The sequence below is a fragment of the Legionella sp. 27cVA30 genome (genome assembly GCF_024160945.1).
Classification (GTDB): Bacteria; Pseudomonadota; Gammaproteobacteria; order Legionellales; family Legionellaceae; genus Legionella_A; species Legionella_A septentrionalis.
In genome coordinates this window covers 228892-344234 of the sequence record NZ_JAMYXK010000002.1, presented here as the reverse complement: position 1 = coordinate 344234, position 115343 = coordinate 228892, and the positions used below count along the sequence as shown (strand labels likewise).

Genomic DNA, 115343 nt, shown 5'->3' with positions numbered 1-115343 from the left:
CTTGCCCACAAGCTACGGGTATAATCGGTCGCTGTGACATTTGCAACAAACCCAAAGTATTGCGCAAAGCAGGTGTGCAATGTGCATTGCCATCGCTGGCAATGGTAACCGCTTTAAGCTCAACATCAGGTCGCTGTAACAAATACAATAGGGCCATGGCATCATCGACCCCCATATCCGTATCAACTATAAACGGTACGGCAGACCATGCTATTTGCACGGTCCATAGCAATAGCAGCAACGGAAGCAAAAACAAATTACTAATGCATCGAATTAAATTCATTATCATTCAAACGTCTTAAAAATGTTCAACGGAGAGCTATATTCACAGTGAAACCAAGAACTCATATTAATGCCGCCAAGCGACAAGCTTGATCAATGGCATGCCGTGCATCCAATTCCAAAGCCCGAAAGGCTCCGCCAATTAAATGCACCGACAATCCCTGCTCCTTTAACGGTTCATACAAGGAACGCTGTTCAATTTGACCGGCACAGATAATAATCGAATCAACGGCTAATAATCTAGGCTCCTCACCTATACGAATGTGTAAACCCGCATCGTCAATTTTTTCATAGCTGACGTTATTTACCATATGCACTTTTTTATGTTTAAGGCTTAAACGATGGATCCAGCCCGTCGTTTTCCCCAGGCGCTTCCCTAATTTTTCTTTTTTCCTTTGTAATAAATATACTTCCCGCAAGGAAGGGGAAATTGCAGGCGGCATTAGCCCGCCGCGGTGCTGCCCGCTAATATCAATGCCCCATTCCTTATAAAATTGGTCACGGGAATTCGCTGTCTCATGGGTCAACCACTCGGCGACATCAAAACCTATTCCGCCGGCGCCAATGAGGGCGACGCGTTGCCCTGGAATTTTTTGCCCGGTAATGGCTTCAATGTAAGTCATTACCATGGCATGACGAATCCCTGGGATCTCGGGGATTCTTGCATCGACACCGGTCGCTAAAACTATTTCGTCAAAATCCTGTAGCAATTCCAGGCTAGCCTCCGTCTGCATACGCACATCGACTTGGAATTTTTGCAATTGTTGGGAAAAATAATGGATGGTATGCTGGAATTCTTCTTTACCGGGAATTTGCTTAGCTAAGTTAAATTGTCCCCCAAGCCATGCGCTTTTTTCAAATAAAGTGACCTGGTGCCCTCTTTCTGCACACACGGCGGCAAAAGCTAACCCTGCTGGCCCTGCGCCTACCACACCAATGCGCTTGGGACAGTTGGTAGCCTGATAGATTAATTCTGTCTCATTACAAGCACGAGGATTTACCAGGCATGAAGCCGTTTTATTCACAAAAACGCGATCGAGACAGGCTTGGTTACAGGCAATACAAACATTAATCATTTCGCTTTCTCCACGCTTCGCTTTTTCAGCAAATTGCGCGTCTGCAAGGAATGGCCTTGCCATGGAGATAAGATCCGCCGCCCCGTTTTCCAGTACTGCATTTGCCAACTCCGGCGTATTAATCCTATTTGAAGTGATAATCGGAATATTAATATCGGGTTTTAAGCGTTTGGTAACCGAAGTAAACGCCGCTGGTGGCACCATGGTCGCGATCGTTGGAATTCGTGCCTCGTGCCAGCCGATCCCAGTATTAATCATACTTGCTCCCGCTGCTTCTATGGCTTTTGCCAACTCAACGATTTCATCCCAGGAACTGCCTTCGGCAATCAGATCCAGCATGGACAATCTGAAAATAATAATAAATTGCCCACCCACGGCTTCTCTTACGGCTTTTACAATTTCTATCGGGAACCGCATGCGGTTTGCGTAAGAACCTCCCCATTCATCGCGGCGTTGATTCGTATGGGTAACGATAAATTCATTAATCAAATACCCTTCGCTGCCCATGATCTCCACCCCATCGTACCCTGCTGCTTTCGCAAGCCGGGCGCAACGGGCAAAATGCTGGATGGTTTTTAGTATGCGGTGTTTGCTCATCTCCCAAGGTGTAAAAGGGCTGATGGGCGATTTTATCCGGCTTGGAGCAACGATAAACGGATGATACCCATAACGTCCTGCATGGAGAATTTGCAAGGCAATTTTACCACCAGCCTCATGTACGGAATGCGTTACTATTTCATGCCGGCGCTGTTCAGTTACCGAAGTCAACTTCGCAGCAAATGGAGCCAGCCGGCCGGCGCGATTTGGAGCAAAACCACCGGTAACGATTAATCCCACCCCACTTTGGGCCCGCTCTTTATAAAAAGTGGCAAGACGCTGCAAATCAGGCTTGTCTTCCTCCAATCCGGTATGCATAGAACCCATAAGAAGACGGTTTTTTAATTGCGTGAACCCGAGATCCAAAGGTTCAAACAAAGCTTTGAAAGGCTTATTAACGAGTAATTCCATGGCAAATCATATCGTTGAAAAAATTTAGTATAGCCGGTTAATACCTACAGAAGCGAGATTAAGTTCATGGTTTTAAACACAATAGTTATTCCACTACTAGTTTTCGCCGTGATTTGAAAGCAAATGGCAACAAATGGGAACAAGACGCCAGTAATGCACCCAGCAGCGCTAATACACAACCGGCTAGTGAAAATAAGGATGGGCATTCCTGCAATAAGAAAAAACCAAGCAGCATGGCAACGAGCGGCGCGGCATAAAGATATAAAACTGCCCGCGAAGCAGGCAGGAAGTTCAAAACATAACTCCAAGCCATGTAAGCTAATGCAGCGGGGAAAATGCCAATGTATAAAGCAGCCAGTATACTTCTATGATCAGCATGCCCCAATTCGTGCCATAATGATGAAACATACATTAATAAAATCATCATGCCGCCCCAAATAGTCCAAGCTGATACGGCAATTGGATGATAATGCCTTAAAAAAGGTCGTAGAATTATCGTATAGAATGCGCCAACGACTGCGGAACAAAATAAAGCGCAAATCCCGATTTGCATGGAGTGATGAATATTTTCTGCTAAAGCAATCCCTAGAAGTCCCAGCAAGCTGATGCTTATCCCCACATACACCACAGGGGCTGGGCGTTCTTTGAGGAAAATAATTGAAAACAGCAAAGTAATCACCGGCATCAATCCTACAATGAAACTCGCTATCCCTGCAGAAACGGTCAATTCCCCATAATTGAGGCAAATGTTATATAACCCAATGCCAATCATTCCAATGATTATCAGTTGCATGCGAACACGCCAAGGAAGGCTTTGGGTGAATGAAGTGCAGCGGTAAATGAAAAACATAATGATTGAAGCAATAAAGAAACGAAATAGCGCCAGTGCTCCTGGAGAAAAAGAAGCTAAACCAATACGGATGCCTACATAAGCAGATCCCCAAAAAAATATGGCGCAAGCAAGTATAAGTCTTACTTTTAGCGATTCCATGAGGTAACAAGTAAATGGGGGAAGAAAAAATAATAGCACAATACAGCTTGAGTCTATATGACCTATGCTTTTTCCCTACATCTGCTATGCTAAAAACCCGGTATAAATAACTAAGGAGTGGTGTATGAATAAATGGTTTTTCATTACAGCGTTGACTTTTGCAAGTCTTGCGAGTCATGCGGAACAAGTACGGGTTACAATTTACGACACCACCGCTGCTGAAAATTCACTGGGGGAAATTCTTTTTAAAGATACAGCAAAAGGATTATTGATTATTCCCGATTTACATGGCTTGACGCCAGGCTTGCATGGTTTACATTTACACCAGCATTCTAATTGCGCCGCCCATGGCATGGATGCAGGAGAACATTTCGATCCGGACAACACAAAATCACATCAAGGACCTTATGGCTCAGGCCACCTTGGGGATTTACCCGTTTTATACGTTACTGCAGATGGTAAAGCTACAACGCCGACTTTAGCACCACGGTTGAAAACCAGTGTACTTAAAAATACAGCCGTAATGATTCATGCCGGCGGCGATAACTATAGCGACAACCCGAAAGCCGGAGGTGGCGGCGATCGCATTGCCTGTGGAATAGTGCAAAGCAATGAAAACCAGAAGAATGAACATAAGCAGGAGCATCCCAACCCATAGATCATTATTGTAAGCCATACTTGTTAAATCTATTGCCAATATGCGCAAGGGCTTGCATAGGTTAAGCAAGGATGGTGTTCCTGCCCACAGCTATCTGCCAGGGCAGGATACCATGCTGCTTTTGGAGAATTACAGCCAGGACACCAGTATAATATGCCCTTTTAGGCGAATGGATCACGCAAAATAATGGTTGAATTACGCTCAGGCCCCGTTGATAGCATATCAACTGGAATCTCTAATAATTCTTCAATGCGCTTAACATAAGCCTTTGCATTTTCCGGTAATTGTGCAACTTCGGTAACATCTGCCGTAGACTCATTCCAGCCTGACAATTCTTCATATACAACTTCCAAGTCAGTAAAATCCTCGGCTGCTTGCGGTGGGCGATGCAACAATTTTCCATCGGGTGTACGATAAGCCACAGCGATGCGTACAGTGGATAAACCGTCTAAAACATCCAGTTTCGTCATACATAAGCCAGAAAGGCTGTTTAATTCTATAGACCGACGTAACAATACTGCATCAAACCAGCCGCAACGGCGTGGGCGTCCGGTAACGGCTCCGAATTCATTGCCACGCTCTGCCAATCGCTTGCCAATTTCATCCTTGAGTTCAGTAGGAAAGGGACCACCACCAACACGGGTAGTATATGCCTTGGTGATCCCCAGAATATAATCTAAATAACGCGGACCAAAACCTGCGCCATTAATCACGCTGCCTACGCATGTGTTTGAAGACGTTACAAAAGGATACGTTCCATGATCAATGTCCAGATAAACTCCTTGTGCGCCTTCAAATAAAATGTTGTCTCCCCGGCTGCGATGCTCATGTAAACAGGTGGTTACATCTTTTATCATAGGCTTTAATTCTTCCGCCCAGGTTAGCGAGTCTTGTAAAATGCTTTCCATATCTACCGCAGGCTGCTGGTAATAATGAGTTAATAAAAAATTATGGTATTCCAGCAATTCTTTCAGCTTAGAAATAAATCGCTCGCGATGTAACAAATCGCCGGCTTTTATTGCGCGCCGTGCTATTTTATCTTCATAGGCAGGCCCAATGCCCCGCCCTGTCGTGCCAATCGCAGCATTCCCTTTGTGAATTTCCCGTGCTTTATCCAAAGAAACATGACAAGACAATATAAGAGGACATGCCTGGCTTATGTGCAAGCGTCTTCGTACATCTATTCCCTTGTTTTCTAATTCCTTGATTTCATCCAGCAGCGCTTGCGGAGATAAAACTACGCCATTGCCGATATAGCATTGTACATGGGGTCTTAGCATACCTGATGGAATCAGACGTAAAACCGTTTTCTCTCCATTGATTTTTAAGGTGTGCCCAGCATTGTGGCCACCTTGGTAACGCACAACCGCCTGTGCATTTTGGGTCAACAGATCAACAATCTTACCCTTGCCTTCATCACCCCACTGTGTACCCACTACTACAACATTTCTACCCATAATGAACTCTTACTCTGCAAATTGATGAATAATGGTGAGCAATACAACCCCCATTAACATACTAAACAAGCCAAAAATACGTAACGCTCTTTCATCCTGAATAATGATTTTCAAAAGCAGCTTCTTCCACTTCTCGGGAGCAATAAAAGGCATGATGCCTTCAAATACAAATACCAAAGCCAATGCGGAAAGAAAACTAATTAACACACCATCTCCAACAAAAAAGGGTTAAGTATGCTTAACCCTTTTTAGAAAGTCGAATATTATAGTTAACTCCGCGCTGCAATACCATTCCCTTTTGTTGCACCATGTCTAAAATAGTTAAAAAAAGTACTGTTCTGATCCAGCACTAAAATATCCTGTTTACTGTTAAAGCTTTCAATATAAGCTTTTAAACTACGATAAAGCGCAAAAAATTCCTTATTTTGGCCAAATGCATCAGCATAAATAGCCGCAGCAGCAGCTTGCCCTTGAGCTCGGAGAATTTGACCTTCACTTCGTGCCTTCGCTAGCAAAACCGTCACTTTCGCATCAGCGGCAGCTTGAATTGCCTCCGCAGCTGCATTACCGTCCGCACGGTGCCGGTTGGCAATTTTTTGCATGTCAGCACGCATGCGCTGATAAATGGCATTACTGGTATTGGGTGGCAATTCAATCCCTTTGATCCGCACATCCACCACATGGATCCCCAATTGTGCAGCTTGCTGCTCAGCGCGCTCGCGCAGCATCCCCATTACATCATCGCGCCCGCCGGAAACCACTTCCGAGATGGTACGCTTTCCAAATTGTGCGCGTAAAGAGGTATTTAATTGTTGCTCCAGTAACGTCTCAGCTTTAAATTGATTTCCGCTTGTTGCTTTAAAATATTGGGAAAGATCATCAATTTGCCATTTTACGTAATAATCAACAATCACATCTTTTTTCTCACGCGTCACGATTCGGGAAGACTTGATGTCCAGGGTTTGGATACGGGTATCGAATAAACGCACGCTTTCAATAAAAGGAACTTTGATGTGTAAGCCCGGGGCTAACACTTTCACTTTGTCAGTACCGGGTTCTTTTACTAACCGCCCAAGCCTTAAAAGAATTCCATGTTGGCCTTGGGTAATGGTAAATACGCTGGCGAACAGAATGATTAAGGAAATAAAAATCACTATGGCCAAGAGAGCTTTGGTTGCTTTCATTGTTCATTCCTCCCAGGACGTTCGGTAGGTCTAACGATACTGCGGCCATCGAATAAAGCTTCATCGTCTGTAGCGTTCGTCACATCCGTATTTTTAGCCATTTCCTGTTTGTTGATATTTAAAGTGGGAGTAGAGCCTATTAATTTCTCCAGAGGAAGATAGAGCAAATTCCCGGATTTACCATCCACTATAATTTTACTGCTGTTGCTTAAAACCTGTTGCATGGTATCCAGATACATGCGTTCGCCTGTGACGTCGGGCGCACGGGTATACTGCGGCAATAATTGCAGGAATTCAGCTGTTTCGCCTTTGGCACGTAATACAACCTGTTGCGCATAGGCACGTGCCTCTTCAAGAATACGCTGTGCCCTTCCTTCAGCTATTGGAATTACCCGAGCTTCATAAGCCCGCGCCTGCTCCTTAAACCGCTTTTCATCTTCCTGCGCTTTAATCGCATCGTCAAAGGCATCTTGTACATTTTCAGGAGCCCGGGCCGGTTGTGGAGAAACGTTGACAATCACAATACCGGTTTTATAACTTTCGAGAATTTTGATTAAAGAATCCTGTACGTTGCTTCCCCAAGCCTCCCGGCCTTCGGTAATAATTTCATCCAGAGTAGTTTGGCCAACTACTTGGCGCAAAGCACTGGAAGTGGCTTGCTGCAAACTTTCCTGAGGATCTGCAACATTAAACAAGTAATCTTCCAGATCACCAATACGGTATTGCACAACCAAAGCGACGGACACAAGATTCTCATCTTTGGTCAGCATTTGCCCTGAATAGGAGTAATCCGAAACGCGATCAACATTAAGAACTACTTTGGAAGAAATAAGCCTTGGGATCCAGTGAGGGCCAGGGCCTACTGTTTCTATGTATTTGCCAAAACGAAGAATAGCCGCTTGTTCGGCGGGATCAACAATAAATATTCCTGATAAAGCCCATAAAACTACGGCTATCAATGCAGTAATCAACACTAAGAAACCACCGCTGGCTGAAGATACGGGCTTGTTGCCATCGGGACGATTACCAAAAATGGTTTTCTTCAATTTCTCCTGCAAACGCTTTAATGCTTCATCCAGATCCGGGGGTTGTTGATTTTTACCGCTCCATGGATCTTTATCTTTATCCGGCTCATTCCACCCCATGCGTTATTACTCCCGCCTAGCAAAAGAAAATTAAGATTTTATGGGGTCTGGCGCGTTTAAGCAAGTCATTGCATGCTAAGCGTAGAAAGCACATTCGGTTGTGGAGTCGGTTCCTCTACCAAAGTAGGCAAATTATACCCGCGCAAATCCGTGGAGAATAAACCAAAACGGGCGCTTAAATTGTTTATACTTTGCTCTTTCTCAGTAACTTCTACCAAGTGCTGATAATGTTTTTTATAGGGCGGAGTATACAAACCAAGCAATTCAAACAGATATAAAATGCATTGTTTCAACCACATCCATGTTTCATTATGATGCTCATGATATTTCAGCATGTCTCGGGAAAATTGCTCTCCTTTCACATGTTGGCGAATCTGTTGTATGCGTTCAACGATGCTTAAATTTTTATTTTCTGCCATTTCTTGCAGCTTATTAATATGTGCTAATTTAACCCGCAAGGTTTTTTCGCTTTCAAACAGGGTTCTTTTTTCTGGTGCAGTGCTTTCATCCAATTCTTTGTTAATCTGGAAAATATATAATTGAAAGTTTGCAATAGCTGCCCTTATGCTGTCTAAACGGTGATAATGCTGATAATTGCGATGCTCAAAATGCCGTATCGAGTTTTGCAGCAATTTCATTACCGCATCCTTTATATCTCCGGAATCAGGTATCGTAGCCAATAGCGCATCTTCCTGGCTATAAAGGTAAGCTTTGAGTTTTTCCTGATACTCGCCTCCACAATGAATCAAACCAAATTGTTTGCCGGCATAGATTTCAAGCTGCTTTTTGAAAAAATCCTTCTTATAATCAGTAATGAATTGATTATTTAATTTTTCTTGGTCCTGAGCTAATTCTGCAAAATAATCCTTCTTTTCAGCGGCAGTTTCTATTACCACATCCTGGGAAGCATCTGCACCTGCAAGACAATTTAAGCTATTAAGAGCCAATAGTTCGAGTTTTTCCAGATTCTCTTCGTTAATTGGTTTATCCAGTAAGGCGCGAACTCCTTCTATATCCAATCCCTCACTCTCTACAATGGCTGAACTTTGTGCCGTGAATAAGGGTAGGGCTCTTCTTATATTCTCGTGTAAGGAATTTTGTACATGGGCAAAAATTTTGACATTGGAGCGTATTGCAGCAGAATCATACATTTGTATATTGTTTAACACGCTTTTTACAATTTCCCGCTGCTCGGCAATTCTGGCTTTTTCCTGCTTAGCCTGCTTGATTTTTTCATTTACATTCTCTTCACGGTTTTGCAAAGGAACTGTACTGGTAATCAGGTTTATATGGTGTTGCGAGGCAAGTCCCAGCGGCTCCAGCAACCCTTGGTAAAATTCATCCAGGATGCGTTTCATGGTATTCGATAACGCACCCGGCATTAAACCCAGCTGGTCTTCCCAACGGTCGGTTTCCAATAGGATGCCCGTTAATACCCTATCCCTGATTTCTGTTAAGTGATCAGCAATGGAATCGTGTGCAGTCAAGGCTAAATCCGTCAACTGCGTTTTTAGCTTGTTAAACAGATTGTACATGGGGGATATTTTGAAAAATAACTTAAATAAAGAATCGGAACTATTAATAATCCGTTCAATTTCCTTAGCGCTTGCAAGGGAGCTTGCCTGAAGTTTTTCCAAAAGTTCGGAACTAAGATCTTCTTTTTTCTGCGCATGTATTATGTGTTCAGGCAGAATCATTAAAATATTAATAAAGTAATTGGCCCCAACACCAATACTTGTTTCCGGTAACAGGGCATCTTTTTGTGGTAGATAGGGTTTGGTAACACTCAATCCTAGAGTATAAACATGCTGGAGCTTATGTAAAATTTCATGGCCAATCAGTGCAAAGGCAGGATCTTTAGCTAAGGCTTTAATAAGTTCCCAAGCTTGATAAAGCTCATATCCGGCATGAATGACAGCCACCATATATTTGAATTGCCCGCTTTTTTCATTCAGACTTTCCAGATTAATACTGGCTTGTTCCAAATGGTATAAACAATTAAATAACCGTTTTAATTTAAGTGTCTGATGGCTTTCTTTTAAAGCTTCATCCAAAGATTCTAACTCAGGATAAGGAATGCCTGTTTGCGCTGGCTTTAAACGAGCCAGGATTGCGGGATTAAAAAATCTTAAAAAACGCTCGCAAGTTACCTTCACTTCAGTCAAAGTTTGCGAAAACTTCTGATGTTTAATCACATGGTGAGCCCGAGGTAAAGATGCAGGTTTTGCAAGTGGTTTGCTTTCGGTTGCAAATGCTTGCAACAATAAATGGTAATTTTTTATGAAACGGCAATCATCTTCTAAATTTTCAAGTTCGGATGTTAGACCATCACTTAAAGCGGCTACCTCTTTTAGAACAGTGCCAACTAAAACAGGATTTTCCGTCTTTTCCTTGCTGATACTTTCAATAATCTTTTGATCCAACCCCATGCCATTCCCTATTTGTGCACTGGCAAGATAAGGCTGAAAGATAGCGTACAAACTTCGAAGTTTTCCTTTAGAATAACTTCCCAGCGATTCCAAAAGTAAGCCATCATTGCTGCGGTCAATTTGCCTGGCTAAAATATTAGCAAATTCCTGATATGCTTCTTTTGCTCTTTTAAGTTTTGCTATCTTTATCTCACATAACCCATACACTTCAAGAGCCTGTTCGGCAGCAAGTAAATTGGGTTTTCCTGCAGAGTTGTCATTTAATTTTAGAAATGCGGTACCGATAGCGCAGATACCTTTTTCAAAAGGAAGAATTTTTTGCAGGATTCCCTTTATTGAAATTTCAGTTTCTTCCCCTTGCCGCAGGCCAAATTCTTTTGTTGGGTCAGGTTGCAAACAAGCTTCCAAGGTATGATCCAGGGAAATATTGCCTTCCATATTGGCTCTAACCAGATAATATCGAAATTGTCTATATAAGCGGTATAGATTGTCTTTTTTCTCTTTGTCGAGTTTCGTTAAAAGCTGCTCAGAGCTTTCCGATTGGTGCACTTCATTGTTCAATATCTCGCAAAAAAGCTTTAAGGCAGTATGCGCTTCAAGTAATTCTTGCCTTTTTTCCCTATATAAGCTGTTGACCTGCGAAGCCTGTGTATCAGAAAGCACAGGGGCTTCACCCTTACCATCCATAAGATTAAAAATCGTTAAAAGGAACTCATTTTTGGTTATCGTGGAGGCATCCACTGTAAACGCATTCGTCTTATTAGTCCAAGGATGGAGATGAACTTCAGCATCTTGCTGAATGGTGCTGATGACCTCGTTATTGATTTCTTCATTAAACTTAATCGTTTCTCTCTGTCTTGAGAATAAAATATTAAGTTCCTTCTCAGTTTCTATTTTTCTACCCTTGCCAAGGATAAAACCGATGTCATCGGTGTAATCCATATAGGGGAGCCAGTGCAATGGTTTTCCAATGGCTTCAATCACCCCCTTTTCTCTTGACAAACTATCCAGGATAGTATGATCAAGATCCATATCCATTTGAGCCATATAAGGGTGTAAATAATGATAATAAAAAGCTAATTGTTTTTTAATTTCAACTGATACATCTACAAGCCTCGTATGAGTATTTTGCTGCTCTTTGAGGATACGAAAAAAGGACGTTGCCGCTTTCTGAGCTTCTTCAATCGAAACCAGTTTCTTTTTGTTAGCAGCGATGCGCTGATAGGTTCGCTCTAGGCGATAAGACAGAAACTCCACATCTTCGATTGTTTTATGCTGTTCACCCTTGCTGGCAAAATTAACCATTTTTCCGGTGTATTCTGTCAGCGAAGCATATACCTGCCTAAAGCCCTCCATAACTGGCTGTGCTATGGTTCCCGGTTTTAACATGAATTGGACTTCCAGATTGTCTATGCTGTCAAAAATCTCAGGTAATACTTTATATTTAAATTCTGCCAATTTAGTGTGGATGGCATCCTGGGTGGAATCGCTTAAATTGCCCAATTGTTCAATAATGCTCATGCTTAAGGTAAGGGCATGACGGACAATATAAATGTAGTGGAGTAACCTAACCGTCAAATACAAGTCACCGCCATTGAGTTTATCGATGGAATTAATCAATTGGAAAGCATGTTCCTGCAGTTCGGCCAGCGTTTTTCTATCCAAATTCGGTTCTTGCTCTTTAACTTTTTCCGAAAATTCGCTGATTTTTTTACTGAATTTTTCCAAATAACCGGGTATTACTGCAGTAAACTGGGTAAGAAATTCATAATCTATTTTACCACTGTGCGGCTTCATCTGATCAACAATAATGCCACTGACTTTCCCTACACTATGAGGGACTTGAAAATTGGGAAGTTTCAATAGGAAATTTTTGGTATCTTCCTTAATATTTTCTGCATGGCTATGAAATAACTTAAATACAGGCGAAATTATTTCCCATTCCTTGGCAAACATGTCAAACAAATCTACATCTATATGAGTAATCAAATAGGAAGCTTGGAAAATATATTGGGAAGTTTTGTAATATAGTTTGCTTAAATCTTGCAGTTTATGATCACCATCTTCAAGATTAACTGTCTCAAAATCTTTTAAAGCTAATTCAGCATAGTAAAGAGCATTGACGAATTTCTTGATTTGTCCAATCTGCTCTGGTTCTTCCTCATAATTGGTGAATGGCTCTCCTGTAGGGTTTACTGACTTGAAGTACGCTTGCATTTTGGGCGTAAAATAATGCTTTTCAATAGTCGTCAAAACTAATGTTTTATAATTTTCAATTATTTTGGAATATTGATGTTCTCTGCAAACCTTGCACACTCTTTGCAGATAAGAATACTTAGATGTGTATGGATCTAATAATTCGACAATCATGTTGCTATCTCACTGTATTCATCCGCATTACGTAAGAACATTAAGTCCCAAACGCCGTGCCCTAAGCGCTGGCCTCGTTCTTCAAATTTAGTTAAAGGGCGTGTGTCGGGTCTTGGGATAAATCCCAGAGCAGGATCGATATTCTGCAATAAAGGTTCGGCTGCAAGAACGGTTAACATATGTTCGGCATAATCTTGCCAATCCGTTGCACAATGGATGAATCCCCCTGTACGTAGCTTTCGTGCCAATAAATGGATGAAATCCGGCTGAACCAGGCGACGTTTATGATGTCGTTTTTTAGGCCATGGGTCTGGAAAAAATATCTGCACGCCTGCTAGGGTATCATCTGCAATGTGTTTATTAAAAACCTCCACCGCATCAAACGAGGCAATGCGAACGTTATTAATCCCCTGCTCATATAAACCGGCTGCCAGGCTTCCGATTCCTGAACGGTGTACTTCAATGCCTAAGTAATTGTATTCAGGTTGCGCTTTTGCCATAGCCAGCAAGGAAGCTCCCATCCCAAAACCAATTTCCACAATGGTATCGGCTTTCCTATCGAATTCATGATGAAGGCACCAGGGGGTGTCTTGCTGAGCAAGTTGATAATGATTCAGCCAAACGTCCAAAGCTTGTTGCTGACGATTACTGACTCGTCCAGCGCGTAAAACATAACTTTTAATAGCTCGTTGCATCGATTCACTCATCCAGAAGGCAACTCATTATAGCTGACGTTTTTAATAAAACTATAAATGGCCAAGCTTAGGGAGTTTATTTTATACAGTTTGACAACAAAATACCATACATTTGCTGCGCTTCCCTAACGCACACTATTACGCTTGCATTCAGCTTTTAAAATTTGAGCCAGGGCTTGAGTGCAAGCTTCCTTCTCGTGCTGACGACTATATAGGCAACGTCCCTAAAGTTTTTTAGCCAAGATTTCATCTTAAATTGAGCACAAATTTTTCTATTTCACTTCGATCTACCCCCTCTCCCGCGATAGGAGCTTTGATAGTATGATGATGCCCTTCGCGGGAGAGGGTTGGGGAGAGGGAATGTCACGGATGGTCATTGATGACGAGATGTGGTCTCGTTTAGAAAAATTACTTCCAAAGCCTAAAGGCCGACATGGTGAAGATGATCGGCTATTTATGGAAGCAATATGTTGGATGCTTCGTACTTGTCTTAGCGCAGATTTGTCCATTTCCCTCTCCCCAACCCTCTCCGCGAAGGGCATCATCATACTATCAAAGCTCCTATCGCGGGAGAGGGGGTAGATCGAAGTGAATAGAAAAATTTGTGCTCAATTTAAGATGAAATCTTGTCTAAAAAACTTTAGGGACGTTGCCTAGAATGTCGCTTGAACTTAAATACTCATCTTATCAATCATCCTTCTTTCTACATTTTTGTAAAAGCTCCTGGTAATTCAATGATTGATGTAGTCCAATCAGGTGATATGTAATTGTTGACCGAATATTGAAGCTACCCCTTGCTGTATAACTCTTTTATTATCAATATAAGTTCACGATCGATATATGAGGAGCAATATTATGAGATTGTGCTATCTCAGTTTAAGTGACTGACAATTGAATCGCACACCTTTATAACGGCAAAGCATATCTCCAAACACTAAGCGATGTTCAAATCTGTATTGCTGTTGGACCCGACATGATGAGCCCTTCCCTCACCAAAATGCATCTAGCATTTTATTTTTTAACATGTAAAGAATGAAGATTTAAATAGCTTTCGTCTTCATTTTTAGTAATTGATATATCAGCAAATATAGATAATTTTTGAAATTGAGCCCAATTAATCAGTGGTTTTTTTACTTGTTCTGCTTGCTGTATCATCGAAAACTTTAATCCAGGAATTTCTTTATTCCCAAAAAAAACGTTAATTTTCTCCCCTAAGCATTTTAATTGATAAGAATCAAACTGCGCTAATAAAGGGTTATTTTCTTTGGTTAAAATAAAAGAGGAATTATTTAGACCGCTAATTGCAACGGCTTTTGTAGCAATCAACCGAGGTAAGACAACAATTTGGCCAGCAGAAATACTGATTTGCTTATACTCATTCTTTCCCCAAGCAAATACTTTACCATCATGAGTTAAAGCTAGAATATGGCGATCTCCTACTGCTAAAGCCTTAACCTTATTCAATCCCTTCACAAGCTTAAATTCTTGAAATTTCTTAAATGTTAGATTTCCGCAACAATACACTTGACCAGTTTCAGTAAGTAAGGCACTGAAACTAGAACCCGCTTTTACATCTATAATTTTTTTACCTCCCAAACTTTCCAAAGGCACCTGTGTAGGCCTTTCAATGTCCTCTGTATGCCCTAGCCCTAGGTGGCCCCAATAATTAATACCCCAAGCATATAATTCATTCTCTGTGGTTAGTGCAATTGTATGATAAGCTCCTCCCGCTATAAGTTTGGCACGTACCTGTTTTTCGGTAGATAAAGGTATTTCAATGAAAATATGAGATTCTCCTGTTGTTTTAGGCAGGCCAAGTTGGTTATAAGAATTATTCCCAGCACCATATACTTTCCCGTTGTTTGTTAAAACTAAAGTATGGGAGCAACCTGTTACAACACAAGCTACAGGTTCATTCACCCCTTTAACTTCGTAAGCTTCATGAACATTTCTGATATGGCCTAATCCAAGCTTGCCATAGCTATTAAGTCCTAAGGCAAAGAGCTTCTTATCTCTAGTAATTAAAAATGAGCTTTTGTAGCCCGTTTTTATCTGAGATAAAGGCTCAGTAAACGGTATCTTTTTTAGGAAAGGCGTTTCTTCTGCAAGAGTGCCTAATTGCCCTGAATCATTATAACCAGCACCCAAAAGAGTACCTTTGCTACCAATCATAAGGATATACATATCTGAAATAGAAAAAGAATTCATAAGATGTTCCGCACGGATTAATAAAAAGTGACGTGTCCCGCAAACTGCGACACTTCAGTTGAGGCACTATCTTTAAATAGCCTCATTTCATTTTCGAATTGCCATTGAATGTATTGATTCGCTCGATAAGATTAAACACCATCTTCAAAGGAGCACGCACCAATGCGCTCGAGGTACTCAAAAGCTATCTAAGTAGGCAGAAATCGTCTCATCGAGTCAGCTTGCTAATCTTTAAAAATATTAACTCGTCAAGACTGTTTTTTTTATTTTTATTTAGATACCATTCAAAATCCACGTAAAAGATTATTCTTATTTATCCTGTGGATAATTTTTTGCTCTTCCCGCCATATTTTCAAAACAATGTAGCATCTAAATTTCAAGTACCGCATAAAATCAAGGCAAAAAGCCCTTTTAATTTTTTGCATGAAATATTAGTTATCCACAAAATCTGTGTATAACTCTGTGGGTAGAGTATTAAAAACCTTGAAAAAGAACTCATTCGCTCTATGTTCAATAGGCTTCCACTGCTGGGAGTAAAACAGACTTTAATACCAAATTTCGTCCTGCAGCGCTTTTTAAATTCCAGCTAATCTCACCATTGCATTCCTTGTTTTAAGTAATTCAAAGCTAATAAACAAATGAAGCCAGCATAGGGGGATTTTATAACCTCAATCAACGGTTTTTATTTTCATGCAACAAGAAATGAACGGATTTTCAAAAATTACTTTTTATTTAAATTCTGGGAATTGAGAAAAATGCGTCCTTTTATACAATCAAGCTTATTTGCACCTGATTATTTTTTTACCTATATTCTTTCCTTTTTACCACAACTTGCATCTTTGTTCTTTTTTTGCTATAAAACGCCTCCAGTATTGCATTCAACTTATTCGCTTGCGAATCATGAATTAACAAACCGGAAATAGTACCGGCCCCTTTGGAGTAACAACATGTCAAGAGTATGCCAAGTTACCGGCAAACGACCCATTACCGGGAATAATGTGTCTCATGCCAATAATAAAACACGAAGACGCTTTCTGCCTAATATCAAGCTTCACCGTTTTTGGGTTGAAGAAGAAAAACGCTTTGTCACCCTAAAAGTAAGCACCAAGGGTATGCGAATTATTGATAAAATCGGCATTAAAGCTGTTCTTGATAAGCTAAGAGCCAAAGGCGAAAAAATTTAATTATAGGGGGTAAAACGTGGCCGCTGTCACCGTTAAAGTAAAAATGGAATCCACCGCTGGTACTGGTTATTATAAAACCACCACCAAAAATCCGCGTAATCATCCGGAAAAGATGGAATTGATGATGTATGATCCGGTAGTAAGAAAGCATGTGCTTTTTAAAGAGAAAAAAGTTAAATAATCTATAAGTTGGCATTGTGCTGCAAGCAATGCCAACCTGTCTGCAGTACTGTTATTTTCTTAAAGTCCCCCTTTATATTTACTTAGGCAACGTCCCTAAAGTTTTTTAGCCAAGATTTCATCTTAAATTGAGCACAAATTTTTCTATTTCACTTCGATCTACCCCCTCTCCCACGATAGGAGTTTTGATAGTATGATGATGCCCTTCGCGGGAGAGGGTTGGGGAGAGGGAATGTCACGGATGGTCATTGATGACGAGATGTGGTCTTAGCGCAGATTTGTCCATTTCCCTCTCCCCAACCCTCTCCCGCGAAGGGCATCATCATACTATCAAAGCTCCTATCGCGGGAGAGGGGGTAGATCGAAGTGAAATAGAAAAATTTGTGCTCAATTTAAGATGAAATCTTGTCTAAAAAACTTTAGGGACGTTGCCTATTATCAATTATTTACCTATCCTTTTCTCCTTAAGCCAGACTCGGCTGGATAATCCTCATGGATGGATTAAACTTTAATAAATAGCGGTAAATTAAAAAGGATGATATGAAACACTCGCTGCAGCTGAATTTGGTAAATCAGCTCACACTAACCCCTCAACTACAACAAGCTATCCGTTTACTACAATTATCTACTCTGGAATTACAGCAGGAAATTCAACAGCAGCTTGAATCCAATCCAATGTTGGAAGCTGCCCCCAATGAAGAAACGGAAGACTATTCCTCTGCAGCCCCCCCCTCTGCAGAAGAAGACTATATGGATTTCCAATGGACGCCGCTGTTTACGAATCAGGGCAAAGATAAAAAATTTAATGAAAACGATTATGTATTTGAAACCTTGCACTGTACCACAACCAACCTTCAAGAGTATTTACACTGGCAACTGGACTTGACCCCGATGACTGATGTAGATAAAGCTATTGCCACCACCATCATCGATGCAATTAACGAAGATGGTTTCTTAACCCTATCACTGCAAGAACTTCACGCAACCATTACCCGTGATCTACCCAATAGCAAAGTGGATACTCGTGAAATGGAGGCAGTTTTACACCGCATACAACGCTTTGATCCTATAGGATGCGCTGCCCGCAATCTAAGCGAAACATTATCCATCCAACTGGAACAATTACCAGATTCCATTCCTTACTTACCATTCGCGAAACGCCTTGTTGCTGAAAATCTGGACCTGCTTGGACAACATAATTATCGTAAACTCATGGCAATCTATGGAGTTGATGAACTGTCTCTGCAAAAAATAATCCATATTATTCATCAGTTAAATCCCAAACCTGGAAATACAATCTCCCGCGATACCCCTCAATACACGATTCCTGACTTGACCGTTAAAAAAATTGATAATAAATGGCACGTTGCCCTAAATGACCAGGTTTTGCCGCATTTAAGCATCAACACTTATTATGCTTCATTGATTAAACGAGGTAATAATGCAAAGGACAACCAATTCTTAAAAAACAATCTCCAGGAGGCACGTTGGTTTTTAAAAAGCATTCAAAGTCGGCAAGAAACATTGTTAAAAGTAGCCCGTTATATAGTAGACTATCAGCAAGAGTTTCTGGAATTCGGTGAAACTGCAATGAAACCACTCATCTTGAACGATGTAGCTTTTGCCCTTGGCGTGCATGAATCCACCATTTCCCGGGTTACTACGCAAAAATACATCTATACGCCACGTGGTTTACTGGAACTTAAATACTTCTTTTCCAGTCACGTATCTACAGCACAAGGTGGTACTTGTTCTTCAACAGCCATCCGTGCACTTATTAAAAAATTAATTTCGGCAGAAGATTCCAAGCACCCTTTAAGCGACCATAAGCTTGCCCAACTGATAGGCGCACAAGGAATTAAAATTGCACGCAGAACCGTTGCAAAATATCGTGAAGAATTGGGGATTTTATCCTCAAACGAGCGAAAATCAGTTTCGTAGTTAGTGTTCTTAATCGAGGAGGATGTTATGCAAATTAACTTCACAGGTCATCGAATGGAAATTACTCCCGCATTGCGCTCATTCACGCAGGAAAAATTCGATAAACTGGAAAGGCATTTTGACAAGATTACTGCGATCAATGTGGTTTTCGATGTAGAAAAACTAAGACAAAAAGCCGAAGCCACCGTACTGGTCGCCAAAGGTGAATTGCACGCCAGCTCAGAATCCGATGACATGTATACTGCTATAGATGAATTAGTAGATAAGCTGGACAGGCAATTAATTAAACATAAAGAAAAACTTCGCAATCATCATCGCGAATAGCTTATTTTAAACAGCGGTGTTATGCCGCTGTTTTATCTGCGCAATTTATAGTCAAATAGTTAAAAAACAAAAAAATAGTGTCATTTTTGTCAAGATGCAGTAAAATACCCTAACTTCTCATTAACAGTTTTATCATGGTGTTTCGTCATCTTTTGCAACCACGCGATATTTGTATTGATGCTACTGCAAAAAGCAAAACGGCAGTCTTATTAAAAATAAGCCAAATTCTTAGCGATGCCCATCCTGAACTCAACATGGAAGCATTGTTCGATGCTTACTGGAAAAGAGAAAGCCTGGGTAGCACCACAATTGGGCACGGGGTAATGATTCCGCACATACGATCAGAAGTCATTCAAACCATGTGCTCCTGTTTACTTAAACTGCAGCATCCCGTTGATTTTGGCGCTACGGACAAACAACCTGTAGATATTGTATTAGCCTTGGTGGTTCCCCAACACCAAATTCAGGAACACTTGCAAATCTTAAATCAAATCACCAAACAATTCAGTATTCCTGCTTTTCGTGCGGCTTGTCGGAAAGCAACTGAGTGCAGTACTTTGTATTCTTTATTAACTGAAGATAACTTGGCACAGACAGAAATTGTATAAGTTGCCTGGCGAAGCAACGGCTGCTGCGACACCCCAACACGGATGACCGACTATGATAAATTTAAAAATCACAATCATTAATAAATTGGGCTTACATGCGCGGGCTTCTGCAAAATTTGTCTCTACTGCGGCAAGATTTCAAAGTCATATCGAAGTAAGCAAAGGCTCACACACCGTAAATGGCAAAAGCATTATGGGCGTTATGATGCTAGCGGCCCATAAAGGCAGTGAACTTACTTTGCATGTGGATGGACCCGATGAAGAAGCCATGGTGAAAGCCTTGACTGATTTGATTAACCGCCGTTTTGATGAAGAGGAATAATTAAGCGCATTGCAACGCATCTTATCCCCCGTATTTACTTATTTTTGATTACGCTGTCTTCTTTTAAGACGCTTATCATCATTGGCTGCATGACGTTGCTTACGAACCCGGTGAATGACGAGCAGGGTTTGCACAGGACCTGATAACGCATACAGCATAAATCCAAGGAACAAAACTCCGGAAGGATTAGCCGCTATGGCCACAAATAAAATTACAATCAATAAAATATATAGGAAAGGAACTTTTCCTTTAAAATCCACTTCTTTAAAACTGTAATAACGCACATTGCTGACCATAAGGATGCCAATAATGACCGCAATAATCGCAGCGAGCATGGAAACTATAAAATGTTCCCAGTGATTCTGATGCCCCAGCCATACAAAAGAGGACACAATAGCAGCCCCGGGAGGACATGCAAGTCCCTGGAAATAGCGTTTATCTGCTGTTTCTACCTGTGTATTAAACCGTGCCAGGCGCAAAGCCACCGCCGCTGTATACATAAACGCCACAAGCCAGCCAAATTTTCCTAACTGGTGCAAACTCCAACTATAAAGCAGCAGCGCTGGCGCCACACCGAATGTAACCATATCAGACAAGCTATCATACTCCGCCCCAAATGCAGTTTGGGTATTCGTAAGGCGGGCAATTCGTCCATCCAAACCATCGGCAACCATGCCGATAAAAATGGCAATAACAGCTGTTTCATACTGTGCCTTCATTGAAGCCACGATGGAATAAAAAGCCGCAAACAAGCTCGCTGTGGTCAATAAATTAGGTAATAAATAAATACCTGAATGATTTTCTCTACGCTTCACAAATCTGCCTCATTAAAATCAACCATTCATCATACCTTTAGTTTTAGATACAAGGAAGATGGTGCTATACTAAACATACTGTTTTTATTATGTAATAAAAATGACCGAACCTGAAGATAAAAAAATTATAATTGAGGGCGTTACCAATCAAGGTAAACCGTTTCGCCCAAGCGACTGGGCCGAACGCATGAGCGGCACCATGGCCACATTTAAAAATAGCCGTATTCACTATTCCCCGCTTTTACAACCCAGCGTAAACCGCGAAGGATATAAATGCGTTTTATTGGATCCAAAATTAAAAGAATCCAGCCCTCAAGTTTACCAAGCCATTTTAGATTTTGCGAAAGCAAATAACCTTAAAATCTGCGGCGAAGAAGATTAACTACTTTGCCAATGACAGATACACTTCATATTTACTGCCTGCATCAAACAATTCAAATTTCTGAATATCGCCTTGCTGATTGGCCATGGCCGTCCCTTGTTCCCGATTGGGGATGCTCCATTGAGTTTTTAATTGTCCTTGTTCATAGGTAAGCTTAACTCGTATTGAGCCCAGCACATCATCCGGATTTAAAGGCGTAGCATCTTGCTCAATCAGGGAAGCAATCAATACCACGCTCTCACCTTCTTTTAAAGGTTCCGACCACAAGGTCACATTCTTGATTTGCTTGCTCGCTGCAGAAGGCCAATGCATAGGTGCTTTCGGTATCCGTACAAATTGGGTAGTTTTATTAGGCCGGTAAATGCTGATATCAAAATAGAGTTCATCGCCACCAGCCTCTTGCGCCCGTATAAGTTCGATATGGTTTAGAATAAGGCTAGGCTTTATAAATTGTTCTGCAGCAACTGCTAGATGACCTGGGACTAGAAGCGAACATAACAATAATATCCTATAGAACCTCTTCATAACAGCCTGCTCCTTAATATTTTCATTCCGAGAGTTTATACCCAACTGGTCAGTTTCAGTAAATAATCCATAAAATAGTTTAACGCGTCGATGGTTCCCTGGAAATTCATGGCTAAAATACCGGCAACTATAAACGCCAACCCTTTAGGTCCTTCCTGCACGCCAGGATTACTGGAATGCACCAACATGACACTACCGCGCACAAACCATATCAAACCTGCCGTCTGAATAACAACCTTCATAGCATTATAAATATTATAAGGATCGTACTTGGTATATCCTAGAATATTCGTTGGTCCAAAAGCCGTTCTGGATAATGCAATAAGAGCTGTGGGTAAAAAAATAAAAACCGCGCCTCCTAAAAAATAAGCCAATGGCACAAATATTTTTTCATGGGAACCGCTATTGGCACGAGCATCACCGATTTTCCGCAATTTTTTAAGCGCTACAATAACAAACAAAAGTCCGATAAGATAGGCCAAACCGGTAACCAGTGCTTGTACGTGCAGGAGTGCTTGGCTTATATTGCCAATCATTTTAACGATGTCAGCATTCATAAGTTAATTATATACTGATTCCTTTATGAACTATTAATTATTATGGACAACAACTTGACTGCTGATTTAAACACAAAATAAATTTTTTATGCAAAATACAGAAACCATCAAAGCCATTTATATTGCGAAAAAAGAATTCACATCTGAACTCTCGCACGAATTGGAAGCGCTCACCAACTGCATCGGCTCTCTCTTTTTTTCTTCCTACTTCCAACCCAATGTCTGCTTCGCACAAGATATTTGGCTGGCACCGGAAGTAGTTAAATTTGCATCAATTTCACAGGCAGTCAATATTCTGAAACAAGCTGGAAAATTTTGGTACCACCACCCTATTGCACAAATCCGGCGCGCTACATTAATTGCCAATCAATTGCGAAAACTTCCTACCCTGGAGCAAACTTTCCCATTAACGACGGAAATTCCCAAGACAGGCGCATTTAGCTTACTGGATCAAAATACACTGGTTTACAGTGCAACAAGGTTGAAACAATGGCCTGACGGGAAGTGCCGGTTCATCGAAGATAAAATCAATCCTCCAAACCGCGCTTATTTAAAATTATGGGAAGCTTTTACGTTTCTTGGTAAATATCCAAAAGCCGGTGATACAGCCTTGGATTTGGGAGCCTCTCCTGGCGGCTGGACCTATGTCTTGCAATCTTTGGGAGCGCAAGTAACTGCGGTCGACAAAGCGGATCTGGATACAAAGATTGCGTCCTTGCCGCAAGTGAAATTCTTAAAGCAAAGCGCTTTCTCCTTAGATCCCCTGCGACTTAATCAAAATTACACATGGGTTTTATCGGATGTTGCTTGTTACCCTGAGCGGGCTTATCAATTAATCAAACGCTGGATTAGCTCAGGCAGAGCCCAGCACTTAATTTTTACGATTAAACTGCAAGGCAAGACGGATTTAGATGCCATCAAACTTTTTAAGGAAATTCCAAATTCACGCATCATTAACTTATTTTATAACAAACACGAAGCGACGTTTTTTTACCCTTTTAATGAAATACTCTCTTAATGCCCAGTCTTCCTGAATGAAATGTGCTATACATTATAAATGTCAAGTGCGGGTTTATCCCCAAAGCAATCAGGAAATTGCATGCATGAGGATATGAATAAACGCGTATCTTCAGTCTTAGGACTTAAAAAAATGAGATTGAGCAAAAGTGTCTTCAATCTGATTTTTATCCTGACTTTTTTCCTTTTAATTCTGTTGACCATCGCTTCTTATAATCAGATAAAAAATCTCATTGCCGAAAGTCATCGCGTCATTCACACGCATGAAGTCATTGAAACCCTGGATCTGGCTTTGTTTGAAGTTGTGGATATTGAATCGCATCAACGCGGCTATCTTATAACGGGTCAGGAATTATTCTTAACTGATTTGGATGGCAGAAAAGCCCGGTTAAATAATATCTTAGAGAAATTAAAAAATCTTACGGCCGATCATCCTCCCCAACAAGAACGGGTTATGCTATTTTCGGACTCGGTTAAGGAGCGGCTGGATGTCTTAAGTAAGCTTTTGCACATCAAAGTTGCCAATAAGCTAGCCACTACGGAAGGTACGGATTTGTTAAATCATAGCCAGGCCGCTTCCGTTAAAATAAAAAGCTTGGGGCAAGAGATTAAATCCATTGAGTACATTCTATTAAAAGCAAGAAATGATACGGTGATGCAGCGTGCATACAGAGCCAGCATCATCTTGGCTGTGGGTTCATTTCTTGCTATCGCATCATTACTGTTTGCTGCCTTTTTAGTGCGTCAGGAATTGCTAAGAAGAAAAGCAATTGAAGAAAAAAATAAAAATACAGAAAACCGCCTGCGTAAAATCATCGAAAGCTCAAGGGACATGATTGCAGCATTCAATGAACAGCAAGAATTTATTATCTTTAATGAACGCTATGCACGAGAATTTAAACGCATTTTCGGCAAAAAAGTACACGTGGGGCTTTCCTTAAAAGAAGCATTGCTACACATTTCAGAAGACAAACGCAAAATTGCTGCTTTATTTGAGGATTCCCTTACTTTAGAAATTCTTGATAAACGGTTTGAATGCAGTGAAGGAGAAGAAAAACGAATCTATGAATTAACTTCCTCCCCTATTGAGGGCGAAGAATCAAGCTATCAAGGCACATTACAAACTTTGCGCGATATTACAAAACAAATGGAGGAACATACGGCCTTACAACAATCCTACGAACAACTTACCATCGGCATCAAGGCATTGGAAAATAAAAATAAACAAATTACTTTATTGGTTGAAATGAGCGACATCATGCTCGCTTGCAGTTCAGTGGATGAATTGCGCGAAGTGATGGCCAATTATTCGAAGCAGCTTTTAGACTTTGCCAGTGGCTATCTTTTCATTATGCACCCGTCTAAAAATTATCTGGAAGAAATCATGAGTTGGGGCAACCCCATTCCGCAGAAAACGACGTTTTCTCCAGATGATTGTTGGGGTATTAGGCTTGGGCGCATTCATCAAGTTGATGAAAAGCATCCTGGGCTCATTTGTCAGCATTTGGAGATGGAAGAACGTCAACATCACGCTACACTCTGCGTGCCGTTAATGGCACAAAATGATATTTACGGCATGTTATATTTAGAATCCGCTACAAAAGAATCATTATTTGCTGATGAAGATAAAAAGCTGCTGATTATTGCTTTTGCCGAATTAACCGCATTAGCGCTTGCTAATGTCCGTCTACGGGAAAATTTGCGGCATCAATCGATTCGCGACCCGCTAACCGGTTTATACAATCGCCGTTATCTGGAAGATTTTTTATTCAAGTTAATCAATCAAGCACAAAGAACAGAATCTCCTTTGTCGCTATTGATGCTTGATCTGGATCATTTTAAAAAGATTAATGACACTTTTGGACACGATGCTGGTGATGCAGCCTTGAAAGAAGTTGGGAAAATATTACAAAGCGCTATTCGTGAAGGAGATATTGCCTCTCGCTATGGCGGTGAGGAATTCTTAATTCTCTTTTACGATATTGATTTGGAAAGCACACGCAACCGCGCCAAAGCATTGCGGGAAGAAATCAGTTCATTAAAAATCAAATATGGGGCAGAACAGATTGGACCTTTTACCGTTTCTATCGGTATAGCCGCATTTCCTATTGATGGGACTACGCCCGAACAACTAATCGAAGCTGCGGATAAGGCATTATATTATGCGAAAAATCATGGTAGAAATCAGGAAGTGCTTTTTTGTGAGCTGGATTTGCAAAGACCGTCGTGAAAATCGATGAAAGCACGACCTCCTTATCGTGCTTCTTAATACCAAGAATAGTAAAACTTATTTAAGTTTAAACTCTGGCGTAGATGCTTGCTCACTGGTACGCGTCGGGGTCTTACTTAGCAATTTGAATAAGCCCGGGGTATGAGGCGTATTTCCAGGCGTCATGCTTTTGGTTTCTTTATTCTGGCTGGAGGAAGGCTGCAAAGCCCCGGACGCCCCAATAATTTCTTCCAAGGATTCTTTTAGCCCGTCATATACCTCCCCTTTCAAGTGCCTGATGCCATCAACGACCTTTTTGAGAGATTCCACTTCCTCGGGCAAAGGCGGATAAGTTACTTTTATCAATAAAAACGCTAAATTCTGCAAATTAGCCATCTTCTTGGAAAGCTTAGGCGTGGGCTCTTTATGCGTGCCGAAAGAAAAAAATGACGACAAAGTCTTCTTCAGGGTCGAACTTTCTTTAGGCGTGCTTTGCTTGCTTGTTGTTACAGATGTCATTGTTTCCTTTGAGCTACTACCACCTTGTCTTAGTGGGGAAACCAGCACCTGGTGCGTACGCGGTGTCATGCTACCGAGTTGCTTGGGCGATGTCAGCACCGACGCATTAGGGCGTGGAGTGTAAAACCCTCCGTTATTCTTTTCATTGGTAGAAATTTTACTTTTTTCCAACTGGGCTTTAACAGCTTCCTCAGGAGACCATTTACAAACCAACTTGCCAATTCTTTCAAACTGCTTAAATGCTCGCTCTTCTTCTCTAGACCATCGCGGCAATGAAGGCAATAAAACTTGAGGCTGGCTTTTTTCTTCCGTTTCATTTTTTTCTTTTTTATGATTTTTTTCTTGTATCTTTTTGCTCTCTTCTTTTAATTTTTCATGTTCCACTGTCCATTTTTGTAAACTTTGGGCAAATACCTTCGACCAAGTCTTTGCTTGAGAAATCCCTTCCATTCCCAAAGTATTAATGAGGATTTTTGAGAAAAATGCATTTGCCTCATCAACAATCGATTCATTTTCAATCATGGAATTTAAGATTTCCATATCTTTTTCATCGGGGATCATCCCCGAAGTTTTGAAGGTTTGCTTAAATTCTTTGCCACGAAATTTACTGACCAAATCATTTATTTGCTTGGTCAATTTTTCCAGTTTCTCCTTGCCTTCCTTACCTGTATTCGCAAAGCCAAAGTCTTCTCCAGAAAAGAATGCAGCGGTCAGATTAAGATAGAAATCGCCATCGGTTAAAATACAATTTTTCCAAAGATCCTCTAACATACCCAATGAGTGCTTAAATGCAGTAAATGCATCCTGGTGGTAAAATAAATAATCTTGCTCTAGTAAGGATCTTTTTCGCTGATAATCATCATGGCATTCTTGCAATGCTCTCTTATAATTTTCTTCCCAAGCTTCTTGTTCTTTCTCGACCTCATCCATGGCAAGCTCTGACTTATCATCTTCTAATTCCTTGGATTCTAAAAAAAGACCATGAATCTGTTCTGTAAGTTCTGTATAGGATTTTTTGGCTGCGTCTAGCTGCTGCGCGGCTTCGATAGCCAATTGTTTAGATTTGCTATACCGGGACATAAATACCAAATATTCACACAAATTTTGTAAAAAATAATATTGGTCAGCATGTCCCATCACCGCGCAACTAGCAAATGCGATCGCTTCAGGACCACTTTTTGGATCCAGCAGGTGGCTATAACTTTTGATGAGTTTAACACTATGCTTTTGCTCGTTTTCAAAAACGATTACGAATTCACTTTTATCAAGCGTATCCTGCATTTTTAAAATATTTACGCGTATATCAGTCACAATAATAACCTCTTTTGAGCAATATATAACTTATTTGGCAATATTTTACATTATTTAAGCTATTAATAACAGAGCGAATGAACAAATTTTGCTCACAAGAAAACACACAACGTGCCCAAGAACCCCACCACTTACATCTAAAATAATGATGCACTCACCTTTGGCATTTCCAAAATTAGCCTTCCCACTTGCAATGTATAAATTTTCCCCTATAGTTAAGGGTTTTTCCCGCTAAACATATTATGCAAGTTAAACCATTTCCTATCGTACTGGAAGAAACATTTATGCTATCTCCCAAAGTGAAGCATTTTATTTTTAAATGCAATCAAGAGAGCGTATTTGATTATGTGCCCGGCCAGTTTATTACCATCCATTTCGAACATGACGGCAAAATTCTGCGCCGCAGTTACAGTATTGCTAATGTACCCATGCAAAATAACCGCATTGAATTTGCTGCAGGTTATGTCGAAGGTGGTCCAGGCACTGAATTGCTTTTCAATTTAAAACCTGGGAATACCATTCATATTACGGGGCCTTTCGGTCGTCTAATTTTGCGCGATGACTTACCCAAACGGTATATTTTGGTGGCCACCAGCACCGGCGTTACACCTTACCGCGCCATGCTCGCGGAACTTAAAAAGCGTCTGCAACAGCATCCTGAACTGCAAATTGTTATTTTACAAGGAGTGCAAACACGTGAAGACGTCTTGTATGAAGAAGAGTTTTTGCAATTTAATACCTCTTCTCCTCGCATTATTTTTCGCACCCACTTAAGTAGGGAGCAAGAAGAAAATCTCAAGACACATGAATATCGAGGCTATGTACAAACCTCTTTTCCTGAACTAGGATTGAATCCGGAAGAAGACATGGTTTATTTGTGCGGCAATCCAGGCATGATTGATGAAGCATTTGACTATCTAAAAGAAAAAGGCTTCTCCATTCAGCATATTATTCGTGAGAAATACATTTCCGGTAAATAGTGTTCTTTTGCGCATAAAAATAATTCAAAGCGACAATTAGTCTTAAAAGACTTAACCAATCAGGAGATTTCAAATGTATTATGATGAATTAGCAAGCACTATGGAATTATTGCTGCAAGATGGCAAAGGCATCCTTGCTGCTGATGAGAGCAACGGCACCATAGGCAAACGCTTTGCCACGATTAACATCGAAAACACTGAGGAAAATCGCCGCAATTACCGTTTACTGCTTGCCACGACTCCTGATTTGGAACAATACATTCACGGGGTTATTCTTTTTGAAGAAACGTTTGATCATAAAGACGAACAGGGTACTCCCATTGCTGATTTATTCGCAAAGAAAGGCATTGTACCTGGGATCAAAGTAGACAAGGGCTTGGTGGCATTGCCCAATTCGGAAGATGAGAAAGTAACACAGGGATTGGATGGTTTAACCGAACGGCTTTTACATTTTAAAAAATTAGGCGCTAAATTTGCCAAATGGCGCAATGTCTATTCCATCTCAGAATTTACCCCCAGCCTGACTGCCATAAAAGCAGGGGCAGAAATGCTCGCCCGCTATGCAGCTTGCTGCCAATCCGTAGGAATTGTGCCGATTGTTGAACCGGAAGTATTGATGGACGGCAATCACAGCATTGAACACTGTGCTGAAGCTTGTGAATTGGTATTGCACGAATTGTTTAATGCCTTGTTTATCCATCAAGTGGAACTGGAGCATATTATCTTAAAGCCAAGCATGGTGACTTCAGGTAAAGATTTTTCTCCGTTCAGTTCCCCTGAAGAAATAGCCAATTACACGCTGGATGTATTTCGCAATCAGGTTCCCGCTGCAGTACCTACGATTAACTTCCTATCCGGTGGTCAAGCTCCCGAACAAGCCACAGAAAATTTAAATGCCATCAACAGCTTTGGCTACCAGCCCTGGCTATTAAGTTTTTCTTACGGACGCGCTTTGCAGGAAGATTGTTTACAGGCGTGGAAAGGCCAAGCAGACAATGTTGCTCAAGCTCAAGCAATGTTGCTGAAGCGTGCCCGCTTAAACAGTTTGGCTTGCTTCGGTGAGTATCATTCAGATATGGAAAAAGAATAATCTCCTTTTTAAGGCGGCATTTAATAGACATTAGATGTCGCTTGTCACCCCTTGAGGTTTTTCATGCCAACACATTTGCTTTCGCATTCTGCTAATCCTGCTGATCTCAAAGCCGCTTTGCAAAAGATACGGGAACGAATAAAACAAGGTGGGGACAAAAAACACGTTAGTGTGGCGGTACAATTGCAACTTCTTGATGAACTGAGCCAGTTTGATTTCGGACGATTTTTAATCCAAAACCGCGGCATCAATGGGTATTGGACAAATTACATGCTGACACACCCTTGGTTTGGCAGAAAAACTAAAAAGAATAACCGCGGCCAATCTTTTTCAGTACTGGAACAATTTTTGCTAGATAAAGCTCCCAGTGTATTGGCAACTCAAGAACGCTTCCAAATCTTTCTGCGAGAAAATCAGAAAGCGGTAAGAGATGAGGCAATACTTGCGACCATCCCCTCAGGAATGATGGGTGAATTACTCTATTTAGATTATCAAGGCGTACAATGTATCGGCTTGATTGGCATAGATTATGATTCCCAAGCGCTCAGCGATGCAAAGATGCTTGCTGCAAAACAGCAATTACTTGATTTTGTCGAATTAGTAGAAAGCGATGCCTGGTCCCTCCCTATTGAGGCGCAATTTGATCTTATTTCAAGCAACGGCTTAAGCATCTACGAAGCCGACGACGCTAAAGTGCTAAAATTGTACAAAGAATTTTATAGAGCTTTAAAACCAAAGGGCAAATTAGTAACCAGTTTCCTTACCTTTCCTCCTGCTCTTACCACAGAATGTGAGTGGCTCATGGAGAACATTAATGATGAGGATCTCTTATTGCAGCAAATCATCTTTTTAGACATTTTGGATGCAAAATTTCAATGCTTCCGCTCCAGTGCACAAACCGAACATTATCTTGCCGCCGCTGGATTTAAGGATATTGCTTTTATTTATGACTCAGCCCGCATTTTTCCCACGGTTATCGCCGAAAAATAACTTAATGGCTTTTGTCGATTGCAAATCAGATTGATAAAACAACCGGTTTTTGTTAGGGTAGCTGTGTTGCTTGATTGCAACAAACAATTTTTTTCACCAGGGGTGCTTAGAATCTAAGCTGAGAAATACCCTTATAACCTGCACTGGATAATGCCTGCGGAGGGAGTGTGATGCTCAAAGCATATCAAATCCATTCATTCAATTTATTTATCTTTTTCCATAATGCATTAAATTCTCGCAAGCTCAACTGTTCGTCCTCAGCCGTGATGACACGCTGTTGAATCTTTACTGCAACCCATACTCTTCTGCAACTTACCAGGCAAGCAATTTTTAAGGCTTAACATGAACTTATTACAAAAGCTACATATCGTAACTTATCCCATCATGCAAAAGATAAAAATGCATCCTTTCAATAGCCATTTATATAAAGGAAATTTACCTCCTGCCATTTTTAATGATTTTGTCAGCCAAGACCAAATTTATTTGCGAAGTCTGGCGCAAGGATTGGAGATAATCGCCAATGGTTTTACCGGCAATGAGAAAGAAAAATTTAAATATTTTTCCATGGAAATCATGCAAACAGAAGAAAAAATGCTTGAGAAATATGTGATTAGAACACCGAAATTATCTGTTATAAGAAAAGAAACCGAGATGATGTATATTACTAAAAAGTACAGCGATCATATTCTTGAATGTGCTTTTGCACCGATTCCTGTCTGCATTGCAGCGGTTTTACCTTGTTTCGAAGCCTATAGGCAGCTGGGTCAGATGATGGCGACAGAAAATTTACCCGCTTCGCATCCTTTCAAAGGATGGATTAAAACTTATTCGAGTCCTTCTTTTCTCTTCGCGACCCAGGAAATTGTTAATATTTTTTGCTTGCATGCGGCAAACCTCGATCCATATGCAACGCAAGCCATTATTAAGAATTATGAAACTTCCATGAACTTTGAACTGCAATTTTTTAACCAGGTTTATAACCCGCTTACACAAGTTTCAGTGCCAATGCTGATTGCCCAGCGCAAGGAGGCCCAAAATTACAAATTGTCATTTTTCCATCCTGTTCCTATAGCTGCCACAGAAAAAGAAGTATCTGCAGAGTATCTTACGATGAAAGCAGAGTAAACTGTGCAAAAAGAGGAACATGATCCGATAACATCCGCCAAGGTTTTCCTTGCAAGCATTGCACATCACTAACTTCCATGCCACGGAAGTAAACCCGATCGATGCACAAAGAAGGGCGTATTGCCGGAAAAGAGCGGGCATGACGCCCTTTAACGGAGTAAAAAGCTTCTTGAATGCCTAACTCCGCTTCCAAGGGTCTTGATAAATCCATGCGCCAATCGTTAAAATCCCCCGCCATCAGTAAAGGCTCATGTTCAGGAACTGCCTCGTTAATGCGCATCATTAACGTCTTGCACTGTTCGGTGCGTTCAGCTTTAAAAAGCCCCAAATGCACACATAACAAATGAATCTTCACCCCGCCATCCAATACCAGCTGGCTGTGTAAAATTCCACGCGAGGCACGATTGATATTGGACAAATTAATGTTTTCAAAACGCTCAAAGGGGTATTTGCTTAAAATGGCATTGCCGTGATGCCCTGCCTGATAAACAGCATTTTTAGCATAAACATAATGCGGCCAGATTTTTTCAGCAATGTATTCAAATTGTGGGGCTTCTGGCCATGCATCGATGCGCCTTTGCCTGCGTCTATGTTCTCCCTGAACTTCTTGCAAGAAAACAAAATCCGGGTTCAAGGAAGTAATCGCATCTTTCATTTCCGGCAATAAAAAACGTACCTTACCCAAACCGAAACCTTTGTGGATATTGTAGGTAATAAGGGATACAGTCTGTGCGGATGCTTGCATTAACTTCACCTAACCACGTTTTTAAACAATTTATGCATGGCTGCTAATGCCAATATCTTACCATTTTATGATTATATTCTTAGCATAGGCTATTTTCACAGACTATTTGAGGAAAATAACTTGCCGCCACTTAGGCGGCAAGTTATTCATGATTTTAAACGACAGGAGACAATTCTTTACATTGTTCAGGCTTCAATGCTACTTCGCTTAAAGATTGTTTTACTGCCACCTCATCCAATTTTAAATCTTTAGCAGCCTGGATAATACCGCACCCTCCTTCCTGGAAATTAGAAAAAGGAGTCCAATAATCCATGTTAGCTTTCACCATTACGCTAAATGCCTTACGGGTATCCCAGCCATTTTGATGAGCGAGCACATAAAACAAACGGTTATATACACCACTGGAGAAATGCACATCCAAACCATCATAATACTCATCGGCATTATCGATTGAGTAACCATCGCGGCTTGGTTTATCCATATAGCGCAATGCATCGTAACCACTGTTTTCTTTCATAATTTCAGCACCAATCATCCAAGTATTTTTCTTGGTTGAATAGAATTCAGCTGCTTGAGCCGCCATGTCTGAAAACGCCTCATTCATGCCGCCTGACTGACCGAAGTACATTAAATCCGAATGCTGCTCGGTAAAGCCATGACTGATTTCATGGGAACTAACCCCAAGAGAAACCAATGGATACATCATGGTATCACCATCGCCAAAAGTCATTTGCTTGCCATCCCAAAAAGCATTTTCATACCCTTCGCCATAGTGAACGCGCATAACCAATTGCATGGGTTTTCCCATTTTTGTTACTAATGGATACACCCCATACCATTTATAATACATTTGGTTAATTACCGTACCCGCGTATAAAGCATCGTTGGTTGGGGAGTAAGCTCCATTTTGTTTATCGTACCCATCCCCTTTATATCCAGTCCAGAAAACCTTCGGATTTTTAGCGTCGGGTAATTTGCAAGAAAACTGCATGGGTTTATTGGGTGCATTGTACTTATGGTGCATGTCTACAATTTTTACACCACGGTTTGCCATATAACAAATTTGGGTAGCATTATCCCGGCTTAGCCATAAGTGAGGCAAATCCTGACCGTACTGATACTTGTGTACGCGCTGATTGCCACCAAAACCTGCACCCTGGATGTGGCCACGCCCTGTTTTTACATCATTCCATTGCAGGAATGGTTTGTAAGTTTGTGCATCAATAATTGCTGTCGGACGCTCCGGTATTTTATCTGGGTATTGTACAAACACACTTACTTTATAAGCCCAAAAAGCCCGTTGATTTTCATCTACAAATACCATAGGCACCACTTGCTCTTCGCTAAGAGCGTAATTTGCATACTGAGCTTTGAAATGTTGCAACGCGCTATTTGCATTGGCTAAAAACCCAGCCGAGGGTTGTCCAAGCTCCGCCTCAAGGCCGGTAAATACAGTTCCATTCATGCTGGCTTGCTGGTTGGCGCTACTTAACAATTGAGGCGACTGCTTGCTGTGGATAATGGCATAACCACGGTATACAGGAAACCCCTGGTATTGCTGCTGCATGCGGATATGATTTACATGATTTTCATCGGTGCGCTGTTGAATAACTTTTAAGGTATTCTTGTTATTAATCCCTGCCTGCAACGTATTGGGCATAACCAACTGGAAATTTTGCTGTATGGTACTGAACGAAGCATTTTCCAGGGGAATGGGTTCTGCAGCTTTTACCGGGCTTGATAAAGCGATGGCTATACTGATAGCTAGGGGCGACAAATAAAAATTGCGGTGCATATTAATCTCCTTAGTGGTGACACTGGATAAAACGCTTTGCATTTACCCTTTATGCCAATTGTGAATACTTCTTGAATGCAAAAACAGCTATTCATTCAAGAAAAACTCCTTGTTGCACAATAAGCCCACGATTGACACCAAAACAGCATAGCACTAACGAGCATGCAACCGATAGGATCAACTTTTCTTATTAAAATTATTTTTATGGACTTACAGCCTGATTAGCAAGAAAACGACTTATCCCCACGGTCAAAGACGACGGGATGATTGGTTGAGGCGCCTTGCTAATTCAAGCAGCTTCCGTGCAGTGGAATAGATAAACAGAAATCGCAGCATAAATCAATATCACTTAAGCATTGAAGATAAATGCAATAAAACCTGCTCAGGTGTCACCTTATCACCTTTTTGGCAGAATATGCCGGTTACCCTCCCTGCAAAAGGCGATTGGATCTCGGTTTCCATCTTCATGGCTTCAAGCACCAATAAGGTCTGCCCGGCAGCCACTTCTTCTCCTTGCGAAATACATACAGCCACAATGGTTCCAGGCATGGCTACTTTAATGTCGCCAGGATCTGCGATTGTTTTTTGCTTAACCGGCGCAATCGCTCCTTCTTCAGCATTTAAAAAATCCACAACTACTTCTTCCGGCACGCCATCAACCCATAAGTAGTAAGCTTGACGCCCCTGCTGACGCATGCCTGATCCGCCCACTTTAACATGATAGGATTCTCCGTGTACGGCCATATCAAATTCAAAAACCGGGTTTGGTGTTGGAACAACTGGAACTGCCAAAGGTTCTGGTTGTAAATGCCCTTTGGCACGCTCTAACAAAAATTGCCGGGCAATTTCCGGGAACATTGCATAAGACAATACATCTTCCTTATTGACCGCTAAATCTTTTATTTCCTGGCGCAGACGCTGCAGCTCCGACGGCAACAAATCTGCCGGGCGTACCTCAATTACCTCGGTATTACCAATGGCTTTTTTACGCAAGCTTGCATTAATTTTCCCAGGCGGTTTGCCATATTTGCCCTGACAATACAGTTTTATCTCATTCGTAATGGTCTTGTAACGAGCCCCGGTTAATACATTCAGCACCGCCTGCGTCCCAACCAACTGCGATGTTGGCGTCACCAGAGGTGGATAACCGAGATCGCGGCGCACGCGTGGGATTTCCGCATGCACAGCCTCTTTCTTATCTAATGCTTGCTGCTCTTTTAACTGATTGTATAAGTTAGAAATCATGCCGCCTGGAACTTGATACGCTTGCACGCGCGGGTCAATGTCTTGCGCTTCGCTTTCAAATTGCGCATATTTTTTGCGCACTTCTCGAAAATAATCGCCTATATCAAGCAATCGATTCAAATCAAGGCCGGTCTCGTAGGGAGTACCAGCCAATGCTGCTACCAAAGATTCCGTCGCTGTATGTGACGCACCGCCGGCAAAAGAAGAAATTGCAGTATCCACATGCTGACATCCTGACTGTATCGCTTCATACAAACAAATAGCAGCCAAACCTGATGTGGTGTGGCTGTGTATATGGATGGGAAGTTGCGTAGCCTCGGACAAACCTTCATATAATGCAACCGTTGTGGCAGGGGTCAGCAACCCGGCCATATCCTTTATTGCGATGCTGTCACATCCCAACTCCGCCATGCCCTGGCCCAGTTCAATGAAATTTTCCAAGGTATGCACCGGGCTCGTGGTGTAAGCGATCGCGCCCTGCGCATGGCGTTTGTTCTTTTTAATGCCCTCAATGGCTTTTTTTAAATTACGTAAATCGTTTAATGCGTCAAAAACACGAAATACATCAACACCGTTTTTTGCAGATAAACGGATAAACTCCTGGACAACATCATCGGCATAATGGCGGTAACCCAATAAATTTTGCCCGCGCAGTAACATCGATAAACGAGTATTTGGCAAAGCTGCACGCAATTGCCGTAATCGTTGCCATGGGTCTTCTTTTAAGAAACGCAGACATGCATCGAATGTGGCTCCTCCCCACACTTCCATGGCCCAAAAACCTATCTCATCCATTTTACTGCAAATAGGTAACATGTCTTCGGTGCGCAAGCGGGTGGCGATTAAACACTGATGGGCATCCCGCAAGGTTACATCCGTCAAATAAGTGGCCATTATTCTTCCTGAAAAGCTTTCTTCTAAGAACCTATCATTATTTAACCTTTTCTTTCTAAAAAATAATAGTGAATCAACAAGATCACGCGAATACAATCGATTTTTTAAGTTGGCGGAAATTTTGAGGGTAACATGCCGACATCGTGCCGATATCCTCGTGATATAGACTTATTTTTCAAATTCAGGCAAAATCCTTGCAATTTTTTTTCCAGCCCTTGCACCTTATGAAGAAAATACTTGTTCTGCACGGCCCCAATCTTAATTTATTGGGTTCAAGAGAACCTGCGTTGTATGGAACTGCCTCACTGCAGGAATTAAATGCACGCTTACAAAAGGAAGCGGATTCTGCCGGGTATGTCTTACGTGCCCTGCAAAGCAATAGTGAAGCAGAATTGATTGATGCCATTCAGCGCGCCAAAATAGAAAACGTGCAGTACTTGATCATCAACCCGGCAGCATATACCCATACCAGCATTGCCATGCGCGATGCCTTATTGGCGGTAGCCATACCTTTTATTGAAGTGCATATCAGCAATGTGTATGCCCGCGAAGCATTCCGCCGCCATTCTTATTTTTCAGACATTGCAACCGGTGTAATCATCGGGCTTGGAACAAACGGCTATCTGTTGGCATTACAAGCCATTATTAACGAATTAAAGTAAGAGAGAGTAAGATTCATGGACATTCGTAAGATTAAAAGATTAATTGAATTATTAGATGAAACTGGGATCTCGGAAATTGAGATTAAAGAAGGTGAAGAATCCGTACGTTTAAGCCGCCATACGTACAGTTATGAACCCCATCCCATGCGAGCCGTGGCTCCGCCGCCGCTTGCAGCAGCCCAGCCTGCTGCGGTGGTTGCAACCCCAGCCCCTGAGAACAAACCGATTGAAAACAGTGCAGGGCATAAAGTTCGCTCCCCGATGGTTGGTACCATGTACACCGCGCCTTCTCCGGATACTGCTCCATTCGTCACCATGGGGCAGACGGTAAAAGCCGGCGATACCTTGTGTATTATTGAAGCGATGAAAATGTTTAACGAAATTGAAGCCGACCGCGCTGGCGTGATTACTGCCATTCACGTCGCGAATGGCGAACCTGTTGAATATGACCAGCCTCTATTTACCATCGAATAAGGGCAAAACTATGTTGAGTAAAATTGTTATTGCCAATCGTGGTGAAATCGCATTGCGTATTTTACGTGCCTGTAAAGAATTGGGAATTAAAACCGTAGCCGTGCACTCGGACGTCGATAAAGATTTACTGCATGTACGTCTTGCCGATGAAACAGTTTGCATCGGGCCTGCCCCCTCGCAAAAAAGCTATTTGAACATTCCTGCGATTATTTCAGCGGCAGAAATTACCGACGCGGTAGCCATTCATCCTGGTTATGGTTTTCTCGCGGAAAATGCCGATTTTGCCGATATTGTAGAACAAAGCGGTTTCCGTTTTATCGGACCACGTGCTGAAACCATTCGTTTAATGGGTGATAAAGTTTCAGCCATCGAGGCAATGAAAAAAGCAGGAGTTCCTTGCGTCCCCGGTTCAGACGGCCCCCTGGGTGATGAGGATGCATTAAATTTATCACTGGCTAAAAAAATAGGTTACCCCGTTATTATTAAAGCTTCTGGCGGCGGCGGCGGCCGCGGCATGCGCGTGGTACACAGCGAAGCCAATTTATTAAATGCTATTTCGCTTACGCGTAGTGAAGCCAAAGCAGCCTTCAATAATCCCATGGTTTACATGGAAAAATTCCTTGAAAATCCGCGGCATATTGAATTCCAGGTATTAGGAGATGGCAAGGGCAATGCGGTTCATTTAGGAGAGCGAGATTGCTCCATGCAGCGCCGCCATCAAAAAGTGGTGGAAGAAGCCCCTGCCCCAGGCTTGAGTGCTGAATTGCGTAAAGAAATCGGGGACTGCGTGGTCAATGCTTGCCGCGAACTTCACTACCGCGGAGCCGGTACTTTTGAATTCTTATATCAAGATGGGTGTTTTTATTTCATTGAAATGAATACTCGCATCCAGGTGGAACACCCGGTTACGGAAATGATCACAGGCATCGATTTAATAAAAGAGCAAATTAAAATCGCAAGCGATCTTCCTTTCACGCTCACGCAGGAAGCCATCAAAATGCGCGGGCATGCCGTTGAATGCCGAATCAATGCAGAGGATGCGAAAACTTTTATGCCATCGCCCGGATTAATCCGCTTGCTGCATCAACCCGGTGGACCTGGCATTCGTTTTGACTCTCATATTTACAGCAGTTATTCTGTTCCTCCAAACTATGATTCGATGATTGGAAAATTAATCAGTTATGGCGAAACCCGTGCAGAAGCTCTTGCCCGCATGCGCAATGCCCTGGATGAAATCATCATTGAAGGCATTAAAACCAACGTCGAATTGCATCAACGCATTTTAAACGACAAAGGGTTTATGCAAGGTGGAACCAATATTCATTATTTAGAAAAAATGTTGAAGGATTAATGTGTTCCAATTACAAATTGAGTGTCGCCGCGATGAAGCGGAGCAGCTTGACGAACTACTTGATACAACAGGCGCTTTATCGATTACCATGACCGATAAACACGACGATGCCATTTTGGAGCCGGAATTGGGGACAACCCCACTCTGGCCCAATGTGGTTATTCATGCCTTGTTTGAAGAGAAAGAGTTAGCCCAGCATGCCGAAAAAATATTGCTGCTGTCGCACCCGCATTTAACAGCAGTGTGCAATGAATTACCTGAACAAGACTGGGCTCGTGCTTGCCTAAAGGATTTCAAACCTCTGCAATTCGGGAAGCGTTTATGGATTTGCCCATCTTGGCTAACGCCGCCCGATGCCGAGGCAGTCAATTTAGTGCTCGATCCAGGCTTGGCCTTTGGTACCGGCACGCATGCGACCACGTCTCTTTGCCTGACCTGGCTTGAACAAGCTCCACTGGCGCAAAAAACGATCATTGATTATGGCTGTGGCTCAGGAATTTTAGCATTAGCGGCTTTGAAGCTTGGGGCTCAACATGCCTATGCAGTAGATATCGATGCACAAGCTTTGTTAGCCACGCAGGAAAATGCCAAGGGTAATGACATTCCACCCGCACAACTTTCCGTTAGTTTTCCTGATTCTTTAAATACAAAAGCCGATATTTTAATTGCAAACATCCTTCTCTCACCTTTATTAAAACTAAGAGAACGTTTTTACGAATTGCTAAAAAATAACGGAATTTTAGTGGTTTCAGGAGTCTTGGCTGAACAAGTGGATTCTTTACTTGGCGAATATAATGAGCAATTCTTGCATGAAAATACCCTCATCCAGGGAGACTGGGCTTTAGTGATTTTTAAAAAGCTATGATGGAAAAAGATACCCGGGCCATCATCACAGCCCGGGTAAGCAAGTGCAGTAAATCCCAGAATTAATCCAATAACCCAAGCTCTTTAACTGCATCGCGCTCACTGCGCAATTCATTTAATGTGTCATTAAATTTAGCCTGGCTGTATTCATTAAAGGGCAATCCTTCCACGACGCTGACTACGCCATGTTCCAAGCCGACTCGACGCACCAAACCATGTTCGCGGCGGCAAGGGAACGAAAACATCAAACCCTCGTCCACACCATATTCGCCACGCGAACTGCACACCATAGAAAACGTCTCACCTTCCACCGTATCCGTCACCAAATGATTGACACCCACGACAATAGCGTTGGCTGCAGAAGCTGCAGACGAAGCACCACGGGCTTTGATAACTGCCGCCCCACGTTGTTGCACGGTAGGCACAAACGTCTCGCGCAGCCATTGTTCGTCATCAATGACTTTCGCAGCAGAAATGCCATTAATTTTAGCATTGTAAAAATCAGGGAATTGCGTGGAGGAATGGTTACCCCAAATCGTCATTTGGCTTACTGCAGTCACATCGACTCCGGCCTTTTGAGCCAATTGCGTGCGAGCGCGAAGCTCATCTAAAGTGGTCATGGCATAGAAACGATCATCGGGTACATCTTTAGCATGATGTTTGGCAATGAGGCAATTTGTATTGCAAGGATTTCCTACTACAAAAACGCGCACATCATCACTGGCATAATCATTAATAGCTCTGCCTTGATTGATGAAAATACTGCCGTTGATTTTTAATAAGTCAGAGCGCTCCATTCCTTGCTTGCGCGGCACCGAGCCTACTAATAAAGCCCAGTTCACCCCATCCATTGCTTCTTTCAAATCCGAAGTACAAACAATACGTTTCAACAGAGGAAATGCACAATCATCAAGCTCCATAGCAACACCATTAAGTGCTGGCAACGCAGGTTCTAATTCAAGAAGATTTAATTCGATATCAGTATTCGGACCAAACATTTGTCCTGACGCCAAACGAAACAACAAAGCATAACCGATTTGACCGGCTGCGCCGGTAATAGCGACTCTTATTCTATTATTCATATTCTTCCTCTTCTTGGTTTAAGCTTAGCAGAGGGTCAATTCTGCAAAACGATACGGGTTTTGGCTATCTTAATAAAATTTGTACAAAACCCTGAGAGTTAAGGTGCGACTTATGATACTATCGCCTATTCCAACAAGCCAGCGTAATTTATAGCCATGGTGCCGCTATCGCTCTACATCCACATTCCCTGGTGCATACGCAAATGCCCTTATTGTGATTTCAATTCACATAAAAGCCCGGATGAACTGCCTGAAGAGCAATACGTAAATGCCTTAATTGCAGATTTGCAAGAAGATTTGCTGACTTTTGAAAACCGTGAATTAAAATCGATTTTTATTGGCGGCGGCACGCCCAGTTTGTTTTCTGCAAAAGCCTACGAAACTTTGTTTATGCGTTTAAAAAAAATACTACCTTTTGCGGAAAATATTGAAATCACCCTGGAAGCCAATCCAGGCACTGTAGAGCAACAGCGTTTTACCGAGTACCGGGCGTTAGGAATCAATCGTTTGTCGTTGGGCATTCAAAGTTTTAATGCAGAACACTTAAAAGCGCTTGGGCGCATCCATGATGAAAAACAAGCTCATCTAGCAATTGAAAGCGCACGTAAAGCCGGCTTTAACAATCTTAACCTCGATATCATGCATGGCCTTCCTGGCCAATCGCCTATGCAGGGTGTGCACGATTTAAGGACCGCATTATCGCATCAACCCGAGCATTTATCGTGGTATCAATTAACCATTGAGCCGAATACCGTTTTTTATAAAAAAACTCCACTTCTGCCTTCAGAAGATGAAACTTTTGCCATTGAAGAACAAGGGCTTGAATTATTGCATGCCCATGGGTTTAAGCGTTATGAAATTTCAGCGTTTTGCCGGGAAGACAAACGCTGTAAACACAATATGAATTACTGGTTGTTTGGCGATTATTACGGGATTGGTGCGGGCGCACACGGCAAAATTACATCGGCTGCGGTTAAAAAAATTTACCGTACGCGCAAACAGAGGCAGCCCCGTGACTATCTCGCGCTTGATAAGCCTTTTTTAGCAGCGCAAGAAACCGTAGGGCCTGATAATCTTATTTTTGAATTCATGTTGAATACAACCCGTTTGCAAGACCCCATACCGCATTTTCTTTTTAACGAACGCACTCTCTTGCATTTTGAAACTCTCGAGTCAAAATTGCTGTTGGCTGAACAAAAAGGCTTGCTCACCATGGATTCAACCCATTGGCAAGTTACCCCGCTTGGCAGACGCTATACCAATGATTTACAACTTTTATTTCTGCCGGATCAATAAATTTGATTTAAACAGTAACCCACTTCACAAAATTTTTTGCTTCCTTGATAATAGCTTCTTTTAAAAAGCCGGTTTAATTATGCTTACCATGTTTTTGTTTGTGCTGATGGTGTCTATTGGCTATTTGCTGGGTTCTGTTTGCTCTGCAGTAATCGTCTCTAAAATATTTAACTTGCCGGACCCACGTATTCAAGGTTCGCAAAATCCGGGAGCCACCAATGTGCTGCGCTTGTCCGGCAAAAAATATGCTCTTATGGTTTTACTGGCTGATATATTGAAAGGGTTGTTGCCAGTTTTGCTGGCCAAACTACTGGGTGCAGGCATTATCGTCGAAAGCTTTACTGGTTTGGCCGCTGTTTTGGGGCATATGTACCCTGCTTTTTTTCATTTTAAAGGTGGCAAAGGGGTTGCTACTGCCTTGGGCGTTTTGCTTGCTCTTAATTTAATTCTTGGAGTGCTGGTGATTGCGACGTGGCTTCTTGTTGCCAATTTTGCCCGTTATTCTTCCCTGGCTTCTATTGTGTCAATTGTCTTTGCGCCTTTTTATTCCCTGTTTATTTTTGGCAATTTAAATGCTTTCCCGCCCTTATTATTGATTGCGCTTTTTGTCCTGTATAAACATCGTAACAACATTACCCGATTAACGGACGGCACGGAACCTAAGATTAATTTCCGCAAAAAAATGGCTACAGATTTTACTGATACCCCACTTGCAGAAGAATCTATTGAACTCTTGGCAGATGAAGAAGTTGAGGATGCTGATGCCGGCATCAACCCCACTGAAATAGAAAAAAAATAAATGTAAGTATCCCGGATAAAGAGCACCTATCCGGGAATGTGGCTTAATCCTGACTGCATGCCAAAGGCCAACGCGCCTTAACCGCAATCTCCAAACTGCAATCTTTCATCCCTTCAAGCAAGTGCAAGCACCCTGCGTAAGCCACCATAGCGCCATTATCCGTGCAATATTCCGGGCGCGGAAAATACACATCCCCCTGTTGGGCAGCCATGAGTTGCCTAAGTGCCGCGCGCAGCGCCCGATTGGCCCCCACCCCCCCTGCAACAACCAAGCGTTTACTTAACGTTTGCTTGATGGCACGCTGGCATTTGATAATTAAAGTTTCCACCACGGCTTCCTGGAATGCTTTGGCAATGGCATGGCGTGCTTTGTCATCTTTGTTGCTGTTGTTCCACGCCGTCAACGCATGGGTTTTAAGCCCGCTAAAACTAAAATCAAGCCCAGGCCTATCCGTCATCGGACGGGGGAAAGCCGACAAGGCCGGCAATTCCTGCAAAGCAGCGTCAGCAAGCGCCGCTAATTTTGCCCCGCCAGGATACGGAATGCCCATTAACTTTGCAGTTTTATCAAATGCCTCTCCCACGGCATCATCCAATGTATCCCCCAGCAAACGATACTCCCCCAAAGCACGCGCTTCGATAAGTTGCGTATGCCCACCGGATACTAAAAGCACAATAAAAGGAAACGCAAGTTCAGGCGACTCCAGTTTTGCGGCCAATAAGTGTGCTTCCAGATGATGCACCGCAATGGCAGGAATATTAAGAGCAAATGCAAAACTCTTGGCAAAGCAAGCCCCGGTTAGCAAGGCACCCACTAAGCCTGGGCCGGCGGTATAAGCCACCGCTTGTAAATCTTCTTTACTTTTATTTGCCTGCGTGAGCGCGCTGTTAATTAATGGAAGTAAATACTTCACATGATCACGCGATGCCAATTCCGGTACCACCCCGCCATACATCCGATGGATCGGGATTTGCGAATAGAGAGCATGCGCCAATAATCCCTGCTCACTGTCATAAATCGCCACTCCTGTTTCATCGCAAGATGTCTCAATACCCAATACCAACATGTTCAAATCCCGATCACTTTGCCTAAATGCACCTATTATACCCAGATTCATTGTTTTACGAAGAAATTTGTAATACATTAGCCCGCCTGGTCTATCAGCAGCTTATCTGTCATCAACAAGTATGCGTTAGAAAACGCGCCTCATTGGCATTTTTGCCAAAATGCTAGCCAATCTTTACATTTTACAAATAATTAAGAGCAGTTTACTCCGCAATTCGAACAAATACTTGACGACTGCCATGACTGCAACTAGAATTGCCAGCCTATTGATCAAATTTTAATTGAGGACTGTTGAATGCCTACCATTCGCGTGAAAGAAGGCGAAAATCCTGAATACGCATTACGCCGTTTCAAGCGTGCCTGTGAAAAAGCAGGAATTTTAACTGAGTTACGCCGCCGTGAGTTTTATGAAAAACCTACTGCCGAGCGCAAGCGCAAACAAGCTGCTGCAGTTAAACGTCATCTGAAAAAAATGTCTCGCGACAATGCTGCAGGCCGAGGCATGGCTAAAGCTCGACGCAAAAAAGCATGACCACGATAAAAGATCAAATCAGCAATGACCTCAAGGACGCCATGCGTTCTAAAGATAAAAATAAATTAGAGGCATTGCGGTTGATGATGGCCGCCGTTAAGCAAATTGAAGTTGATGAGCGCATACAAGTAGACGATGCGCGTATGTTGGCTATTTTAGACAAGCTCGCCAAACAACGCAAAGAATCCCTTGCCCAATTTCAGGCTGCTGGCCGGGCCGATCTGGTGGCCCAAGAGCAGTTTGAGCTGGATATCATCAATCAATATTTACCCGAGCCTATTTCTGATGCTGAATTGGAAATGCTGGTTTCCGAAGCGATTAATGATTTAGGCGCGGAAAAAATCAGTGATATGGGCAAAGTTATGGCGCAACTTAAGCCAAGACTACAGGGCCGTGCTGACATGAGTAAAGTCAGCGCCATGATCAAAGCCAAACTGAGTTAATTCATTTTCTTATGCAGCAGCTTATTAAAGTTTGCTGCATTAGTCTATTTCCGCAGAAAAAGGTGACATTATGACAGGCCTTATACCACGGCCATTCATTGATGAGTTACTAAATCGTACGGATATTATTGAATTAATTGATAGTTATGTTCCTCTCAAAAAACGTGGCAATAGTCACCTTGCCTGCTGCCCTTTCCATAATGAAAAAACACCTTCATTTAATGTATTAGCCAAAAAACAATTTTATCACTGCTTTGGTTGCGGGGCGAGTGGGAACGCCATCAGCTTCATCATGAATTATCTGCATTTAGGTTTCGTGGAAACCATAGAAACCCTGGCGTTACGGGTGGGCATGCAAGTCCCACGTGAGGAAAATCACTCCCATAATAAGTCATCGGATTTATACCAATTACTAAAGCAAGTCGCGCAATTTTTTCAAAAGCAACTTAAGGAAAATCAGGAAACCATTTCGTATTTAAAAAAACGAGGAGTGAGTGGCGAAATAGCGCGCTTGTATCAGCTTGGTTATGCGCCTTCTGGCTGGCACGTCTTGGAAACACAATTTAAATCCAGGCGCAATGAATTGATTGCTGCGGGGATGTTGGTGCAGAAAGAAAACGGGCAAACTTATGATCGCTACCGTCACCGGGTAATTTTTCCCATCCACGATCGTCACGGCAGAATTATTGGTTTCGGCGGTCGCATACTTGCCAGCGAGCAGCAGCCTAAATACTTAAACTCACCCGAAACAGTTATTTTTCAGAAAAACCGTGAGCTCTATGGCTTACATCAAATCATCCAGCAAAAAACTGTTATCAACCACATCGTAGTGGTGGAAGGTTATATGGATGTCATTGCCCTGGCAGAGCATGGCATTTTAAATGCTGTAGCCACATTAGGCACGGCAACCAGTACGTTTCATATCCAATTGTTGAGCAAACACACCAAAAACATAATCTTTTGTTTTGACGGCGATGCTGCCGGACGCAAGGCCGCTTGGCGGGCATTAGAAAGCACTTTGCCTTCTTTGAATGAAGGCTTGGCCGCAAACTTCATCTTTTTACCGGAAGGGCATGATCCGGATAGCTTGGTGCGTGCTGAAGGGAAAGATAAATTTTTGCAACGTTTGCAACAAGCCATACCACTCAATCAATATTTTTTTACAACGCTTACAGAAGATTACGACAGCACAAACTTATCTTCCCGCACCCAATTGGTGAATGCCGCAAAACCTTATCTTTTAAAAATGCCAGAAGGCCCTTATAAGGAAATGATGCTGGATGAATTGGCACGCTTGACCCGTATTGAACATCACAGGCTCACCCAATTGCTGGAAGACAAAGTTTCCATTAATTTACACGATGCGAGCGTCAACATGGCCCGCTCCCCGCTTCGTCTGGCTGTAGCCCTGCTTTTGCAAAACCCGGAATTATACCAGGCACACAGCCAAGAACTCCCTCCCCACTTACTGGATGCCCCCAATCAAGCCATATTGCAAACCTTAATGCAGCAAATTGCTGAACATCCCGGCATTAATACCGCATCTTTAGTAGAATTTTGGCGGGACAGTAACTTGTTTGAATCGATGAACAAATTAGCCGCCTGGGATCATCAAGTACCGGAAGCAGCCTTGTCCAAAGAATTCTTGGATATCATGAATTTTCTGATTAAACAAAACCGTGAAAATAAAATTCAACAATTACTGGAAAAATCGCGAACCATGAGCTTAACTGAATCGGATCGTCTACAATTACAAGATATGTTAAAAGAGAGGCACAAAGTAAATTAATTAACACAATGGAAAGAATGGGTAAAAATGGGAATAACTGGTATGTTTTTGTAAGCCAGTTTATAATTAAACCATTTTTCAGTTTTAAATTTTCTCAGAAATAAGTACTCATGAGCATAAATGATCAAGAACAACAACGTTCGCAAATTACTAAAGTTATCAGTCTAGGAAAAGATCAAAACTATCTCACCTACGCACAGATTAATGATTTACTACCCAATATTGTCGATACTGAACACTTTGATGTCATCATCAGCATGCTGGAAGATATGAACATCAAAGTATTTGAACATCCGCCAAGCATTGATGAGCTCGCGCTATTAGGTACCACCGAAGAAGCTCCTGAGGATGTTGAAGAAGCAGCCGCAGTATTGGCTTCCGTTGACAAGGAAACCGGGCGTACCACGGATCCTGTACGCATGTACATGCGTGAAATGGGTACAGTTGAACTCTTGACCCGCGAAGGCGAGATCCGCATTGCCAAACGCATCGAGGAAGGCATTTATCAAGTCCTCAAATCTCTGGCGCATTATCCAGAAACTGTGCAGCTGGTATTGGAAGATTACCGACGTGTGCTCGCTGAGGAAATCCGCTTGAGTGAAATCATTTCAGGCTTTGCCGATTCCGAAGAAGAAGCGCCTCCATCCAGCATTGGTTCCATGCTTGAAGAAAATCAGCAAGAGGACGCGGTTGACGCATCAGCCCTTCTTGAAGAAGAAAGCGATGACGACGGAGAAGGCGGCATATCGGAAGTCGATGAAGGTCCAAGCCTTGAACAAGCACAAGTTTATTTCGACGAATTGCAAGCCAATTTTGAAAGCGCGATGGTTTCTTTAAAAGAACATGGCCGTACCTCGAAGAAAACCATGGAATTACTGGAAGTCATGTCTGACTCGTTTCTAAAGTTAAAACTGACTTCACGGCAGGTGGATAAATTAACCCGTCACTTCCGTGAATTACGCAATCACATACGCGAGTTTGAGCGCGAAGTTATGCGTCTTTGCATTGAAAAAGCCCGTATCCCGCGCAAACTCTTTATTGAAACATTCCCAGGGCAGGAAACGGATTTAACCTGGCTTGAAACTTTAATTAGCAAACACGGCAAAAAATTGGATGTAACGCGCATCGAAGAATATGTCGAAGACATCAAGCGCTTGCAAGTTAAGTTGGCAAGCTTTGAAGAAGATTTTGGTTTAACCATTGGCGAAATCAAAGATATCAACCGTAAGATGTCCATTGGTGAAGCCAAGGCACGCCGTGCGAAAAAAGAAATGGTCGAAGCCAACCTGCGGCTGGTGATATCGATTGCAAAAAAATATACCAATCGCGGCTTACAATTCCTGGATTTAATTCAGGAAGGCAACATCGGATTGATGAAAGCCGTGGACAAATTCGAATACCGTCGCGGTTATAAATTCTCAACCTATGCCACCTGGTGGATCCGCCAAGCCATCACCCGTTCCATTGCCGATCAGGCACGCACCATCCGTATTCCTGTGCATATGATTGAAACGATCAACAAGCTCAATCGCATTTCACGCCAAATCCTGCAAGAAACCGGCCGCGAAGCTACCCCTGAGGAATTGGCAGAAAAAATGGATTTAAGCGAAGATAAAATCCGCAAGGTTTTAAAAATCGCCAAAGAACCTATTTCCATGGAAACTCCAGTAGGTGATGATGAAGACTCACATCTTGGTGATTTCATCGAAGATACCAACATTGAATCACCCATCAGCCGCGCCGAATCAGAAGGCTTGCGCGAAGCGACACTCGAAATTCTAGAAACCCTCACCCCGCGCGAAGCAAAAGTATTGCGCATGCGCTTTGGAATTGAAATGAACACCGATCACACGCTGGAAGAAGTCGGCAAACAATTCGACGTAACCCGCGAACGTATCCGCCAAATCGAAGCCAAAGCCCTACGCAAGCTCCGCCACCCCTCCAGATCTGAAAAACTACGCAGCTTCCTAGAAGGCGACGAAGACTAAAAACCTTGAAAAAATAGTGGTGTTGTAACGCATTAGCGATTACAATACCACCATCCCCCGGGCCCATAGCTCAGTTGGTTAGAGCAGCGGACTCATAATCCGTTGGTCCTAGGTTCAAGTCCTAGTGGGCCCACCAATAAAATCAAGTAGTTACGAGTAGTTCAGCAAAATTTAAAGACCTCTGAGGGGCACTGATGGGGCACTTAGAAATAAAAAAAATCACAACAAGTAGCAACAAAGATGTCAAAGAAACCTCCCGAAATCCTCTATAAATACCGTACTTTTGATGCCCGCTCTATCTCTATGCTCGCTAATAATCAGATTTACTTTGCAAGCCCTCTTGATTTTAATGATCCTTTTGATTGTGTTGCTCATGAGCATATGTTTGAAACACTAAATCCCCAAAGTCTTGAATTGCTGGCTCACCTTCATCCTCAAGTTTCTAATGAAAACATTACTCCTGAAAATACTGAACGTCTGATAGAAGCTATACGATTACATCCAGAAATACAAAAAATAAGGGGTCTTCCCCAAATCCGGGGGCACTTCACTTATCCGCACAGCACTCTAACTCTCAACCTATAATTTTCAAAATTTCTAAATCCGTAAGCTCTTCTCTGAATCAATTTCATCTTCCGATGAAACCCTTCAGTTATTCCATTGTTCTTCGTAAAGCGAAGCATTCTAACGACTTCTTCTCTCCATTTAAATAATGTATTACCACATCTCGTCATCAATGACCATCCGTGACATTCCCTCTCCCCAACCCTCTCCCGCGAAGGGCATCATCATACTATCAAAGCTCCTATCGTGGGAGAGGGGGTAGATCGAAGTGAAATAGAAAAATTTGTGCTCAATTTAAGATGAAATCTTGTCTAAAAAACTTTAGGGACGTTGCCTAGGATTATTCCTTGCTTATCCTGAGTGTATTAGTGAGGGTTCCGCGGAATTTACATGATTTTGCTATAGTTAGACTTAAATCAAATGCGAGATATTGCTGATGATTCAAATTCGTAAAAGCGATGACCGTGGAATAAGTCAAATGGATTGGCTTAACAGTTTGCACACCTTCTCATTTGCACAATACCGCGACCCTAAATTTATGAGATTTGGTGATTTACGTGTGATTAATGAAGATATTGTACAACCTGGCATGGGCTTTGGGCGTCATCCTCATCGTGATATGGAAATTGTTTCCTATGTGGTAGAAGGGCAGTTGGAACATAAAGACAGCATGGGGAATGGCTCAATCATTAAAGCTGGTGAAATTCAAATTATGACGGCTGGAGCTGGGGTTGAACATAGTGAATTTAATCATTCCAATACGGATTTGCTGCATTTTTTACAAATTTGGACTATCCCTGAGCAGCTGGGTTTAGCGCCCCGTTATCAGCAGATAAGCATTCGACCATCACAAAACAAACTGGTCTTGATCGGTTCACGGGATGGGAGCGACACAGCAGTGACAATTCACCAGATATTCGCTTGTATGCATGCTTTTTGCAAGATAATCACACTCTTAACCATACCCTGCAACAAGAGTGAATTTCAATTTAAAGAAAAGCGGATGCCGACTTTAGAGGAGATTAATGCCGTAGCAACCGATACCCCTGTATTTATTCTGCATTTATATGACAGGGCATTATTGAATCGGGCCGCACTTCGCGCAATTGGTTATGATAAAAATACAAAAGCATTACCAGGTACTGCCATTGAGCGAGATAAAGAGGGTAACCCGACAGGCATGTTAATCGCCACACCCAATGCAATTATACTGTATTCCGCATTAGCACAACGCCCTAAATTAAATAAACAGGATCAAATGAATTCAACTTTGCATTTTATGTGCGAGTTAAACCGCTTGGGTGTAACCAGGATAGTGGACGCTGGTGGCGGATTTCAAAACTATCCAGACGATTATGAAATCGTTAATCAATTAAACCAAGAAAACAAATTGACTGTGAGAATCGCCTATAATTTATTTAATCAAAAACCAGGTGGAGAATTACAAGACTTTGCACACTGGACAAAGACATCACATTATCAACAAGGCAATGATTATTATCGACATAATGGCGCGGGCGAAATGCTAGTATTTTCTGCTGCAGATTTTGAAGATTTTTTACAACCTCGTCCAGATTTGCCAATCGAAATGGAGCGTCAATTAGAGCCTGTAGTGCGCTTATTGGCACAAAACCAATGGCCGTTTCGTTTGCATGCTACCTACGACGAATCGATTACCCGTGCTTTAACAATTTATGAAAAAGTTCATCAAGAGGCGCCAATTGATCAATTACACTGGTTTTTTGATCATGCTGAAACAATTTCAAAACGTTCAATCGAACGCGTGAAACACCTGGGTGGTGGAATTGCCATCCAAAACCGCATGGCGTTTCAGGGCGAGTATTTTATGGCGCGTTACGGCAAAGAAAAAACATTGCTAACGCCACCTATTCAAGCACTGTTGGAAGCCGAGATACCTGTTGGGATGGGCAGGTAAAAAAGGGGCATTTATTGAGGGTCAGTTGGCGGATATGGCGGTGCTTTCAAACGATTTTTTCACTATTCCCGATGAGGAAATCAAGTCAATTTATTCGGTGATGACGATATTAGGTGGAGACATTGTTCATGCCTCTGATGAATTTTCAAGTTATAATCCGCCATTACCGCCTGTGAGTCCCGATTGGTCGCCAATCAAACATTTCGGTACTTATGGGCAAAATAAAACAATTGTGCAGCATCAGGCACATGCTATTCACTGTTTGGCACACCGGCATCCATTTAGTGAGCATACAAATCATTTATTTGGGTGCTTCTGTTGGGCTTTTTAACGAAACTGAGATAAGGAACAAATGGGTAAATCAGCGCATCACATTGTCGAAGTGCCTAATTATTATACTTGTATCATTAAGTCTGATTATAACAATAATCAGACTTAATGTCTTGATTGTAGGAAATTGACGAAAAGCGACTTTTTACTTCGATTGTGCAGTAATAACTTCATTTTCTACATTCATAGACAATGCTAGAGTCATCTGCATCAGGAGTTAGAGAGCTATTGAAAGCCTTAATCGTTTTAATTTCTTTGAAACCAACCTCTTTGAGCATATCAATTAAAACTAAAGGATTATCATAGACTCGAACATTAAAGTTCTCAATTTCGGTTTGTATGATTTGTCCTTTTTCTACTAATTCGTATCTATCTATAGAAGAACAAACATTATTTTCGTAAGTTGTAAGCCGATTTACTAGAATAAAATTACCATCTGGTTTGTGGCATACAATACCCCTCCAAACTCCGAGTTCATCAGGCACTATTTTAGATGTTTCTGCTTCAAATAATAAAATCCCGTCATCATTTAAATGATCATAAAAAACCTTCAATGATTTTTTAACAGAGTCAAAATTAATAAGGTGCCCAAATGAACCGCTCGGGATAAAAATCAGATTATATCTTTGTGTTCTATTTAAATCCTCAACCAATCCTTGCCATACTTCTGGCCTAAGATCTTGTATTTTTGCTTTTGCATATAAGGCACTAAGCATATGCTTACTGGCATCAAATCCTATGACTTCGAAATTTTCTTTAAGAAATGGAAGTAAAAATCGGCCTGAACCACACATAGGCTCCATAGCTAAACCACCAGCATTAACCACATATGTGCGATAAAATGCATAAGCATCTTCTGGTGGATGAGGTCTTATTAAATCATAGAACTCTGTACATAGACTCAGGTAGCTATTTAGTTCATGTTTACTCATCAATTAATTCCAAATGTCCATTAATAACCTCATTAGGCGTAAAATAATTTAGATTTTTCAAGGTTTATGTTTAATTTATTCATTATAACAAGTAGCGTATTATTAGTCATTGAAACAGGCTAGAACGCTTATGGCGAATGATTCGCATCTTTTACAATGAACGTTTAAAATTAAATGCTCCAATTCCATAAGGCAGCTTATGAGTCAGTTTCTGGATCTTTCCATTTTTAAAAAAAATCGTGATTTTGGTCTTTTGTATGCGGGTCAATTTTTATCTTTTATGGGAACCATGATTACTGGGGTCGCCCTTCCCTACCAGATTTATGACATCACTCAGTCTACCGTAATGGTGGGTTTGCTAAGTCTTGTGCAATTGCTGCCCCTATTAATCACAGCCTTGCTGGGCGGTGTGTTTGCTGATCGCTACAATCGTAAAGCGCTACTCATTGTAAGTGAAATTTTCTTGGCATTTGGCTGTGGTTTATTAATATTTAGTACCAGCCAAAGTAATCCCAGCATCGCTTTAATTTTTACTGTAGCTTCTTTAATGTCTGCGATCACCGGGCTGCATAGACCTGCATTTGACAGTATCACACAACAAATTGTTGAAACAAAAGATTATAAAACGGTTGGGGCTTTAGGCAGTTTTAAATTCAGTTTTGGTATGATTGTCGGTCCTGCGATAGCAGGTTTGCTCATTGCACATCATGGGATTTTATTGACGTATTTAGTTGATTTAATAACATTTGTTATTTCAATCGGTACCTTATTATTAATTCACACAATCCCAAAGCCTGTGGCAGTACAAGAAGAGTCCATTTTAAAATCTCTGCAGGAAGGTGTGAAGTTTGCCCTGAAACGGCAAGAATTAATGGGTAGCTATATGGTCGATTTCCTGGCCATGGTATTCGCTATTCCGAACGCGCTTTTCCCCGCAATTGCCCAATCCATGGGAGGTGCGAAAACGCTGGGGCTCCTCTATTCTGCTCCGGCAGTAGGGGCATTGGTTATTTCCTTTTTTAGTGGCTGGACAAGCCGGATTACATCCGATACCAAAGCAATTGCTATTGCAGCCATATTTTGGGGAATAGCAATTATTGGATTTGGTGTAGCAAGCCAACTCTGGTTATGTTTATTATTTTTAAGCTTGGCTGGTGCTTTTGACACCATTAGCGGAATTTTTAGATCCAATTTATGGAACAATGTAATTCCTTATCATTACCGAGGTCGCCTGGCGGGAATAGAGATGATTAGCTATTTAAGCGGCCCCAAATTGGGGGATACCCGCGCAGGTTTCATGGCCGCCGGGTTTGGCATCACGTCCGCAATCATATCAGGTGGCGTCCTCTGCGTATTAGGAGTAGCTGCCTGTTGTCTTTTGATGCCAAAATTTTGGAATTATAAAATAAGCCATGAGGCAGCACATGATAAGCTTTCGTAACAGTTGCTAACTATAACTTTGTATTTTATGCGCGGGGTAAATCGCTTAGGCATACAGTATAAATGAGCATTACTCCTGGCGTATTCTTAACGCATGATGGGCACACAACTAGCTAATTTCGTATATCCGCGCAATCCTTGCTATTTATCGGATTTAGATGGATGATAAGTCCCGTTAGCTCGCTGGGGTGCCTAAAGAAATAGCGCATCATTTTGCGGTGATCGGCTGAGGTAGAAAACTGCTGCAGGTGAGTTTCGCCTTGCCAGTAACTTAGCATCAAAATTCATGAAAATTGCAGATTCCATCTTTAAGCTGAATGCAGCCATTTGCCCGGCGTACTGCTTTATGTAAGCAAAACATATGGCTCATAAGCCATAACCACCCTTTTAAATTTCGCGCAATAATCCCATTTTTCAGGTTGCTCAGGAAAATTTATTGTATATACTGAGGAAGCTTTACTCGGCATGCTGTTTTCCAAGTAATTACTATAAAAACTAAATATTAATATCTTGCGAAATGATTTTGATTTCACCATGCTCTTGCCGGGCGAAAATTAATGTATATTCAGGTACTTCAAGCCAGGTAGTGGTATCTTCTGTTAATGGCTCGGAAGCTATAATCATACTTGAATTTACTGCTCCTCCCTTCATTCTATATTCACCGTCATATACTCCATAGCTTTCGCCATAGGTATACCACAATGAATGATAGGTAAAATGGGACGATGGTCCTACGCCGGGCGGGTGCCAACCATAATCTAAAACAAAGCGTGTGGCTGCTATGAACTCTCCATTTGTAATGAAAAGATTTACTGGCGAATTGATAGCAATTTTTTGTTCATAGCGCACTTGCTTTAAAATTTTTAGTGTACTGATAATTGCATTAATGATTTCGCTTGGTTGATACGAGCCATTTGGATGAGCCAGTTGCGATAAAAAAACAGCATAAATCCATTCGCTGTCTGTGGTTCCGCGGATATGTTTTTTGTAATCCTCCTTTATATAGCGCAATAAATCATAACGCATGCTTTCAAAATTATAGAGCACGCCATTATGAGCTAAAGCAATATTGGTTTCGGGGTAAATAAATGGATGAACATTTTGACTCGCGACCACTTGTTTCTCGTGATAAGAAACGCCGCGTAAATGAGCCAAAAAGCAATGCGGAGATATTTTTGACGCTAGATTGCGCAAATTCTCATCATAAAAAGGCAGTTGCGGAGTTTTATAAAGGTAAGGCAGCGCAGGATGATGTGAATTTTTTTCCCAAGCAGCCATGCCAAAACCTGCCAAATTTAACAAATAAGACATGTACTTCGGATGATAACTCTGTTTTATGAAGGAATTGTCGGGCTTGTAGAGAAGCTCTTCAATCAGCGTCGGTTTTCCCAAATACGATAATATTCTGCACATAGGCTCACCTATTGTATGCTTCGATATGAAGTCTTACATCCAGTTTATTGATGGATCTTCCCAATGCCACTAACGAGCCGCAAATCAAATTAAATATTTTGTACCAAAGCTCTGGTTTATTTTTCCGCAAAAACTCCAGATTTTCCTGAGATATTTTCAGCAACAGCGCAGATTCGCAAGTGATAAAGGTAATGGTAAATGTGGATTTATGGTCCAAACAAGCAACACTGGCGAATAAAGCCCCCGGCCCAATAACTGATAATTTGGCTATTTTATTGGCATACATGATGCTGGATTGCACAGCACCATGAATAATAATGTAACACGAAGGATTTTTTTCATTTTCATGAATTAAAATACAGTTTTTAGGCGCCTCCAGAGGCTGCGTGTATTCCAGCAGTAACTCCTGCATCTCTTCTTTCGTAAAGGCTTGAAACAGCGGGCTTTTGCCTAATTCCTGAATATCCTCGCCATTTATTACTGCAGGTAAATGGGTAGGCTGAGTCAAAGAGCTCAAAACACGGCCAAAAAACGATAGGGTCACCATGTCAGAGTGTGCTATTAAGGTAGTTACTTTGTCATGCATTTGTTTTAGGCGGCCGCAAACTTGAGTGCCAATAGCGCGCAAAATTTTATATTTAGTTTCAGGAAAGTAGGCTGTTAGCAATTCGAAATAAGTATGTGTAATCAACAGGCAAGTTACCCGCCCGATAGCCCGGGCTGAAGTGGAACAGGGGCCTTTTTCAATAAACGCCAATTCCCCCAGAAAATCCCCACTATTTAAGTCTTCGATATTGACTATACCCTCTCCCATCGTACGTGCGATTAACTGCACTTCGCCTGCAAGAATGACATACACTCCGTCTATTCGTTTGCCTTGCTGATAAATGACTTGATTCGGTAAAAAAGTGATGGTTCGGCAGTGCATAAGCAGCATTTCAAGTTCATGTACATCCAAATAATGACCTAGAATGGTCTTTTTTAAATCATCAATTTGGGCTGTCATCTCTCTGCCACGCATCACTTATCCTTAATGGCTTAACCATAATTTGCAAAGCTCAGACACTACTTCTTGCAGCGAGCCTGTTTGTGCGTAATATTCACGAATAATTACCGAATCATTTCTTTTATTTAAAGCATCCTCTTTTAATAAATTAAAATATTCCATGCTGCCTAACTCTTTAAAATAGGGTTCGATGTTGGCGATGGTAGTGAGTAAATCATCAAATACCGTTGTTTTGTTGCTGTTTTCAGGATTGATAAACTCCCCATCATAGCCATAACGACTTGCTTCAAACCGGATATGCGGATAAAGATAGTACAAATCGTCAGTTAGTTTAAATGGCTTTTCTTTGATTAGATAAAGAGCTAAGGCTTGCAAGTAAGCAGCAAGCATGACTGATTTTTTTATGGTCAAAGGCGTATCAAAAATACGCACTTCCACGGTGCCAAACTCAGGTTTTGGCCGCACATCCCAATAAATATCCTTCATGTTTTCAATGATGCCCCATTCCTTCATTTTGTAATAATAATCTGAAAATTCCTGCCAATTCTTGAGCATGGGGATTACGCCGCTCATTGGAAAAGAATTGAAAATATTAACCCGGGCCGAAGAAAAGCCGCTGTCTTTTCCCTGATAAAAAGGAGAAGCTGAGCTGATAGCAATCAACTGCGGTATGTAGCGTGCCAAAGCATGGGTTAAATAGACAGCATCTTCACCATTTAGGCAACCAAGATGCACATGTTGCCCAAAAACAGTTGCTCTTTTTGTTAAATAGCCAAACCGATGGGCCAGTTTTTTATATCTTTTGGCCGGGAATACTTTTTGGCTGGACCATTTCTGAAACAAATGGGTGCCACCGCCACAAAAACTGATATCAAATTTTGAAGTCTGCTCAACTAAAAAAGATTGTAACTCATATAATTCTGTAAGTACTGTATTGATATTTTCATGGACCGAGGAATTCAATTCAATCATGCTTTGCGTGATTTCAGGTTTAACTCGATTTTGGCAAATCCCCTCATTCAAATTACGGATAAGTTCTTTCGAACGAGAAATCAACCCATAAGATTGATTATCAATAATTTGTAACTCCAATTCGACTCCCACCGAAACCAGGGAAGAGGTAGAGAAAGGCAAAACTTTTTTCATATCATTCCTTGATAGTCATATACATCGAGGAAAACTCCTCTCTTGTACAGTATAGTTGTTAATAAGTTAACGAAATCGGAAGACCAATGCAAAAATTCATCATCAAAACAGAAAACTTAGGGCTGCGTTTTGTTAGCAAAGAAGACCTTCCGCATTTGCAAGAGCTGGAAGAAGATCCTGAGGTTAAAACATTTTTTCCTTCTGGCCCATTAAACGGAGACGAGGTATATGATCTCATAAAAGATTGCGTCACTGACTGTAAGTATAAGAATTTACCATGCTTTGCAATTTTTGAATTGCAATCTAATGACTTCATAGGACGAGCTTATTTTGGTGAATTACCCTCTGGGGAAACCAAAGTAGGTTATCTTTTTCATAAAACCTACTGGGGTAAAGGCTATGCAACCGAAGTTTTGGGAGCATTGCTGAAATGGGCGCAAAAACATATTGATGCAGAGTACATTGTGGCATATGCAGATAAAAATCATTCGGCTTCTTTCCGCGTCATGGAAAAATGTGGAATGGAATATTATAAAGATGGTTTTTATAAAGATATGGAAAGTTCTTTTTATCGTATTAAAAATAAATAATTCGCCAGGCCGTAATGGTTTTTACGCCTGTAACTTCGTCAGCAACCCTTCATTATATGCATAATCGATTTCTGCTTTAGATTTTAGAACACTATGAAAGTAATGAGTTACTAAAAATTTAAGATTTAATTTCGGAATATAGTTTGATCGTATTTCTTAATACTTTCTCACAAATTGCAAGTTGCTCTAAGGTAATGAATTCATCGGCCTGATGAGCTTGCTCAATGCTCCCAGGTCCGCAAATGATCGTTGGGATGTTTGCCCGTTGAAATATGCCAGCTTCTGTGGAGTAGGATACTTTCATGCGTTTATTTATCCCGGTGACGTGTCTTAGCAGCGTGGTAATCAAGGCATTTTCATGCGCAGTAAATCCAGGCGCATCGGAAATCAAATTTAAGTAAACTTCGGCACCAGGATAAGTTTGCCGCATTTCCGGCAACAAAGTTTCGTCAATATAATTTTGCATTTGACTGCGTACTGTTTCCACCGAAAATTGAGGTAAATAACGCATTTCGACCATAAATTCGCAATTAGCCGGTATGACATTCGAAGCATGGCCGCCACTAACAATATTGGTGGTAATGGACGTAAAGGGCACATCAAAATCTGCATCAAATGGCCCTTCTTTCCTTAAAAAATCAGCAAGATCTCTTATGTAACAAATCAAGCGGCTACCATACTCAATAGCATTACACCCGCGATTAGTTAAAGAAGAATGTGCGGAAAGCCCTTTAATTTGAATATGATAAACTTGTCGACCTTTATAACCTACAATAGGCAGCATGCTGGAAGGCTCGCCTATGATGCAAGCTTCGGGTTGAATATTTGCCTGTTTGAGATAAGAAAGCACATGTGGAGCGCCAAGACAGCCAATTTCTTCATCACAAGTAAACGAGAAATGAACCGGCTTGTGCAGTTTGATGGGTTTCAACTCAGGCAATAATGCCAGCATTACTGCAATGAATCCTTTCATGTCGCTGGCGCCACGCCCATAAATTTTATTGTCCTTAACGACAGCGGAAAATGGATCCGTATGCCATATTTGCCCATCTACAGGGACCGTATCGGTGTGGCCTGACAAAACGATGCCGCCCTGCTCTTTTCCTTCATGGTTGGGAAGTGTGGCAAAAAGATTAGCTTTGCTACTATCATTGCCCGGAATAATGTGGGAAGGAACGCCATTCTCATCAAACCAGGTTGCAATGCTTTCTATAAGGGAAAGATTCGAATTTCGGGAAGTCGTATCGAAGCTAATGAGTTTGCTAAGCCACTGTTTGGTATCCATGCCATTTTCCTAACAGACGCGTAATCTATTAGGGTGACGGCCAGCACTCTTAAAACTTTAACTTAAAGATTGGCAAAAGTTACTGTTTGCAACCGCAAAAAGTAACTTTGCCTACAGGTCAATTGATTAAAAGTACATGCTCAAGCCATCTTCAGGCTCAATAGAACTTTGCAATGTGGAGTTAGAGCCATGGTTAAAAAAACCGTTATTTTTTAATCCCTTAGTGAAAGCTTTTTCCCATTCTTGCGCTTCTTCCGGACCCACTAATGGAAAAAGATGAGATTCATTGGAAAACTCTTTAAATGACATATATTCTTTTATGCGATTTAATTCCGGGAGCACTTTAAAAATCAGGTTAAGAATCATAGGAGCTGTGATTTGCTGCCTTAAATCCGTTATGGGAAACAATTGCTCTAAAGAAAAACCCTGTTCTGCCAGAGGATCTCCATGCTCCAAATAATTTCTAAACGCTCTTAAATTATTATAATCTTCCTGTATATAAGGGCATTTAGCTGCTTCTTTAAATGAACGAATGCTGTCTAAATGCTGCAATGCTTGGCCGGCATTATATTCAATGGCGTAATTTAGCATAGGGTTCATTTCAAGAATTTTAGAAAGCGGATTACGCTTATTTAAGCGGTGGTATTGATCCCAATCTTCCAAACTTTCATAGGGAATATTTGTTTGCAAATAGCCTGCGTCCTTTAGGAAGTTTTTTATATTTTCGATTGCTTCTATCGCTGTATCAATGCGTTTAACAGGGTTTAAAACATGTTTGCTATTCGGAGCTTTTAGGAAAACTCTAGCCAATGAACGAATGGTATCCAACCCTTTAAATTTGGCAGCTTCCAGGGCCTCCCGTTTTAATTTTTCTGCCTGGGCATCCAAACGTTTTTTTATCCTTTCCGCTTCAGAAAGGCTTTTAGCATTGCACGCATTGGAAAATATATTGGCCAAAGATTTATAGCGAATTTTATCAACGGAACGGGAGGGAAGATTACTCAAAATTCTACCCTGCTCGGTTTTATTGGGAATAGCTTCTTTCCCCGCGAAGATATCTTTACAGAATTGGATGGTGGCTTCATCCGTTTTAGTTTCTTTCAGGGCGGTTATAAAAATGTCTTCGTCCTGAATAGAAATACGGCGGCTATACGCAGGGGCTACTGCTGTTGCCGTGTTATCCTTATCCTCAGTGTTTTCCATATGGAATTTTAAGATTTTTTCCCAAAATTCTTCAGGACTGTATTCATAACGTCCGAGCTTTTCCTCCCGTGAGACTAAAATATACATTAACTTTTTCCAAAAATATGAAAACTCTTCTCTAACAATGTGCTCGAATTTATCTGTGTGTTGCAAAAATTCATTAACTTTGTGTTTATTATCACCCTCGTCTTGATGAACCAAACAATCCCTGATCACGATCAAATCGTTCCAAGCTACTGTTTCATCCAGTTTAGGGATAAAACGCGAGAAATTTTTGCTGGTTAGTAATTCCCCTATCATTTGCAATATGCGTAAAACAGCATGCCTATCGCGTAAGCTGGAGAAATCCATTTTGTTTTGTGAGCTTAAGTTCATAGATAGCATTCTATTATTGTATTTTAGGGTTAGGGGTGCGTGATAAGTTGTATCACTAACTAACTTCACCATATTCTCAAAGCTTTTGTGATCCGAAACATAAGTGATTAAAGATTTGATAACAGGCAAACAAACTGGGCTAACTGGCGGGGAGGCTGAATTTTGCGTTGAATCGCGTATTTCTTTAAAAAATTGCAGTAAAGTGGGCATATCTTTTTCAATCACCGTAGGAATGGCTGCCTCGATCATTTGTTGCCGATCGTTTCTTTCTTTAACAAAATGATCTGCTGCATCCCATAAAGTGGAGTTTTCCTTAAATTCTTTAAAGCTAAGTCCGCCTAGAGGAAAGGCATGTTGGTTAATCAGCGGAGGTTCTTTTGCCAGCCCACCTAATTTACTAAAGGTAACCCAGGTAAATGGCTGAGGGGTAAAATGTTTGTGATATTTAATTCTTAAATTGGGCGAGAGATTTTCTATGGTTTGGCAAGCTAGTTCCAAAATTTTTCGGCATTTTTTTACATGATCGGCTTGAAATAAAGAGGCATGGGCCGCCGTAAAATAACCAGGCCACTCATTAAACGCATTGCTCCCTTGAAATTTAGTCAGATATTGAAGACATTGGATGATAAAATCAAGGCGGTGCTTATCGAATTTTTCATTTTCTCGCTCGTCCTTGAGGCTTATTTTCTCGGGCAAAAGTTGTTTATTCGCAAAAATTTTATTTAATATATTAAAACCATTTTTATATTCCGGCTTATATTTTTCAGCAAGATCTTGTTTCAAGACCTGCACCTTTCTGGCCAAAATTTCTGCTGGGGGCTCCAGGTTCACAGAGTTAAGAGGTGACAGCACGGCAGCGCCTGCGTATACAAGTAAATGAAATAAATCGATATTTGAGTTTTGGGCGGCATACCCTATAGCAGTCATGGTATTAACATCTTGATGATCTACTGCAATTTGGGGGATGCTTTTATCATTCAGTAAAAATCTAATCAGTTTCAACATCTGCATGTCGCCTGACTGGCAATGTTTACAAGCCACCAGGAAAGCATCATTGTATTTTTCCTTGGCTATAAGTTGTTTAATCACTCCACTTTTAAGCAGAGGTTTTTTTTCTTCTAAAACTGCAATTTTTTCCAGTAAATTTTTACTATTCATCATTTTACTCGTATTATGCTACTAAAGCGTATGCCAAGAGCAGTGATTTTATGAGCGAAATATTAACGCAGTATTAATTTTGACTATTTTATATGGATATATGAAATTGGAAAATTTCTCACCTGAGTTGGTGCAAAACGAGATCAATTAATGGATGAAATATGTGGCGGCCGAGTAGGTAGAAAAATCTACTATTACAATCAGTGCCTTACAGGATAAGAAAATCAGCCAGGAAGCAAAAGATTTTACACAACACAACCTGCAGGTCTTAGCTTCCCATTGCTTAACTTAGAGTAACTTATTATTTGTAAATTTCATTAATGCGGGCTCATACCACCGTCATGTGGCTGATTCGCCTTTTCTTTTTGTCGCTCCTTTTGTACAAGCTTAGAGATACAGCCAACATATTTATCTCTTAGTTCTCGAGCGTGGTGGGTTGCTTGAACCAGTTCATTCACTTGTTCAGTCGTAGGAAAATCTTTTTCTTCTTGAATAAAATATTTAGAGACATAGCGTTTAGATTCTTGCTGGATTATGCTTTCCAAATGTGTTGCCATTTCCGCATGACTCCTTTTAACTTTACCTTCACAAGCGACGCCTTTAAAATCAGTTAATTCCTCTTTTTCTGTTTCAGACAAATCTTTAACAAGGTTCTCCGTGTAGGTTATCTTTTCAATGGGTTTAATAAATTTCGCTGTGGAATTTGCACCCATTATTTCTTTTCGCATCTCAGGATATTTATCCCATTCCCCACCACCCAAAGAACAAGAAATTGCTAAAGCTTCATCATTACCCATGCGACGAATAAACGAATCAGCAACTGTTTGATAATGCTCCCTTACAAATTTGATTATCTTCTCATCATCAGTACCAATTTCAAACATCATAGCTGCCCTATGGTCAAATTTTTCTTCAATAAGTTTGGATATCGCTTCATCTGAACCTTCCGTAATGCATTGTTTCGAAGCTTTTTCTACCAGGTATTTCTTTAAAATGTCAGCTGATTCCTTGGAAACGCTGCAAGTGACTGGTTTCACCATATAAATTTTACCCTCAGCAGGGTTTTTATCAGGATAGTCCAAGTAACCCATCCAGGGGAACCAGGTTTCCTTGCTGTTACTATTAAATCCGGAAGAAGTGTAAAAAGGGTACAGTACAGATGAATTCCCTTTAATTACTGTAATTGTACGTGCCTGGGTCTTATAGGCATGAATATCATTATCTTTAAACGTATACATAAACCCTCCATAGTTTGCCGTATAGTATGTTTAAATTATAGGCTCAAACTAAGTGACCATCCCGTCCTGGGTATGAGATTACGTTGTTATTTTTTAGCCATTGTCTCGTGTATCGGTGCATAAAAACATGATTTCCCTAGTGGCTAATGGGTGATCATGTCACAATACAAATGATCTGCCTAAAAATCACAAAGACTATTGCTGATTATGATAATTTCTAGCCAGGCAAGGCAGACATGGTTCGCTAGTTTAGCAATTGAGGTTTAAGCAAAAAATAATTTCAGTTTATCTAGAATTAATTCTCTTCTGCCCGCGCTTGACTCATTGAAATAAAACAGTTAAGAATCGGTGCTTCATGGCTAATAGGATTAGGTGGATGCATGGAATACGAAATAATGGAATACGATGTGGTTATTGTAGGAGCAGGCCCGGCTGGTTTGGCTGCCGCAATTAAACTTAAACAATTAGCTGCTCAAGCTAATAAAACCTTAAGTATTTGTATTCTTGAAAAAGGAGCTCAAGTTGGTGCGCATATTTTGTCCGGCGCTGTTTTAGAGCCAAGAAGTTTACAAGAATTATTGCCGGATACATGGCAAGAAGCCCCCCTGGATTCGCCAGTAAATGAGGATTTTTTTTACTATTTGAGCTCAAAACGTGCCTTTCGCCTCCCTACTCCAAAGCCCATGCATAATAAAGGCAATTTTATTATAAGTTTAGGTGATCTTTGTCGGTTTTTAGCGACACAAGCCGAGCAATTTGGCTGTGAAATCTACCCGGGTTTTGCCGCAACGGACATTCTTTACAATGGGCAGGGCGAAGTAATTGGCGTGGCGACCGGCGATGTTGGCATAGATAAAAATGGCATAAAAACTGCAAACTTCCAGCCTGGAATGCATTTGCATGCCAAACAAACCTTATTCGCTGAGGGTTGTCGCGGCCAATTAAGCCAAAATTTAATGAACCGGTTTGATTTGCGCCAAGGAGTTTCACCTCAAACTTATGGGTTGGGAATAAAGGAGATTTGGCAAATTTCCCCTAAGCAACATAAGCAAGGGCGAGTTATTCACACCGTAGGTTGGCCTTTGGATCAAGCTACTTATGGGGGCTCATTCATTTATCATCTGTCTAATCATCGGGTTGCAATCGGCTTTGTAGTTGGGTTGGATTATCAGAATACCTGGTTAAACCCATTCGAAGAAATGCAACGGTTTAAAACCCATCCTTTCGTCCGGGAATTATTCAAAGGTGGTGAACGTATTGCCTATGGAGCCCGTGCTTTGAATGAAGGAGGCTGGCAATCTTTACCCAAATTGACCTTCCCAGGTGGCGCGCTCATCGGCGATGCGGCCGGTTTTCTAAACGTTCCAAAAATTAAAGGCATCCATACAGCCATGCAATCCGGGATGCTCGCTGCTGAAGCATGCTTCGCAGCCTTTGCCATGGAAACCAAAGAATCCGTGGAATTGACAGCTTACCCGCAGAAATTTAAACAATCGTGGCTGGCAAAAGAATTATATGCGGTGCGAAACGTGCGCCCGGGATTTCGCCATGGTTTATTGTGCGGCCTTCTTAACGCGGCTTTTGAGACATACATTACTTGTGGAAAATCCCCGTGGACATTAAAAAATCATGCAGACTATTCGACCTTAAAACCGGCTGCGCAAAGTGCAAAGATAAATTATCCAAAACCGGATGGTGTGTTAACGTTCGATCGATTGTCGTCTGTGTATTTAACCAATACATTTCATGAAGAAAACCAGCCTCCTCATTTGAAACTTCGCGATCCATCACTGGCAATTAAAGTTAATTATCAAGTGTATGCATCACCGGAAATTCGTTATTGCCCCGCCGCTGTGTATGAAGTTATTGCAGGCGAGCAAGGGCCAAGATTGCAAATTAATGCGCAAAATTGCATTCATTGTAAAACTTGCGATATTAAAGATCCCCGGCAAAACATCGTATGGTATGCACCGGAAGGTGGCGGTGGCCCTAACTACGTTGGTATGTGAGGAATGTAAACATGGATGCTTTAAAACCCGTGCAGCCAAAGGAAGTTATTCACGAATTAATCCCTGCCAATCATTATTTTCCGGGTAATTCACGCTTGCCGCTAATCATTTATAAAGAAGTTATTAAAAGTTCCTCCCCACAATCCATTCAAGCGCTTTTAACAGAAAACCATTGGATTAATTCATGGGTGGATACTATTTATGATTACCATCACTATCATAGTAATACTCATGAAGCTCTGGTAATTTTCTCAGGTGCATGCACAGTTCAAATTGGCGGGAATAAAGGGAAAATTTTCAATATTGCAGCTGGCGATGTCATTATTTTCCCTGCTGGCATTTCACATAAAAATATGGATTCCACAGCTGACTTTAAATGCGTGGGTGCTTATCCTATCGATGTTGAATATGATGTGTTGTATGGTAAAGCAGAAGAGCTTTCACAAGCAGAGGAAAACATCCAAAAACTCGGCTTGCCAAAATGTGATCCAGTGTTTGGGAAAGACGGCCCCTTATTCAATTACTGGAAATAAGTTGCAGATTCTATCGCTTTGCAGGAATGCTTTATTGTCTTTTAAGCGCTTAAACGCTAGACTTAGGCCAGCTTAGTCCCAGTGGCGCAGCTGGATAGCGCGGCCCCCTCCTAAGGGGCAGGTCGCAGGTTCGAATCCTGCCTGGGACGCCAATTAAATCAATGATTTATGATTTTTATGTGGAAATTTTAATGTTGTTTTTAAATTTGGGTATAGCCAAATTAAAGATTAGTTTTCTTTTACCAAGGTACTTCAAATATTTTTAGCTTGGAGAACAAGATGGATTTAACATCCATTTTAACAATCATAGCCATTTTAGTAGGTCCAATAGCTGCAGTTCAGGTGCAAAAATTGAAAGAAAGATACTCAGAAAAGAAGAACGTCAAGTTAAATATATTTAAAACATTAATGGCTACTAGGGGAGCGAGGTTATCTTTGGATCATGTTCGAGCGCTTAATATGATCGACACAGAATTTTATGATGAGAGAGAAATAACAGATGCCTGGAAGTGTTATTTAGACTGTCTTTGTCAGCAACATGACAATAGCGAACAAGCATTAGCTAGTTGGGTAAAAGAAAGAGATAGATTATTTGTATCTTTATTAGGCAAAATGGCAAGCTCACTAAAATACCATTTTGATGATGTACATTTAAGACAGGCTGTATATACACCCAAAGCGTACGGACAGGAAGAAGAATATCAATACTATGTAAGAGAAGGCATAAAAAAAATAATTTCAGGCGAACAATCTATTTCTGTGAAATTAACAGATCAAACAACTCATTAACCATCTTTGAAACAGTACTAATAAAATTAGCTAACCGTATATAAAATCATATCTCAGTATTTAGAACATATCTTTCAAACCCGACTACGTAAAATACTATGTACAAAAAATAGTCATATAACAGCCTATAATTAAATTAGGGCTGCGTGTTAAGGAAAACCTATGTTTTTTTATATAGATGAAAGTGGGCATACAGGGAAAAATTTATTTGACCCATTACAAGTTAATCTATATTACGGCTTAATTTCAAGCAAAGTTACTTTTTGAAGAAATTGCTTTTAAAAATAATGGATTGAACAGCCTCAGAATACCGTGTGACAGCCTACCATATCGCTTTAGATTATAGAATCATGAGCTTTCTAAGAGGCAATTGCTGCGTCAAAGTTGTCTAGGCATTATCTGCATGATAAAAGTTCAATCAGCGAAAAAATTTGCCCGGAAAATAGAATAAGCCTATAATTTATTTACTGGTTTTAGCGAAAGGCGAGTCACCATGGCGCATCCTTCTTCAGATTCTTTACTATTGGACATATTGGCTAAAGTATCTACGGCGCAAAAAGAACAGGCTGAAAAGGCAACAATAGAAAATGATGCACTGTTTAATCTTATTTTGGATTTGATGCAGCAGAAAAATCGCCAATTAATTCAGGAAGAATTGCTAAAAGCTGTTAAGCAACAAGGTTTTGATGATATTCCTAGTGCATTAAACCAGGTGCAAAGCTCTTTTAAGCGCAGTCCTTTACAGCAAGCTTTTCAAAATCAGGACTTTTACTCAGCGAAGCAGTTAATGGATTTCGGGGCAATCGTAGGCCCTGCGGAAAAAGCTACTTTTAATTTTGCGCGCGACAGCGAGGCTGCGCAAAAGATAGGTTTACCACCGCCTGTAACAGAAGAAAAACTTTCCCCCATTAAATCGTTTGGCTTGCGTTTAGGCGTCCTTGCAACAAGTGAGAGCGGAGAATTTTCCATGTGGGCTAATATTGGACCCACCTATAAATTGATGACGGATACAGTGTCTACTTATTCCGGCAGCAAACCTGGCGATCAAAATATTAAAGCAATTGCCGATGCGTTCAATTTTGCAAATAAGACAGCTGCATATGTTAATAATACGCCGAAAGGCATGCCTGCAGCCGGAGAGCAGCTGGCAGAGCGCATACAATCTGGAAAAGTTACGACCATTCCCACGTCCTGTAAAGGGCATGCCATGGCTTTATCAGTCGTGCCTGATAAAGATGGCAAATCAGGTTACCTTACTTTTACAGATTGTGGAGGCAGTGTTAAACCGGGTGAGCATGGTACTAAAATTTACCGTATAGACGATTTAAGCAAAATAACACCGCAATTTATCAATCACATGATGAGTGGACATGTGAAAGGATATTCTCACGAACAACAAATGGCACGTCTTAGCGAAATCACCGGAGGCAAAGAACCTGTTCATGTCATTTCCCAAAAACCGCAAAAATACGATAATTGTTCTACCCATAATTGCCATGTCAATGTTCATGGCATGCTGTTATGTCAAAAAGCTATTGAAAAAGGCGGCTTTAACAACTTAACCGATGCGGATCTTCAATCAACCAAGGCAGAGTATAAAAATTTCAGCCATGATATGCGTAAACAAGCCGTTGAACAATTATCAAAAGCCCTCACTGCGGCTCCCAAAGATCCGGATTTAATCAAATTAGCCAAAGGTTACCTGGAACAGCACCCTAATGCTGTTTCTTCATTAAAAGAGCCTTTGCAAAAAGCACTGGCTAATACAGAAAAATTGCATAATCCTTCCCCTACTCCGACCATGTCTGTTTATCCTTCCTAATCCGATGCAGGCAGAAATTTAAGGATATTTCTCGGTTGCAAAAATTGATATGGCGTATAGTTAATGCAATAATACGCACAAATTATTACCAATTCGTTTGTTATGAGTAAAATCAGATGTGCCGTTATCGGCGTAGGATACCTTGGTCGCTTCCATGCGCAGAAATATCGCATGTTGGAGCAAGTGGAGCTGGTTGGCGTTTGCGACAAAGATCCCATTGTGTGTGCAGCTGTAGCCCAAGAATTAGGCACTGAAGCTTTTATCAATTATCAAGATTTATTCGGGAAAGTGGATGCAGTCAGCATTGCCGCAACAACCAGCGCACATTATCACATCGCAAAAGATTGCCTGCGACAGGGAATTCACGTCTTGCTGGAAAAACCCATGACTGAAACAGTGGCGCAGGCTCAAGAATTGATTGCTCTTGCCTCTATCCATCAAGCCAAACTGCAAATTGGTCATTTGGAGCGCTTTAATGCTGCCCGCCTTGCTCTAGATGAGCATCTGGAACAACCTTTGTTCATTGAATCGCAACGGCTTGCACCGTTTAATCCTCGCGGTGCAGACGTGAATGTGGTGTTGGATTTAATGATTCATGACATCGACATTATTCAAACCATCGTACAAAGTCCTGTAGTGCATATTGACGCGCAAGGGGCTCCAGTTTTAACCAAATCAATTGATATTGCCAATGCCCGAATCACTTTTGCAAATCATTGTGTTGCTAATGTAACAGCAAGTCGCATCAGCTTTAAAACAGAGCGTAAAACTCGAATCTTCCAGCCTAATACTTATATTTCCATTGATTTTCAAAATAAACAATTTGCTGTGTTTCAGAAAGGCGACGGCGAAATGTTTCCGGGGATCCCTGAAATCATCCGCCATGAATCCACCTTCGAAAAAGGGGATGCATTATTTGAGGAAATAAAAGCGTTTATTCATTGTATTGAACACGACACATCTCCTTTGGTTACTGGACAAGAAGGCTGTGAAGCTTTGGCAACCGCCGAAAAAATCACCGCTTTAATCAATAAAAATCTTACAGCACGATATGCGCCCAGTTAAGCACCTTGTGGTTGTAGCCGGAGAGGAGTCAGGCGATCTGCATGCCGCTTCTTTTATCGGCGAATTAAAAATGAAATATCCGGAGTTGGAGATAAGCGGCATCGGCGGCCGTCATATGCAAACAGCAGGCGTTGAGCTGATTAGTGATTTGGCCCGTTTTGGCGTGACTGGTATTTCGGAAGTTTTTCGTCATTTTAAAGTGATTAAAGCAGCGTTTCAAAAAATAAAAACTCATCTTGCTACAAATAAACCGGATTTACTTATTCTTGTGGATTATCCGGGATTTAATCTGCGTTTAGCGAAGTTTGCGAAAGAAAAACTCGGCATTCGCATCCTTTACTACATCAGTCCGCAAATCTGGGCTTGGAAGGCCGGGCGGATTCACACCATCCGCAAGTACATTGATCATATGGCAGTAATTTTGCCTTTTGAGAAAAAAATTTATGAAGATGCAGGCGTTCCAGTAAGTTATGTAGGGCATCCATTAGTTACCCACATGCCCTGTTCTCAAGACAAGGCAAAAAGCCGTGAACAGTTGGGTTTACCCAAAGCAAAGCGTTTAATCGCTTTGCTGCCCGGTAGTAGAACGCATGAAATTGAGCGTCATATGCCTGTTTTGATAAGCACCCTGCACTCTTTAAACCAGGCATTTAGTGATTTGCATTTTACAATCCCAATTGCAGGCACCATATCTCCTGCTGTAATCAAGGCTTATTTTAAGGATACCGCAACAGATGCGTACACTTTAATTCAAGGACAAGCCCCAAAAGTAGCCGCCTGTAGCGATTATGTAATAGTTGCATCAGGCACCGCCTCCTTGGAGTGTGCGCTTTTGGCCAAACCCATGTGCATCATTTATAAAGCATCTTGGCTCACGTATTTACTTGCTTCCCAACTCATCAAAGTTAAGTATTTAGGGTTATGTAATTTACTTAAGAATAAAATGCTGGTACCTGAACTCCTGCAATATGACTGCAATCCCAAAGAGTTAACTGGCGTTATGACAGAACTTTTAAGCAACGAAGTTTTTTCAGCTCATATGCATAGGCAATTGTCTCAAGTGAAAAACTCCCTATCCATTCATGAAGCCGATTGCACCATTGCAGCGCTAATTGAGCGTACAGCGCTATTAGGATAATTGCCCTTTGTCTCAGGAGACAATCATTACTCTTAATTTCGGTTTTAAACGTTAAGAACATTTACACAAGCTTATCCACAGTTTTTGTGGATAAGATAATCTTTAGGGTTGTCATGAATCGTTTAACCAAATTAACATTACAGGAAATGGAAATAGAACTTGAGAGAAAACGAGTTAAAAACATAAACTTAAGAATTAATGCCAGAGGTCAGATTAAAGTCAGCGCCCCTATCTTTTGTACTGATGAATCCATTCTTAATTTTCTGCAAAATAAACAGGAATGGATAAGAAAACATTACCTCCGTTTTTCAAAACAAACAGAAAAAAATTTGGAATTTAAAACGGGTGAATCACATTTGTATTTAGGGAATAATTATGAACTTTTAATTCAACCTGCCTGCAAGAAAAATTATGTCAAATTGCAAGGATCTTATCTGTATTGTTTTATAAAAAACGACACCATTAATAAAGAAGCCTTGGTTTTGCACTGGTATAGGGAACAATTAAAAACACTGTTGCCGGACTTAATTCAAAAATGGGAAACCCTTATTGGAGTTAAAGTAACTAGCTGGGGAATCAAAGCCATGAAAACACGTTGGGGAACCTGTAACCCGCATTCTAAACGCATATGGCTTAATTTATTTTTGATCAAAAAACCATTAATTTGCATTGAATATGTAGTCGTGCATGAATTAATTCATTTATTGGAAGCCAGCCATAATAAGCGTTTTTATGCGTTAATGGATAAATTTTTCCCAGAATGGCAGCAATGCAGATCTTTGTTACGTGGTTAATGCCCTGGCTATTATAGATGGCACAACACACATTAAAATGACAAAAAAATATTAAAATTCCGTAAGATATATTCAATTCGAACTGGCTTATTAATTATCCTTCATGTACAATTAATTTTGCTTTCAGTCTTGAAAGTACCTGGAATAGTATGTTTTAACCAAAATAAGGAAGTTATAAATGACTGTTACTGAAACACAAAACCTTTCTAATAATAGTTTAAAGCAGGAACAAGGTCTCCAAGACTTGGTATATGGATTGGTAAGTCGTTTTCTTGCTGAGAATAAAAGCAAATCTATTGACAACCTTTATGATCTGATTCTTTCGGAAGTTGAGCCTCCACTTTTACAAGCTGTGATGGAAAAACGTCGCGGTAATCAACTGCAAGCTGCAAAAATGCTAGGAATTAGCCGTGGGACAATACGTAAAAAATTGCAACGTTATTTTGGTACAAAATATTTCCGTCTGACTGATGAATAACATTTCGAAAAATAAAAAAGGCTCGCTTAAAAACGAGCCTTTTTTATTTCCAGTGAGCTTTTTATTTCTTAAGAACCTGGTGGTTGGCCAGGTTCTTGGCTATCGATGGATCATTGCAGTAATAATTGATTAACGCGGCTGACAAAATCAGCAGGATTTTCTAACTGCCCACCTTCTGCGAGAACGGCTTGTTCAAAAAGCACTACGACCCACTGCGCAAATTTGACATCATCCTGGATATCATGCAAGCGTTTGATGAGCGCATGTTCCGGATTGATTTCAAATATGGGTTTAGTGTTAGGCAATTGCTGCCCTGCTGCCTGCAGAATGCGTTGCATTTCCAACCCCATATCTTGTTCATCGGCTACTATACAAGCAGGTGAGTCGGTCAGGCGGTTAGTCAGTTGCACATCTTTAATTTTATCGCCCAGCACTTCTTTTATATGCTTAAGCATTGGAGCAAGATTTTTTTCTTGTTCTTTTATGTCAGCTACATCTTCCAGTTCAACTTTTCCCTTGCTGATAGACTGCAATTTTTTACCTTCAAATTCACTGAGGTAACCTACCAGCCACTCGTCAACCCGATCGCTTAATAATAGAACTTCTATGCCTTTCTTTTTAAATATTTCCAGATGCGGACTATGTTTGGCAGCATTATAGCTGGAGGCAGTAATATAATAAATCTTGTCCTGCCCTTCTTTCATGCGGCCGAGATAATCTTTAAGTGACATAGTTTGCTTTTCGGAATCCGTATGAGTAGAGGCGAAACGCAATAATTTGGCTATAGTGTCGCGATTAGTAAAATCTTCTATAGGTCCTTCTTTTAGTACCAAACCAAACTCTTTCCAGAATGCGTCATATTTTTCAGGATCTTCGCTGCTTAATTTTTCAAGCATGGCTAATACGCGTTTTGTACAAGCGCCACGTATGCTGTCAACCTGCTTGTTATCTTGAAGAATTTCTCTGGATACGTTTAACGGCAAATCGCTTGCGTCAATAATCCCTTTTACGAAACGCAAATAGCGGGGTAAAAATTGCGCTGCATCATCCATAATAAAAACACGTTTCACATAAAGTTTTAAACCGTGTTTGGTTTCCTGTTGCCATAAATCAAAAGGAGCATGGCTTGGAATGTATAATAAACTGATGTAATCCTGCTTACCCTCGACGTGGTTATGCGACCACAGCAATGGATCTTGATAATCATGGGAAATGTGTTTATATAATTCTTTATATTCTTCGTCGCTGATTTCAGATTTTTGCAGCGTCCAAAGGGCAGTGGCTTTATTGACGGTTTCAAACTCGTTTGTCTCTTGCTCTTCGGTGCTGGTCTTTTTCATCACAATAGGCCAACAAATGTGATCCGAATATTTGGTAATAATGCTTCTTAACCGCCAATCGCTTAAAAATTCTTCGGCATCTTCTTTTAAGTGCAATATAATTTCGGTGCCACGGTCTTTTTTAGTTTCTTGCCCGATGGTGAATTCCCCTTCCCCGCTGGACTCCCAAACGATGCCATCTTCTGGCTTTAACCCAGCACGGCGGCTTTTCACAGTAACTTTGTCAGCAACGATGAATGCAGAATAGAAACCAACGCCAAATTGCCCAATAAGTTGGGAGTCCTTGGCTTTCTCACCGGTTAAATGACTGATAAATTCCTTAGTGCCTGATTTCGCAATGGTACCCAAATTATCAACCGCTTCGTCCCAGCTCAAACCAATCCCATTATCGCTAATCGTAATGGTTTTGAGTTTTTCGTTTGCTGCAACGGTTATTTTTAAATCGGAATCCCCTTCGTAAAGTTTGCTGTCTGCCAGCGCCAGAAAGCGCAATTTATCAAGAGCATCCGAGGCATTGGATATTAATTCACGTAAAAAGATTTCCTTATTGCTATAAAGCGAGTGCACAACCAAGTGCAACATTTGCTTAACTTCAGTTTGAAACCCCATGGTTTGTTGTTTACTCACCATTAACAAATCTCCTGTAAGCATTAATTATTGACGATTCACCATCTCCGACTATTCAATCGCAAAATAAAAAGCTTATGCGCTAAATAATTCAGCTATTGAATATGTGGGTAAAGCGGCAAATTTCAAGGGCCGCGTCGCGTTGCCGGCACCATCCCCACTCTTGGCCTATGCATAAAAATAGTGATGGATTCGCTGGTGATTAATACATTTCCCTCTGCATCAAGGACTTGAGCGGCAATGGTGTGTGAGCCTCGATTAATATTTTGCAACTCAAAAGCCATTGTGGTTTGAGGCTGTCCCAGGGCGGCGCCGTCGAAAAGAATTTGTAATTTATCACCGGCCCTTAAAGCGGGCTCCACCTGTACCAGCACCCCTATGCTTCCCTGATTATTACGGATAGTGGCTTGATCTTCCGGCTGTGTAATTGCAATACGGGTATACGGGGCTAAAGTTGCTGTGCTTGGAGCTTCTGGAGTTTCATCCGCAACAGGTGGCGGCGAATAAGTTTGCACTGGCGGCAAATCAATTTTCTTGGCACCTGGATGCGGTCTATCACTAAAATGGACATTTCCGTTACTGTCTGTCCATTTATATATTTGCGCAAATAATGAAGATGCCAGCAGAATTAAAGTAAAAAAAAGAAGAAATTTTTTCATGAATTGAGGACTCCATCCCTGTCAAACCCAGAATTATAGCTCTTGGTTGATATCGATGAATCTTCTGTCTTCGCGAATCCACGAAGACAGAAGCAGGCGCGAATTTTAATTGCTGTAATACAATTCAAATTCGAATGGATGCACCAGGCTGCGCACCTGGGCAATATCTTGCTTGCGAAGCTCAATATAGCTTTGGATAAAGTCTTTGGTGAACACATCGCCTTGTAATAAAAATTCATGATCCTTGTGTAAATATTCCACTGCTTCATCGAGCGATGCGCATACAGTAGGCACATCAATTAATTCTTCAGGAGGCAGGTCATATAAATCTTTATCCATGGGCTGCCCTGGATGAATTTTATTTTGTATTCCATCAAGCCCTGCCATCATCATAGCCGCAAAGGCAAGATAAGGATTCGCAGTTGGGTCTGGGAAGCGGACTTCGATGCGGCGTGCTTTGGCACTGCTCACGTGCGGGATACGAATTGCTGCGGAACGGTTGCGTGCAGAATAAGCCAATAAAACAGGAGCTTCAAACCCAGGGACCAGCCGTTTATAGCTGTTTGTGGCGGGATTTGTGAATGCATTTAGGGCACGGGCGTGTTTGATGATTCCGCCAATGTAATACAAAGCCACTTCCGATAAACCGGCGTACTGATCGCCTGCAAATAAATTAACACCGTCTTTCATCAATGATTGATGGCAATGCATGCCGCTGCCATTATCTCCTACCAAGGGCTTGGGCATAAAGGTAGCTGTTTTACCATAATTATGCGCAACATTATGAACCACGTATTTCAAGATCTGCAATTCATCTGCTTTTTTCGTGAGCGTATTAAAACGGGTAGCGACCTCACATTGATTGGCGGTGGCCACTTCATGATGATGCGCTTCAACTTCAATGCCTAATGCTTCCAACGTAAGAGAAATAGCCGAACGTATATCTTGGGAAGAATCCACCGGAGGTACAGGGAAATAGCCACCCTTTATGGTAGGACGATGGCCGATATTGCCGCCTTCCACTGCTTTACCGGAATTCCAATGGGCTTCTTCCGAATCAATTTTGTAAAATGAACCACTAATGGTGGTTTCAAATCTTACATCATCAAAAATAAAAAATTCAGGTTCAGGACCAAAATATGCTGTATCCGCTATCCCTGTAGAGCGCAGATAAGCTTCGGCTCGTTGCGCCAATGAACGTGGATCGCGCTCATAACCCAGCATGGTTTGCGGGTCGACTACGTTACAACGAATAAATAATGTATTTTCCTGGTAAAACGGATCAGGAAGAATGCTGCTTAAATCAGGTACTAAAGCCAAATCGGATTGATGTATTTTTTGCCAGCCTTTGAATGAGGAGCCATCAATCATTTTCCCGTTTTCAATGAAATCATCGCATACAGCAGATACAGGGATTGTAATATGCTGTTCTTTTCCGCGCGTATCGGTAAATCTTAAGTCAATAAATTTGGCGTCATGTTCTTTAATTGCATTGAGCAGCATATTTTTACTCATTTATTCTCTCCATAATTACTCGGCATCTCAATCACAACCATTGTGAAAAGTACGCGCTATTGTACCTCATGAACTGACTTAAACTAAATGTTTGTTAAACCATCCAGGTAATTTATTTCATTAAGATGCTTTGGTGTTACAATAACCCGATTAATCGGTTTACTTATAGTCAGCATAGGTAACAGAGGCCAAAATTATGGGCGCATATCAATATCAAGCGCTAAAAAAATCCGGCGCCACTTTTAAAGGAGTGATTGAAGCCGATTCAGAACGCCATGCCCGCCAATTGCTGCGTGAACAAGGCATGATCCCTACGCACGTCCATGCCTTAAAAAAAATTCAAACCATCACGCATAAAAATAAATTATCTTCCCAGGATCTGGCGTTATTTACCCGGCAGTTGTCAACGCTTCTGGCGGCAGGAATCCCACTTGAAGAATCGTTACGCGGCGTTAGCGAGCAAACAGAAAAAGATAAGACCCGTCAATTAATTATTGGTGTGCGCTCAAAAGTTCTTGAAGGTTACTCCCTGGCGCAAGCCATGGCTGAATACCCGTATGCATTCCCTGAGCTATATCGTGCAACTGTCGGCGCAGGCGAGCAGACCGGGCGTCTGGACTTGGTATTGGAGAAATTGGCTGAATACACTGAGAATCAGCAGCAAACACGGCAAAAAATTCAGCAGGCGTTAATTTATCCTACCTTAATGATTGTGGTATCTGCTGCCATCATTAGTTTTTTACTGGCATTTGTCGTACCAAAGATCATTGAAGTATTTACCAGCAGCGGTCAATCGTTGCCCGAAATGACCAAGATACTGATTAACATCAGTGAACTGGTTAAAGCATATGGACTTTATCTATTGATTGGTTTCATCGCTTTATTGATTGGCTTTAAACGAAGCCTGGCCAACCAAAGCGTGCGTATGTTCTGGCATCGTATTATGTTAAAATTACCTGTTGTAGCATATCTGGTGAAATCCATTAACGTAGCCCGTTACATTCATACTTTTAGCATTTTGTTCGCGGCCGGCGTTAATGTATTGGAAACCATGCGTGTATCAGCAAGTCTTATCAACAACCTACTCATGCGCAATGCTTTTGATGCAGCGGCTATTCGCGTCCGGGAAGGAACTGCAATTCACCAGGCGTTAAAAGAAACCGGCTTTCTAAGCCCCATGGCCATTCACTTAATTGCCAGCGGAGAGAAAAGTGGACAATTATCCCCCATGATGGAACGCGCCGCGGTTCATTTGGATAATGAAGTTAAACGGTTAATTGATACTGCTTTAACATTATTGGAGCCCTTTATAATTTTATTGATGGGTGGAGTTGTGCTTTTTATCGTATTGGCAACTTTATTGCCAATTTTTTCAATGGAGCAACTTGTAATATGAAAAAACAATTAGGGTTTTCGTTAATCGAAATTATGGTGGTGGTCGTTATTTTAGGAATTTTAGCTTCTATCGTAGTACCCCGCATCATCAGTAGGCCAGATGAGGCGCGTGTAGTAAAGGCCAAACAAGACGTGTTGGCAATCCAAAATGCGCTTGAGCTTTATAAACTGGATAATGGGTTTTATCCAACAACCGATCAAGGCCTCTTGGCATTAGTAGAGAAACCGAATACAAACCCTGCTCCACGCGACTGGAAGCCTTATCTTAAATCCTTGCCTAAAGATCCCTGGGGACGCGATTATTTATACCTAAACCCGGGAGAGCATGGGGAAATCGATGTGTTTACTCTGGGAGCCAATGGCCAGCCTGGGGGCACCGGCATTGACGCCGAAATCGGTAACTGGGATGCAAAATAAGCGTGGATTTTCCTTATTAGAAATTTTGGTGGTCATTGTCATCACAGGCATTACACTTACCTTTGCCATGTATGCTTTTGGTGATTTTGGCCAGGCGCGCCGCATCGTATTAGCGGCAGAACAATTTGCAAGCTACGTAAAACTTGTTCAACAGCAAGCGATTCTGGAAACCAGCACGCTAGGTGTGAATCTATCTCCCACCCGTTACCAGGCAATACGCTTTAATCCTGCCGCGGGTTGGGAAACATTTCAGCAAAAAGGAATTTTTAACGTGCATTATTTTCCCTCCGGCGCTGATATAAAATTTGCAGCAAGCCAGGGCAAATCCAACAAACATGATCCGGAAATCATTGTTAATGCGTCTGGGGACATGACCCCTTTTAAGGTTTTTTTTAACTCGCAGGATGGAACTAAATTAGCCATGGTGGAAGGACGCCACGATGGCAGCATTCAGGTACATCATGAAAATTAAAGCCTTTACGTTAATTGAAGTGCTTCTCGCTTTGGCCGTGATTGCCATTGCTCTAACGGCCCTCATTAAAGCCACTGCACAAAATACAAGTTATACAGAGCGCATACGCGGGAAAAGCATCAGCCATTGGGTTGCCATGCAGGGCGTCACTATGATTCAACTGGGATTATTAACCATCCCTCCTAATCAGGAAATAACGCAAGCTACCACCATGTTGGGAGAAAAATGGTTTTGGCGAGCCAAACTTCTGCCAACCCCAGTAAAAAAAATGCAGCAAATCCGGATTCTTATCAGTAAAAATCAAGCTGGTCCTTTCGAGGAAGCGTTAATTGGCTTCAGGTATGGATCATGATGCAGTCCAACCGCGGCGGGTATACATTGATAGAAATTTTAATCGCATTGGCTGTATTTGCTATTTTAGCCATAATAACCGCTTCCGCCATGTATTATGCATTTGATACCCGTAACCGGGTCAACTTGCAGGCTGAACGCCTGAATATCCTGCAACTGGCTCTCTCTATTATTGCCAGAGATATAGAACAATGCGCCGAGCGCCCTATACGCGGCAATGAATTGCACGTATTTTCCGCCTATATTGGCCAATCGAATTACACTGAGTTTACTCGAGGTGGCTTAATAAATCCAAATGCCATGGAGCAAAGAAGCACATTAAAGCGTATTGCTTATTTATGCCGTGATGGGCAGCTGATTCGACGCAGCTGGGAAGCTTTAGACACCCCTCAACGCAGTCACTATGAAGATAAAGTGCTGTTGGATAATTTAACTCAGTGTAAATTCGCATATTTAAACAGAAACCGGCAAATATTAACTGAGTGGCGAGAAAATGCAGTTTCCCAAAACCAAAAAAGAGAACCATTACCTACTGCCGTACAATTTACGTTAAACCTGCAAGAATGGGGAGAAATGAGTTTATTATTTATTGTGCCGGAAGCTTTGTATGGCCCATAAGTACCATGCTTTGCGAGGTAGCGCCCTGCTTTCTGCCCTGTTTATCATGACTCTGGTAGCGATTGCTGCCACAGCCATGAGCCTGCATTTGCAACTGGATATTTATAGAACACGGCTTACCATTCTCAGCGATAAGATGTATTTAGCCTCCCAAGCCGTAAGTTTTTGGGCAATGGATCGCTTGCATACAAAAAATTTAATCGTCTCTAACGTTGATGCAGAAGGTAAATTGGAAGAATTTCCTAAAAATTTACAGCAAATATATCCAGGAATTACTATTCGCGGTGGTTTATATGATCTGCAAGCACGCTTTAATTTAAATAACGTACAAGACAGAAAATACAGAGTGTCTTTCTTAAAATTATTGGAGCAAATCTTACCTAAAACCAATGCGGCGCAGCGGCGTCTGCTAGTGGATGCAACAGTCAACTGGATTACCCCTTATACCTTGGGACAAGGTCAGGATAATTTTCTTACTTACTATTTACAACAGCATCCACCTTATCTTCCAAGCCATTTTCCAATGCAAAGCGTGTCTGAATTTCGTTTGCTGCAAGGAGTGGATGCAGCCATTTACCAAACACTTCTACCTTATGTGACTGCTTTGCCTGAAGTGACACCCATTAATGTCAATACAGCAGCCAAACCTGTCTTAAGAATACTCGGCAATGGATTAAACGACACTCAAGTCAATACGTTTATCGAAGCACGCCAGCAGAAAACTTTGGATAATAAAAATCTCATCGCGCTTCTGCAACGATTTGATATCCCAAGAGAGCAAATTACACTGGAAAGTCAATATTTTTTAAGCGTGGCGATCACAAAAGCCGAAGGTTTAACCTTTATTAATTATACTGTTATTCGCCGCAGCAAAGATAAAAACGGTAATTTGATCGTTAGTATCATAAATGAAAGCTTAAATACTTTGTGAGAATTAAGGATTCTCCGCTTCATCCCTGGCTTTGGCTTCTTCCGTTGCAATTTCTTTCAACAAATTTTCACCTTGTTGTTTATCTTGCGGGGAAAGCTGTATTTGCAAGCGCTGCAAATCTTTTTCAGCTTGTTTATTATCATTTTGTGCAGCAAGTTTTAACCATGCATAAGCTTTTATATTGTCTTTCGCTACCCCTAAACCCGCGGCATACAAGTAGCCTAACTTCCCTTGTGCTGCGGCGTTTCCATGCTCGGCTGCTTTTCTAAACCAAAACGCAGCTTTCTCATAATCTTTTTCCATACCGGTACCAGTGAGAAGCAATTGCCCTAATTCTCCTTGCGCATAAGCGTTACCCTGCTCTGCAGAAGCTTGATACCAGAAGGCGGCTTTTTTAAGATCTTGATCAACGCCCAATCCATGTAAATATTGGTAAGCTAAATAAGCTTGGGCATTGACATGTCCTTGGTTGGCAGCCTGCTCCAACCAATACGTTACAGCTTGCTGATCCTGAGGTATACCGTATTTACCGCTATACAGTAGTGCTAAACTATACTGTCCTTTATCATCTCCCTGGAGCGCGGCTTTTTCATACCAATATTGTGCCTTATTGACATCTTTTTTGGCACCGTAACCCATCATGTATTGGTATGCCAGGTTAACTTGCGCTTTACTATATCCTTGTTCCGCTGATTTTTGAAACCATTGAAAAGCCAATTCCTCATTAGCAGCCACTCCTTCTCCTGTGGCATACATTAAGCCCACGTTGCGTTGCGCAATAGCATTTCCCTGTTTTGCAGCTTTCATGTACCAGCCAAAGGCTTCTTTATAGTCTTTGGGTACTCCCGTACCTGCATCGTATAAAAATCCAAGACTTAGCTGGGCCAATGCATTATTTTTTTCTGCAGATTTTTTATACCAGGAAAAAGCTTCTTTTAAATCGGTATTTACACCAAGACCATATTGATACATCCGTCCAATAAGATACATGGCCTCCTCATTGCCTTCTTTAGCTGAGGTTATTAAATGTGCATAAGCTGTATTATAATCTCCGTTTTCATAAGCAGAAAAACCAATAAATTCATCTGCAAATGCTGTGTTAACCGCTAAACACAGTACAAGTATGAAGGGACGCATATCCACTCCAACTATAATCCTTATCTTTTAGAGTAGGATAATTATCCTGATAGTTCAATTTTTATACATATTGCTGCAATGAAATTAATATTTTGAAATTGTTAAGAATACTTTAATAATTCTATGACCAAATAATGTATAATTCGACCTTAATATTCATTTTTTATCTATATCTGGAATGGCGAAATATAAAACTCAAATTGACAATAGTGGTTATGATTCAGGCTATGAGAGTGATGGAGGCACCAGTTACAGTCAACCTAAAAGATTAGGCAGTGGGAACTATAGCCTCTGTCGCATACTTTCTTCAACTGACGGTTTAAAACATAAAATTGTCCTGAACCCTATAAATTCTACCCAACCCAGTAGCAGTACCCAATACGGATTTGATTATGATGAAGTTGTAGCGAAGGCACGTTTCTTTAAAACACTTTATCCAAGCGCAGACGTGCAACTTTTTATCAGCGGCGACAAAACTCATTACCGTCTTATCCTGCCGCTACTCCCTGGGAAAGCCTATAACACATTTGAGAATCCGGATTACAAACAGTTACTTAAACTCTTTTTAGCCGCTGTTCGCGCTGTGAAAACCTGTCATGCAAAAGGATTAACTATAGTCGACTTAAAAGGCGATAACTTGCTTTTTAATAACCAACTGGGAAATTGTATTCTAATCGATGGCGGTTTTTCCGCCCTCACAAAACAAGAATACGTTAAGCCATCGGTTTTTAAGCGCTGCCAAAGGGAAGTTGTCCAAATAGGTAATACGAGTTGTATTACCTTAGAGGGTGAGAATTTATTAAACCATTTTAGACAACGTCACCCACATATTGCCCCTGAATGCTGGTCGCAATATGAAGTGTTTGCGGATGCTGCCATGGATGTATACTCTCTCGGTGATTTATTGATGCGAATGTCTGGTTTTTCTTCTCAAAAAACCATATGGCCTGCAATCGTCCAGCTGATTGAGTGGTGTAAACAGACTAATCCACTGCAAAGACCTACTATAGATATCCTTGAGAAAAGGGTTGAGGAACTCTCCAAAGTTTTAGAAACAGAGCTATTAGCAGCTAAAAAGGATTATTTATCCCTTTTAGATCAAATAGAAGAAATTAATGGAGATTTTTCTAAACTCACCACCCTTAAAGAAGTGCAAATTCATAAGAAAGAAGTGTTAAACCAAGTAGATAAAATCTGCGATGCAGAAAGTCTCAAACGCATTAGCTATCTAAACCCGGATGACCTCATTCCCATTCAGTTTGCAATCATGCAGAAAAAAGACACTATTACACGCAATGCAACGCAAGTTGAACTTCATATTAAAGATCAGAATAGTCTCAATGAGAAAATACAAGAACACATTGCTGAAATAAAGAAGTTTGTAGTTACTTTTCCTAATTCAAATAGCAAAATATCCATTCAAACACAGCAAAAACTATTGCTTTTAAAACTACAAAATCTCGTTAATACAAACTTGGGCAAGAATGAGAGTGTCATCTTGGCGTTAGAAGAAAAAAAGAGAGAAATTACAACTGTAGCTGAGAAGCTAATTACGGAAATTCCCTCTAATAAAAATAAAGTCCCCACAACTGCAAGCGACTCTCGCATGCCACAGAAGCAAGCAATTGCACAGATAAATAATTTATCAGTGGATTTTTCCAATGATATTGAGCTAAGCGTTGTTTATCGACATAGGGAAGAATTATTAAGAAAATTAGCTACTCAACAGTATAATATATCGTTTACATCCACAGAACAGGGAGAATTACAATCGGCAATTCGCAAAAAAACCGAAGAAATAAATCAAAAATCTAAAGAGCGGATTGAGGTCCTCAATCAGGCACAGCAAACGATTGCCAAATATATTGACGAAATCAAAAACAAACCCATCGATTTTTCTGGTATGGCTTCGGCAACGGAAATTAACAATCAATCTGAAAACCTGGGTCAAACCCTGGCAGCTTTAAGCGCAGCAACAAACCTTCTGCAAGCTTATAAATTTTTAAGTATCGAAAAAGATACCGAATTGACAAGAGTGTTGGAAGAGAAGAAAAATGAGATTAAACAAAAAGCCCAGTCTCAACTTAAGCTTATTGATGTGCTGGTGCAACTGAAGTTTGATGAGCATTATAAAAATTTTGAACTTAAAGCAAGGGATATGAGAAGGAAGGTTGAGGAAGAAAAGAATGATTACTATGTAGACGGAGCTAATACCGCCAGACAATTCTGCACGGAATTACAAGAAGCAAAAAAGAGTTTTTTACGGGGCTCCAATCCCGAACAATTTCAAAAAAATTGTTTAGATGCGATTCAAAAAGCAAGACCTGTCCTGGATAAGCACCGTGAATGGCGCGGTGCAATTGCAGCATTTTTCCTCAAGCTATTATCAATTTTGACTTTTGGGATATTTCATAGCCAGCTGTCTTTTTTTGCCAAGGCACACTCAGGAAAGATGTTAACTGGATTTGAAACTGAACTTAATAATTCAGCAATAGCCATACCCTCTCATTGAAATTAGCCGAATGTGTGTCTCCCATGTAGGGAGACATTCACAGCATAGATAAGTCTCACATTATTTTTCATCAGTAATGGCAACGCCCATATTGTATGCTTTTGTCAATAACTTCCAATTCCAGATGCATGTGAATTATTATCGCTACTATGAGTGCATTTATCTGTCTGCGGTTAGCTTCAGTAACTGTTTTGGACAATCCATGCAAGACAGCAGTTAATGATGGAATCAAATTTGCAATATGGTTTAAAAGACGTTAACTTCTTTACCAGTTAAGTGACTTTTATTGGTGCTGATGAACGATACAAGCGAGTCACCCCGTCGGCCGTTTTATGGCGATAAATTAAGAAAGAGGAGTAGGCAACGTCCCTAAAGTTTTTTAGCCAAGATTTCATCTTAAATTGAGCACAAATTTTTCTATTTCACTTCGATCTACCCCCTCTCCCACGATAGGAGTTTTGATAGTATGATGATGCCCTTCGCGGGAGAGGGTTGGGGAGAGGGAATGTCACGGATGGTCATTGATGACGAGGCAATACATAATGCGCACGTTCACCAATGTTTGAATTCTTCGTTAGTCTTAAGCGATTCAACGCCGATTGTTCCTCAGCGCTTAATGACATCCTTATCATCTAATTCCTACCATTTTTCAAATGACATAGGATAAACGCTATCACATAATCTTTCTAGATACTTAATGAGGTCCGCTTAGTTGCAACTAATTACTTGGTCGGGACGGCGGGATTTGAACCCACGACCCCTAGCGCCCCATTCTTAAAAATACCATTTTAAAATAGTTTCAATTGATATCAAAAAGTATCACTAACTTATTGTATTTTATTAATTTTTTCCATCTGATATACTTCAAAAAATATCAAACAATTTCATGTGAGATCTCACGAAAGTACACCTAGAAGTACACCTAATTTTTATGGTGCCATGATGGAAAGAAACTTTACAGACGCATATATTCGCTCTTTAAAACCCCGATCTGTTCGTTATGAAGAGTTCAGAGATGGAGGGTTTGGCATTCGAGTTACCCCCAAAGGGCTAAAAACGTAGTTATACCGTTATAAGATTAATGGCCAAAGGCATTTCATTACTATAGGCCACTACCCTGCTATGAGTTTATCGGAAGCCAAAAAGCGCTTTATTGGTTTAAGCGATATGCGCCATGGCGAGGTAAACCCTAAAGAGCATATTGAAGAACAAAAACAGAAAGAACAAAGCACGGTAAAAAATCTGATACTACACTGGTACACAAACTACATTGAAAAACACCGCGCCAACCACTGCAAATCTGGCAACACATCAAAGTAGACATTATTCCCCTATTGGGCAATAAGAAACTGGAAAACTTAAAAACGAGGGAAATTACCCAAGCCCTGGATAAAATTGTAAGCCGTGGCTCACCTGTGCATGCGAACAAAGTGCTAAGCACCCTTAAACAAGCCTTCAACTATGCGGTAAGCCGAGGTGAAATGCTGATAAATCCTGCCATGGATATACGAGCCAGAGACATAGGTGGTATAGAAAAACCAAGAGAACGCTATTTAACCCTCAATGAAGTCAAAACCCTATGGCAGTTTCTCGACAGTGAAGAACATGGCACCTTGTTCCAGATTCGGTCAGCCCTGAAAATCATCCTGCTTACAGGTGTAAGAACAGGAGAAATCCGAGTAGCCAAATGGTCAGAATTCGACTTTGAAAACTCCTTGTGGACGATTCCAGCTGAAAATACCAAAACCAACATTATCATGAGAATTCACCTCACAGAAATGACTAAAAAAGTGTTACAAGAGCTTAAAGCACATAGTGACTCTGAGTACGTTATTACGGGCGCAGACGGCCAAAGTATTTTATCTGACCGAGCTATGCCAAGAGCCGTAATCAGAATACAATCTCGCGTCGGCATTCCACACTGGACAGCGCATGATCTAAGACGCACTTTTGCTACCCAGTTTGGTGAAGCCTTACATGTTGATCCGGTGGTAATTGAGAAATGTTTGGGGCACAAAATGCCTAAAATTATGGCCACTTACAATAAGAATGAAATGCTACCTCAGAGAAAAGAGGCGTTGGAAAGATGGAGCCAACACCTTGAATTTTTATCTCAAGACAATGTAGTTGAAGCCTGGATGCAACAACGTGAAATCCAGAAAATCATGGGCGCAGCGAATTCATTCTAATAAGTATCTATTGGCTGCCCATTAGCATATGTTCCAAAATGGAACATATGCTATTTATAAAAATTGCCTACAGCTATTGATAAACTTTAAAGCAAATCTTGTAAACTCAGTTTACAAAAACTATAATCAGATTATGGAATAGAAGTAATGGAAACAAAACCTTCTAAAAAGACAGACCAAGAGCTTTTTGCTTTGATTGAGCAGAAAATTAAAGAAAGAAACTATATCTTTGTAAAGCATGCAAAAGAAAGGCAACAACAAAGAAATATTTCAGATCTTGATGTGCTCAATATTTTAGAGGGTAAATCAGGCTATGAGAGAAAAAGAAACAAAAGCAAGGATTCCTATGAATCCAACTACATACATGAAAAACCGCAGGATTGGAAATATTGTATTGAAGGCAAAGATATAGATGAGAAAAAAGTACGAATTATTCTTACATTTACAGATGATCTGATGCCCATTATTACAGTGATCAATTTAAGCGAGGAGGAAACACCATGAAAACTAAAATTGAATCCACATTCCTTTACGAAGGACTTGGTTTTCCTATTGAATTAGAAAATGTAGAAATGATTAATATTAATGACGAATGGCATCCCAAAATCGATGTTCACTACGTTGCTGATGAAATAATAAAAAAACTGGCTACGCAAGAAGAAAGATTAACTGGTAATCAAGTTAAATTCATTCGCTCATATTTTTCCATGCCTCTACGTGAATTTGGTGAAACCGTGGTTCATGAATCACACACCGCCGTCAGTAAATGGGAAAAATGTGAAGATGAGATAACCAGTATGAATGAAAATACCGAACAAGTATTACGACTTTATATTATCGAAAAAACACAGACTAAAACTAAAGCTGATCAAAGGAATTTTTATTCGAACTTTAAAAGAAGCAGAGCTTTTGTGAATGCCAAAGGTAAAAAACCCAGACCACTTCAGCTAAACCTCTGCGCATAAACTCCTCACGCTCGATCTGCTCAAGATATATTTACAATTTATCTTCCATCTCAAAAATCAGACTTAACCTAACCAGATTAAAAGAAATGGGGATTATTGTCTTATTATAATTAAATTAAACCGTTACAATTTGTCACCAGTTGAAAGTTAAGTTCATGTACGTTCAATCAGTAACAGCTAGGAAAAGCCTTTGACAAACACTCTAATTTAAATAATCATCGCAATAGATAACCATTAAATTAAACTTTCATCACGATTTTTTTAACTCCCAAATTAATTAGCCCTAATCCGTCCAAAACAAGGCCGACCCTAACCCGACATATCAACCCGACACAAACCCGACATAGCAAGATTCAGTATCAGCAGGAAGAAAAGACTAATCTTACCGCGATTTAGTGGTCACTAACCTCTGAAATTTACCCTGCACATTCGAACTCAAATGGCGCCTTATAGTCAAGGGCAGAATGCATTCTTTGCTGATTAAAATAGCCCTCAATGTATTGAAATACGCTAAGCTTAGCTTGTTCCCTCGTTTGATAGCAGTAGTTGTGAATTAACTCCACTTTTAGCGTATGAAAAAAACTTTCAGCAACCGCATTATCCCAGCAGTTCCCTTTTCTACTCATACTGCCAATAAGCCGATTCTGCTTGAGTAATTGTTGATATTGGAGTGAACAATATTGGCTGCCGCGATCAGAATGAACGATAACCTCTTTAGGAAATTTACGCCTAAATAAAGCCATGGAGAGCGCGTCACATACTAAATTTTTTTTCATGCGCTTATCCATAGACCAACCTATTACAGCACGTGAGTACAAATCGATTACTACTGCAAGGTATAGCCATCCTTCCTGGGTACGAATATAGGTAATATCGCACGCCCATTTTTGATTATTATTTCAATCAAAATTAAATAGCACACTAAAAAAATTGGAAAATCTGATCACGCTACATCTATCGCTTGCTGATAAACGTGATAAAGAAATAATCAAAGATTATATTAAGGCTTGTTTCTCTGGAAAATGGTTCAGCATAATAGATAGGTTTCAAGATACTCCCGAGGTTAAATTAGGTAAGGTCTCTCTCAAGGATTTAGAGGATAGAATAAATTCCAGAACAAAAGAACTTGAAGAGAAACGGGCTAATTATTGAATCTTGAAAGTACACCCAGAAGTACACCTAGCAGTATTTTTGATTTTTAAGAAGTTTACCTAATAAATCTTTAACTTATTGATTTTAAAGGGGAACTTTTGGTCGGGACGGCGGGATTTGAACCCACGACCCCTAGCGCCCCATGCTAGTACGCTACCAGACTGCGCCACGCCCCGACAGGAAGCGGAATAATAACTGGTCTTGGCTTAAATAACAAGGATGTACTCGCGTAAATCTGCTAAAAGTTCATGGAGCCTTGAAAGGCTCCGGATGTTAGATTACTTTCTGTATACTTCTCGCCACCAGCTGCTATTGGTTGAAGAAACCCAATCAGCTTGGCGCAATTTTGTTACAAATTCTTCTGTTTTTTCAGGAGTAGAGTGTTCTTTGTCCAGCTTGATGCACCAATCCCAGTCGCCGGAGGTAGACCATATTTCCTTCACGCCCGGCCACTTGGATACTTTGTCTGTATCAGTCCAGGATTCCTTTGTTTTTAAAAATATAACGCTATTCCATGCTGCCATGTTTTTATCTCCTTATTTTTATTTGCAAGCGTAGCGCCTGGATCTAAATAGTAGGACAAAAAAAGCAGGCTTTCCAACAGGATAAATGCTGGCAAGTTTAAAAACTTGCCTTTAAGTTATCCAAAAGCATTAATCCCGGTAATATGTTTGCCCAATACCAGGGTGTGCACGTTATCTGTGCCCTCATAAGTATAAACTGATTCCAAATTCAACATATGGCGAATGATGGGATACTCCAGGCTGATGCCGTTAGCTCCCAATAAATTGCGGCAGGAACGCGCTATCTTCAATGCTTCCCGGCATGCATTCCCTTTCGCCAAAGAAATCATGACAGGCGTATCGCGGTTTTCATCTTTAAGCCGGCCAATTCGTAAATTTAAAAATTGTGATTTAACAATTTCAGTGTACATTGCCGCCAAGTCTTTTTGAATCAACTGGAATGAAGCCAAAGGCTTGCCAAATTGCTTGCGCTCAAGTAAATAATTGCGGGCTACGTCAAAACAACCGATGGCAGCTCCCATAGCTCCCCAAGCAATACCATAGCGTGCTTGACTCAAACAACTGAGTGCCGCCCCCAAACCCCGCTCGCTCCCTGGAAGCAAATTTTCATCAGGCACGAACACATCATCGAACACCAATTCGCCGGTGAGCGAAGCGCGCAGAGACATCTTCATTTTTATTTCTTTACGTGTAAACCCGTTAAATTCTTTTTCAACTATAAAACCGCGAATCCCTTGCTCAGTTCTTGCCCACACGATAGCAATGTCGGCAATTGGTGCATTGGTTATCCACATTTTGGCACCATGCAGGCGCCAGCCGCCATTAACTTTGCGCGCCATCGTGCGCATGCTGGCCGGATCTGAGCCTGAATCAGGTTCAGTTAAGCCAAAACAACCGATTACTTCTCCCGCAGCCATAGCAGGTAAAAACCGCCTGCGTTGCTCTTCGTTGCCGTAGCGGAAAATCGGGTACATGCACAAAGAACTTTGTACCGATACAAAACTGCGCAAACCGCTGTCGCCTCGTTCCAATTCCTGGCAAACCAAACCGTAAGCTACGTATGATGCAGCAGCACCACCATACTCCGCGGGTAAAACCAAGCCTAAAAGCCCCAAATCAGCCGATTTTTTTATCAGCTCACGCGGAAAAACGGCCTCTTCAAAAGCATCTGCCATGAGCGGCGTCACCTCGTTATCGACGAAACGGGCCACGCTGTCGCGAATCATACGCTCATCATCTTGCAGCAACTCATCCAGAAATAGTAAGTCGTCCACTTTCTTTCTCCTTATTCGTAGAATGCAATGCCATTACGGCAGCAATAATTTTGTCGCGACTTGGCAACAAATATTGCCAGGATGTACCAAGCGGGATAAAGCAATCCTCTCCCGTAATGCGTTTTATTTTTATACGCGAAGAAGCTTGCTCGAGTAACAAAGCCATCAAACCCTCGCTTACAGAACCACTGCGGCGGCCTTCATCCACAATCAGTATCCGTTTTGCCTTAGCGGTTTCCCGTAAAATAGCCTCGGCAGGCAATGGACTTAACCAGTGCAAATCTACAATTTTCACCATGATTCCGTGTCGCTCTTCCAATATTTTTGCGGCTTGCCTGGACAAATAATATCCATTTCCATACGTGAGGATAACGGTATCACCCTTCCCATATGTACTCACTTCAGCAAACGGAATACTGGTATCAAGCGCTGGATAGTCAAATAGCCAACCATTATCACCTGTCTCATGTAAATCTTTGGTCATATAAAGTGCGATAGGTTCCAGAAAAACCACTACCCGGCCTTGCTCTTGCGCCAGGCGCAGGCAGGTGCGCAGAAGTTTTGCTGCATCAGGTCCATTGGATGGACATGCAACGATGACGCCTGGAAGGTCACGCAAAACGGCAATGGAATTATCGTTATGGAAATGCCCGCCAAAGCCTTTCTGATAGGCCAGGGAAGCAATGCGAATCACCATGGGATTTTGATATTGGCCATTTGAAAAAAAGGAAAGTGTGGCTGCTTCCCCCCGCAATTGATCTTCTGCGTTATGGAGATAAGCAAGGAATTGTATTTCCGGAACCGGTAGAAAACCATTGTGAGCAAGCCCAATGGCAGTACCTAAAATTGTGGTTTCATCCAAGAGGGTATCAAATACACGGCGCAGGCCAAAGCGGGCCTGCAGGTCGGCAGTGACCCGGTAAACCCCGCCTTTTTTTCCTACATCTTCACCAAATATCAACATATTGGGATACTGCAGCATAAGATCAGTCAGAGCAAAATTAATATGCTGCGCTAGGTTACGCTTCGCCGTTAATTGTGAATAAGACGCTGCAAACCGCTGCTTCCGGCTTGCCTCATCCGGAATTGGATAATTTTGCAGTTTGTTAACCTTTGGCAGCAAAGAAGACATGACCGCTTCAGCATTCGCCAATTGCTGACAATTTATCACCTCAATGGCCTTCGCTTTAATGAGAGCACGATTGTCTTCGTATAAATCAATAATGGCATTTTGCGTCATCCACCCTTCGCGATACAGTAATGCTGCCGTATGTAAAAGCGGATCATCGGCTTCGGTTTGCTCAATTTCCACTTGCGTACGATATTGAGATTCAATGTCTGAACCAGCATGCCCCAATAACCGTACACAACGCATGTGTAAAAATACCACTTGTTTCTTTACCCGTGCGAGTTGCTCTGCTTGCAAGGCTTTGCGGTAGCAATCCGCTATGTTTAAACCATCGCAGGCAATGTAGTGAATATTTGGCCGGCTCTTTATGGAAAGTTCAATCCAGTTTTGCGGAGTAGGCACCGAAATACCCAGTCCATTATCTTCACAAATAAATATTAGCGGCAACGGGTAGTGCTGTTCCACAATCCAGGCGCTGGCATTTATTGTGGTTTGTGCCGATGCATGGTTGGTCGATGCATCGCCAAAAGAGCACAAAATCACCGAATCGCCAGGTAATTTACTCGGAACATGCAACTCTGTAGCGCGCCTAATCGAAAAAGCTGCGCCCAATGCTTTGGGCAAATGCGATGCGATGGTTGAAGTTTGCGGCGGGATGTACAAGGGCACGCTGCCAAATACTTTATGACGCCCCCCGGCAATAGGATCATCTGCCGCGGCCACTAAAGACAATAAGATATCGCGCACACCGTCGCAACCTCCACATTGCTTTGCACGCTGTAGATAAAAAGCTGCACTGCGATAGTGCAGAAATGCCATGTCGGTATGCCTAAACACCTGGCCAAAAACCGCATTGCCTTCGTGACCACTGCTGCCTATGGTGTAATAAGATAAACCTTTTTCCTTAAGCTGGCGCGCGATTAAGTCAAGCTGACGTGATTTTATTTGTGAATCAAAAAGGTCGATGGCGGTTTTTTTATCTAACCCGGCCTCAGTGGGCGTAGTTTTCGTTTTAGGTTCGGGAAACTCGGCTTGCCTGACCCGCTTAATAAATTGTTCATCCACAACGCTTGCTCGGTCTAACATGATAACACCCTGTACTGTTAGCGCTTGTTTATCAGACAAGCTTTTTATAGCTCGCAAAGAGCTGATTCCATTCTCGTCAAAGGATCTGAGGGACAAGATTTTACCTGACTCAACGTCCGGATCTTTGCAGAAATATAAAAGCCGCCCGCCTTAACGACGAATCAGTATAGTGAAAGGACTTTCAAAAAAACAAGCATATGAGCAAAAAATACCGGCAGTGGTAAGAACAGAATCCATATCCTACAATTTAACAAGAACCGCAGGGAGCATGTCATGAAACGCGCACTTTTATATGTATGTTTTCTTCAGCTTACCGCTTGCGGTTTTACTAACCCCACCATCATAGAAACGCGAGAAGTGCTGGTTAGCCCGCCTAAAAAAATTACATTCTGCAATGATGGTACAGTGGATGTTACCTGCACGAAAATTAAATATTACTGAACCGATTCTTTATCATTTGCAAACCACCCCTTATAATTTGGCTTTAACTGAGAGCCAAAATGAAACGCATTGTTTTAATTTTATTGCTTTTTTATCTGCGACCAAGCCATGCTCTGCCTGAAAATTTTGTTTATCTGCATGAGTTGGCGCCAGAAATTATTGAAGAGATACGCTATGCCAGCAGCAATAATTTTATGGGACAACCGGCTCCAGGTTACGTGAGTCCTCGCTGCGTCCTAAGCCGGCCTGCCGCCTTGCAGTTAAAGCAAGCACAAGAAGCCATCCGGGCGCAAGGATACACCATCAAAGTATATGATTGTTACCGGCCCCAACAAGCCGTGAATGCTTTCTACACCTGGGCGCAAGATATGAATGACACGCGGATGAAAGAAGCTTTTTATCCGTCTGAAATAAAAGAAGCATTATTCAGTAAAGGCTATATTGCTCTACACTCCGGACATACGCGCGGCAGTACAGTTGATTTGACCTTGGTTAAACTCCCACAGGCAAACTCAACGCAAAAACCAGAAGATAACGCGGTGGATATGGGTACACCTTTTGATTTTTTTGACGAGCGCGCCGCAGTGTTTTATCCCAAGTTAGCAAAAGAGCAAAAAAACAACCGCATGTTATTGCGAAAATTAATGATTGCTAATGGCTTTATCCCCTATGAGAAGGAGTGGTGGCATTTTACCTTGAAAAATGAACCTTATCCCGAGACCTATTTTAATTTTTCTGTTCAGTAGTTTCACAGAAACTTTACGGAGATGACGTGTCACTCTTTAAAGCCGATTAACCAAGCCTGTTATGCCGCAACGTCCTATAGTTAATTTACCTGTTTGCTAATGAAAACTCATGAATAAATATCTCCTGTTGGCAGTACAAGCCCTGCCCCTTCTCATTACTCTAGGGATGCTTGCTATTTTCTGGTTATTGGGCGCTGGGCAATGCATCACTTTTGAAACTTTACAAACTTATTATCCATCGGGAAAAGCATGGGAAATTTACTGATGTCGGGTAAAAGCCCAGATTTTAATATCCTGCTGAAACCGCAAGTCATCTTTTTATTGCCAGGACTCGTCCTCTTGTCATTATTCCCTATTTTTTATAAAAATTTTATTGCAAGATAAAAGAGATAAATTAAGAAATCTTAGCCGTTAGCAGCTGGTTAAACTCATGCATGCGCATGGCTTGCGCAAGATGCGGCCCGTTACCGATTTTGCAGCCTAGCTCAAGCAAACCTTGCAGTGTATTTTCATCCGGAATCCCATCGGCAACTACGGTGAGATTCATGGATTCTGCCAGTTTGATAATGGCACGCACAATGCTGTGTTTTTTCTCGTCCTTCATCATGTTTATAACGAATGACTTATCGATTTTTATTTCATTGATGGGAAAATTGGTCAAATATAGGAAGGATGAATAGCCACTGGCAAAATCACTGATGGTAATCGTTACCCCTAGAGCGGCTAATTGATTAAGCACATTAATTGAGCGGGTTTGATCGCCAAGGCAGGTTTTTTCAGTCAATTCGATGTTCAATAACGGTGGCGGAACACCATCTTTTTTGATGAGCTCTTCGATCAACCCCGGCAATGCCATGTCCATGCTATAAAGATAAGTTCTCATATAAATGGGTTGCTGCATGTGCTGCCAGCGCGCCAATTGTTTTATTGCATTCTGTAAGGCATACAGCGTTAGATTTTTTACCAAAGGCGTTCCTTCCACCACTTCAGCAAATTTTTCATTGTTGAACATGCCGTATTTCGTATGATCAAAATTTAAAACAGTTTCAGCGCCTATTATTTTTTTCTCTGCGAGATTGAAATCCGCTTGCAGCAAGATTTCAATTTCTGCATGTTCAATTGCTTCGGTAAGTTCTTTTAACATCATAGGTTTTGCTTTGTAATTGCTGCTCATGGTCGCTTCATACACGGCATGCGGCTGATTTTCTTTTTCAGCATGAAACAATGCCATCATGGCATGATTTAATAATTCTTCATCATTTTTGCCGTGATTTGGGTAAAGTGCGACCCCGGCAGTTGTTTGTATATCGAGGTTACTGCCATCAATCATAAAATTGACGGATGTATCTTCAATAATATTGGATAAAATATCTTCCAGATTATGCTCTTTGCGCAACCGGGGAATTAAAATGGCAAACTCGGCAGCTTGCAGGCGAGCTACCATGTTCATACCCATATAAGCCTGCAACATATAGGGTTCCAGCAATATGGATTTCAATTTTTCAGTAAACTGCAACAAGAGACTGTTTGCACTAAAGTTCCCGAAATTATAGTTAATCTCTTTAAAATTGCGGATGGCTAACACAATTAAGGCCAATTCTTCCCCTTTTTGTATTTGTTGTATAGCTTGATTCATGCGCTGGCTTAGCAAACGATTATTAGGAAGATTGGTCAAACTGTCGTGATTACTTTCGTATTTAAGCTTTAATTCAAGATCACCGCTTTTAGTCGCCATTTCCCTGGTTTTATCTTCAATAATGGATTCAGCCTTGCTGGCTAATTCATAACAAAACGATTGTCCCCAGTATGCAAACATGAATGGAGTAATATCCAGAGCCCATATGGCAGGGTTGCTTGTTTGCGCCGCAATCATGCCTTCGAGGCTTATCCTGCCGGTTAGTTGATAGGAAACCAACATGGAAGCCAGGAGAATACTGGTTAAAGAAATAATCAAACCCAGGATGGCATAACGGTTAACATGGCCCTTTAAGATGCTTGAAGTAAGCGCAAAATGCCTTTTGATATTCATAATACGCGATCACTTTGATGAATATACAAAGGAAATCGGCAAATTTTGCTACAACTTTAACCGCCAGAAACATAGCCATGCTTGCGCATTAAAACAGTATCCCGGCAATTGTGTATATCCCTAAACACACGATTAAACTGCCGGCGAGCAACATGACAATTTGCGGGTGCAGGCGACGCACTAAAACAGCAGCCAATGGGGCACAAATTCCACCGCCTAAAATTAATCCTGCGATAAGAGGCCAATTGCCAATCCCCATGGTGAAAAAAAATGTACTGGAAACTGTTAGAGTAATTATAAATTCAGTCAAATTAACCGAGCCTATTGTATAATGGGGAGTCGCTCCTTGCATCAGCAAGGTAGAACTCACTATCGGCCCCCATCCCCCGCCACCTGCGGCATCAAAAAATCCGCCAAAGAAACCTAAAGGCATAATCCCCCTGGCATGATCGGAGGGTTTGCGGTGCAATACTTTTTTCACAACAAAGTTTTTAATGGATTGTATAACTTTCCCTTCCTGAAAGACTTTATATAAAATAAAACATCCTACCAAAATTAAATAACTGGCAATAAAGGGTTTGGAAATATAATCCGGTATTTTAGTCAATACTAAAACACCTAAAATACAGCCAATCATCCCGGGAATGACCAAGCGCCTAAACAAGGCATAATCCACATTTTTAAACATTGCATGAGAAAAACCGGAAATGCCGGTTGTGACAATTTCGGCAGTGTGCACTGAAGCGCTGGCTACTGCAGGAGAAACTCCAAAACTAACCAAAACCCCGGTACTGATAACTCCATATGCCATCCCTAATGCCCCATCAACCATTTGGGCACAAAAACCAACCAGTGCAAACAGCAAAATTTGACTAAGCATATTTATTAATCCGATCAATTCCCTTTCCTGCAATCAGCGTAAAACTGCAAGACGGTCAGCATGGCAGCCATAAGTTTAGATAATTGCCACATCAATGAAAACCGCATTGGTAATCGCTTGCAAGCGATTATTGAAATAGCCCTTGCTGATCCAGGTAAGCTTTATTTCCTTACGAGAAATAAATCAAGGCCATAGTTAGGATAAAAATTATAGCGGCTCATCAACAAGCCATTCATTTCTTTAATATATTCGGTACGGGGAAGGAAGTCTAACAAAGAATTAATTTACCTTGGCGGACAAATGGGGGCGCTGCTTAAATGCGGTCTGGAAATAATCCACACTGCAGTGTGTCGCAACACCACCGTCTTGAAAATAGTACAGTTGGGAAATCACAGAGTAACTTGAACTTCGAAGCGTTTTTACTACGATACCAACTATAATCGCGATGATTACAATACCTCAACTTCTTCAGCTTGCGGACCTTTTTGACCTTGGCCGGCTTTAAACATAACGGTTGCGCCTTCTTTTAAGGTCTTGAAACCATTTGCTTGGATGGCACTAAAGTGGACAAAGTAATCTTTACCATTGCTTTCGATAAAGCCGAATCCCTTGCTTTCATTAAACCATTTTACAGTGCCCTGTACTTTATCTGACATTAACTACTCCTTAGTGGAAAAATTTCCTAGGTATTTTTATACGCTTGACCAAGCGTGTCAATAGCTGGCGGGCTATTTTGTATATAAATTCTTCGTTGGGAACTACTCTTTTACAGTATGCCCGCACCCCTCTTTAGGGCAAATAACCTGACGACCGGAACGCTTGCTTTCTTTTATAGTCAGTACTGGCCATGCACATTTGGGGCAAGATTGAGCGATAGGCTCATTCCATAAAGCATAATCACATTTTGGGTAGCTCGCGCATGAAAAAAAGATTTTCCCCTTGCGCGACTTTCGTTTAAGCAACGTGGCATTATTACATTTTGGACATTGCACCCCAGTATCCGCAGGTTTTTCTAGTGGTTCCATATAATTACAGTTTGGATAATTACTGCAACCAATAAAACGCCCGTAGCGGCCTGTTTTAATATGCAGAGCACCCTGACAGCTCGGGCATACCCGCCCTGCAACTACGTCAGGCTCAGGTTTTTCCCCTGCCTGAGCGCTTAAATCTTGGGTGTAATCACAATCAGGATAGCCTGTACAGCCAATAAAGCGGCCCCGCTTGCCAAGGCGAATAGCCAAAGCCTTGCCGCATTTCGGGCATGCTTCTTCAAGCATTTCCGTAGTCACATCTTTGCGTTGTACTTGTTCATCAATTGCCTGAATTTTTTGGATAAAAGGTTGCCAAAAATCTTCCAGTACAGGGACCCATTCTTTTTCGCCGCGGGCTATAGCATCCAGCGTGTCTTCAAGATGCGCCGTAAACTTATAATCTACATAACGCGTAAAATAATTAGTTAAAAAATGGCTGACAATGCGGCCAACATCCGTCGGATAAAAGCGCTTTTTATCCACAACCACATATTCACGCTGCTGCAACGTATGAATAATGGTTGCATACGTGGACGGCCGGCCGATATCAAACTCTTCCAATGCTTTGACTAAAGAAGCCTCTGAATACCTTGGTGGCGGTTCGGTGAAGTGTTGGTTAGCTTGGATATCGAGCAAGGCCACTTTTTCACCAAGGATGAATTTCGGCAATACCATTGCCTGCTCATCTTCTTTGCTGTCATCCCGGCCTTCTTCATATACTTGGAGGAAGCCTGGGAAAACTACTGTTGAACCACTGGCCCGAAAAATATTGTCCTGTCCGCAACGTAAATCAACTGCTACCGTATCCACCAGCGCTTCAGCCATTTGACAAGCAATGGTACGTTTCCAAATTAAATTATAAAGCTTGAACTGATCAGCAGTTAAATGCGTTTGCATCGCCTCCGGAGTGCGGTTTATGGAGGTAGGGCGAATGGCTTCATGCGCTTCTTGTGCATTTTTTGATTTGGTTTTATACATACGGGGACTCTTAGGCACATTTTCATCCCCATAGCGTTTAAGAATATAATCGCGTATTTCTATTACAGCTTCAGCAGCAAGGTTTACTGAATCGGTACGCATGTAAGTAATCAATCCCACAGTGCCCGTGCCGATATCAATCCCTTCATATAATTGTTGGGCGACCATCATGGTTTTTCGGGCGGTAAATCCCAATTTGCGTGCAGCTTCCTGCTGCAGGGTAGATGTGATGAAGGGTGCAGCCGGATTACGCTTGCGCTGTTTTTTCTCAATATTATCTACTACAAGGAAACCGCCTGCTTCCCGTAATAGTGTATTTTTAGCCTCGAGTGCTTGTTGCTCTTCATGGATGGTAAATTGCTGCAGTTTTTCCAGACGATATTGAGTTAACCGTGCTGCAAACGGCATGCCACCATGTTCGCACTGCGCGATGATTTTCCAATATTCTTGCGCAACAAAACGTTCAATTTCTTCTTCACGCTCCACAATAAGCCGCAAAGCCGGACTTTGTACACGGCCAGCCGACAAACCACGCCGTACTTTTTTCCACAACAAAGGGGAAAGATTAAAGCCCACTAAATAATCTAAAGCACGTCTGGCTTGCTGGGCATTCACCAAATCCATGGAAATAGCACGTGGATTCTCAATGGCTTCCTGAATTGCTGATTTAGTGATTTCATTGAAAAAAATTCGGTGCACGTCTTTGTTTGTTAACAGATTACGCTCTTTCATGAGTTCATAGACATGCCAAGAAATAGCTTCACCCTCCCGATCCGGGTCGGTCGCCAGCAGGAGCGAATCAGCTTTCTTCAAAGCTTTGGCGATTAACTCAATATGACGGGAATTTTTTTCAATAGGAGCATACGTCATTGCAAAATGACGTTGCGGGTCGACAGAACCTTTCTTAGGAGGCAAATCGCGTACATGTCCATAAGAGGCAAGCACATCGTAATGATCACCTAAGTATTTCTGAATGGTTTTGGCTTTTGCAGGCGACTCTACAATAACTAAATGCTTGCTCATGGAAAGTAAAACCTCTTGAATTGATCTTAATGCAATATAGAGTTATCTTTCTTTTGATATAGCACAAGATCAAGAAAAGCAAGTTGTTTCTCATCCAAATTTTCTGCAAGCGTATTACGGATCGCCCACTTGGTTTCTTCCAGGGTCACCATGCTGGAATCTGAAAAAACAAGTTGATTAATAATTAATTCCAGGGTCGTTGCGTCAATAATTTCCCAAGTTAACATGCGCATTAAAAATTGGTAACTTGCCTTAGTAAATTTCATCTGCTCGTCATAAGTAAAAACACGCATGGAGTTCGTGTGCGCCGGCTTGATGAATTCGGAAACGATCGCCCCTTTTTCAGAAGCGAGGGAGGAATAAATATCAACTTGGCTGTCTTCGGCAGAATTTCTTTCGCTGTCGGCTAAATAATTTTCTTTTAACTTGCTTAGCGTTTTCTCAAATAAATTTAACAACAATTCGAACAAGCTGTCTTTCATAATACACACCTTATATAACCGCCAGGCACCGCTTTTACAATACCTTGCAATTCTAGCCCGGCCAAGCCACAAGCCACGTCTTCAATACTTAAGCCACTGCGCATCGCAATTAGATCGACAGAGGTCGTTTCAAAACCAATGCACTTTACTAGTTTTTCATCCCCGGTTGCAAGAAGAACCGGTTTACTCTCATCTAATCCTGCGGAATCAAGACGCAATTCATTTAAAACATCTTCACTTGAAGTGACCAACTTAGCCCCTTGCTGTAATAAATAATGGCATCCTTGTGTTTGAGAATTATAAATAGAACCCGGGATTGCTAACACATCGCGATTTTGGTCAAGTGCTAACCGGGCTGTAATTAAGGAACCGCTTTTTATTGCTGCTTCAACAACCAATGTGGCTAATGACAAACCGCTTATTATACGATTTCTGCGGGGGAAATGTCCAGCAACCGGGGGTGTACCTAAAGGAAACTCCGACAGTAAAAGACCTTGTTGCGTTATCTTGCGAGCCAGCTCTTGATGCCGACGTGGATATATGCAATCCACTCCGGTCCCCAGCACAGCAATGGTTTGCCCATCGGCATCAAGGCAACCCGCATGAGCTTCCCCATCAATACCCAGGGCCAAGCCGCTGACGATGGCTACACCATGCGCTGCCAGTTCAAATGCAAACCGTCTCGCTGTTTCTTGTCCGGGTATAGTGGGCTTGCGCGTGCCTACAATGGCTACAGTTGGCGCGTGTAATACGGATAAATCCCCTATGGCGTACAATACAGGAGGAGGGTCATAAATTTCTTTTAACAAGCGTGGGTAGGCAATATCATCTAAAGTTAACACATGATGATTGCTGGCAGCATCTTGCCACTGCCAGTCTTTATCCACTTGTGTAAAGTCAAATGTCTTAATAGCATAGGCAAGCTTGTAAGGTAAGCCTGCCGCTTCTAATTCAGCCATAGATAAAGCAAACAACTCGCCAAGTTCAGGCCAACGTTGTACCAGCTTGCTTACCGTACGCGGCCCAACCAGCGGCATCCGGTTCAAGGCTAACAAATAATGCTTGTTGTTCATGGATTAGTCACCGTATCCATTATGTTTATGGCACGGATTGAGCGTACCACCAAAGCAAAGCTCGTGCGGGTAAACGTGCGAAATACCATGACTTCGCCAATACGTTCCGGAGGCAGTTTTACACATTCCCCTGTGCAACGAGGATTTGGAGCGCCACCCCCTTCACTGTACACCCCCAAAACATCCCCGGCCTGCAACCCTGCATCCTTGCCTTTATCAATAACGACCACAAGCCCTACTGCACCTTGCGAATAATCGCCGGGCAAATCAATGATCATGCCACGCACTTGGCAAGATGGGGTCTTAGGTTCAAAGGTTAAGTCAAATTCCGGGTAATTGCGGGGCATCACACGATCCTTCAATTCAACTGCCTGAATGATGTCCGTCAACAAAATAGTGGCCGGATCCCCGCCTCTTACGAGTTCGGCATAAGCCACGAGGTTGGCTTTATAACCCAGAAAACACTTGGTAACCGGGTTTCGGTATTCACCGCAAGGTCTGTACAAAGCATAAGAAAAGGTGGCTCCTGGAAGTGGACAAGGCGGACAGAGGTTCTTCACATAAACATTATCTCCCTGGCTTCCCAACATATGTTCCGTAGTAAAGGCAAGCACAAAAGGTGCATTGGTGAGCGTATCGCGATCGAGCACCAAAGAAGCATCCAGGAAGGGCTTAATATCGCTCAGCGGAATCGGTGGGATAGCTTCTTCAAGCGGCATGGGGCGCATGTAGGGTGATAATTTTACCGTACCATTTGACAATACCCTTAAATAAGGATTGCGTTGATGATAACGTAACTCAAGAACTGCTCCTGGATAAAGGCGGTCAGGATTTTTTATTTGCGGATTCGCATGCCAAAGAGCTTTCCACTCCCAGGGATAAGCAAGATAACGATTGGCAATATCCCATAAAGTATCACCAGGCTGCACGACGTAACGCGCAGGAGCATTGGAGCGCAAAGTTAACGAATGCGAGGCGGTTACAAATAAAATGAGACAAATAAAAAGGAGCTTATATCGCATGCAACAATCCTTGTCTTGGCTGGTTTATCGCAAAAATTCCCTGGCACGGATTTGCCATGCCGCTTCCGCTATTTAACTCAATACTAACGCAAGTTACGCTACTTGCTACCCGATAGTGTATTGGGCGATAATACCATGCAATGATTGTTGTTAAACAGTGCAAAATGGCCATACGTAAAATTATCTATTTACCCGATCCAAGATTACGACGGGTTGCAAAAAAAATTGAAGTATTTGATGAAGAACTGCAAATTTTAATCGAAGACATGTTTGATACGATGTATGCTGCAAAAGGCGTAGGGCTTGCTGCGCCGCAAATTGGCATTGATCTGCGTCTTTCGGTAATTGATGTAATAGGCGATAAAACGCAGCAACTCGTGTTGGTTAATCCTGAAATAATTGCCTCAGAAAATCCGATTGAATATCAGGAAGGCTGTCTCTCAGTTCCTGGAGCCTACGATACCGTTGTCCGAGCAGGCAAGGTAACAATCCGCGCTCAGGATCGTTACGGTAAACCATATGAAATGAGTGCTGAGGGATTATTGGCTGAATGCTTCCAGCATGAAATTGATCACTTGAATGGAAAATTATTCGTAGACTTACTATCCCCGCTAAAAAGAGCATTGGCGAGAAGAAGGCTCGAGAAATTCCTACGGCAAAAAACACGCAAAACATGAAAAAGTTAAATATTGTTTTTGCGGGCACACCGGAATTTGCCCTACCTTCTTTACAAGCCATTGCGCTATCCGGCCATAATCTGGCAGCAATATACACGCAACCGGACCGCCCCGCTGGAAGAGGCCGGCGCTTGCAAGCCTCGCCAGTAAAAGAATGGGCGGAAAGTCAGCATGTGCCTGTCTATCAACCTGTTAATTTTAAAGAGCCGCAAACCGTAACCGAGTTAGCGACTTTAAAACCTGATCTTATGGTAGTGATTGCTTACGGGCTCATTTTACCGCGAGCGGTACTTGAAATCCCGCCTCATGGTTGCATCAATGTCCATGCTTCGCTATTACCCCGTTGGCGTGGCGCGTCCCCCATCCAGCATGCTGTTTTGCATGGAGATAAAGAAACTGGCGTTACCATCATGCAAATGGATGTTGGCATGGATACCGGCAATATGTTAGCCAAAGCATCTTGCTTCATTCATCCAGAAGAAACAGCCGGACAATTGCATGATCGCTTGGCGCAATTAGCGGTCGCACCTTTGCTTGCAGCTTTACATGCATTGAGTCAGGGAAGCATAATAGGTGAGCAACAAGATTCTTCTCAAGCCACTTATGCCCCTAAAATAAACAAGGAAGATGCATTAATTGATTGGCATAAACCGGCCGAGGAAATCGACCGGCAAATCCGTGCCTTTAACCCCTGGCCTATTGCTTACACCCATGCTAATGAGGAGCCTGTACGTATTCATCAAGCTCACATCATACCGCAAACCTATGAGGGTTCTCCTGGCACCATTGTCGCTTTAAATAAAAAAGGCATGCTGGTTGCAACCGGCAAGCATGCCTTACTGGTCCAGCGCTTGCAATTTGCAGGCGGGAAGGCCATGTCGGTCGCTGACTGGTTAAATGCCGCACGTAACCAGCTGTATCTTGGCTTGGTTTTACGATGATGAAACCAAATGAACGCTTGCTTGCTGTTCGCATTTTGACCCAGTTGCTGCAGGAAAAAAAACCATTATCGCATTTGCTGCAAACCGCCCCCCCTTTTACCAAAGAACTTTGCTTTGGTGTTTGCCGTTTTTATTTTGCTTTAGAAGCATTGGTTACTCCGTTATTAAAAAAAAGGCCAAAAGAATTAGAAATCTGGCTCAGCCTATTGCTCGGTATTTATCAATTGCATTATCTGCATACCCCGGATTATGCCGTTGTTAAAGAAACCGTCGCCTTGCTGGAACAATTGAAAAAACCATGGGCTAAGGGTTTAATCAATGCCGTTTTACGCAATTTTTGCCGGCAAAAAGAAACCATTATAAGTAAGATATACGATTCGCCAGCCTATAAACACAACCACCCTCGCTGGCTGCTGCAAGAGATAAAAACAACCTGGCCTGCAAAATGGGAAGCGATACTTAGTGCGAATGATGCGCACCCGCCCATGAGCTTGCGCGTCAATAATGCACGCATCAGTACTGACGCTTATTTAAACCGGCTGCAGGAAGCGCATATTGCGGCACACAAGCATCCCCATGCACCAGCATGCCTCGTTCTTGCTGAGCCTTGTCCTGTGGAAAAGCTTCCAGGTTTTGCCGCGGGTGATGTATCGGTGCAAGATGCTGCGGCTCAGATGGCTGCTTTACTGCTACAGTTAAAACCAGGACTTCGGCTCTTGGATGCCTGTTGCGCCCCTGGAGGCAAAACCTGCCATATTCTGGAAAGTGAACCTGATTTGGCATGTTGTGTAGCCGTCGACGCCGATCTTAAGCGCTTGGAGCGGGTACAAGAAAATTTACAACGTTTGCATTTGCAAGCAACTCTCGTAGCCGGAGATGCTTCTGTTCCGGATGCCTGGTGGGATGGCAAACCCTTCGACCGTATTTTAGTTGACGCACCTTGCTCTGCTACAGGCGTGATTCGCCGCCATCCAGACATTAAATTGTTGCGCACAAAAAATGAAGTTACGAATGCCGCCAAATTGCAGGAAAAAATATTGGACGCATTATGGCCGCTTCTTGCTCCAGGCGGGCTCATGGTTTACGCTACCTGTTCGATATTGCCAGAAGAAAACGAACAACAAATTGCTCGTTTCATCGATAGGCATCTGGATTGTAAACCCCTCATGCACCCGCATGCATGGGCACATGCAACAGGGCATGGTTGGCAAATTCTACCGGGTGAAAACAATATGGATGGTTTTTTTTATAGCGTTCTTAGTAAACAATCATGATTAATTGGCCTTTCGTTGGGGTTTTATTTGTTCTTTCCATTCCGGGAATACTGATTGCGGTACCCCGCTTAATCCGTTTTTTACTAAAAACGAGCTCGGAAGAACTTAAGAGGCGAATCAGCAAAATCGCCGTTGGGCAAACCCTGCTCATGGTGTTTGTGATGAGCATGGCAGGCAGTGTATTATCCATTCCCACCGGCTTAGGAGCAAAAGCCTTAGCCATGCTGCTGTCTGCACACCCGCACCTGGATTTCTGGCAAGACACGGCTTTGTTTATGTTTCTTTACACTGCCGGCGGTTTACTGGTTTTCCTTGTCTTGTATTATGGTGTGGTTTCCTGCTTTCTTGATGCAACTGCTTTACTGCAACTGCAAAAAATTCGTGCAGCCATCGGCTTAGACGGCAGCATGCTTTACAGCGTCGCTGAAGAAATACTAGCGCGTTGGGGCTTACTGAATGTTTGTGCTTTTTTTGCCATTCTTTTTTCACAGCAGCGACATGCCATCATTATCTGTAGCGCTATTTTCATGCAAGCCATTCTTTATGCATTAAGCCAATTACCGCTTTATTTGGCTGCAGGATGTACCCGCGACAGGCGCTTTCTTTATTCATTCCTACTTTTGTATGGTTGGCAAGGAATTTTGTTTGGTTTTATCTTTTGGCAATTTGGAATTTTGGCAACCATCATTGCCCATATGTTATTTCACGCTGGCTGGTGGATTTATGATAAGCCAGAATCACTGCCAGAGAATGTTTCATGCAAACGCTGAAATGGCTGCCAATTGAATTTTTACAACGAGGACGCTATCAGCCAAGAAAAGCATTTGCTGAGGATGCCTTACAGGAACTGGCGCAATCCATTTTATCGCAAGGCTTGATTGAGCCACTCATCGTTCGGCAAAATACGCCTGATTGTTATGAAATCATCGCAGGCGAACGCCGTTGGCGGGCGGCCATGTTGGCTGGATTAACAGAAGTGCCTTGTTTAATAGGCGAATACGGGGAAGAGCAAGCAGCTGCAATTACCTTAATTGAAAATATCCAGCGGCAAGACTTGAATTTAATGGAAGAAGCTCATGGTTATCGCCGTTTATCCCAGGAATTTCATTTCAATCAAGAAGAAATTGCCACCTTGGTTGGGAAATCACGCAGCCACATTGCAAATATTTTACGCCTTTTGACTTTAGCTCCATCCCTTCAGGAAAGAATTGCAAACAAGCAACTTTCTTTAGGGCATGCCCGCGCCTTGGTTGGACTTACCATTGCCGAGCAGGAAATGCTGGCTGGAAAAATAGAAGCACATGGCTGGTCAGTGCGTCATCTTGAAAAAAAAGTTCAAGATTTAAAAGCCCGAAACTCAGCCTCGCCCAATGGTGCGGAAACTCCTGATAAGGTTTTTTTGGAAATGCAATTAGCCGAGCAAATAGGAGCTCCGGTGCAAATTGTTCCGGAAGATGGTGGCGGATGGCTAAAAATAAAATTTTATGATAACGACACCCTTTCGGGACTTCTGGAACGCATGGGCTTGCGCTATGATTAATACTTCAACGCAATCTTTCTTTTGCACCAATTTCTAATCATTTATTTTTGGAGCTCCCAATTGATGAAAAGGATTCTGCCTGCCTTGTTGTTTGGAATCGTATGTTTAAGCGCACATGCCACTACGTTAAAAAGGACAGTGGATCACTTGATTAACCAGGTGGATCCTTCCATCAATATGGGCGTCTCAATAATCGATTTAAATACAGGAGAAAATTTATACCAGCGCAATGCCACCCGTCTTTTTATCCCGGCAAGCAATATGAAATTGTTTTCAGATGCTGCAGCACTTATGGTCTTAGGGCCCGATTACCGTTTTAAAACGCAATTAAGCACCAATGCCACGCTTCTTGAAAATGGCACGTTAAAAGGCTCGGTTTTTTTACATTTGCCTGGCGATCCGTCCTTTATGCAGGATCATTTATCTGATTTACTGTTAAAGCTGAGTGAATGGGGAGTAAAACGCATCCAGGGAGACGTCGTATTAGTCAGCAACCATCGTTTTGTTGCCAGTCACGCACCAGGATGGGTGGTACAAGACTTTAAATACGGTTATGGTGCTCCCATTGCACCGGTCGTGCTCGATGAAAACCGCTTAACCATTACCATAAACCCTGCTCACCAGGCAGGCAAGCCAGCACTGGTAGAAATTAGTGATCACAGTGCAAACTTATTAATTAACAATCAGGTTGAAACCAAGCCACAAACAAAAGGATGCGGCATCGGCTTTAGCATGGATGAAGACAATCGCTTGACTGTGCGCGGGTGCGTGGGCGTGGGCCAATGGGCTGTGCAACAACGCATTGCCATTACCAATCCTCTGCGCTATACGCAAGAATCGATTAAATCACAATTGACTGATTTACAAATTGGTCTGGATGGTCAAGTCTTACTCGGCAATGCGCCTCCCGGTACACTGCTTTTAGCCAGCCATGATTCAAAACCTATTGCGCAATTAATGGCTGATACGCTAAAGCCCTCTGATAATTTATATGCTGACAGCCTTTATCTACATACTGCTGCAAAACTCCATGGCGCTCCTGTAGATTGGCAGCAAGCGCAAGTAGTTCTTAAGAATTTTATCCAGCAGCAAACCGGGATTAATATGCAAAATGCAGTGCTCACGGATGGCTCGGGTTTATCGCGCTATGATCAATTAACTCCGCAACAAACAGTAGGCTTGTTGCGTTTTCTGCACGAGCGTTTCCCGCTTGCATATGAATACATCGCGGCTTTACCTGTTGCAGGTCAGGATGGAACGTTGCAAAAGCGTTTCCGCAAGCCCACCCAGCAAGGATTAATCCGGGCTAAAACAGGCACCATGACTGGTGTCATTGGCCTTTCAGGTTATTTATATACGGCCAATGCGCATACGCTGGCATTTGCCATTTTCGTGAATGTACTCCCTGGAACGAAACCTGCTGTTTCTGGCCGTTACCGTTCTCTGGTTGATGCTTTATGTGATTTCTTTTTACAACAAAAACCTAATTATAACCGGTTTCTTGGGCCTAAAAACGCCCATGCACGCGTGGCTTATCAGCAACATCCAACTCAAGCCGATTTGCAGCGCAATAGAAAAGCGAAATGGCGCCAGCTTGAAACAGCAATAAAACAGGCAGTGAAAGGGCAGGCAGTTACCGTACTGTTTCGAAATAATGAATTAATTTTGCAAGATTACAATGTAAATGTGGGGCAAGTTTGGTCAACTTTGCAACAACTTAGAAAAAGATACGCTTTTGCCGTAGCCCTTAATAGCCCAACTCCCCCAAACAGAGATTCGACTACTCCGCTATTATTGTGGATAAAACCAAGACCTGGCGTTAACGCCCAAGGATTACGCACCTGGACAATACGAGAGGCATTGAGTTAGAGAATTTAATAAAACCTTAATTAATTTGCGCTATGATAAATAAAGATCATTAATTTTGCTGAGATAATGCGGTTTACCTCTGAAAACGTGCAGCAATTTCTGCAAACACAGGCAGTAGATGTTTCCGGTGCATTTGAAAATTGCTTCTTTCACTGCTATGGAGCATTTCTTTTAGCAAATGGCCTGCCTTTGCCTGCCGATCTTTTTACGTTTAAATCCATACTCGAGCCTGATAGCCCAGCTAAAGAATTACAAAAATTGTTTCCTGATGCAGCCTCCTTGGATTTCTTCGCTGCCTATGCAAAAGTTTCAGATAAAAATCAAACCACCTTTCCAAATTTTATGGTGGAAAAAACCTTGGTGCTTGGTATCTTGTTACGCGAATGGTTTGCTACGGAAACGGCAAAGCTTTTTGAACATTCGAGTGAGACCCCCCCTGTTATTTTAAACGCGTTTAAGGCTTATATTGATGCCCGTAAGGAAGGAATACAACCTGAAGATTTACTCTCCGGCCCAGAAGGTGTGTTATGTCAAGCCAATCAGGATTTTTTGGAATCTTGTGTCATTCGCGCTGCAAAAGAAGATATCAATGATGCATGTCTTCACGCTCATTGGGCTAATAATGGACGCGTGGCTTATGCCAAAGAAATTGGCAAATTGAATACCAAATTGGCTCCGGATGACTTACTTCCGGTTTTACGACGCTTAAACTACTCCTTTAGAATATATAATTTAAGCGGAATTCTTGTTGAACACATAAACCCAGAACAAGACGACAGCGTTCCATTTGAAGTCATTCTGGATAGTGCAGTTGGCCATTATTATTTAATTAAAGATTCCAAGACTGAGAAATTGCTCTCTGAATATCAGCACAGCTATGATCAGTATTTAAAAAATCGGACAGCAGTCTTAAGCCAGGAAATGAAACTGGAAGACGCCTTACCCTATTCTTTACTGTTACCCGCAATTTGCCCAAAAGGTCTTTTGGATGAACAGGCCTCGCCCTTTCCGCTTTTTCTGCAACAAATGGAAAACATGAAAAAATTTATCCAGGGAAATGATGCCCGTGAACAGCAGGATATGATACAAAACCAACAAGCAAGCAATGAAACCATCCCCATGGAAACAGCCGAACAGTCTTCACTCCAAGGAGGGGGAATTCAGGAATCCGATGAGTTTAAAGAGCAGCAGCCCCCCATCTCTCCACCAGCCAACACAGATCCTATTTCCACACCAAACAATGCGAATGACAGTGAAATTATATTGCCCGCTACTCCAACTCTGACATCCCCAGAAACTGAAGAAAAATCATCCCATCGCAACAATTATAGTTTTTTATTAGGTGCCTTTTGTGTGCTAAGCGGCGTGTGCAGCATCATCGCCTTTGCCGTGGCCATCACTGCTCTGGTTATGCTGTTGAGTACGCCCGCCGCCCCCGTGGCTGCTCTAGGCATTACTGCAGGGGCGGGTTTAGCTGCCGGGTTGGTTACTTTGGGACTCTTTCACTTGACCAGTGAGATTGCAGACGAGCGCGAGAACCAAGCCAAGCTTGAGTTCAAATAATTACTCAGGCATTTCCATATGACGCTGCAAAATACTCAATTCGCTTCTGAGTTGCTCCAACTCCTCAAGTAATTCCAATACCAAAACCACTCCGGGAATATTGACCCCCAGATCCTGCTGCAAGCGTTTGGCTGATTGAATCCTACGCACCATTGCATAATCAATTTGCAAGTTTTTTACATCTTTAGGGGGATGGCTAAACAATCCTTGCTCTAGCATTCCCTGCAGCAATTCTTCGGATATATCATATTTTTCGCATACTTCAATAAATGAAACCGTATGATTTTCATCCACGAGTAAGCCTGTTATGACTTGCTTGTTTCCCATACTAAATCCTCAATCGTTCACGTGGGTTAAACGGCATTTCCTCAGCCATCTTTTTATAAACATTACGCGCTGCATCCGTTGTCGGCTGCGGGATCATGATTTTTAAAATCACATATTGATCGCCAGGCACACTCCCTTGCAAACCACGTTTTTTCAGGCGCAGTGTTTGCCCGCCTTGCGAGCCCGGTGGAATTTTTAAATCCACCTTGCCACCCAGAGTAGGGACAACAACCGTTGCTCCAAGAGCGGCTTCCCATGGTGCAATAGGAAGAGTCATGTAAATATCATTATCCTTCACTTCAAATAAAGGGTGCTTGCCGATGTGTACGGTTAGATATAAATCGCCGCGAATGCCGCTTTTATCGCCGCTGGCGCCTTTGCCTGGTACACGGATCTGTTGCCCGCTGCGTATGCCAGCCGGAATTTTAACTCGCAGGGTTTCCTGGCCTTGCGCGGTTGGCAAGAGGATATCTTTTACCGTCCCTTTGTATGCTTCCTCTAAACTGATAACGAGATTGCTTCGATAATCGGCACCGGCGTATCGTTGCTCCCCGGATGGCCTTGCCCCGAACAAGGATTCAAAAAAATCAGCGTCAAACTGAAAACCTTCTTTACCACCGAAATCCCAGCTGCTTTGTTGGGAAGAATATTGTGCTTTTTGGTTTAAATCCCAGTCTCTAACGTATTGGTCATATACTTTTCTTTTTTCAGGATCTCTTAATACTTCATAAGCCTCACCCAATTCCTTGAATTTTTCTTCGCCCTGGGGATCTTTACTGATGTCTGGATGGTATTTGCGCGCCAGTTTTCTATAAGCTGTTTTAATATCATTTGCTGTTGCGTCCCGATTTAATCCCATTATTTTATAATAATCTTTATAACTCATAGCCGCTTTTCCCTTATCTCTTATTAGCGATTTTTAACTTAATCTGTAGTTGCATTATTTTTGCAAAACGTAAGTTCCTGGGGCTTTGGGCAAGGACTCGTCAAATACTGGCGCTGTGACTTGCTGGGAAGAAGAATGTTTCACAAGCCACTGATTCCAGGCAAGCCACCATGAGCCATCATGATTTGCTGCACTTTTTAACCATTGTTCCGGCCCCATGTATGCAGCCCGATGTTTATGCTCGCGTATGCGGTAGGAACGGCCTTGATGACCTGGTTCACTGACAATCCCGGCATTATGTCCGCCACTGGCCAGGACAAAGGTTATATCATCATTGAGCATCAAATGAATTTTGTAAACAGATGGCCAGGGCGCCACGTGATCTTTTTCAGTACTCACTACAAATGCGGGCACATGAATATTTTCCGGCACGACAGGATTGCCTTCCAACATAAAACGGCCTGCGGCAAAGTCATTGTTTAAAAATAGTTTTTCAAGGTATTCGCTGTGCATCTTATAAGGCATTCTGGTGGCGTCTGCATTCCATGCCAATAGATCAATCATGCCGCGGCGAGTACCATGCATGTAATCCTGAACCATTTTAGACCAAATTAAATCGTAAGTACGCAGCATTTGGAAAGAACCTGCCATTTGCTTTGTATCCAAATACCCTTGCTCCCACATCATATTTTCTAAGAAAGCCACTTCACTTTCGGTGATGAATAACATCAATTCCCCTGCTTCCGTGAAATCACCTTGCGCTGCAAGTAAAGTTAAGCTCTTTAAGCGTTTATCTCCTTCTCTCGCCATCGCAGCGGCAGTAATCAATGCCAACGTGCCGCCTAGGCAATATCCCATGAGATGAATTTTTATTTTAGGAAAAATACGTGAAACTGCATTAATCGCGGCCATCGCCCCCAAGTTATAATAATCATGCAAGCTCAAGTTACGATCGGAACTGTCGGGGTTCTTCCAAGAAATAATAAAAACGGTATGCCCCTGCTCCACTAACCATTTCACTAATGAATTATGTGGTGATAGGTCCAGGATGTAATATTTCATAATCCAAGCCGGTATGATGAGCAATGGCTCTTTATATACCGTTTTAGTTGTTGCCTCGTATTGAATTAACTCAATAAGATCATTGCTAAATACGACACGCCCCGGCGTAACGGCTACGTCTTTTCCTGGAATAAAATGCTCTGCTCCCGGCGGAGGCAGCCCACTTAAGCGGACTAAAAAGTCTTCCAAACCAATTTCCATGCCACGAAGCAAATTTTTGCCGCCTGAGCGCAGCGTTTCCCAAAACAGGTCAGGATTCGTTAAAACAAAATTTGCGGGTGAGAGAGCATCCAAAACTTGCCGGACTGTAAAAGAAACGGTGCGCTCTACATGATCGGGAACCCCGGAAATATTTAGCGTTGCTCGTCGCCACCAGTCTTCCGTTTGTAAAAAAGACTCAGCCCACCAGCGCCAGGGGAAGAGCTGCCAGGTTTCTGTATGAAAGCGAACATCGCAACCATTGGCAGGTTGCGCTTCACAACAAATGCGCTTAAGGACGTCGCTTGCGTGTAAAAAAGGGTAAAGGCCTAATTCAAGCATACGGCCAGGCGACTGAGCCAGTTGCGCTAACCATGAAAAATAAGCAGTAGCAATAGCGGCAGGACTAATGCCAGCCGTGCCCTTTGCTAAGTAAGCCTGGAACAGTCTATCCATGAAATTAAAAAATTCTTCAGGTTCCTTGGAATCAATCGTCTCGCAACTTTGTCTAGGCATATCCGAGCCCAAACAGCGCACTTGCGGCAAAAATTTTTTCTCATCATTAGAATCTTTATTTTGGGATGGCTCCATATCGACTCGTCCTTGATGGTCAAGCGGTCAGCGAAACGCTCGCCGCAAAGAATTAAATCTTGTTAAAGCGTAGCAGAAGCAGAGAGTATTGGCGATGCGACAAATTATCTTTTCCCAAAGGTTAGATATATAATTCCTCATAGTTATCATGATTTTATCTATAATTGAAGTATTGCTCAGTAAAATTGCTCTGGAAGAGAAACATGGAACAGAACAAGTCTTTAATGGACTAACAATGAACAATTCTTTAATCCTGGACACAAAAACACTAAGGCGAATCCCGCCTCTATTTGTTTTTATTCTTATTTTGGTTTTGGGTTTGCCCGCTGTTGCTTTAAATTACTTCGGCTTTGATTTTATTGTAAAAAATATTAATTATGATCACGTGTTGGGCTCTTCCATTATCGAAGCGCAAATAAGAGGCTATTTCCGACAAACTTTACTGCAATGGTCAGCCTTTTCCCTGGCCGCAATCACTGTTTTATTAGCCTTTACCCAATACCGTCTTGCCAATGATAAGGTTGCCCTGATTATTGGCTTAGCCGTTTTATTCTCAGGGTCAGTTGAAGCATTGCATACCTTGGTTATCGATGGCCTAACACCTGATTATATCGATAAAAAAAATCTGGATGCAGTCATTTGGACTTTTTCAAATTCAATAAGCGGCATTATCTTTATTATTGGTTTTTTATTATTGCTTAAATTTGAAAAAGGTAAGCGCTTCCGTTCATTTACCTTTATTCTTTTAAGCATTCTTTTATTTCTTATTGCTTTTTCATCCATTTATTACGCTGCTGCAAGTACAAAACTGCCGGAAATGTGGTTTGAATCCGCTATCTTATCGCGGCCTTATGAATTAATTTATCTGTTTATTTATTTATCCATTATACTTTTTATCTATCCTGCTGCTTATAAAAAATACCCTTATATCTTAACAAACTGTATTTTTTATATGGCGGTAACTCAAATTGTTACTGCCATATATCTGATGCTATTATCCAGCACACAATACGATAGTGCTTACAACATTGCCTATTTTTTAAAAATTATTGTTTATTTCATCCCTTTTTCCTGTTTAATTATCAATTATGTTTTTTCTTATAATGCGGTTCTTGAGGCACAAAAAAATTTAAAAATCAGTGAAGGTCAATTAAAATATCTGGCAGCACACGATCCATTAACAAACCTCTTTAATCGACGCGAATTTGAAAATTTATTGGCAAAAACCGTGGCGCATGCTGCCAGACATGATCAAGCATTCGTTTTATTTGTCATCGATGTGGACAATTTTAAATCCATCAATGATTCTCTAGGGCATACTCATGGCGATCATTTTCTCAAGCAATTTTCGGCGCAATTAAGTTCATTAACGCGCAAAGGCGATATTTTATCGCGTATCGGCGGCGATGAATTTACTTTAATCAGCAGGGGATTAAAGACCCCTTCTGCGGCCAGAAAACTTGCAGAACGCATCATTCAGGGATTGCACACGGCATACCCTGTATATGGTAAGTTATTGACCAGCAGCGTCAGCATCGGCATAGCCATCTTTCCAGGCGATGGCAAAACGGCGGAAGAACTTTTAAAAAATGCAGATATCGCCATGTACAGTGCTAAAAAGTCAGGGAAAAATACGTATCGTTTCTATACTGAAAAGTTAAGCCACCTGCAAACCAGAGAAGCTGAAATTGAATCTTATTTACGTACAGCTCTTAAAAATGATGAATTCAGTTTATATTTTCAACCCAAATATAATTTAATTTCGCGAGAAATTATTGGCGCAGAAATCCTGCTGCGCTGGCACAATGCGACCTTGGGGGAAATTGCCCCCGATGAATTCATCCCTGTGGCAGAAAACACAGGATTGATTGTGAATATTGGCGTATGGGTGTTGAAGAAAACCTGCGAAAAAGCCCAAACCTGGGCAGAAAAATATAAGCGAAATTTACTGTTTTCAATTAATGTATCACCCGTGCAATTTGAAAACAGAGACTTTTTCCCAAACCTTGAAAAAACATTAAGAAATTATAACTATCCTGCTGCTTTTCTTGACTTAGAAGTTACGGAAAGCCTGGTAATGAGAAATGATGTTTTCATCACGGAAGGTTTAAGGCAAATTGATAAGTTGGGCGTGCATATTTCCATCGATGATTTCGGAATGGGCTATTCTTCCTTAAGCCGCTTGAAATCTTTACCCATTGATACATTAAAAATTGATAAATTATTTGTTTCGGATATCCAAAATGAGCAGGATAAGGTAATCGTTATTGATACCATCATCAAATTAGCCCAAGAATTGGAAATGAACATCGTCGCGGAAGGTATTGAAACGGAGGCGCAATTAAACTATTTAATCGCAAGAAAATGTTATTTTGGCCAAGGTTTTTACTTAAGCAAGCCGCTAACAGCAGACAATTTTGAGGCACTTGCCTATGCGCCTAAAGATAAAGACAACGGGCGAGAAACTATATAATTGAATTTATACATCTTATCGTGACTTGCATGTCATTTGCAGGCTCAATGAAACCCGGTATCATACCTTACTTCATATTGCCCATAATGCTACA

General features: G+C 41.7%; 106 protein-coding genes, 3 tRNA genes, 3 pseudogenes and 1 riboswitch (1 of these 113 running past the window's edge). Of the genes and pseudogenes, 66 read left to right on the top strand and 46 right to left on the bottom strand.

Annotation, left to right across the window (positions count from 1 at the left end; all coding sequences use genetic code 11):
• The 3 genes from NKV53_RS06905 to NKV53_RS06895 form a co-directional block, all read right to left on the bottom strand.
• Positions 1 to 220, bottom strand: the 5' portion of a protein-coding gene (locus NKV53_RS06905) for a nucleoside hydrolase (RefSeq protein WP_253350899.1). 755 nt of this gene lie to the left of the window's left edge; only the first 220 of its 975 coding nucleotides appear in the window; it begins with the start codon at positions 218 to 220; the stop codon falls past the left edge of the window.
• Between the two features lie 124 nt (positions 221 to 344).
• Positions 345 to 2366: an NADPH-dependent 2,4-dienoyl-CoA reductase gene (locus tag NKV53_RS06900; protein ID WP_126954091.1), complete on the bottom strand. Its 2022-nt coding sequence runs from the start codon at positions 2364 to 2366 to the stop codon at positions 345 to 347.
• A gap of 85 nt (positions 2367 to 2451) precedes the next feature.
• Positions 2452 to 3357 (bottom strand): DMT family transporter, encoded by a 906-nt coding sequence (locus NKV53_RS06895; protein ID WP_253350898.1) that lies wholly within the window; start codon positions 3355 to 3357, stop codon positions 2452 to 2454.
• A gap of 124 nt (positions 3358 to 3481) precedes the next feature.
• Here NKV53_RS06895 and NKV53_RS06890 point away from each other — a divergent pair, with 124 nt between their 5' ends.
• Positions 3482 to 4015, top strand: a complete 534-nt coding sequence (locus NKV53_RS06890) for a superoxide dismutase family protein (RefSeq protein WP_127111041.1) — start codon at positions 3482 to 3484, stop codon at positions 4013 to 4015.
• Positions 4016 to 4176: 161 nt separating this feature from the next.
• Here NKV53_RS06890 and NKV53_RS06885 read toward each other — a convergent pair whose 3' ends face one another.
• The 6 genes from NKV53_RS06885 to trmB form a co-directional block, all read right to left on the bottom strand.
• Positions 4177 to 5472 carry an adenylosuccinate synthase gene (locus tag NKV53_RS06885; RefSeq protein ID WP_253350897.1) on the bottom strand — a complete coding sequence of 432 codons (1296 nt, stop codon included), beginning with the start codon at positions 5470 to 5472 and terminating at the stop codon, positions 4177 to 4179.
• Between the two features lie 9 nt (positions 5473 to 5481).
• Positions 5482 to 5679 (bottom strand): DUF2065 domain-containing protein, encoded by a 198-nt coding sequence (locus NKV53_RS06880; protein WP_126954095.1) that lies wholly within the window; start codon positions 5677 to 5679, stop codon positions 5482 to 5484.
• Between the two features lie 62 nt (positions 5680 to 5741).
• Positions 5742 to 6656 carry a protease modulator HflC gene (hflC, locus tag NKV53_RS06875; RefSeq protein WP_126954096.1) on the bottom strand — a complete coding sequence of 305 codons (915 nt, stop codon included), beginning with the start codon at positions 6654 to 6656 and terminating at the stop codon, positions 5742 to 5744.
• Positions 6653 to 7801: an FtsH protease activity modulator HflK gene (gene hflK / locus NKV53_RS06870; RefSeq protein WP_126954097.1), complete on the bottom strand. Its 1149-nt coding sequence runs from the start codon at positions 7799 to 7801 to the stop codon at positions 6653 to 6655. Before hflK ends, hflC begins: the two co-directional genes overlap by 4 nt.
• A gap of 65 nt (positions 7802 to 7866) precedes the next feature.
• Positions 7867 to 12483 carry a hypothetical protein gene (locus tag NKV53_RS06865; protein WP_253350896.1) on the bottom strand — a complete coding sequence of 1539 codons (4617 nt, stop codon included), beginning with the start codon at positions 12481 to 12483 and terminating at the stop codon, positions 7867 to 7869.
• Between the two features lie 113 nt (positions 12484 to 12596).
• The gene (trmB, locus tag NKV53_RS06860; protein WP_127057226.1) at positions 12597 to 13295 is read right to left on the bottom strand and encodes a tRNA (guanosine(46)-N7)-methyltransferase TrmB; all 699 of its coding nucleotides are present in this window, start codon (positions 13293 to 13295) and stop codon (positions 12597 to 12599) included.
• Positions 13296 to 13616: 321 nt separating this feature from the next.
• On the opposite strand from trmB, the gene NKV53_RS06855 reads away from it, so the two are divergent.
• The gene (locus NKV53_RS06855; RefSeq protein ID WP_253350894.1) at positions 13617 to 13877 is read left to right on the top strand and encodes a transposase; all 261 of its coding nucleotides are present in this window, start codon (positions 13617 to 13619) and stop codon (positions 13875 to 13877) included.
• Positions 13878 to 14306: 429 nt separating this feature from the next.
• Here the strand turns inward: NKV53_RS06855 and NKV53_RS06850 are convergent, their stop codons facing one another.
• Entirely contained in the window at positions 14307 to 15503 is a 1197-nt protein-coding gene (locus NKV53_RS06850; RefSeq protein ID WP_253350892.1) for a hypothetical protein, read from the bottom strand.
• A 947-nt stretch (positions 15504 to 16450) separates the two neighbouring features.
• On the opposite strand from NKV53_RS06850, the gene rpmB reads away from it, so the two are divergent.
• The 7 genes from rpmB (at position 16451) to NKV53_RS06815 (ending at position 20062) form a co-directional block, all read left to right on the top strand.
• A complete protein-coding gene (gene rpmB / locus NKV53_RS06845) occupies positions 16451 to 16687 on the top strand; it encodes a 50S ribosomal protein L28 (RefSeq protein WP_126954714.1) in 237 nt (78 codons plus the stop codon).
• Between the two features lie 16 nt (positions 16688 to 16703).
• Entirely contained in the window at positions 16704 to 16868 is a 165-nt protein-coding gene (gene rpmG, locus NKV53_RS06840; RefSeq protein ID WP_126954715.1) for a 50S ribosomal protein L33, read from the top strand.
• Between the two features lie 250 nt (positions 16869 to 17118).
• Entirely contained in the window at positions 17119 to 17268 is a 150-nt protein-coding gene (locus NKV53_RS06835) for a hypothetical protein (RefSeq protein ID WP_253350889.1), read from the top strand.
• Positions 17269 to 17407: 139 nt separating this feature from the next.
• The gene (locus NKV53_RS06830) at positions 17408 to 18808 is read left to right on the top strand and encodes an RNA polymerase factor sigma-54 (protein WP_127057485.1); all 1401 of its coding nucleotides are present in this window, start codon (positions 17408 to 17410) and stop codon (positions 18806 to 18808) included.
• 27 nt (positions 18809 to 18835) lie between these two features.
• Entirely contained in the window at positions 18836 to 19132 is a 297-nt protein-coding gene (hpf, locus tag NKV53_RS06825; protein WP_126954717.1) for a ribosome hibernation promoting factor, read from the top strand.
• 134 nt (positions 19133 to 19266) lie between these two features.
• On the top strand, positions 19267 to 19740 hold the full coding sequence (locus NKV53_RS06820; RefSeq protein WP_126954718.1) for a PTS sugar transporter subunit IIA: 474 nt from the start codon (positions 19267 to 19269) through the stop codon (positions 19738 to 19740).
• 52 nt (positions 19741 to 19792) lie between these two features.
• Positions 19793 to 20062, top strand: a complete 270-nt coding sequence (locus tag NKV53_RS06815; protein ID WP_126954719.1) for an HPr family phosphocarrier protein — start codon at positions 19793 to 19795, stop codon at positions 20060 to 20062.
• 38 nt (positions 20063 to 20100) lie between these two features.
• Here NKV53_RS06815 and pssA read toward each other — a convergent pair whose 3' ends face one another.
• The gene (gene pssA / locus NKV53_RS06810) at positions 20101 to 20877 is read right to left on the bottom strand and encodes a CDP-diacylglycerol--serine O-phosphatidyltransferase (RefSeq protein ID WP_126954720.1); all 777 of its coding nucleotides are present in this window, start codon (positions 20875 to 20877) and stop codon (positions 20101 to 20103) included.
• A gap of 100 nt (positions 20878 to 20977) precedes the next feature.
• On the opposite strand from pssA, the gene NKV53_RS06805 reads away from it, so the two are divergent.
• Complete coding sequence (locus tag NKV53_RS06805) at positions 20978 to 21259, top strand: DUF3579 domain-containing protein (protein ID WP_126954721.1); 282 nt, start codon at positions 20978 to 20980, stop codon at positions 21257 to 21259.
• Here NKV53_RS06805 and NKV53_RS06800 read toward each other — a convergent pair whose 3' ends face one another.
• On the bottom strand, positions 21260 to 21784 hold the full coding sequence (locus NKV53_RS06800; protein WP_127033383.1) for a hypothetical protein: 525 nt from the start codon (positions 21782 to 21784) through the stop codon (positions 21260 to 21262).
• A 35-nt stretch (positions 21785 to 21819) separates the two neighbouring features.
• A complete protein-coding gene (locus NKV53_RS06795; RefSeq protein WP_126954723.1) occupies positions 21820 to 22341 on the bottom strand; it encodes a type IV secretion protein IcmC in 522 nt (173 codons plus the stop codon).
• Between the two features lie 88 nt (positions 22342 to 22429).
• Between NKV53_RS06795 and NKV53_RS06790 the strand changes: the two genes are divergently transcribed.
• Both NKV53_RS06790 and NKV53_RS06785 read left to right on the top strand, forming a co-directional pair.
• Positions 22430 to 23359, top strand: a complete 930-nt coding sequence (locus NKV53_RS06790; RefSeq protein WP_127057484.1) for an SAM-dependent methyltransferase — start codon at positions 22430 to 22432, stop codon at positions 23357 to 23359.
• An 81-nt stretch (positions 23360 to 23440) separates the two neighbouring features.
• Positions 23441 to 25588 carry a diguanylate cyclase gene (locus NKV53_RS06785; RefSeq protein WP_127057483.1) on the top strand — a complete coding sequence of 716 codons (2148 nt, stop codon included), beginning with the start codon at positions 23441 to 23443 and terminating at the stop codon, positions 25586 to 25588.
• Between the two features lie 57 nt (positions 25589 to 25645).
• On the opposite strand, the gene NKV53_RS06780 is transcribed toward NKV53_RS06785, so the two are convergent.
• Entirely contained in the window at positions 25646 to 27397 is a 1752-nt protein-coding gene (locus tag NKV53_RS06780; protein ID WP_126954726.1) for a hypothetical protein, read from the bottom strand.
• A 242-nt stretch (positions 27398 to 27639) separates the two neighbouring features.
• Here NKV53_RS06780 and NKV53_RS06775 point away from each other — a divergent pair, with 242 nt between their 5' ends.
• From NKV53_RS06775 to NKV53_RS06760, 4 genes are all read left to right on the top strand, one after another.
• Positions 27640 to 28377, top strand: a complete 738-nt coding sequence (locus tag NKV53_RS06775; protein ID WP_126954727.1) for a ferredoxin--NADP reductase — start codon at positions 27640 to 27642, stop codon at positions 28375 to 28377.
• A gap of 73 nt (positions 28378 to 28450) precedes the next feature.
• Positions 28451 to 29467 (top strand): class I fructose-bisphosphate aldolase, encoded by a 1017-nt coding sequence (locus tag NKV53_RS06770; protein WP_126954728.1) that lies wholly within the window; start codon positions 28451 to 28453, stop codon positions 29465 to 29467.
• 63 nt (positions 29468 to 29530) lie between these two features.
• On the top strand, positions 29531 to 30457 hold the full coding sequence (locus NKV53_RS06765) for a class I SAM-dependent methyltransferase (RefSeq protein WP_126954729.1): 927 nt from the start codon (positions 29531 to 29533) through the stop codon (positions 30455 to 30457).
• An 88-nt stretch (positions 30458 to 30545) separates the two neighbouring features.
• A riboswitch (TPP riboswitch) is annotated at positions 30546 to 30640 on the top strand.
• A gap of 159 nt (positions 30641 to 30799) precedes the next feature.
• The gene (locus tag NKV53_RS06760; RefSeq protein WP_126954730.1) at positions 30800 to 31582 is read left to right on the top strand and encodes a hypothetical protein; all 783 of its coding nucleotides are present in this window, start codon (positions 30800 to 30802) and stop codon (positions 31580 to 31582) included.
• Here NKV53_RS06760 and NKV53_RS06755 read toward each other — a convergent pair.
• The 3 genes from NKV53_RS06755 to oadA all read right to left on the bottom strand — a co-directional run bounded on the left by NKV53_RS06755 (position 31563) and on the right by oadA (position 36261).
• Entirely contained in the window at positions 31563 to 32327 is a 765-nt protein-coding gene (locus NKV53_RS06755) for an endonuclease/exonuclease/phosphatase family protein (RefSeq protein WP_126954731.1), read from the bottom strand. The genes NKV53_RS06760 and NKV53_RS06755 overlap by 20 nt on opposite strands.
• 154 nt (positions 32328 to 32481) lie before the next feature.
• Entirely contained in the window at positions 32482 to 34122 is a 1641-nt protein-coding gene (proA, locus tag NKV53_RS06750; RefSeq protein ID WP_126954732.1) for a zinc metalloprotease ProA, read from the bottom strand.
• 345 nt (positions 34123 to 34467) lie between these two features.
• Positions 34468 to 36261 carry a sodium-extruding oxaloacetate decarboxylase subunit alpha gene (oadA, locus tag NKV53_RS06745; protein ID WP_126954733.1) on the bottom strand — a complete coding sequence of 598 codons (1794 nt, stop codon included), beginning with the start codon at positions 36259 to 36261 and terminating at the stop codon, positions 34468 to 34470.
• A gap of 224 nt (positions 36262 to 36485) precedes the next feature.
• Between oadA and aroQ the strand changes: the two genes are divergently transcribed.
• From aroQ to prmA, 4 genes are read left to right on the top strand one after another with little or no spacing between them, the layout of a single operon-like run.
• The gene (aroQ, locus tag NKV53_RS06740) at positions 36486 to 36923 is read left to right on the top strand and encodes a type II 3-dehydroquinate dehydratase (RefSeq protein WP_126954734.1); all 438 of its coding nucleotides are present in this window, start codon (positions 36486 to 36488) and stop codon (positions 36921 to 36923) included.
• Between the two features lie 15 nt (positions 36924 to 36938).
• The gene (gene accB, locus NKV53_RS06735) at positions 36939 to 37397 is read left to right on the top strand and encodes an acetyl-CoA carboxylase biotin carboxyl carrier protein (protein WP_126954735.1); all 459 of its coding nucleotides are present in this window, start codon (positions 36939 to 36941) and stop codon (positions 37395 to 37397) included.
• Positions 37398 to 37407: 10 nt separating this feature from the next.
• A complete protein-coding gene (gene accC / locus NKV53_RS06730; RefSeq protein ID WP_126954736.1) occupies positions 37408 to 38748 on the top strand; it encodes an acetyl-CoA carboxylase biotin carboxylase subunit in 1341 nt (446 codons plus the stop codon).
• A 1-nt stretch (position 38749) separates the two neighbouring features.
• A complete protein-coding gene (prmA, locus tag NKV53_RS06725; protein ID WP_199737843.1) occupies positions 38750 to 39613 on the top strand; it encodes a 50S ribosomal protein L11 methyltransferase in 864 nt (287 codons plus the stop codon).
• Positions 39614 to 39674: 61 nt separating this feature from the next.
• Here prmA and NKV53_RS06720 read toward each other — a convergent pair whose 3' ends face one another.
• The gene (locus NKV53_RS06720; protein ID WP_126954738.1) at positions 39675 to 40694 is read right to left on the bottom strand and encodes a malate dehydrogenase; all 1020 of its coding nucleotides are present in this window, start codon (positions 40692 to 40694) and stop codon (positions 39675 to 39677) included.
• A gap of 156 nt (positions 40695 to 40850) precedes the next feature.
• Between NKV53_RS06720 and hemW the strand changes: the two genes are divergently transcribed.
• Both hemW and plsY read left to right on the top strand, forming a co-directional pair.
• Positions 40851 to 41990, top strand: a complete 1140-nt coding sequence (gene hemW / locus NKV53_RS06715; protein WP_126954739.1) for a radical SAM family heme chaperone HemW — start codon at positions 40851 to 40853, stop codon at positions 41988 to 41990.
• Positions 41991 to 42069: 79 nt separating this feature from the next.
• Positions 42070 to 42789 carry a glycerol-3-phosphate 1-O-acyltransferase PlsY gene (gene plsY / locus NKV53_RS06710; protein WP_233579826.1) on the top strand — a complete coding sequence of 240 codons (720 nt, stop codon included), beginning with the start codon at positions 42070 to 42072 and terminating at the stop codon, positions 42787 to 42789.
• Positions 42790 to 42832: 43 nt separating this feature from the next.
• Here the strand turns inward: plsY and tsaD are convergent, their stop codons facing one another.
• Positions 42833 to 43855, bottom strand: coding sequence for a tRNA (adenosine(37)-N6)-threonylcarbamoyltransferase complex transferase subunit TsaD (tsaD, locus tag NKV53_RS06705; protein WP_126954745.1), 1023 nt, complete (start codon positions 43853 to 43855; stop codon positions 42833 to 42835).
• A gap of 294 nt (positions 43856 to 44149) precedes the next feature.
• On the opposite strand from tsaD, the gene rpsU reads away from it, so the two are divergent.
• The 6 genes from rpsU to NKV53_RS06675 all read left to right on the top strand — a co-directional run bounded on the left by rpsU (position 44150) and on the right by NKV53_RS06675 (position 49191).
• The gene (rpsU, locus tag NKV53_RS06700; protein WP_127033777.1) at positions 44150 to 44386 is read left to right on the top strand and encodes a 30S ribosomal protein S21; all 237 of its coding nucleotides are present in this window, start codon (positions 44150 to 44152) and stop codon (positions 44384 to 44386) included.
• Complete coding sequence (locus tag NKV53_RS06695) at positions 44383 to 44829, top strand: GatB/YqeY domain-containing protein (protein WP_126954741.1); 447 nt, start codon at positions 44383 to 44385, stop codon at positions 44827 to 44829. The genes rpsU and NKV53_RS06695 overlap by 4 nt, the downstream gene beginning before the upstream one ends.
• A 70-nt stretch (positions 44830 to 44899) precedes the next feature.
• Positions 44900 to 46618, top strand: coding sequence for a DNA primase (gene dnaG, locus NKV53_RS06690; RefSeq protein WP_126954742.1), 1719 nt, complete (start codon positions 44900 to 44902; stop codon positions 46616 to 46618).
• Positions 46619 to 46728: 110 nt separating this feature from the next.
• Entirely contained in the window at positions 46729 to 48606 is a 1878-nt protein-coding gene (gene rpoD, locus NKV53_RS06685) for an RNA polymerase sigma factor RpoD (RefSeq protein ID WP_126954743.1), read from the top strand.
• 59 nt (positions 48607 to 48665) lie between these two features.
• A tRNA-Ile gene (locus NKV53_RS06680) sits at positions 48666 to 48742 on the top strand.
• A gap of 104 nt (positions 48743 to 48846) precedes the next feature.
• Positions 48847 to 49191, top strand: a complete 345-nt coding sequence (locus tag NKV53_RS06675; RefSeq protein ID WP_127057526.1) for a hypothetical protein — start codon at positions 48847 to 48849, stop codon at positions 49189 to 49191.
• Here NKV53_RS06675 and NKV53_RS06670 read toward each other — a convergent pair.
• Positions 49158 to 49328 (bottom strand): annotated as a pseudogene (locus NKV53_RS06670) (transposase); the annotation flags it as partial. The gene NKV53_RS06675 and the pseudogene NKV53_RS06670 overlap by 34 nt on opposite strands.
• A gap of 278 nt (positions 49329 to 49606) precedes the next feature.
• Here NKV53_RS06670 and NKV53_RS06665 point away from each other — a divergent pair.
• Together NKV53_RS06665 and NKV53_RS06660 are read left to right on the top strand one after the other, a co-directional pair.
• A complete protein-coding gene (locus NKV53_RS06665) occupies positions 49607 to 51106 on the top strand; it encodes an amidohydrolase family protein (RefSeq protein ID WP_199737883.1) in 1500 nt (499 codons plus the stop codon).
• Between the two features lie 34 nt (positions 51107 to 51140).
• The gene (locus NKV53_RS06660; RefSeq protein WP_199740794.1) at positions 51141 to 51437 is read left to right on the top strand and encodes a hypothetical protein; all 297 of its coding nucleotides are present in this window, start codon (positions 51141 to 51143) and stop codon (positions 51435 to 51437) included.
• Positions 51438 to 51606: 169 nt separating this feature from the next.
• Here the strand turns inward: NKV53_RS06660 and NKV53_RS06655 are convergent, their stop codons facing one another.
• Entirely contained in the window at positions 51607 to 52368 is a 762-nt protein-coding gene (locus NKV53_RS06655; RefSeq protein ID WP_127057616.1) for a bifunctional 2-polyprenyl-6-hydroxyphenol methylase/3-demethylubiquinol 3-O-methyltransferase UbiG, read from the bottom strand.
• Positions 52369 to 52567: 199 nt separating this feature from the next.
• On the opposite strand from NKV53_RS06655, the gene NKV53_RS06650 reads away from it, so the two are divergent.
• Entirely contained in the window at positions 52568 to 53809 is a 1242-nt protein-coding gene (locus NKV53_RS06650) for an MFS transporter (RefSeq protein ID WP_127057615.1), read from the top strand.
• Positions 53810 to 54303: 494 nt separating this feature from the next.
• Here NKV53_RS06650 and NKV53_RS06645 read toward each other — a convergent pair whose 3' ends face one another.
• Genes NKV53_RS06645 through NKV53_RS06635 form a run of 3 tightly spaced genes read right to left on the bottom strand, consistent with a single transcriptional unit; the run spans position 54304 to position 57373 of the window.
• Positions 54304 to 55221, bottom strand: coding sequence for a class II glutamine amidotransferase (locus NKV53_RS06645; RefSeq protein WP_126955008.1), 918 nt, complete (start codon positions 55219 to 55221; stop codon positions 54304 to 54306).
• 4 nt (positions 55222 to 55225) lie between these two features.
• Entirely contained in the window at positions 55226 to 56242 is a 1017-nt protein-coding gene (locus NKV53_RS06640) for a Crp/Fnr family transcriptional regulator (protein ID WP_126955007.1), read from the bottom strand.
• Positions 56243 to 56251: 9 nt separating this feature from the next.
• Positions 56252 to 57373, bottom strand: coding sequence for a YbdK family carboxylate-amine ligase (locus NKV53_RS06635; RefSeq protein ID WP_127111534.1), 1122 nt, complete (start codon positions 57371 to 57373; stop codon positions 56252 to 56254).
• 86 nt (positions 57374 to 57459) lie between these two features.
• On the opposite strand from NKV53_RS06635, the gene NKV53_RS06630 reads away from it, so the two are divergent.
• The gene (locus NKV53_RS06630; protein WP_126955005.1) at positions 57460 to 57963 is read left to right on the top strand and encodes a GNAT family N-acetyltransferase; all 504 of its coding nucleotides are present in this window, start codon (positions 57460 to 57462) and stop codon (positions 57961 to 57963) included.
• Positions 57964 to 58081: 118 nt separating this feature from the next.
• Here the strand turns inward: NKV53_RS06630 and argE are convergent, their stop codons facing one another.
• From argE to NKV53_RS06615, 3 genes are all read right to left on the bottom strand, one after another.
• Complete coding sequence (gene argE, locus NKV53_RS06625) at positions 58082 to 59248, bottom strand: acetylornithine deacetylase (protein ID WP_127057569.1); 1167 nt, start codon at positions 59246 to 59248, stop codon at positions 58082 to 58084.
• A 126-nt stretch (positions 59249 to 59374) separates the two neighbouring features.
• Positions 59375 to 61987 carry an ankyrin repeat domain-containing protein gene (locus tag NKV53_RS06620; RefSeq protein ID WP_127111532.1) on the bottom strand — a complete coding sequence of 871 codons (2613 nt, stop codon included), beginning with the start codon at positions 61985 to 61987 and terminating at the stop codon, positions 59375 to 59377.
• Positions 61988 to 62301: 314 nt separating this feature from the next.
• Positions 62302 to 63222, bottom strand: a complete 921-nt coding sequence (locus NKV53_RS06615) for a hypothetical protein (protein WP_127111531.1) — start codon at positions 63220 to 63222, stop codon at positions 62302 to 62304.
• Between the two features lie 380 nt (positions 63223 to 63602).
• On the opposite strand from NKV53_RS06615, the gene NKV53_RS06610 reads away from it, so the two are divergent.
• The 10 genes from NKV53_RS06610 to NKV53_RS06565 all read left to right on the top strand — a co-directional run bounded on the left by NKV53_RS06610 (position 63603) and on the right by NKV53_RS06565 (position 71983).
• Entirely contained in the window at positions 63603 to 65231 is a 1629-nt protein-coding gene (locus tag NKV53_RS06610; protein WP_253350886.1) for an electron transfer flavoprotein-ubiquinone oxidoreductase, read from the top strand.
• An 11-nt stretch (positions 65232 to 65242) separates the two neighbouring features.
• Positions 65243 to 65764 carry a cupin domain-containing protein gene (locus NKV53_RS06605; RefSeq protein WP_253350885.1) on the top strand — a complete coding sequence of 174 codons (522 nt, stop codon included), beginning with the start codon at positions 65243 to 65245 and terminating at the stop codon, positions 65762 to 65764.
• Positions 65765 to 65839: 75 nt separating this feature from the next.
• Positions 65840 to 65916 (top strand) — tRNA-Arg (locus tag NKV53_RS06600).
• A 127-nt stretch (positions 65917 to 66043) separates the two neighbouring features.
• Positions 66044 to 66553: a DUF6680 family protein gene (locus NKV53_RS06595; RefSeq protein WP_253350882.1), complete on the top strand. Its 510-nt coding sequence runs from the start codon at positions 66044 to 66046 to the stop codon at positions 66551 to 66553.
• Positions 66554 to 67046: 493 nt separating this feature from the next.
• The gene (gene ankD / locus NKV53_RS06590) at positions 67047 to 68375 is read left to right on the top strand and encodes a Dot/Icm T4SS effector AnkD/LegA15 (RefSeq protein ID WP_127111228.1); all 1329 of its coding nucleotides are present in this window, start codon (positions 67047 to 67049) and stop codon (positions 68373 to 68375) included.
• 102 nt (positions 68376 to 68477) lie between these two features.
• Positions 68478 to 69440, top strand: coding sequence for a Gfo/Idh/MocA family protein (locus tag NKV53_RS06585; RefSeq protein WP_126954908.1), 963 nt, complete (start codon positions 68478 to 68480; stop codon positions 69438 to 69440).
• Entirely contained in the window at positions 69427 to 70578 is a 1152-nt protein-coding gene (gene lpxB / locus NKV53_RS06580) for a lipid-A-disaccharide synthase (protein ID WP_253350880.1), read from the top strand. The genes NKV53_RS06585 and lpxB overlap by 14 nt, the downstream gene beginning before the upstream one ends.
• 113 nt (positions 70579 to 70691) lie before the next feature.
• Entirely contained in the window at positions 70692 to 71372 is a 681-nt protein-coding gene (locus NKV53_RS06575) for a M48 family metallopeptidase (RefSeq protein WP_253350879.1), read from the top strand.
• Positions 71373 to 71550: 178 nt separating this feature from the next.
• Complete coding sequence (locus NKV53_RS06570; RefSeq protein WP_126954905.1) at positions 71551 to 71850, top strand: helix-turn-helix domain-containing protein; 300 nt, start codon at positions 71551 to 71553, stop codon at positions 71848 to 71850.
• Positions 71843 to 71983, top strand: a complete 141-nt coding sequence (locus tag NKV53_RS06565; RefSeq protein ID WP_253350878.1) for a hypothetical protein — start codon at positions 71843 to 71845, stop codon at positions 71981 to 71983. The genes NKV53_RS06570 and NKV53_RS06565 overlap by 8 nt, the downstream gene beginning before the upstream one ends.
• Here the strand turns inward: NKV53_RS06565 and htpG are convergent.
• From htpG to glnA, 3 genes are all read right to left on the bottom strand, one after another.
• Entirely contained in the window at positions 71961 to 73820 is a 1860-nt protein-coding gene (gene htpG / locus NKV53_RS06560; RefSeq protein WP_253350877.1) for a molecular chaperone HtpG, read from the bottom strand. The two genes, NKV53_RS06565 and htpG, sit on opposite strands and share 23 nt — an antisense overlap.
• A 122-nt stretch (positions 73821 to 73942) precedes the next feature.
• Positions 73943 to 74476 carry a DUF4124 domain-containing protein gene (locus NKV53_RS06555; RefSeq protein WP_126954903.1) on the bottom strand — a complete coding sequence of 178 codons (534 nt, stop codon included), beginning with the start codon at positions 74474 to 74476 and terminating at the stop codon, positions 73943 to 73945.
• Positions 74477 to 74581: 105 nt separating this feature from the next.
• Complete coding sequence (gene glnA, locus NKV53_RS06550) at positions 74582 to 75991, bottom strand: glutamate--ammonia ligase (protein WP_126954902.1); 1410 nt, start codon at positions 75989 to 75991, stop codon at positions 74582 to 74584.
• 196 nt (positions 75992 to 76187) lie between these two features.
• On the opposite strand from glnA, the gene lspF reads away from it, so the two are divergent.
• The 6 genes from lspF to gspK are packed head-to-tail and all read left to right on the top strand — an operon-like array spanning position 76188 to position 80175.
• Entirely contained in the window at positions 76188 to 77387 is a 1200-nt protein-coding gene (gene lspF / locus NKV53_RS06545) for a GspF family T2SS innner membrane protein variant LspF (RefSeq protein ID WP_127057533.1), read from the top strand.
• Entirely contained in the window at positions 77384 to 77803 is a 420-nt protein-coding gene (gene lspG, locus NKV53_RS06540) for a GspG family T2SS major pseudopilin variant LspG (protein WP_126954900.1), read from the top strand. The genes lspF and lspG overlap by 4 nt, the downstream gene beginning before the upstream one ends.
• Positions 77712 to 78275: a type II secretion system minor pseudopilin GspH gene (gene gspH / locus NKV53_RS06535; protein WP_253350876.1), complete on the top strand. Its 564-nt coding sequence runs from the start codon at positions 77712 to 77714 to the stop codon at positions 78273 to 78275. Before lspG ends, gspH begins: the two co-directional genes overlap by 92 nt.
• The gene (gene lspI, locus NKV53_RS06530) at positions 78265 to 78627 is read left to right on the top strand and encodes a GspI family T2SS minor pseudopilin variant LspI (protein ID WP_126954898.1); all 363 of its coding nucleotides are present in this window, start codon (positions 78265 to 78267) and stop codon (positions 78625 to 78627) included. Before gspH ends, lspI begins: the two co-directional genes overlap by 11 nt.
• Positions 78624 to 79244, top strand: coding sequence for a GspJ family T2SS minor pseudopilin variant LspJ (gene lspJ, locus NKV53_RS06525; protein WP_305884783.1), 621 nt, complete (start codon positions 78624 to 78626; stop codon positions 79242 to 79244). Before lspI ends, lspJ begins: the two co-directional genes overlap by 4 nt.
• Positions 79234 to 80175 carry a type II secretion system minor pseudopilin GspK gene (gspK, locus tag NKV53_RS06520; RefSeq protein ID WP_253350875.1) on the top strand — a complete coding sequence of 314 codons (942 nt, stop codon included), beginning with the start codon at positions 79234 to 79236 and terminating at the stop codon, positions 80173 to 80175. The genes lspJ and gspK overlap by 11 nt, the downstream gene beginning before the upstream one ends.
• 3 nt (positions 80176 to 80178) lie before the next feature.
• Here the strand turns inward: gspK and NKV53_RS06515 are convergent, their stop codons facing one another.
• Positions 80179 to 81312, bottom strand: a complete 1134-nt coding sequence (locus tag NKV53_RS06515; protein ID WP_126954896.1) for an SEL1-like repeat protein — start codon at positions 81310 to 81312, stop codon at positions 80179 to 80181.
• Between the two features lie 178 nt (positions 81313 to 81490).
• On the opposite strand from NKV53_RS06515, the gene NKV53_RS06510 reads away from it, so the two are divergent.
• The 5 genes and pseudogenes from NKV53_RS06510 (at position 81491) to NKV53_RS06490 (ending at position 86978) form a co-directional block, all read left to right on the top strand.
• A complete protein-coding gene (locus NKV53_RS06510; RefSeq protein ID WP_253350874.1) occupies positions 81491 to 83824 on the top strand; it encodes a hypothetical protein in 2334 nt (777 codons plus the stop codon).
• A 466-nt stretch (positions 83825 to 84290) separates the two neighbouring features.
• Positions 84291 to 84491 carry a hypothetical protein gene (locus NKV53_RS06505; RefSeq protein WP_253350872.1) on the top strand — a complete coding sequence of 67 codons (201 nt, stop codon included), beginning with the start codon at positions 84291 to 84293 and terminating at the stop codon, positions 84489 to 84491.
• A gap of 272 nt (positions 84492 to 84763) precedes the next feature.
• Positions 84764 to 86013: pseudogene (locus NKV53_RS06500) on the top strand (tyrosine-type recombinase/integrase).
• A 147-nt stretch (positions 86014 to 86160) separates the two neighbouring features.
• Complete coding sequence (locus NKV53_RS06495) at positions 86161 to 86517, top strand: DUF4258 domain-containing protein (protein WP_126955060.1); 357 nt, start codon at positions 86161 to 86163, stop codon at positions 86515 to 86517.
• The gene (locus NKV53_RS06490; RefSeq protein ID WP_126955061.1) at positions 86514 to 86978 is read left to right on the top strand and encodes a hypothetical protein; all 465 of its coding nucleotides are present in this window, start codon (positions 86514 to 86516) and stop codon (positions 86976 to 86978) included. Before NKV53_RS06495 ends, NKV53_RS06490 begins: the two co-directional genes overlap by 4 nt.
• Positions 86979 to 87394: 416 nt before the next feature.
• Here the strand turns inward: NKV53_RS06490 and NKV53_RS06485 are convergent.
• Positions 87395 to 87871: pseudogene (locus NKV53_RS06485) on the bottom strand (IS3 family transposase); the annotation flags it as partial.
• Between the two features lie 37 nt (positions 87872 to 87908).
• Between NKV53_RS06485 and NKV53_RS06480 the strand changes: the two are divergent.
• Positions 87909 to 88130 (top strand): hypothetical protein, encoded by a 222-nt coding sequence (locus NKV53_RS06480; RefSeq protein ID WP_253350870.1) that lies wholly within the window; start codon positions 87909 to 87911, stop codon positions 88128 to 88130.
• 99 nt (positions 88131 to 88229) lie between these two features.
• Here the strand turns inward: NKV53_RS06480 and NKV53_RS06475 are convergent.
• The 4 genes from NKV53_RS06475 to NKV53_RS06460 form a co-directional block, all read right to left on the bottom strand.
• Positions 88230 to 88306 (bottom strand) — tRNA-Pro (locus NKV53_RS06475).
• 102 nt (positions 88307 to 88408) lie between these two features.
• Positions 88409 to 88654 carry a hypothetical protein gene (locus tag NKV53_RS06470; RefSeq protein WP_126953678.1) on the bottom strand — a complete coding sequence of 82 codons (246 nt, stop codon included), beginning with the start codon at positions 88652 to 88654 and terminating at the stop codon, positions 88409 to 88411.
• A 116-nt stretch (positions 88655 to 88770) separates the two neighbouring features.
• On the bottom strand, positions 88771 to 89928 hold the full coding sequence (locus tag NKV53_RS06465) for an acyl-CoA dehydrogenase family protein (protein WP_127032504.1): 1158 nt from the start codon (positions 89926 to 89928) through the stop codon (positions 88771 to 88773).
• Positions 89903 to 92143 carry a thiamine pyrophosphate-dependent enzyme gene (locus NKV53_RS06460; RefSeq protein ID WP_127111057.1) on the bottom strand — a complete coding sequence of 747 codons (2241 nt, stop codon included), beginning with the start codon at positions 92141 to 92143 and terminating at the stop codon, positions 89903 to 89905. Before NKV53_RS06460 ends, NKV53_RS06465 begins: the two co-directional genes overlap by 26 nt.
• Before the next feature lie 273 nt (positions 92144 to 92416).
• Here NKV53_RS06460 and NKV53_RS06455 point away from each other — a divergent pair, with 273 nt between their 5' ends.
• The 3 genes from NKV53_RS06455 (at position 92417) to NKV53_RS06445 (ending at position 93595) form a co-directional block, all read left to right on the top strand.
• On the top strand, positions 92417 to 92584 hold the full coding sequence (locus NKV53_RS06455) for a hypothetical protein (RefSeq protein WP_158614968.1): 168 nt from the start codon (positions 92417 to 92419) through the stop codon (positions 92582 to 92584).
• 59 nt (positions 92585 to 92643) lie between these two features.
• Positions 92644 to 93330 (top strand): M15 family metallopeptidase, encoded by a 687-nt coding sequence (locus tag NKV53_RS06450; protein WP_126953681.1) that lies wholly within the window; start codon positions 92644 to 92646, stop codon positions 93328 to 93330.
• 109 nt (positions 93331 to 93439) lie between these two features.
• Positions 93440 to 93595 (top strand): hypothetical protein, encoded by a 156-nt coding sequence (locus NKV53_RS06445; RefSeq protein ID WP_158614969.1) that lies wholly within the window; start codon positions 93440 to 93442, stop codon positions 93593 to 93595.
• A gap of 129 nt (positions 93596 to 93724) precedes the next feature.
• Here NKV53_RS06445 and NKV53_RS06440 read toward each other — a convergent pair whose 3' ends face one another.
• Together NKV53_RS06440 and NKV53_RS06435 are read right to left on the bottom strand one after the other, a co-directional pair.
• On the bottom strand, positions 93725 to 95359 hold the full coding sequence (locus NKV53_RS06440; protein WP_126953682.1) for a bifunctional diguanylate cyclase/phosphodiesterase: 1635 nt from the start codon (positions 95357 to 95359) through the stop codon (positions 93725 to 93727).
• Positions 95360 to 95447: 88 nt separating this feature from the next.
• Positions 95448 to 96239, bottom strand: a complete 792-nt coding sequence (locus tag NKV53_RS06435; protein WP_126953683.1) for a sulfite exporter TauE/SafE family protein — start codon at positions 96237 to 96239, stop codon at positions 95448 to 95450.
• A gap of 60 nt (positions 96240 to 96299) precedes the next feature.
• Here NKV53_RS06435 and NKV53_RS11900 point away from each other — a divergent pair, with 60 nt between their 5' ends.
• The gene (locus tag NKV53_RS11900; protein ID WP_256478814.1) at positions 96300 to 96434 is read left to right on the top strand and encodes a hypothetical protein; all 135 of its coding nucleotides are present in this window, start codon (positions 96300 to 96302) and stop codon (positions 96432 to 96434) included.
• A 254-nt stretch (positions 96435 to 96688) separates the two neighbouring features.
• On the opposite strand, the gene NKV53_RS06430 is transcribed toward NKV53_RS11900, so the two are convergent.
• The 5 genes from NKV53_RS06430 to NKV53_RS06410 form a co-directional block, all read right to left on the bottom strand.
• A complete protein-coding gene (locus NKV53_RS06430; RefSeq protein ID WP_126953684.1) occupies positions 96689 to 96895 on the bottom strand; it encodes a cold-shock protein in 207 nt (68 codons plus the stop codon).
• Between the two features lie 102 nt (positions 96896 to 96997).
• Positions 96998 to 99271, bottom strand: coding sequence for a type I DNA topoisomerase (topA, locus tag NKV53_RS06425; protein WP_126953685.1), 2274 nt, complete (start codon positions 99269 to 99271; stop codon positions 96998 to 97000).
• Between the two features lie 26 nt (positions 99272 to 99297).
• A complete protein-coding gene (locus NKV53_RS06420; protein ID WP_126953686.1) occupies positions 99298 to 99753 on the bottom strand; it encodes a DUF494 family protein in 456 nt (151 codons plus the stop codon).
• Positions 99750 to 100826 carry a DNA-processing protein DprA gene (gene dprA, locus NKV53_RS06415; RefSeq protein ID WP_126953687.1) on the bottom strand — a complete coding sequence of 359 codons (1077 nt, stop codon included), beginning with the start codon at positions 100824 to 100826 and terminating at the stop codon, positions 99750 to 99752. The genes NKV53_RS06420 and dprA overlap by 4 nt, the downstream gene beginning before the upstream one ends.
• Positions 100823 to 101848, bottom strand: a complete 1026-nt coding sequence (locus NKV53_RS06410; protein WP_126953688.1) for a LysM peptidoglycan-binding domain-containing protein — start codon at positions 101846 to 101848, stop codon at positions 100823 to 100825. The genes dprA and NKV53_RS06410 overlap by 4 nt, the downstream gene beginning before the upstream one ends.
• A 164-nt stretch (positions 101849 to 102012) precedes the next feature.
• Here NKV53_RS06410 and def point away from each other — a divergent pair, with 164 nt between their 5' ends.
• The 7 genes from def (at position 102013) to NKV53_RS06375 (ending at position 109712) form a co-directional block, all read left to right on the top strand.
• The gene (gene def, locus NKV53_RS06405) at positions 102013 to 102525 is read left to right on the top strand and encodes a peptide deformylase (RefSeq protein WP_233579603.1); all 513 of its coding nucleotides are present in this window, start codon (positions 102013 to 102015) and stop codon (positions 102523 to 102525) included.
• Positions 102522 to 103466, top strand: a complete 945-nt coding sequence (gene fmt, locus NKV53_RS06400) for a methionyl-tRNA formyltransferase (RefSeq protein ID WP_126953690.1) — start codon at positions 102522 to 102524, stop codon at positions 103464 to 103466. The genes def and fmt overlap by 4 nt, the downstream gene beginning before the upstream one ends.
• The gene (rsmB, locus tag NKV53_RS06395) at positions 103466 to 104740 is read left to right on the top strand and encodes a 16S rRNA (cytosine(967)-C(5))-methyltransferase RsmB (protein ID WP_126953769.1); all 1275 of its coding nucleotides are present in this window, start codon (positions 103466 to 103468) and stop codon (positions 104738 to 104740) included. The genes fmt and rsmB overlap by 1 nt, the downstream gene beginning before the upstream one ends.
• A complete protein-coding gene (locus NKV53_RS06390; protein ID WP_233581851.1) occupies positions 104737 to 105510 on the top strand; it encodes a CPBP family intramembrane metalloprotease in 774 nt (257 codons plus the stop codon). The genes rsmB and NKV53_RS06390 overlap by 4 nt, the downstream gene beginning before the upstream one ends.
• On the top strand, positions 105498 to 106280 hold the full coding sequence (locus NKV53_RS06385; RefSeq protein WP_126953692.1) for a ParB/RepB/Spo0J family partition protein: 783 nt from the start codon (positions 105498 to 105500) through the stop codon (positions 106278 to 106280). The genes NKV53_RS06390 and NKV53_RS06385 overlap by 13 nt, the downstream gene beginning before the upstream one ends.
• Before the next feature lie 63 nt (positions 106281 to 106343).
• Positions 106344 to 108149, top strand: a complete 1806-nt coding sequence (gene dacB / locus NKV53_RS06380; protein WP_127032509.1) for a D-alanyl-D-alanine carboxypeptidase/D-alanyl-D-alanine-endopeptidase — start codon at positions 106344 to 106346, stop codon at positions 108147 to 108149.
• Positions 108150 to 108215: 66 nt separating this feature from the next.
• Positions 108216 to 109712, top strand: a complete 1497-nt coding sequence (locus tag NKV53_RS06375; protein ID WP_126953694.1) for a hypothetical protein — start codon at positions 108216 to 108218, stop codon at positions 109710 to 109712.
• Here the strand turns inward: NKV53_RS06375 and NKV53_RS06370 are convergent, their stop codons facing one another.
• Genes NKV53_RS06370 through NKV53_RS06360 form a run of 3 tightly spaced genes read right to left on the bottom strand, consistent with a single transcriptional unit; the run spans position 109713 to position 112701 of the window.
• On the bottom strand, positions 109713 to 110039 hold the full coding sequence (locus NKV53_RS06370) for a chaperone modulator CbpM (RefSeq protein ID WP_126953695.1): 327 nt from the start codon (positions 110037 to 110039) through the stop codon (positions 109713 to 109715).
• Position 110040: 1 nt separating this feature from the next.
• Positions 110041 to 110925, bottom strand: coding sequence for a DnaJ C-terminal domain-containing protein (locus tag NKV53_RS06365; RefSeq protein ID WP_126953696.1), 885 nt, complete (start codon positions 110923 to 110925; stop codon positions 110041 to 110043).
• A 54-nt stretch (positions 110926 to 110979) separates the two neighbouring features.
• Entirely contained in the window at positions 110980 to 112701 is a 1722-nt protein-coding gene (locus tag NKV53_RS06360) for an alpha/beta hydrolase (protein WP_199737622.1), read from the bottom strand.
• Between the two features lie 223 nt (positions 112702 to 112924).
• Here NKV53_RS06360 and NKV53_RS06355 point away from each other — a divergent pair, with 223 nt between their 5' ends.
• Entirely contained in the window at positions 112925 to 115249 is a 2325-nt protein-coding gene (locus tag NKV53_RS06355) for a bifunctional diguanylate cyclase/phosphodiesterase (RefSeq protein WP_233588834.1), read from the top strand.
• Positions 115250 to 115343 lie beyond the last annotated feature (94 nt).

Coding starts and splice junctions, on each gene's coding strand:
- hpf (WP_126954717.1), top strand. CDS start 18,836: ATGCAAATTAACTTCACAGGTCATCGAATGGAAATTACTCCCGCATTG.
- NKV53_RS06785 (WP_127057483.1), top strand. CDS start 23,441: ATGCATGAGGATATGAATAAACGCGTATCTTCAGTCTTAGGACTTAAA.
- fmt (WP_126953690.1), top strand. CDS start 102,522: ATGAAAAAGTTAAATATTGTTTTTGCGGGCACACCGGAATTTGCCCTA.
- gspK (WP_253350875.1), top strand. CDS start 79,234: ATGGCCCATAAGTACCATGCTTTGCGAGGTAGCGCCCTGCTTTCTGCC.
- argE (WP_127057569.1), bottom strand. CDS start 59,248: ATGGATACCAAACAGTGGCTTAGCAAACTCATTAGCTTCGATACGACT.
- NKV53_RS06455 (WP_158614968.1), top strand. CDS start 92,417: ATGAAACGCGCACTTTTATATGTATGTTTTCTTCAGCTTACCGCTTGC.
- NKV53_RS06360 (WP_199737622.1), bottom strand. CDS start 112,701: ATGCCTAGACAAAGTTGCGAGACGATTGATTCCAAGGAACCTGAAGAA.
- dprA (WP_126953687.1), bottom strand. CDS start 100,826: ATGAACAACAAGCATTATTTGTTAGCCTTGAACCGGATGCCGCTGGTT.
- NKV53_RS06595 (WP_253350882.1), top strand. CDS start 66,044: ATGGATTTAACATCCATTTTAACAATCATAGCCATTTTAGTAGGTCCA.
- NKV53_RS06770 (WP_126954728.1), top strand. CDS start 28,451: ATGTATTATGATGAATTAGCAAGCACTATGGAATTATTGCTGCAAGAT.
- NKV53_RS06645 (WP_126955008.1), bottom strand. CDS start 55,221: ATGTGCAGAATATTATCGTATTTGGGAAAACCGACGCTGATTGAAGAG.
- NKV53_RS06355 (WP_233588834.1), top strand. CDS start 112,925: ATGATTTTATCTATAATTGAAGTATTGCTCAGTAAAATTGCTCTGGAA.
- rpsU (WP_127033777.1), top strand. CDS start 44,150: ATGCCTACCATTCGCGTGAAAGAAGGCGAAAATCCTGAATACGCATTA.
- plsY (WP_233579826.1), top strand. CDS start 42,070: ATGCTTACCATGTTTTTGTTTGTGCTGATGGTGTCTATTGGCTATTTG.
- NKV53_RS06365 (WP_126953696.1), bottom strand. CDS start 110,925: ATGAGTTATAAAGATTATTATAAAATAATGGGATTAAATCGGGACGCA.
- NKV53_RS06815 (WP_126954719.1), top strand. CDS start 19,793: ATGATAAATTTAAAAATCACAATCATTAATAAATTGGGCTTACATGCG.
- oadA (WP_126954733.1), bottom strand. CDS start 36,261: ATGGCCACTTATTTGACGGATGTAACCTTGCGGGATGCCCATCAGTGT.
- lspG (WP_126954900.1), top strand. CDS start 77,384: ATGAAAAAACAATTAGGGTTTTCGTTAATCGAAATTATGGTGGTGGTC.
- NKV53_RS06835 (WP_253350889.1), top strand. CDS start 17,119: ATGACGAGATGTGGTCTTAGCGCAGATTTGTCCATTTCCCTCTCCCCA.
- NKV53_RS06435 (WP_126953683.1), bottom strand. CDS start 96,239: ATGCTTAGTCAAATTTTGCTGTTTGCACTGGTTGGTTTTTGTGCCCAA.
- NKV53_RS06640 (WP_126955007.1), bottom strand. CDS start 56,242: ATGCGTGGCAGAGAGATGACAGCCCAAATTGATGATTTAAAAAAGACC.
- lspJ (WP_305884783.1), top strand. CDS start 78,624: ATGATGCAGTCCAACCGCGGCGGGTATACATTGATAGAAATTTTAATC.
- NKV53_RS06515 (WP_126954896.1), bottom strand. CDS start 81,312: ATGCGTCCCTTCATACTTGTACTGTGTTTAGCGGTTAACACAGCATTT.
- NKV53_RS06655 (WP_127057616.1), bottom strand. CDS start 52,368: ATGAGTAAACATGAACTAAATAGCTACCTGAGTCTATGTACAGAGTTC.
- NKV53_RS06495 (WP_126955060.1), top strand. CDS start 86,161: ATGGAAACAAAACCTTCTAAAAAGACAGACCAAGAGCTTTTTGCTTTG.
- NKV53_RS06445 (WP_158614969.1), top strand. CDS start 93,440: ATGAATAAATATCTCCTGTTGGCAGTACAAGCCCTGCCCCTTCTCATT.
- NKV53_RS06695 (WP_126954741.1), top strand. CDS start 44,383: ATGACCACGATAAAAGATCAAATCAGCAATGACCTCAAGGACGCCATG.
- NKV53_RS06605 (WP_253350885.1), top strand. CDS start 65,243: ATGGATGCTTTAAAACCCGTGCAGCCAAAGGAAGTTATTCACGAATTA.
- NKV53_RS06830 (WP_127057485.1), top strand. CDS start 17,408: ATGAAACACTCGCTGCAGCTGAATTTGGTAAATCAGCTCACACTAACC.
- NKV53_RS06755 (WP_126954731.1), bottom strand. CDS start 32,327: ATGCAAGCATCCGCACAGACTGTATCCCTTATTACCTACAATATCCAC.
- htpG (WP_253350877.1), bottom strand. CDS start 73,820: ATGGTGAGTAAACAACAAACCATGGGGTTTCAAACTGAAGTTAAGCAA.
- dacB (WP_127032509.1), top strand. CDS start 106,344: ATGAAAAGGATTCTGCCTGCCTTGTTGTTTGGAATCGTATGTTTAAGC.
- NKV53_RS06410 (WP_126953688.1), bottom strand. CDS start 101,848: ATGCGATATAAGCTCCTTTTTATTTGTCTCATTTTATTTGTAACCGCC.
- aroQ (WP_126954734.1), top strand. CDS start 36,486: ATGAAGAAAATACTTGTTCTGCACGGCCCCAATCTTAATTTATTGGGT.
- NKV53_RS06390 (WP_233581851.1), top strand. CDS start 104,737: ATGATTAATTGGCCTTTCGTTGGGGTTTTATTTGTTCTTTCCATTCCG.
- NKV53_RS06895 (WP_253350898.1), bottom strand. CDS start 3,357: ATGGAATCGCTAAAAGTAAGACTTATACTTGCTTGCGCCATATTTTTT.
- NKV53_RS06885 (WP_253350897.1), bottom strand. CDS start 5,472: ATGGGTAGAAATGTTGTAGTAGTGGGTACACAGTGGGGTGATGAAGGC.
- NKV53_RS06660 (WP_199740794.1), top strand. CDS start 51,141: ATGGCGGTGCTTTCAAACGATTTTTTCACTATTCCCGATGAGGAAATC.
- rsmB (WP_126953769.1), top strand. CDS start 103,466: ATGAAACCAAATGAACGCTTGCTTGCTGTTCGCATTTTGACCCAGTTG.
- trmB (WP_127057226.1), bottom strand. CDS start 13,295: ATGCAACGAGCTATTAAAAGTTATGTTTTACGCGCTGGACGAGTCAGT.
- lspI (WP_126954898.1), top strand. CDS start 78,265: ATGAAAATTAAAGCCTTTACGTTAATTGAAGTGCTTCTCGCTTTGGCC.
- dnaG (WP_126954742.1), top strand. CDS start 44,900: ATGACAGGCCTTATACCACGGCCATTCATTGATGAGTTACTAAATCGT.
- NKV53_RS06585 (WP_126954908.1), top strand. CDS start 68,478: ATGAGTAAAATCAGATGTGCCGTTATCGGCGTAGGATACCTTGGTCGC.
- lpxB (WP_253350880.1), top strand. CDS start 69,427: ATGCGCCCAGTTAAGCACCTTGTGGTTGTAGCCGGAGAGGAGTCAGGC.
- NKV53_RS06505 (WP_253350872.1), top strand. CDS start 84,291: ATGATGATGCCCTTCGCGGGAGAGGGTTGGGGAGAGGGAATGTCACGG.
- NKV53_RS06450 (WP_126953681.1), top strand. CDS start 92,644: ATGAAACGCATTGTTTTAATTTTATTGCTTTTTTATCTGCGACCAAGC.
- NKV53_RS06855 (WP_253350894.1), top strand. CDS start 13,617: ATGATGATGCCCTTCGCGGGAGAGGGTTGGGGAGAGGGAATGTCACGG.
- NKV53_RS06900 (WP_126954091.1), bottom strand. CDS start 2,366: ATGGAATTACTCGTTAATAAGCCTTTCAAAGCTTTGTTTGAACCTTTG.
- NKV53_RS06510 (WP_253350874.1), top strand. CDS start 81,491: ATGGCGAAATATAAAACTCAAATTGACAATAGTGGTTATGATTCAGGC.
- NKV53_RS06570 (WP_126954905.1), top strand. CDS start 71,551: ATGACTGTTACTGAAACACAAAACCTTTCTAATAATAGTTTAAAGCAG.
- NKV53_RS06665 (WP_199737883.1), top strand. CDS start 49,607: ATGATTCAAATTCGTAAAAGCGATGACCGTGGAATAAGTCAAATGGAT.
- NKV53_RS06760 (WP_126954730.1), top strand. CDS start 30,800: ATGAACTTATTACAAAAGCTACATATCGTAACTTATCCCATCATGCAA.
- hemW (WP_126954739.1), top strand. CDS start 40,851: ATGGTGCCGCTATCGCTCTACATCCACATTCCCTGGTGCATACGCAAA.
- topA (WP_126953685.1), bottom strand. CDS start 99,271: ATGAGCAAGCATTTAGTTATTGTAGAGTCGCCTGCAAAAGCCAAAACC.
- NKV53_RS06610 (WP_253350886.1), top strand. CDS start 63,603: ATGGAATACGAAATAATGGAATACGATGTGGTTATTGTAGGAGCAGGC.
- NKV53_RS06675 (WP_127057526.1), top strand. CDS start 48,847: ATGTCAAAGAAACCTCCCGAAATCCTCTATAAATACCGTACTTTTGAT.
- NKV53_RS06385 (WP_126953692.1), top strand. CDS start 105,498: ATGCAAACGCTGAAATGGCTGCCAATTGAATTTTTACAACGAGGACGC.
- def (WP_233579603.1), top strand. CDS start 102,013: ATGGCCATACGTAAAATTATCTATTTACCCGATCCAAGATTACGACGG.
- NKV53_RS06765 (WP_126954729.1), top strand. CDS start 29,531: ATGCCAACACATTTGCTTTCGCATTCTGCTAATCCTGCTGATCTCAAA.
- NKV53_RS06555 (WP_126954903.1), bottom strand. CDS start 74,476: ATGAAAAAATTTCTTCTTTTTTTTACTTTAATTCTGCTGGCATCTTCA.
- NKV53_RS06620 (WP_127111532.1), bottom strand. CDS start 61,987: ATGATGAATAGTAAAAATTTACTGGAAAAAATTGCAGTTTTAGAAGAA.
- NKV53_RS06850 (WP_253350892.1), bottom strand. CDS start 15,503: ATGAATTCTTTTTCTATTTCAGATATGTATATCCTTATGATTGGTAGC.
- NKV53_RS06650 (WP_127057615.1), top strand. CDS start 52,568: ATGAGTCAGTTTCTGGATCTTTCCATTTTTAAAAAAAATCGTGATTTT.
- accC (WP_126954736.1), top strand. CDS start 37,408: ATGTTGAGTAAAATTGTTATTGCCAATCGTGGTGAAATCGCATTGCGT.
- NKV53_RS06635 (WP_127111534.1), bottom strand. CDS start 57,373: ATGAAAAAAGTTTTGCCTTTCTCTACCTCTTCCCTGGTTTCGGTGGGA.
- NKV53_RS06615 (WP_127111531.1), bottom strand. CDS start 63,222: ATGTATACGTTTAAAGATAATGATATTCATGCCTATAAGACCCAGGCA.
- NKV53_RS06890 (WP_127111041.1), top strand. CDS start 3,482: ATGAATAAATGGTTTTTCATTACAGCGTTGACTTTTGCAAGTCTTGCG.
- rpoD (WP_126954743.1), top strand. CDS start 46,729: ATGAGCATAAATGATCAAGAACAACAACGTTCGCAAATTACTAAAGTT.
- NKV53_RS06490 (WP_126955061.1), top strand. CDS start 86,514: ATGAAAACTAAAATTGAATCCACATTCCTTTACGAAGGACTTGGTTTT.
- NKV53_RS06575 (WP_253350879.1), top strand. CDS start 70,692: ATGAATCGTTTAACCAAATTAACATTACAGGAAATGGAAATAGAACTT.
- gspH (WP_253350876.1), top strand. CDS start 77,712: ATGGGGAAATCGATGTGTTTACTCTGGGAGCCAATGGCCAGCCTGGGG.
- NKV53_RS11900 (WP_256478814.1), top strand. CDS start 96,300: ATGGCAGCCATAAGTTTAGATAATTGCCACATCAATGAAAACCGCATT.
- hflC (WP_126954096.1), bottom strand. CDS start 6,656: ATGAAAGCAACCAAAGCTCTCTTGGCCATAGTGATTTTTATTTCCTTA.
- NKV53_RS06630 (WP_126955005.1), top strand. CDS start 57,460: ATGCAAAAATTCATCATCAAAACAGAAAACTTAGGGCTGCGTTTTGTT.
- NKV53_RS06800 (WP_127033383.1), bottom strand. CDS start 21,784: ATGAAGAGGTTCTATAGGATATTATTGTTATGTTCGCTTCTAGTCCCA.
- NKV53_RS06375 (WP_126953694.1), top strand. CDS start 108,216: ATGCGGTTTACCTCTGAAAACGTGCAGCAATTTCTGCAAACACAGGCA.
- rpmB (WP_126954714.1), top strand. CDS start 16,451: ATGTCAAGAGTATGCCAAGTTACCGGCAAACGACCCATTACCGGGAAT.
- NKV53_RS06820 (WP_126954718.1), top strand. CDS start 19,267: ATGGTGTTTCGTCATCTTTTGCAACCACGCGATATTTGTATTGATGCT.
- lspF (WP_127057533.1), top strand. CDS start 76,188: ATGGGCGCATATCAATATCAAGCGCTAAAAAAATCCGGCGCCACTTTT.
- hflK (WP_126954097.1), bottom strand. CDS start 7,801: ATGGGGTGGAATGAGCCGGATAAAGATAAAGATCCATGGAGCGGTAAA.
- glnA (WP_126954902.1), bottom strand. CDS start 75,991: ATGAGTAAAAATATGCTGCTCAATGCAATTAAAGAACATGACGCCAAA.
- proA (WP_126954732.1), bottom strand. CDS start 34,122: ATGCACCGCAATTTTTATTTGTCGCCCCTAGCTATCAGTATAGCCATC.
- NKV53_RS06420 (WP_126953686.1), bottom strand. CDS start 99,753: ATGAAAGACAGCTTGTTCGAATTGTTGTTAAATTTATTTGAGAAAACG.
- NKV53_RS06565 (WP_253350878.1), top strand. CDS start 71,843: ATGAATAACATTTCGAAAAATAAAAAAGGCTCGCTTAAAAACGAGCCT.
- NKV53_RS06430 (WP_126953684.1), bottom strand. CDS start 96,895: ATGTCAGATAAAGTACAGGGCACTGTAAAATGGTTTAATGAAAGCAAG.
- ankD (WP_127111228.1), top strand. CDS start 67,047: ATGGCGCATCCTTCTTCAGATTCTTTACTATTGGACATATTGGCTAAA.
- NKV53_RS06720 (WP_126954738.1), bottom strand. CDS start 40,694: ATGAATAATAGAATAAGAGTCGCTATTACCGGCGCAGCCGGTCAAATC.
- NKV53_RS06790 (WP_127057484.1), top strand. CDS start 22,430: ATGCAAAATACAGAAACCATCAAAGCCATTTATATTGCGAAAAAAGAA.
- tsaD (WP_126954745.1), bottom strand. CDS start 43,855: ATGTTGGTATTGGGTATTGAGACATCTTGCGATGAAACAGGAGTGGCG.
- NKV53_RS06370 (WP_126953695.1), bottom strand. CDS start 110,039: ATGGGAAACAAGCAAGTCATAACAGGCTTACTCGTGGATGAAAATCAT.
- accB (WP_126954735.1), top strand. CDS start 36,939: ATGGACATTCGTAAGATTAAAAGATTAATTGAATTATTAGATGAAACT.
- NKV53_RS06795 (WP_126954723.1), bottom strand. CDS start 22,341: ATGAATGCTGACATCGTTAAAATGATTGGCAATATAAGCCAAGCACTC.
- NKV53_RS06460 (WP_127111057.1), bottom strand. CDS start 92,143: ATGTTAGACCGAGCAAGCGTTGTGGATGAACAATTTATTAAGCGGGTC.
- NKV53_RS06805 (WP_126954721.1), top strand. CDS start 20,978: ATGACCGAACCTGAAGATAAAAAAATTATAATTGAGGGCGTTACCAAT.
- NKV53_RS06775 (WP_126954727.1), top strand. CDS start 27,640: ATGCAAGTTAAACCATTTCCTATCGTACTGGAAGAAACATTTATGCTA.
- NKV53_RS06470 (WP_126953678.1), bottom strand. CDS start 88,654: ATGGCAGCATGGAATAGCGTTATATTTTTAAAAACAAAGGAATCCTGG.
- NKV53_RS06440 (WP_126953682.1), bottom strand. CDS start 95,359: ATGAATATCAAAAGGCATTTTGCGCTTACTTCAAGCATCTTAAAGGGC.